Raw genomic sequence first — 115,343 nt, 5'->3', positions numbered from 1 at the left:
AGCCCAGTGCCTCAAGGAAGCGTCGGCGCCAGTCCGATACGTCGTCGCGTAGCAGTCCTTCCATCAGCTTGTGATGGCGGTTGCGTCGTTCGTCGAGTGGCATCGTGCGCGCCTGCTCCAGTGCGCCGGCGACTTCCTCGGTGTCATACGGATTGACCAGCAGCGCGTCGCGCATCTGTTGTGCAGCCCCGGCGAAGCGTGAAAGCACCAGCACGCCGGGGTCTTTCTCGTCCTGGGCCGCCACGTATTCCTTGGCCACCAGGTTCATGCCATCACGCATCGGCGTCACCAGCCCGACGCGGCTGGCGCGATACAGTCCGGCGAGTCGTCGTCGTGGAATCGCTTCGTTAACGTAGCGGATCGGCACCCAGTCCACCTGTCCAAACCGGCCGTTGATGTTGGCGGCGTGCTGCTCCAGTTCCCGGCGAAAATCTTGGTAGGCGGCCACTTCACCGCGGCTGATCGGCGCGATCTGCAGATACGTAATGCGACCATGTGCAGCGGCTTGGCTTTCCAGCAGCAGCTCATAGGCGTTCATCCGTCGCACCAGGCCTTTGCTGTAGTCGAGCCGATCAACGCCGATGATCTGGTCGCGATCGCGCAAGAACTCGCGCAGTCGCAGGTATTCGCGTTGGCCATGCGACGAGAATGCAAAGTCGTGATAGCGCGCGGTGTCGATTCCGACCGGAAACGCCCTTATATTGAGACGTCGACCGAAGGCCTCCATCCAGCCGTCGCCGACCGTACCGCCGAGATCCTGCTCGACGTAGGACGCCAGCCGCTTCACGTCATCTTCGATCTGAAACCCAACCAAGTCGTAGTCGAACAGGCTGCGTACCAAGCTGCGATGCTGAGGCAAGGTCGTCAGCAGCTCGCGCGGCGGAAACGGAATGTGCAGAAAGAAGCCGAGGCGCTGCGTGACACCCAAACGGCGCAGTTCGGAGCCCAACGGGAACAGGTGATAGTCGTGGACCCAAATCAAGTCGTCGTCGCGCAGCAGGGGGCTGAGTGCGCCGGCAAAACGCCGATTGACGCGCTGATAGGCTTCAAAGTGCGCGCGGTCGTATCCGGTCAGATCGAGCCGGAAGTGAAACAGGGGCCACAAGCATCGATTGGCGAAGCCTGAGTAGTAGGCGTCGTGGTCCTCTTGGCTGAGATCCACGGTGGCCAGCGTCACATCGCCTTCCTGGCTGACGTTGGCGGTGTCCGTACTCTGGTCCGCCGTCTTGCCGCTCCAGCCAAACCAGAGACCGCGCTTCTCCCGCAGCGCGTCGACCAAGGCCACCGCCAGACCGCCGGCCAAGGGTGCGCCGCGCACCGAGCTGATCCGATTGGATACGGCGACGAGGCGCGGACTCATTGTGCTGCCTCAAGATGCGTGACGCTGTCTGCCAACCATCGGTGGACGGCCGATACGTCCCTGAGCCGATACTGCGCCGCACTCGGCTGCGAACCGACGCGGATTCCGCTGCCGCCGAGTGCCTGCGCGGCGAGGATTGCGTCCTCGTCGGTGGTGTCGTCGCCGACGAATATCGGGACTCTCCCGGAAAATGGCGGCGTCTCGGAGAGTCGATGCAGGCCCAGGCCCTTGTTGATGCCGGTAGGGCGCGCTTCGATCACGCAGTGGCCCATGATGGTGTCGAGTCCATAGGCGGCTGCCAGGCGTCGCATCAGCCCCTGGCATTCGTCGGCGCGCTCGGGCGCCAGGCGATAGTGAAGGGCGACGGCGCCCCCTTTGTCTTCAATCAGTACGCCCGGCACACGGGTGAAGTGAGTGGCGAGTTCAGCTGCCAGCCGCCGCATCTCGGGCGGGGCCCGTTCGATGTCCTGCGCCGACGACTGCAGTCGGATCTGGGCACCGTGCAGGCCGGCACCGCATAGCGTCAGTGGTGCCAGCAGCGGATCAACGGATTCGAGTCGACGACCCGTGATGATTGCCAGAGCCCCGTCCAGCAACTGATGCAACGAGGCCAGCAGCGGCAGCAGTGAGGGTGCGCATTCGACCCGATCGGGGGTCGATGCCAACTCGACCAAGGTGCCGTCAAAATCCAGATAGAGTGCTGATGACGCCGTCAGTGGCGGCGGCTCGCGCCGGCGGGTAGGCGTCGAGTCCGCAGACGGGATATCGACCCGCGTGGTGGTGGTATTGCCTTCCATAGCGATGCCAGCTTAGCCGCGGCAGCCGGCCCGAATCTGAACCAGATCGGTCGGCCGGTCTCAACGCTTGAGCTTTGACAGGCCATTACCTAGAATGCGCGGCTCTGAGCAAAGCCCTGAGGCCTGCTCATGTCGCCCAGTCGGAAGTCCGACGGGTCCAATGGAGATAGCAGCATCGCCCAAGAACGTGAAGACCGACGCAACGACCAGATAACGGCGCTGCGAGTTCGAGTCATCGACGAAAACGGCGAGCAAGCCGGCATCATGCTCACGCGTGACGCCATTGCCCGTGCCGAAGAGTTGTCGATGGACCTGGTGGAAGTCTCGCCCAACGCCGAGCCCCCGGTCTGCAAGATCATGGACTACGGCAAGTACGTCTATCAGAAGGACAAGGCTCAGCACGCTGCGAAGAAAAAGCAGAAGCAGATCCAGGTCAAGGAAATCAAGTTCCGTCCGACGACCGAGAAGGGTGACTACGACACCAAGCTCCGTTCGGCACATGCGTTCATCGAAGATGGCGACAAGGTTAAGGTCACCGTCCGGTATCGTGGTCGCGAAATGGCCCACCAAGAGTTGGGCATGCAGTTGATGGACCGCGTCCGCAAAGACCTCGAAGAGGTCGCCGTGGTCGAGCAGTACCCCAAGATGGAAGGTCGTCAGGCCGTCATGGTCCTGTCGGGCAAGAAGCGCTAGGCGCAAGCCTGGACGCGAACCGGCCGTGGTGGCCGGTTCCATAAGAAGTCCCGTCTAAGCGGTTTAGGCGGGCCCGGTCAGCTCGGGTGGTTCCGATGTGACGCCGGCAATCAAAACTGGAGTATCCAATGCCCAAGATGAAAACCAACAAGGGCGCAGCGAAGCGCTTTTCCAAGACTGGAAAAGGCGGCTTCAAGCGCAGCCACGCTTTCAAGCGCCACATTCTGACCAAGAAGAACGGCAAGACCATCCGCCAGCTGCGCGGCGAGACCCAGGTCAATCCCTCCGACGTCAAAGAAGTGAAGCAGCTGCTTCCGTACGCCTAAGGAGACTGATCAATGGCTCGTGTAAAACGTGGTGTGACCGCTCGCGCTCGTCACAAGAAAGTTCTGAAGAAGGCCAAGGGTTACTACGGCGCACGCTCACGCGTATTCCGTGCGGCCAAGCAGCAGGTCATCAAGTCCGGTCAGTACGCCTACCGCGATCGTCGCGTCAAGAAGCGCGAGTTCCGCGCGCTGTGGATTCAGCGTATCGGCGCTGCGACCAAGGAACTGGGTCTGTCCTACAGCCTGTTCATCAACGGCTTGAACAAGGCTGGCATCACGCTGGACCGCAAGGTGCTGGCCGATCTGGCCGTCAACGACAAGCCGGGTTTTGCGGCGCTCGTGGCGCAGGCCAAGGCGCAGCTGGCGTAAGCAACCCGACAGGTGTGAGCCGTGCATTCGCTGCCGGCTCGTTACCGTGAGTGACCAGGGGAGCGCCGCAAGGCCGCTCCCCTTCTTTTTGGCGGTGGGGAATTTCGCATGACGGATTCGCTGGATGAGCTGCAGGCGCAAGCGCTGCAGGAGATCGAGGCAACGGGCGACGCACGCGTACTCGAACAGCTGCGTATCGACTACCTGGGCAAGAAAGGGCGCGTCACCGAACGCCTCAAGCAGCTCGGCACGATGTCGCCCGACGACCGCAAGACATTTGGCGACCGCGTCAATCGTGTCAAGGATGCGGTGTGGCGTGCGATCGAGGCCCGTGCGGTGCTGCTCGCCGAAGCCGCACTGCAGGCGCAGCTGGCGGCCGAGACCATCGACGTCACGCTGGCCGGCCGCGGCGACGGCGTCGGCGGCATTCATCCGATCACGCGCACGATACGGCGCATCGAACAGCTGTTCGGTGAGCTGGGTTTTGCCACCGTCGAAGGCCCGGAAATCGAAGACGACTTCCACAACTTCGGCGCATTGAACATCCCCGAAGCGCATCCTGCGCGAGCGATGCAGGACACGTTCTACGTCAAGGATGGCGGCTATGTGCTGCGCACGCACACCAGCCCGGTGCAGATCCGGACGATGGAGCGCTATGTGCGCAACGGTATCAAGCCGCCGATCCGGATCATCTGTCCGGGTCGCGTTTATCGAGTCGATTCCGACCGGACGCACAGCCCGATGTTCCATCAGGTCGAAGGCTTGTATGTGGCCGAGAACGTCGCGTTCAGTGATCTGAAGTACGACTTGATGACCTTCCTGTCGCGGTTTTTCGAGCGTGACGCTGAAGTGCTGTTCCGCCCGAGCTACTTTCCGTTCGTGGAGCCGGGCGCCGACGTCCACATGAAGCTCGAAGGACGCTGGCTGGAGCTGCTGGGCTGCGGCATGGTGCATCCCAAGGTCTTTGAAGCCGTTGGCCTCGACCCGGAGCGCTACAGCGGCTACGCGTTCGGCATGGGCGTCGAGCGCTTGGCGATGCTGCGCTATGGCGTGAACGATCTGCGCCAGTTCTTCGAGAACGATCTGCGCTTCCTCGAAGCCTTCAAATAGAGGTCTGCTCCAATGAAAGTCTCCGAAAACTGGCTGCGTGAGTGGGTCAATCCGCAGGCGAGTGCGCAACAGATCGCCGAGCGTCTGGTCATGGGAGGTCTCGAACTCGAGATCGAACCCGCCGTTGCCGAGCCGTCGCAGCAGGTCGTTGTCGGGCGCATCGTGTCAATTGCTCCGCATCCGAATGCCGAGCGGCTGCGGGTTTGCACCGTCGACGCCGGTGCCGCCGGCATGCCGACGATCGTCTGCGGTGCGGCCAATGCGCGCGTCGGTCTGCTTGCGCCTTGCGCGCTGCCGGGCGCCACGCTGCCGGGCGGCGTCAAGATCAACGTCGGTGACCTGCGTGGTGTCGAATCCCAAGGCATGTTGTGCTCGGCCAAGGAACTGGGCCTGGCCGAGAAGTCCGATGGCTTGATGGAGCTCGACGCCGAGGCGCGTGTCGGTCAGCCGATCGAGCAGTATTTGGGTCTCAATGACCAGATTTTGAATCTCGAGCTGACGCCCAATCGCGGCGACTGTTTGTCGGTACAAGGTTTGGCGCGCGAAGTGGCCGCCTTGTATGCGTTGCCGTTGTCGCGTCCGCGCGTGAAATCGGCGGTCGTCGTGCACGACCAGCGCTTTGCCGTGGAGTTGGAAAGCACGACCGACTGCAGCAACTTTTCCGGCCGCGTCATCAACGGATTGAACCCGAAGGCACACACGCCGGACTGGATGCGCGAGCGACTCCGCCGCAGCGGCATCCGCAGCATTCATCCGCTGGTGGACATCACCAACTACGTGATGATCGAGCTGGGCCAGCCGATGCATGCCTACGATGCCGACAAGGTCAAGGGGACGGTGCGCGTTCGCAGGGCCCGGCCCGGCGAAACGCTGCGCTTGCTCAACGACGCCGACATCAAGCTCGACCACGCCGAACTGTTGGTGACCGACGACAATGGTCCGCTCGGTTTGGCGGGTGCAATGGGGGGCGCAGCGTCAGCCGTCAGTGCGACGACCACTCGAGTGTTCTTCGAATCGGCCTGCTTCGGCATGCAGGCCGTCGCCGGTGTTGGTCGACGCCACAAGATCACGTCCGATGCGCTGTATCGCTTCGAGCGCGGCGTGGACCCCGAGTTGCAGCGGGCCGCATTGGAGCGCGCCAGCGAGCTGGCGATCCAAATTTGCGGTGGTGAGGCGGGACCGATTACCCATGTCGGCCGGACCCAGCCCGAGCCGGTTCACGTGCGTCTGCGCCGCTCGCGACTGGTGCAGCTGACCGGTCAGGAAATTCAAGCGCGCGAAGTCGAAGCGCTGCTGTCCCGGCTGTCGATCACGCTGACCCAGGAAGACAGTGGTGCCTGGATGGCGCGCGTACCGAGCTATCGCCATGACCTTCGCATCGAAGCGGATCTGATCGAGGAGGTGGCGCGGCTGTACGGTTACGACCGCATACCGGCCCGTCCGTATGCCGCCCAGTTGGCGCCGTCGCGTCCGTCCGAGCGCCAGCGTAGCGGCGCCCGGGTGGTAGACCTGCTCGTTGCACGCGGCTGGCAGGAAGTACTGAACCTCGCATTCGAAGAGCGGCGCATGCATGAGGCACTGACGCCGCAGATCCACGCGATCCCGCTCGACAACCCGATTGCCGAAACCCACTCGCTGATGCGCAGCACCTTGTGGAGTGGCTTGATCGCATCGTGGCTGCACAACCGGGCCCGGCAGGTCACCCGGATGCGGCTGTTCGAATCCGGTGTCTGTTTCGCAGACGTCGACGGCCATATCGTGGAGACGGCGCGCCTCGCCGGTCTGGCCTCGGGTACCGTCGCCAGCCGCCAATGGGGTGTGCCTGCACGAGCGGTCGATTTCTACGACATCAAAGCCGACGTCGTGGCCCTGCTGGAAACCAGCGGCGCGCCGATCGCTTTCCACGCTGCCGAACATCCTGCTTTGCATCCCGGACAAACCGCGCGCATCACGCTTGGCGGAGAGCCTGCTGGCTGGATCGGCCGACTGCATCCTCGCGTGGCCCGAGCGCTCGATCTTCCCGAGCAGCCGTTGCTGTTCGAACTCGACTGGACCGCGCTGTCGCAGGCGCGGATGCCGGCGCCGGGCCAGCTCAGCGAGTTTCCTTCATCTCGTCGCGACCTGTCCCTGATGGTGCCCTCTGACGTACCGGCACAAGCGTTGTGCGACTTGGCGCGACAGGCCGGCGGCGTCCATCTGATGCGCGCCAATGTGTTCGACGTCTATCGCGCGGACGACGGTGATGCGTCAGCCAAGAGCGTCTCCTTGGAGTTGCATTTTCAGGACGCGTCACGCACCCTAACCTTGGACGAAGTCGACGCTGCGGTAGCCGTCATTGCGCAGTCTTTGCATCAAGGTTTTGGGGCAACCGTCAGGGCCTGAAGGCTTGTTCGAAACGCGCGGGTGGTTTAGGGAGAGGGCACTGTGGCATTGACGAAGGCAGAACTCGCGGAGGCGCTCTTCGACGAGTTGGGGTTGAACAAACGAGAAGCCAAGGAGTTCGTTGATCTGTTCTTCGAAGAGATCCGTGAACGGCTCCAAAGTGGCAAGGAAGTGAAATTGTCGGGCTTCGGCAATTTCGAACTCCGCAACAAAAATCAGCGTCCCGGACGCAATCCCAAAACCGGTGAAGAGATCCCGATCTCGGCCCGCCGTGTGGTGACGTTCCGTCCCGGCCAAAAACTTCGTTTGAGGGTTGAACTTGATGCGACCGGCTGAGCTCAAGGTTGAGCTGCCAGAGATTCCACGCAAGCGCTATTTCGCCATTGGTGAAGTCAGCGAACTGTGCGACGTCAAGCCGCATGTGCTCCGCTATTGGGAGCAGGAGTTTCCACAGCTCAAGCCGGTCAAGCGTCGCGGCAATCGTCGCTACTACCAGCAGGACGATGTCCTGATGGTGCGCCGCATCCGCAGCCTGCTGTACGAGCAGGGCTTCACCATTGGTGGCGCACGTCTCCGTCTGAAGGAAGGCCAGGCCAGCGCGGCTGCGTCCTTGCGTCCGTTGACGGCTCCGGCCGCTGCCAACAGTGTTGTCGACGCGGGCGAGCGCAGCGCAGCCCCGCGCCGCAACTCCGAGATCAAGAGTCTGCGAGCCGACCTCGAGTCATTGCTCAAGCTGCTGCCCGAGCGGTGACAGACAAACGCCGCCGCAGACCGGCGGGCGGCGTTTGCATCCTTTGCACCAGCGCCGCCATCCGCTAACATGCGCGGCCTTCCGAGAACCGGCGCGGCTTCCCTCAACCGCGGCAGTACCGGTCTTCGGCAAACGTTTCATCCGGTCGGGGCGTAGCGCAGCCTGGTAGCGCATTTGCCTGGGGGGCAAAGGGTCGCAGGTTCAAATCCTGTCGCCCCGACCAATTCCTTGCCACGTCGTATCATTCGACGTACCCACTGGGGCTGCCGCAAGGGCTCGTCTTGAAATCCATTCAGGTTCTGCTGGCCGATCCGCACCCGTTGATTCGGGCTGGACTGCGTTTGCTGCTGACGCAGATGCGCGGTGTCACGGTACAGGCCGAGGTCGGCACGGGCACCGAGTTGCTCGAGCAACTGACGGCTCGCCGTCCCGATGTTCTGATCACCGAGATGAATGTGCCGGGCGCCGCCGCGATCGAAGTCGCGCGTCGCATCGCAAGGCACTTGCCGGGCGTGCGCGTGCTGCTGTTGTCGACCCAGATCGACAGTGCGCAAGTGCAGTCCGCACTAAAGGCGGGCGTGCTGGGATTCGTGTCCAAGGCCGGCGATCCGGCGGAGCTGGAGATCGCGCTCCGTGCCGTTACCAACGGCAATCCTTATTTGAGCCCGCATTTCGCGCGATTTGCGATCGACCGGCGCCGCAGTCGCCAGGACGTCCACAGCGTCAGACTTCCGACGCGTCAGCGTGAGGTCCTGCAAATGCTGGGCCGCGGAAAAACGACCAAGGAAATCGCATCGCTGCTGGGCCTGTCGGTCAAGACCGTTGAAACCCACCGCGCCCGGTTGATGCAGGCCCTGGACCTGAACAATATCAATGCTTTGCTGCACTATGCGGTTCGGCACGAAGTCGAGGACGGCACGGCGGTGTAGCGCTCAGGTGCAGCGGACTTCCTGCCGATCGGCGTTGCCGATGGATCAGGTTAAACCTGACAATCGGTCGGGTAATCTCCGATTTGTAGTCTCTCTATGCGGCGCGACGATGCTCCCAAGAAAGAGCCTCTACAGGGCTCCGGGGTTGAGGAGAGCGCCATGAGCAACATCAAGCCGCACCAGAGAATGCAGGCCGGTCAGTCGCAGGTGATGACGCAGCAGTTGCTGCAGTCGATTCGCCTGCTGCAGCTGACGTCGCAGGAGCTCGAACTCGAAGTCCGACAGGCGCTCGACTCCAACCTGATGCTCGAAGCCGACGAAGTCGAAACCCAGGACGATGCCTTCGACAGCGCAGCGGACGCGGTGCTTGAACCGGAGATCGCGCCGTCAGCGCTCGAGGTAAGCGGTGCCGACGCGGGTGCGCGCGAGCATGTCGAGGCCGATTTCGATTGGTCGAGTAGCGAAAGCTGGAGCGGCGGCGAGCCGACCGACGAAGAAGGCGAGTCGGCAGCATCACGTATTCCGGACGCGTTGCCGACGGACCCGCGCCTCAAAGTGCTCGCGCAATTGCAGTTGCTGGTCAACGACGCGCGCCAAGCCGAACTGGTCGCGGCGATCATCGATGCGGTCGATGACAGTGGCTATCTGAGCGTGTCGCTGGAAGAGCTGATCCAGACCTTGCCGGTCGCTGCTGGCTACACGATGGACGAATTGCACACTGCGCTGCAGTTGGTGCAGTCCTGCGAGCCCACAGGGTTCGCCGCCCGGGGTCTGGCCGAGTGCCTGCGCTTGCAGCTCGATGCGCTGCCGACCCGGACGCCAGGGCGCGCGTTGGCGCTGCGCATCGTCGACCAACATCTCGAGGAGCTCGGCACGCTGACCGAGCACGCGCTGGCGGTGTTGCTCGACTACCGCATCGACCAGATTCACCAGGCACTGGCCTTGATCAAAGCGCTGGACCCCAAGCCGGGCGCTGCAGGCGCAATGCCGGCCCAGGCGGTCGAGCCCGAGGTGATCGTCACCGGTCAGCGCGGGGCCTGGAAGGTCGAACTCAATTCGGGAACGCTGCCGCGCGTCCGGATCAATCGCAGCTACGAGCGCGCGATCGGCACCGGGGCGGGTCAGCACCGGGCATTGCGCGACCAGCTCAATGAGGCGCGCTGGCTGGTTCGCGGCCTCGAAATGCGTCACGAAACCTTGTTGAAGACGGCGCGCGTCGTGTTTGAGCGTCAATCCGGCTTCCTACGCTCGGGCGAGGAGGCGATGGCACCGCTGAACTTGGCGGACGTCGCCGAAGCCATTGGTATGCACGAATCGACCGTTAGTCGCGTCGTTGCCAACAAGTACGCCCTGACGCCTTGGGGAGTCTATCCGTTGAAGGCATTCTTCCCCGTGCAGATTGCAGGTCGCGACGCGGATACGTCGGGCACCGCGGTACGCGCGATGATCCGCAAGATCATCGACGCCGAAAACCGCGGCAGTCCGCTGTCCGACGGCGACGTGGCAGCGCTGTTGGCTCGTCGCGGTGTGACCGTTGCGAGACGAACAGTGGCAAAGTATCGAGAGGCGATGCGGATCCCGTCCGCACCGCTGCGATTGCAGCGGCCACAGGCTGTGGCTGGATGATCCCTAACGGTCACACCCATTGGGTCGGCGGTGGACCATTGATGAACGGAAGCGACATGAAACTGCTGCGTACCTTGCTCGTCGACGACAACCAGGCTTTCCTGGCGTTGTCCAAGCATCTGTTGGCCCCGATGCCGTCCGTCGAAGTCATCGGCTTCGGTTACGACGGTTTTGACGCGGTGCGTTTGGCCGAAGAACTGCACCCCGATCTGATCATCATGGATCTGGTGATGCCCGGCATGGGGGGCTTGCAGGCGACGCGCTTGATCAAGGCGCAGGAACGAGCCCCGCAGATCGTCATTGCAAGTTACTATGACGACGCCGAACACCGCGAACATGCCGCTGCGGCAGGCGCTGACGGCTTCGTTGGTAAAAACGCTTACGAAGCGCAGATTTCCCAGTTCCTCGCGGCGAACTTGAACCGTTAGACCGCGGGCTGATCCCGACTCCATGTCCGAATCGCGTGTCCTGATTATCGATGGCGATGCCGAGCGTTCGGCTGCGCACGCTGCGATCCTTCAGTTCATCGACTATCGCCCCGTAGAAGTCGCCAGCGCGACGGACATCGTCTTCAGCGATCATCGCCCCCAGGACTGGATTGCGGTCATCGTCGGCAGCGAGGCGGACTTCGACCGACTCAAGCGCTTCGTCGATTGGCTCAAACGCGACCGCTATCACCCGCCGCTGCTGGTGCTGCAGCCGTACTTCGATCGCGCCGTTGAGCACTTCGGGCTCGACGAGTCTGCATTGCTGCCGCTGGAAGCGCCCGTCAAATACACCCAGCTCAACGAACTGCTGCGCCGCGCCGGACTGCTGCGGATGGATCGCGAGGCCGCGGCAGTACGCCGGTCGGGCCCGACCGGCAACTCGGCCGCGATGCGCCGCGTTCGCCAGATGATCGCGCAGGTCGCCCCGTTCGATTCCACGGTGCTGGTCACCGGCGAATCCGGGACCGGCAAGGAAGTTGCCGCACGTGCGATTCACGATCAGTCGGCCCGGCGCGAACATCCATTCGTCGCCGTCAACTGCGGGGCGATCCCATCCGAACTGCTGGAATCGGAGCTGTTCGGCCACGAGAAGGGCGCGTTCACCGGTGCCATCACTGCGCGCAAGGGTCGCTTCGAGATGGCCGACGGCGGCACGCTGTTTCTCGACGAAATCGGCGATATGGCGCTGTCGATGCAGGTCAAGATCCTGCGTGTGCTGCAGGAGCGCACCTTCGAGCGCGTCGGCGGCACGCGCAGCCAGCGCTGCGACGTCCGCATCATCGCCGCCACGCATCGCAATCTCGAGGAAGCCATCATCAAGGGCAGCTTTCGCGAGGATCTGTACTACCGACTGAATGTGTTCCCGATCGAGATGCCGCCGCTGCGTGAGCGTCTCGAAGATTTACCGCTGCTGATGGATGATCTGACCAAGGCCATGGAGCGCAATGGCCACGGCCAAGCGCGCTTGTTGCCCGATGCGATCCATGCACTGCGTGCCTACCATTGGCCCGGCAATGTTCGTGAGCTGTCGAACTTGTTCGAACGCTTGGCGGTGCTGCATCCGGGACGCGAAGTCGGCGCCGCCGAACTGCCGCGTCAATACCGTGGTGCCTTGGCAGCGGCTCCTGTTGCGCCTGTCGTGATGCCGATGCCGATCAGCCGTGACGAGCCGCGCGGCGGCGCCAATCCCGCGGCCGAACTCGGTGCACTGCAGGCGTCGCGCGTCGCCTCACTGAGCGAGTTGCCGCCAGAAGGCATGAACCTGAAAGACCACATCGAGGCCATCGAGATGACGCTGATCCGTCAGGCACTCGAGAAGTCCGATGGCGTCGTGGCCCATGCGGCCAAGCTGCTGAACACGCGGCGCACGACGCTGGTCGAAAAGCTGCGCAAGTACGGCTTGTCGCGCGACCTCGGCGACGAAGACGTCGCAGCGGAAGCCGAATCCGAGCGCGTCAGCCGCCTGCGTAACAACTAGCCACGCGCTTGCGTAGTACGAGCAAGCGTGAGCGCTTGCGGCTGTGCCCCCCAATATCGATGAATCGCCGTCCCTGACCGCGCGGCGGTCTGCGGACCGAATCCGCTGCTTGGCATGCGGAATCGATCCGGCTGGCCTGGCAGTGTTGCGGATCGATCGATGGTTCCGGGTTTTCGCGTCGACGATCCGACGCCGAGATCACCCGGGCGACGCAAACTCGCGTCGGAATCACGGCGCATCCCTCTGCCGCCTCATTCCAGGTACCGGGCACACGGCTTGCCAGTAGGCCTGCGTCTATACCGGAATTCGGGCTACACGCAGATGAGCAGCATCGACATCAACAGCGTGCTTTCGCAGATTCGTTCACTGAATCAGCAAGTCGGCGTGCGTCCGAGCATCACGCCTCCGCTGTTGACCGGTGAGGCGATCGGTACCGCAGCAGCCAAGCCGGCCGAAGGCTTCGGCGCAATGATCCAGAGCGGCATCAAGCAGGTTGCCGCGGCGCAGAGCGAATCCGGCCGTTTGCAGCAGGCCTTCGAGCTCGGTGACCCCAATACCGACCTGGCGACCGTGATGGTGGCCTCGGCCAAAGCCCAGGTGTCGTTCCGCGCGATGGTTGAAGTCCGCAACCGTGTCGTCAGCGCGTATCAGGACGTGATGAACATGCCGCTCTAAGCGGCCACCGCACCACCGAGACGACGATGAACTCCACGATATCCACTCACTCGATGCTGCCGCCTGGTGGGGAACACGCTCATGGCTGAGGTGGCCACCACTGGCGCGATGGCCAGCCTGCGTCAAATGCAGGGATTGAAGGATGTGCCGCTGCTGCGCCAACTGGCGATGTTTGCCGGCGTCGCGATCGCCGTGGCGCTCGGCCTTTCGCTGTACAACTGGACGCAGAAGCCGCTGTACGTGCCGGTCTATCCCGGCCTGTCGGACACCGATTCGGCTGATCTGGCCGATGCACTGCGCACGGCGAACATCGACTTCCGGCTCGATGGTGGCAGTGGTGCCGTGACGGTGGCGCCAGACCAGGTGCATGCCGCGCGGCTGAAAGCGGCCGCGCAGGGCCTGCCCAAGGGCGGCGCGCAGGGCTTCGAGATGATCCAGCAGGATCAGGGTTTTGGCGTGTCGCAGTTCATCGAGAACGCGCGCTACCAACTCGCACTGGAGACGGAGCTGGCGCGCACGGTGTCGAGCCTGCAGCCGGTCAAGAGCGCGCGCGTCCATCTGGCCGTGCCCAAGCCGAGCGCTTTCACCGGCGGCAGCCGCGGTGCGGCCTCGGCGTCGGTCGTTGTCGAACTCAAGGCCGGGCGCCAGCTCGAAGGCAACCAAGTCGATTCGATTCAGCACATCGTCGCCTCCAGCGTGCCCAATCTGTCGCCGACGGCAGTGACCGTGATCGACCAGTACGGCCGGCTGCTCGGCAGCGACAAGGACAACGACGAGTTCGCGCAGAGCACCGAGCAGTATCAGTACACCCGGCGCGCCGAGGCGGACTACGTGCGGCGCATCGAGTCGCTGATCGCGCCGATGGTGGGTGCCAATCGGCTCAGCGCACAGGTCGCAGCCGAATACGATTTCTCGGTCACCGAAGAAGCGCGCGAAATCTACAACCCGCAGAACTCAGTGGTCCGCAGCGAGCAGACCAGCGAAACCCAGCGCCGCGACGGCAGCACGACGGAAGCAGCGGGCATTCCGGGCGCAACCAGCAATCAACCGCCGCCGGCCGCGCCAGCGGCGGCCAACGCCGGCGCGCCTGCCGCAGCCGCCGTTGCCGCTGCCGCACCGGCCACGCCCACGCAGAGCACGCGCTCGGAAACCCGCAACTACGAAGTCGATCGCACACTGAGCCACACGCGCCAACAGCTGGGCCGGCTCAAGCGGCTGTCGATCGCGGTGCTGATCGATAACCTGCAGCGCGTTGATGCCGAAGGAAAGCCGACCAGCGTGGCGCTGACGGCCGATGAACTGGCCAAGGTGGAAGCCTTGGTCAAGCAGGCGGTGGGCTTCGACGCCGCGCGTGGTGACACCGTCACGGTGCAGAACGCGCCGTTCGTGGTCGAGCCGGTCGAGCCGCAGCCGGAGCTGCCGCTGTGGCAACGCAGCGATGTGCGGGACTACGCGCGTCAGGGTGCCGGCGCTATTGCGGTGCTGTCGCTGATCCTGTTCGTGCTGCGGCCGATGCTGCGCACTCTGATCAGCGGTCGTCCGCGAGACGATGCACCGCGCGCACTGGCCGTCGCCGCCGACGGAGCGCCGGAAGCTCTCAGCGGCGAACACTTGGCGGCCGATTCCCTATCGCTGACGCAGCAGCCCGCCGCGATGACGACGGCGTCGATTGGCGGTCCGGTCGGCACGGCGTCAGCAGCGCAGGCGGCCCTGCCGTCGTCGGCTTACGAAGCCAACTTGAGCGCAGCACGTACGGCGGTGACGCAAGACCCGAAGCGCGTCGCGCAACTCGTTAAAACCTGGTTGAGTGAAGATGGCTGAGCCCAAGGCAGACAACGGCAAGATCTCCGGCCCGGAGCGCGCAGCGATTCTGCTGATGTCGCTGGGTGAAGGTGAGGCTGCGCAAGTGCTCAAGCATATGGGCGCCAAGGATGTGCAACGTGTCGGCCAGGCGATGGCATCTCTGGCCAACGTATCGCGCGAGCGCGTCGACCACGTCGTGACGCGCTTCGTCACCGAACTCGACACGCAGACCTCGATCGGTGTCGGCTCCGATGACTACGTGCGGCGCGTGCTCGTCGGCGCGTTGGGTGAGGACAAGGCCGGCAGCTTGATCGACCGTATTCTGCTGGGTCGCAACAGCAAGGGACTCGAAGCGCTTAAGTGGATGGAGACGCGCGCCGTCGCTGACTTGGTTCGCAACGAACACCCGCAGATCGTCGCCATCGTGCTGGCGTATCTGGATTCCGACCAGGCCGCCGAAGTGCTCAGTCTGTTGCCCGAGCGGATGAAGAGTGACGTGCTGATGCGGATCGCACGCCTCGACGGCATCCAGCCTGCTGCGCTGCGCGAGCTCGACGAGATCATGGAGAAGCAGTTCTCCGGCGGCACCAACCTGAAGTCGTCCAGCGTTGGCGGCATCAAGGTCGCCGCCAATATCCTCAACTTGATGGATTCAACCGTCGAGTCGGCCATTCTTGACCGCATCAACGAAATCGATACCGATCTGTCGCAGCGCATCCAGGATCTGATGTTCGTGTTCGACGATCTGGGCGATGTCGACGACCGCGGTATCCAGGCGCTGATGCGTGAAGTCAACGGCGATTTGCTGACGATGGCGTTGAAGGGTGCCGATAGCCGCGTCAAGGACAAGGTGCTGAAGAACATGTCCAAGCGCGCCGCCGACATGCTCGTCGAAGACATGGCCGCCAAGGGTCCGGTGCGGCTTGCCGACGTGGAAGCGGCGCAGAAGGAGATCTTGTTGATCGCGCGGCGTCTGTCCGAATCGGGCGAGATCCAGCTGGGCGGCAAGGGAGACGACTTTGTCTGACGCGTTGAATCAGGCCGACGCGCTGGCGTTCAGCGAGGCGGGTGCATCGGCGCGGCGCTGGGAAGTGCCGCTGCTGAGCTTCGGTCAGAATGTCGAAGACCAGCGGCCACCGCCGACCGCTGCCGAGATCGAAGCGATCGAAGCGGCGGCCCATGCAGACGGCTATGCCCGCGGACTTGCCGAAGGTCGCGCCGAAGGTCGTCGCCAAGGCGCCGCCGCCATCGCCGAAGAAGCTCAGCGGCTGCGCCAGTTGATCGCCCATCTCGCGCAGCCGCTGGCCGATCTCGATGGCGATGTCGAGCGAACGCTGGTGGCGCTGACGATCGAAGTCGCGCGTCGCTTGGTCGACGAGCAGTTGCAACTGGATCCGGGCTTGACCGCCGCTGCCGTGCGCACCGCCATCGCCAGCCTGTCGCCGCCACCGCGCGAAGTCCGCGTCCATCTGCATCCCGACGACGCGAGCTTGCTGCAGGATCTGCCGGCGCCAGCCGACGTCACCTCATGGCGCTTGGTGCCCGATGCCGGTCTGCGTCGTGGCGACGTACGCTTGGTGACCGAAAATGCCGTCGTCGATGCCTTGCTCGATACGCGCCAGGCCGGTGTCGCTCGTGCACTGATGGGCGAGGGCGAATGAATACCGCCAGTCATTGGCAGCAGCAGCGCGACCGCAAGCTCGGCAGCGCGCTGCGCAACGCGCGCAGCCGCGTTGCGGAGTCGCAAACGGTCGTCGTCGAAGGTCTGCTCAAGCGCGTCACCGGTTTGACGCTGGAAGCCGTCGGCTGCCAGGTGCGTCTGGGCAGTCGCGTCAGCGTACTCAACGCGGACGGCGGCGCAGTTGAGGCTGAAGTCGTCGGCTTTTCCGGCGACCGCACCTATCTGATGCCGATCGGCGATCTGCGCGGGGTTCAGGCCAATGCGCGCGTCGTGCCGCTGTCGAAGACCGCCACCGTGCCGGTCGGCGACGGCTTGCTCGGCCGCGTGCTCGACGGCGAAGGCCGTCCGCTCGACGATATCGGTCGCTTGGTCTGTGACCGCGCCACGGTCGGGCAGGCGCCGATCAATCCCTTGTCGCGAGAACCGATCCGCGATGTGCTCGATACCGGCGTGCGTGCGATCAACGCGCTGCTGACGGTCGGCCGCGGTCAACGACTCGGGTTATTCGCCGGCACCGGCGTCGGCAAGTCGACGCTGCTGGGCATGATGACGCGATACACCAATGCCGACGTGATCGTCGTCGGTCTGGTCGGCGAGCGTGGTCGCGAAGTGCGCGACTTTCTCGACCATAGCCTGGGCGAAGAAGGTCGACGCCGCGCCGTGGTCGTCGCCACGCCGGCCGACCGCTCGCCGATGCAGCGCCTGCGCGGCGCCTGGCTGGCGACGTCGATCGCCGAGAGCTTTCGCGATCGCGGCAAGAACGTGCTGCTGCTGATGGACTCGCTGACGCGGGTTGCCCAAGCGCAGCGCGAAATCGGCTTGGCGATTGGTGAGCCGCCGACCACGCGGGGCTATCCGCCCAGCGTGTTCGCGCTGATTCCGAAGATGGTCGAGCGGGCGGGTAACGGCACCAAAGGCGGCGGGTCGATCACCGCGTTCTACACCGTGCTGACCGAGGGCGATGATCCGCAGGACCCGATTGCCGATACCGCGCGTGGCGTGCTCGACGGTCACATCCTGCTGTCGCGGCATATCGCCGAATCGGGCGTGTTTCCGGCGATCGACGTCGAAGCATCGATCTCGCGCGTGATGCAGAGCATCGTCAGCAACGAACACCAGCTACTGGCGCGACGCTTCCGTGCGCTGGTATCGACGTATCAGCGCAATCGCGACTTGATTGCGATCGGCGCGTATCAGCGCGGCTCCGATCCTCGCGTCGACGAGGCGCTGGCGTTGTGGCCGCGTGTCGAAGCCTTTCTGCGGCAAGACGTTGCCGAGGGTGCCAGCGCCGATGTCAGCCGCAGAGCCCTGGCCTCGATCTTCGCGACTTGAATCACCATCGCTTGACCACTCGGGATATCGCAGATGCTGAAGCAGAAACGCCTGGAACCGATCCACGATCTGGCCGAACGCCGCGAGGACGAGGTTGCACGGGAGCTTAGCGAAGCGCGCCAGCAGCTGGCGCTGCGCGAGGCGCAGTTGCGCGAGCTGGAGGGTTATCGCGAGCCGTCGACGGCGGCGATCAGCGCCGAGATGCTGCGCAATCGTGAAGCATTTCGGCTGCGCCTGGCGGACGCGATCGTCCAGCAGCGGCGTGTCGTCGAGCTGGCACGCCGCCATGTCGAGCAGACACGTCAGCGATGGCTGGCCTCACATCAGCAAACACAGCTCTACGACAAGCTGATCGACCGTGCTCGTACGCATGAGCAGGCCGAACAGGACCGCCGCGCACAGCGCGAGCTCGACGAACTGGCCTTGCGCGCGTCAGCGCTCCGAGCACGGTGATGAATGCATTGAACGTGGCGGTCGTCACGGGCGCTGTCGCGATGGCGACCTCGGGTTCCGTCACCGCGCCCGATGCGGCGCGCGCGACACGAAAGCCCGCCGAGGCGCGCAATGAACCTCGATTTGATGACTACTTGGACGGTAACGACTCAGCCGGGTCTGCTGCCGATGAGCCCAGCACCGTGGTGAAGGCGGACGATTCAAGCGCGACGTCCGAGTCAGATGAGGTCGCCGACGAGCGCGTCGAGGATGGATCGCCCACGGGCTTGGACCTGGTGTCGACCTTGCTGCAGACGATACTGGCGATGCCGCAGCGTCAGACCCCGGACGGCGTGCGGCCGTCGTTCGACACCACCGTGGCAGGTAACGCCACAGGCGTCGAAGTCATCGCGCTGACCGTTGCCGACGCAGGCGCCGGCGGCAACGGCATGCCGCCCGACGCGACGGCACCGGTAACGGCGTCCAACACGATTGCGAACCTGACCTCACTGGCTGCCACTGGCGTCGACGCCGAAGCGGCCAGCCGCACGACCGACGCCGCAGCAGCATTGCGATCCGATGCGACGCCGGTTGCAGACCTAGCAGCGCTGTCCTCAGACCGCGCCGATGGCGCTGCGCTCGATGCGCTGATGGCGCTCACTGCCGCCGCACCGCCTTCAAGTCAGACCGGTGTCGCACCGACCCCGTCAGCTGCTCCGACTCATTCACTGCCGACGGCGCCCGGCGAAATCGTCGAACCGCTCGCCGAGCAAATCGTCTGGATGACCGACAGTGCCAAGCTGCAGGCGGGCGGCCTGCAGGAGGCCAGGATCAACCTGCATCCGGCCGAGCTCGGTAGCCTGCAGATTCGCGTTCAGATCGACAGCAACGGCAACGCCAAGGTGCTGTTCGACGTCGAGACCCCCCAAGCGCGGCAGGCGATCGAAAGCTCCTTGCCGCAGCTGCGCGAGTTGCTGAGCAGCCAAGTCGTGATGGCGACCCACTCGAGCTTCGAGCTGTCGGGTGGCCTGTCGCAGCAGCCGTCCTCATCGGACGCGCAGCAGCGGCCTTCGCAGACTCCGGCCGCCAACCCGGATGGCGAGCCGAGCCCCACCGACGCGCCGAGCGTAGAGCCGGCGCGGATCACGCGTCAGCGGGTGGGGCTGCTGGATCAGTTCGCCTGATCTGGTCGTTTGCGACCGAACATCTGCGCTCGGTCCTTCGGTGACGCATTCCCGACAGGGTCGCATCTCCGGTGATCCTGGGGCTGCCGTCAAATTCCTGTCGTCAACGGGCGTCGCATCCTGAAGCGAACCGGCATCGCCTGTCTCCACGGCTGGCACAGCGCTTGTACTAAGCGCTCGTCACACACTGGAGACGCGCCATGGCCACCGCTGCTGCACCTGCACCCGCTGCCGCTGAACCCAAAAAGAAAGGGATGTTGATCCCGATGCTGCTGTGCACCGTCGTCGCGGCAGCTGCGGCCGGCGGCGGCATGTACTTTTTCGCCAAGAAGTCGGGCTCGGCTCCCGCTGCGGCCGGCGAGCATGGTGCCCCCGCCAAGGCGGATGAGCATGGCGGCGGTCACGGCGGGGGCCACGGTGACGCGGGACCGGCGGCGGGCGCCGCACAGTACCTGCCGATCAGCCCGGCGATCGTCGTCAATCTCGATGACAACGTCACGATGCGCTACCTGTCGGTCGACATGGAGCTGATGTCCCGTACCTCGGCCGGCGTCGAAGCCGCCAAGCTGCATATGCCGCGCATCCGCAACACGCTGATGATGCTGTTTACGCAGCAGCGCTACGACGACATCGTCAGCCGTGATGGCAAGGAGACGCTGCAGAAGCGCTCGCTTGAGGCCGTTCAGGGCGTGCTGAAAGAAGAAACGGGCGATCCCCAGGTGTCCGGCCTGTACTTCACGAACTTCGTGATGCAATGAGCGCTCGCGAGCTGCTGTCGCAAGACGAAATCGACGCGCTGCTGCATGGCGTCGATTCCGGCGCGGTCGATACGACGCCGGCGCCGGCAGCGCCGAACGAGGCGCGCAACTATGACTTTGCCTCCCAGGACCGCATCGTCCGTGGCCGGCTACCGACGCTGGAGATGATCAACGAGCGCTTCGCGCGGCTGTTCCGTATCTCACTGTTCAACATGCTGCGGCGCACGCCCGAGTTGACCGTCATCGGCATCGAGATGCAGAAGTTCGCCGAATACACGCACAGCCTGTACGTGCCGACCAGCCTCAACGTGGTGAAGATCAAGCCGCTGAGGGGCAGTGCCTTGTTCATTTTTGAGCCCAAGCTGGTTTTCACGGTCGTCGACAACTTCTTCGGCGGCGATGGCCGCAATGCGATCAAGATCGAAGGTCGTGAATTCACACCGACTGAAAATCGTGTGATTCAACTGCTGCTCAAGCAGGTGTTCAGCGATCTGCGCGAGGCATGGTCGCCGGTGCTGGACTTGGACTTCGAATACCAGCAGTCCGAGGTCAACCCGCACTTCGCCAACATCGTCAGCCCGTCCGATATCGTCGTCGTATCGCGCTTCAAGATCGATCTGGAAGGCGGCTCCGGCCATCTGCACGTGACGATTCCGTATTCGATGATCGAGCCGATCCGCGACCAGCTCGATGCCGGCTTGCAGTCCGATCGCGCCGAACGCGACGAGCGTTGGACCGAGGCGCTTGAGCAGCAGATCAAGGACACCGAAGTCGATGTCGAAAGCCAGCTCGCCACGGCCACGATCAGCCTGCGCCAACTGATGAACCTGAAAGCCGGCGACGTGATCCCGATCAACATGCCCAAGACGGTCGATTTGTTTGTCGAAGATCTGCCCGTGTTTCGCGGCACCTTCGGTATCGCCAACGGCCGCAACGCAGTACGTGTCACCGACGTGATTCGTCGCGCCGCTCCCCTGAAACTTGCCATTGGACCTCGCCAGTGAACACACCGCTTTCCAACGGCGCGCCCGAACTGCCGCGCGCCAGCTTCCAGAACCTCACCAGCGATGCGGCCGCGACACGCCCCGATGGCGACGCCAGCCTCGACGTGATTCTCGATGTGTCGGTGACACTGTCGATGGAAGTGGGCCGCGCGCGCATCCCGATTCGTAACCTGTTGCAGCTCAATCCGGGCTCGGTCGTCGAGCTTGAGCGTGCCGCAGGCGAGCCGCTCGACGTCTACGTGAACGGAACCTTGATTGCCCACGGCGAAGTGGTCGTCATCAACGATCGCTTTGGTGTGCGGCTGACCGATGTCGTCAGCCCGACCGAACGCATCCGCAAGCTGCGTTGATCGGGACGTCGCTCGTGGAAACGACAAGCCTGATGCAGTCGCTGCTGAGCTTGGTGCTGGTCATCGCGGCGATCTTCGTGCTGGCTTGGCTATTGCGCCGCGTACAGAACCTGCGGCCCCGAACGGCTGGCGCGATGCGCGTGCACAGCGGCATCTCGGTCGGGCAGCGCGAGCGCGTGCTGTGGATTGAGGCCGGCGGTCAGCATCTGCTGATCGGGGTTGCACCCGGACGCGTCAACACGCTGCATGTGTTCGATACCGCGCCCGATGTTACGTGCGCCGAACCGACGCTGATGTCATCGCCGACACCGCCGAACTTCGGCGATCTACTGAAGAAAGCACTGGGACGGTCCGAGTGAAGATGTCGATCAGCTTCGGTATTGGTCGCGCTTGGCAACCATGGCTGCGTGGGTTGTCTGTGATGATGGCGCTGCTGCTGCCACTGGCGGCTAGCGCAGCGCCAGGTCTGCCGGCGCTGAACGTTACGCCGGCCGCTGGCGGTGGCCAGACGTACTCGCTGAGCGTGCAGACTCTGATCCTGATGACGGGCATCACGCTGCTGCCGGCCGCGCTGCTGATGATGAGTTCGTTCACGCGCATCATCGTCGTGCTCGGCCTGCTGCGTCAGGCGCTTGGTACCGGCAACACGCCGTCAAATCAGATTCTGCTGGGCTTGTCGCTGTTTCTGACGCTGTTCATCATGCAGCCGACGATGGACGCGATCTACGACACCGCGGCCAAGCCGTATCTGGACGGCACGATGGAGTTCGCGCCGGCGCTGGAGGCCGGGGTCAAGCCGCTGCGCACATTCATGCTGACGCAGACGCGCGAAGCTGACTTGATGACGTTTGCGCGCATCGCTGGCATGGAGCAGGGCTTCGAATCACCCGAGGCGGTGCCATTCCGGATCCTCGCTCCGGCGTTTATGACCAGCGAGCTCACGACGGCCTTCGAGATCGGCTTTCTGTTGTTCATCCCGTTCATCATCATCGACCTGATCGTATCCAGCGTGCTGATGAGCATGGGCATGATGATGCTGTCGCCGATGCTGATCTCGCTGCCGTTCAAGCTGATGCTGTTCGTGCTCGTCGACGGCTGGAGTCTGGTGATGGGGTCGCTGGCCGGGAGCTTCATCAAATGACGCCCGAAGAGGTCATGACCCAAGGTCAGCAGGCCTTGCAGCTGGCACTGTTGATCGGCGCGCCGATGCTGCTGGTAGCACTGGCGATCGGCTTACTGGTCGGCATGTTCCAGGCCGCGACGCAGATCAACGAAGCCACGCTGTCGTTCATCCCGAAAGTGGTGGCGATGGCCGCCGTGTTGGTGTTTCTCGGCCCATGGATGCTGCGCTTGCTGACCGAGTTCACACGCCGGCTGATCGAAAGCATTCCGTCGCTGATTCACTGATCCTTCGTCTGTGGACATCAGCGACGCGCAACTGCAGGCCTGGATTCAAGTCGCGCTGTTTCCTCTGGCGCGGATCGGTGGTGTGCTGATCAGCGCCCCGGTGATCGGCGACAAATCATCGCCGGGCCGCGTGCGGCTGATGTTCGCCCTGGTACTGACGATGATCGTCGTGCCGCTGTTGCCCGACATGCCGGTGCTACCGGCATTCACGGCAGCATGGTGGCTGCGCATGGCGCAGGAAACGCTGCTCGGCATCATGCTCGGCTTCGTGCTCAAGCTGGTGTTCGAGGCCGTCGTGCTCGGTGGTGAGTTGATCGGCAACAGCATGGGCCTGGGTTTTGCGCGGATGGCCGACCCGATTCGGGGCGCCGACGTGCCGGTGATCGGCAACTTTCTGCGCTTGCTGGCCACGCTGTTGTTCCTGGCGCTCGACGGTCATCTGCGTTTGATTGAGTTGCTGACCACCAGCTTCAAGGTTGCACCGGATGCTTCGGTGCTGCTCGGGCCACGTAGCTTTCAGACGATGGCCGAAAGCGGCGTCACGATGTTCGCGGCCGGTTTGTCGCTGGCGCTGCCGACGATGTCGGCCCTGCTGCTCGTCAACCTCGCGTTCGGCGTCATGAGCCGCTCGGCGCCGACGCTCAACGGTTTGTCGGTCGGCTTCCCGCTATCGCTCGCGGCGGGGCTGGTGTTGATGCAGATCGATCTGCCCAGCTTGCGCTTGGTGTTTGGCGCGCAGCTGGAGCAGGCCTGGATGTTCATGGCGCAAATGGCCGGCATAGGAGCGCTGCCATGACCGACAGCACGCAAGACAAAACCGAAAAAGCCACACCCAAGCGAGAACGCGAGTCACGCAAGAAGGGTCAAGTTGCACGCTCGCGCGAACTGTCGACGGCGCTGGTCGTCGCCGCATCGATGATCGCCATCATCGGCATGGGAGGGCACTTGGCGGGGCAGGGCTTGAGCCTGATGCGCGACAGCCTGAGCTTCGACGCGCGCCTGCTCGAAGATCCGACTCGCGTCGTCGGCTCGCTGTTCGTGCGCTTGCTCGACGCGATGCTGGCGATTGCGCCACTGCTCGGCGCCGCGCTGCTGGCGGCGTTGATCGCGCCGGCTTTAATTGGCGGTTGGAACTTCAGCGCCGAAGCGTTTCAGCCGCAGCTGTCGCGACTCAACCCGCTGAAAGGCTTGGCGCGCATGGTATCGGCGACCGCCTTGGTCGAACTGGGCAAGAGCCTGCTGAAATTCACCGTGATCGGCACCGTGGGCTGGGCTTACATCTGGGGCCATCGCGACCAGTTGATGCGGCTGGCGATGCTGGATTTGAATCAAGCCATCGCCCAAGCGGTGTCGCTGAGCCTGTGGTGCGTCATCTGGATGACCGGCGCGCTGATCGTCGTGGCGATGGTCGACGCGCCGTACCAGTGGTGGAAGCACAACAAAGAGCTGCGCATGACCAAGAAGGAAGTGCGCGATGAAATGAAGGAATCCGACGGCCGCCCCGAAGTAAAGGCTCGTATCCGTCAGCTGCAGCACCAGATGTCGCGCGCCGGCATGATGGAAAAAGTCCCGACCGCCGACGTCGTCATCACCAACCCGACGCATTACGCGGTGGCGATCCGCTACACCGCCGGCAAGATGCGCGCGCCGGTCGTCGTCGCCAAAGGTGCCGGCGTGATCGCCGCGGCGATCCGCGAACTGGCCACCCAGAGCAAAGTCCCGCTGGTATCAGCGCCGCCGCTGGCGCGCGCGCTGTATCGCAGCGTCGACCTCGACCAGGAAATCCCCAGCGATCTGTACAAGGCCGTCGCGGCGGTGCTGACCTATCTCTACCAGCTGCGCAAAGGCCTGCTGCGCACGCAGCCGGCCTTCAACGACCCAGTGCCCGGCGGCGAGCTGGATGCGGAGTGAGAGCGCCGGCTGGTGGCGGTGATCGTTTAAACGTTGAACCGGAAATGCAGCACGTCGCCTTCCTTGACGATGTAGTCCTTGCCTTCAAGCCGCCATTTGCCGGCTTCCTTGGCGCCAGATTCGCCCTTGTAGCTGATGTAGTCGGCGTAGCTGATCGTCTCGGCGCGGATGAAGCCTTTTTCGAAATCGGTGTGGATCACGCCGGCCGCTTGCGGGGCGGTGGCGCCGACCTTGACGGTCCACGCTCGGACTTCTTGTACGCCGGCGGTGAAGTAGGTTTGCAGGCCGAGCAGGTTGTACGCGGCGCGGATCACGCGATTCAGGCCGGGCTCTTCCAGGCCCAAGTCTTTCAGGAAGTCGATTTTGTCGGCTTCGTCGAGCTGCGCGATCTCGGCTTCGATTGCCGCGCATACCGGCACCACTTCGGCGTGCTCGCGGGCCGCGAGTTCGCGCACCGCCTTCAGGTATTCGTTCTCGACCGACAGGCCGGCTTCATCGACGTTGGCGATGTACAGCAGCGGCTTGGCGGTGATCAGGTGCAGGTCGCGGATCGTCGCCTTCTGGTCGGCGTCGAGGCCGAGTGCGCGCACCGGCAGCGCCTGGTCGAGCTGCGCGATGCACAGCTTCAGCACTTCGAGCCTTGCCTGGGCGGCCTTGTCGCCGGTCTTGGCGACTTTGGCGGCGCGGTCGGCGGCGCGGGTCACGCTGTCGAGGTCGGCCAGCGCCAGTTCGGTGTTGATGATGCCGATGTCGCGGATCGGATCGACACCGCCGGCGACATGGATGATGTCGTCGTTGGCGAAGCAGCGCGTCACGTGCGTGATCGCGTCGGTCTCGCGGATGTGGCTCAGGAACTGGTTGCCCAGGCCTTCACCCTTGCTGGCGCCGGCGACCAGGCCGGCGATGTCGACGAATTCCACCGCCGCCGGCAGGATGCGCTGCGGCTTGACGATGGCGGCCAGCGCGTCGAGGCGCGGGTCGGGGACGCCGACGACGCCGACATTGGGCTCGATGGTGCAGAACGGGTAGTTTTCCGCTGCGATCTGCGCCTTGGTCAGCGCGTTGAAGAGGGTGGACTTGCCGACGTTAGGCAGGCCGACGATGCCGCATTTGATGCCCAAGGGAGATTCCTGTTTGTGGCGGTGACGCGTCACGTGCGATGCCGGGCATCGCACTCGGGGTTTGGCTTGTACCAGCGCAGCAGCGGGTGCTAAACAGGCTTTCGGTCTCGATCTATCACCATTCCGGAGAGCCCATGCGACCGTCAGCTGAGACAGTGCGCCGTATTATCCTCGTTTTTGCGTGCCGGTTCGGTGCCGCGTTGCTATTGACGTTTGGCGTGCTGGTGCCCGCGCAGGCGCAGTCGGCTTATTCGCTGCAACTCGAGATCGGGTGGCAGGGTCGCAGCTTCAAGGTGGCGCCGACGGTTGTCGGCGTCGTCGACCGCGTCGAGCTGATCGTCGAGCCAATCGGCAGCTTGCGCGCCTACGGCCGCGCGGTGGCGCTGCCGGGTGTCGACGGCCAAGTGATGCTCGATCTGCAGGTCTATCAGCTGCGCAAAGGCAGCTTGCTGCAGCTGACCTCGTTCACGATGCCCTCGTTCCTCGGCACGACCAACAGCAGCGAAACGGTCACCGTCGACGGCCCCTTGCTGGTGCGTGCCTATGTGGACGTGGCCGCGGCCGGTGCTGGCGCCGTACCGGGCTCGCCCGCGCCGCCACCGCCCGCGCCGGCCCCGCGGGCCACGCAGACGCCGCTGACGCTCGACGCGCCGGTCAAGCCTCGACCGCTGGCGATACCGCCGCCACCGCCGCCGCCCGCCGAGTAAGGCCGGGCAGGGCGCCTAGCCCGACGTGTGCAGTTGTTGCAGGCCCTTGTCCCAGCCTTTGCCGGCGGGGTCGGCCAGCCAGGTCTCGACGGCGTCGAGCGATCGCGCCAGGCCATCGAATATCGCCGTCTCGTCGGCCTTCGACGGCCTGCCGAGCACGTAGTCGAGCACCAGATTCTTGTCGCCCGGATGGCCGATGCCGACGCGCAGGCGCCGATAAGCCTCGCCCTGGGACTTGTGGATGTCGCGCAGGCCGTTGTGCCCACCGTGCCCGCCGCCCAGCTTCAGGCGCATCGCGCCGGCTGGCAGGTCCAGCTCGTCGTGGGCGATCAGCAGCTGGTCCGGCGTCAGCTTGTAGAAGTGCGCGAGCGCGGCGACCGCTTGGCCGCTGCGGTTCATGAATGTGGTCGGTTTGAGCAGCAGCACGTCGATGCCGCTGATCTTGACGCGCGCGGTGGCGCCGAAGAACTTCGATTCACTCCGGAAACTGCCGCGATGGCGGTCGGCCACCAAGTCAGCGAACCAGAAGCCTGCGTTGTGGCGGGTGCGCTCGTATTCGGCGCCGGGATTACCGAGGCCGACGATCGCGATTTGACTGAGTTTGCTGGGGATTTCTGGCATGGCGCAAAACTAACAAAAAAGCCCCGCCGGTGAGGGCGGGGCTTGTGCAGACCGGGCCGATCGCAGCCCGCGTCGGCGGTCTTACTTCTTCTTGGCCGGAGCGGCCGGCTTGGCAGCCGGAGCCGCCTTGCCGCCCTTGGCATCGGCAGCCTTCTGCGCCGTCGCCGGCACTTCGGCGGCTTCGGCAGCGGGCTCTTCTTCGATCGCGCGCGGCAGATGGATCGCGACGACCGCCTGGTCGTTGCCGTGCTTGAGTTCGACCAGCTCGACGCCGGCCGGCAGCGCGATCTGCGACAGATGGATCGACTCGTTGAGGTTCAGGCCCGACACGTCGATCTCGAAGTATTCCGGCAGGTTGGCCGGCAGCGCTTCGATTTCGACGTCGTTGAGCAGATGCTCAACCATGCCGCCACCGGTCTTGACGCCCGGGGCCACGTCGGCGCCCTTGAAGTGCAGCGGCACGCGGATGCGCAGCGCCACGTCGGCGAGCACGCGCTGCAGGTCCATATGCAGAACGGCTTCACGCACCGGGTGACGGTGCAGGTCCTTGAGCACGACCTGCTCGGACTCTTCGCCGATCTTCAGCGTCAGGATCGCCGAGTAGAACGCCTCGTGCTTGAGGTGCTTCCACAGCTCGTTGTGGTTGACGGAGATCATCTTCGGCTCGGACTTGCCGCCGTAGACGATGGCCGGGACGCGACCCGCGTGGCGCAGACGGCGGCTCGCACCCGTTCCCTGCTCCGTACGCGGTTCGGCTTCAATCGTGAATTTCTGTTTCATGGTGTTCTCTAGGTAATACCGCAATGGACAACCACGCCGGCCGCGACCAGTCGGCGAGGGGCGCGCATTGTACTGACCGGGCGGGTCGATTGCGACCGGGCTTGACCTTTGCCCCCGAGCCGGCAGGCTATGCCGCTCCCTGGTCCCGGCGACGCCCTTGCGCATCCTGCTGATAGAAGACGACGCGATGATCGGCGATGGCCTGCGGCTCGACCTGCGCCGGCGTGGCCACGTGATCGACTGGGTACGCAGCGCGCCTGACGCGCTGACGGCCATCGCGGCGCAGGACTACGAGCTGCTCTTGCTCGACCTGGGGCTGCCCGGTGGCGACGGCCTGGACGTGCTGCGCCAGCTGCGCGCGCGCGGCTCGAGCGTGCCGGTGCTGATCCTGACCGCGCGCGAGGCCGTGATGACCAAGGTCGCCTGCCTGGATGCCGGCGCCGACGACTATCTGGTCAAGCCATTCGACCCGGACGAGCTGGCAGCGCGCATCCGCGTGCTGCAGCGGCGCCGCGCGGGCGCTGCCGGGCCGGTCATCGAACATCGCGGCCTGACGCTGGATCCGGCCACGCATGGCGTCAGCCGCGACGGCCAGCCGCTGCATCTGTCGCCGCGCGAATACGCGATCCTGCAGGCCCTGATCGAGCGGCCCGGCCAAGTGCTGTCGCGCGGTCAGCTCGAAGACCGGCTGTATGGCTGGGACGACGCCGTCGACAGCAACGCGGTCGAGGTGCACTTGAGCGGACTGCGCAAGAAGCTGCCAGCCGGAACGATCCAGAACGTACGCGGCATCGGCTGGCGGCTGGCGCCATGAGCTCGCTGCGCGCGCGCTTGCTGCTGTGGCTGACTGGCGCGCTGCTGCTGGTCGGCATCGCGGTCGGCGTCGGCCTGTACCACCGGGCACTTGATGAAGCCGACCGGGTGTTCGACGAGCAGCTGCAGGAAACCGCGCTGGCGCTGCGCGACCGCAGCTTCCTGCCGACGTCGCCGACCTACGGCGAGCGCGAGGCAGCGGCCGATCTGGTCGTCCAAGTGTGGAGCTTGACCGGTGTGCGCGTGTACTCGTCGCAGCGCTACGCCAGCATGCCGGGCCTGACCACGCTTGGGTTTTCCAGCGTCAAGACGCCCGACGCGCATTGGCGCGTCTATGGCCTGCAGACGCCGTTCAACGTGATCCAGGTTGCGCAGCCGATGCGGGTACGCGAGTCGCGTGCGGCGCGGCTGGCCTTGCGCCTGCTGGCCCCGCTGGCGCTGGCCTTGCCGATGTTGGGCTTGATCATCTGGCTCACCGTGGGCCGCGCGCTGCGACCGCTGCGCAGCCTCGCCGACGAAGTCGGTGCGCGACCGGCTCGCGAGCTGGCGCCGTTGCCGGTCAGGCCGCTGCCGGACGAAGTGCAGCCGCTGGTCACGGCGCTGAACGATCTGTTGGCGCGCCTCGCGGCGCTTCGCGATCGCGAGCGCCGCTTCATCGCCGATGCCGCACACGAGCTGCGCACGCCGCTGACCGCGTTGCGCCTGCAGCTGCGCGGACTGGACGCGGCCAGCGACGACGAGCGCCGCGATGCGGCGCATGCGCTGGGCGCCGGCATCGATCGCGCGGCGCGCTTGGTCGAGCAAATGCTGGTGATGGCACGGCAGGACGCGCCGGAATCGCGCGCCGCCGCGTGGTCGCCGCTGCAACTGGCCGAGCTGGCGCGCGAGGTCATCGCCGACCTGCTGCCCACCGCCGATGCGCGACAGATCGAGCTGGGCCTGAGCGCCGATGACGAGGGCGCGATACACGGCGATGCCGATGGCCTGCGCGCGCTGCTGCGCAACCTGATCGACAACGCGCTTCGCTATGCACCGGAGTTGTCGCAGGTCGAGATCGTCGTCGAGCGCATCGCCGGCGCGGTACAGCTGCGCGTCATCGACCAAGGCCCCGGCATCCCAGCCGACGAGCGTGGCCGCGTATTCGACCGCTTCTACCGCGTCGCCGGCAGCGCAGCCGGCGGCAGCGGCCTGGGGCTGGCGATCGTCCGCAGCATCGCCGACGCCCACGGCGCCAGCGTGGAACTGGGCGAAGGGCCGGACGGGCGAGGGCTGCAGGTCAGCGTCCGATTCGGCGATTCGGCCCGACCGGAAGAAAACCTCTAGGGATTCGCTGCCGCGCCACTTCAAAAACGCGCGGCGCGCAGCGGCGGTAGGCGGCTTTCAATCGGCTTACTCCCATCTTGCGGTCTAGACCTGCCGACCGATTATCGCGCCACTCTAATGACCCACCGAAACCTGCGCAGGTCAGGCCGCTAAGGCGAATGCCTCGGCGGGTGCTTTCATCTTCAGCGCCTGATGCGGGCGCCGATGGTTGTAGAACGCGATCCAGTTACTGATCAGTCGGCTGGCATGCTGCAGGGTTTCGAAGCGATGCCGGTGCACGCATTGCTCCTTCAGCGATCGGATCACACGCTCCACCATGCCGTTCTGCTGTGGGCAGTGCGGCGTGATGAATTCCTGCTTCAGACCGTAGCTGCGAACCAGCGCCGTGTAGTGCCGACTCGTGAAGACCAAGCCATTGTCGGATCGCAGTAGAAACGGCACCGGAACGCGCCCCAGGGTCCCGAACCGAGCGATCAGCGCTTGCTCCAGGGCAGCACTGGCCGTCGTTGCACGGCCCGTGCGTGACAGATGCCAGCCCAGCAGCTCGCGTGTGTGGCAATCGATGACCACCGCCAAGCTCGCCCAGCCGTCCCGGCCTGCCCAAACGCGGCACAAGTCGGTTGCCCAGCGCTGATTCGGCGCCTGCGCCTTCGATGGCAAAGCTTCGACTCGCGGCCGACGACCAATCGGCCGCCTCGACGACGAACGCCGGGGCTTCGGCTTCCGCTTCACGGCGCCAGCGGGTCAGCAGATTGGCGCCGTTACCCAGCTCACGCGCCACCTGCGCACAGTTAATACCAGGCTGTTGGACTTGCTCGACAGCCCCTTGCTTGAACTGCGAACTGAACTTCCTTCTCTTCGACATGAACACTCCTTGCGGCTAGTCTCGGCCTTCTCGAAAGTGTCCGTGAAAACGGGGTAGAACCCGGCGGCTGTTACGCAGATTGATTGAGCCTCGCATTCGGTCGCCCCAGCCCCCAATACCATTCATTGTCTTAAGCGGAGCCCAAATGACTGAAGTTGAGAATCTGCTCAATCAGCTACTCGCAAAGATGACCGAAGTAGCGTCTTCGCTGGAGGAGATTTCTGGGAAGCTCGAGAATCTCAACGGGACCTACAGCCTTGATGACGTAGTTGCCAAGTTAGATGAGGTCACTAGTGACATCGTTGGCGGCACGGGGTACAACCTGACAGACTTGCATGGTGAATTGACGAACATCACCTCAGAGTTGTCGACCATTAACACGACGCTGATGATGAAGGACTAACTCAATTCTTAGGCATTTTCGATTCGCTGCCTCGACGCAGCCGAGAGTCGACGAATCCCGAATAGGCGCGCAACCTCCACGGGATCAGCGACCTCGTCTCTGGCGATCCGGATCTCATCGAGGTGGATATCTTCGATCGGACGAATCTCCTCCGGTCGCGTTGGCGACCGAGCGATATTCCAAGATTCACGTTGAGCACTGTCTAACCAGACAAATTGGCCGCCGCCATCCTCTTGATCAATCAGATAGTGCATGCCCGCTACCGACATGACCCGATCGCGGATGACACGGCCCGCGCGTTGAAACCCGTGTGCACGGGCAACACGCTGTACGAGCTGGCGCTCAGCAATTGGGGCCTCCTTCGCCAGCACGTAGTCGATGAGCGCGGTCAGGGTCGCGTCATACCCAGGGTCGTAGAAAAGATCTGGATTAGCCAAAACTGATAGGCGCGAGAAATCCGCGACTACGTAGCGGTCCTTCCGGTCGGATCGAGCGATGAATCCTTCCGCTGCAGCAGAGTCAGGGTCGCTGAACGGCAGCGCAGTCGCGGACTCTGGCTGTGCAGCAGGCTCAGGACCGTCCGCAATCGGGTTGACATCGATGCCCGCCCCGATTGCCTGAGCGCGCGCCTCATCAGCCTCGCGCTCGAGTTGCTGACGAGCTTCCTGCTCGGCACGGGCTTCCGCTTCACGAAGGGTGCGCTCCTGTACAGCCAACCGATCCGCCGCGAGCGTCTCCTCGATCTTCGCGTGCAAGATGTCCGTTGCGCGCTGCTTGTCGATCCACCAGTCGGTCGACCAGACTCGTATCAGCGACCAACCCAGCCCCTTGAGGATCGAAGCGCGCACCTTGTCGCGATCTCGCGCGGTCGCTGCACTGTGATAGGTCGCGCCATCACATTCGATACCAACCAAGAAGTCGCCCGGGCGATCCGGGTGAACAAGACCCATGTCGATGCGGAACTTCGACACGCCTACTTGAGGTATGAGCGTCCAGCCTCGGTCGCGAAGCGCAGCGGTCACCGCTTCTTCGAAGGGCGAATCGGCCGCACCCATGGAACCCTTATTCGCCTCAGCCAGCGCGCGCGGGCCGCGGTCTGCGTACTCGATGAAGGCTTTCAGGTCGCGCACCCCCTCAGCAGAAGTGCGCGTGAGATCGATCATGCCGGGGTCGAAGGAACTAAAGACCTTCATTTCTCTGCGAGCGCGCGTTACGGCGACATTGAGACGCCGCCATCCGCCGTTCGCGTTCAGCTTCCCGAAGGTCATCGACATCGTGGTTCCGCTAGGAACGGTTGGGCCGAAGTTGATGCCGAGCAGGATCAGATCGCGTTCGTCACCCTGCACCGTCTCGAGGTTACGGATGCAGACCGGCTCAAGCCGCGTGTCCGCGTCGAAGTGGGGTTCGATCTCGGGGTAAATTCGGCGAGCACGGTCTAGAAGATCCTCGACCAACCGCATCTGCTCCGCGTTCATCGTGATGATGCCGAGCGACAGGGGATTCCCGCGATCGTCAACGAAGCTGGGATCGCGAAGCCGCCTCACTGCCTCGTCGACGAGAGCTTGTGCTTCGACCGGGTTGGTTCGTGCACCAGGGGTGTAGACGCCTTGAACTCGCTCCCATGTAACGGCGCTAGGGCGGGTCTCCGGGGCCGGGAAGGTGACGAGTTGGCTGCCGTAATAGCGAGTGTTCGAGAAGCAGATCAAGCTCTCGTGGCGACTGCGGTAGTGCCAGTCGAGACTATGCTTCGGCACACCGGCCGCGAGACATTCATCGAGAATGCTCGGCATATCCGGCGTGGTGTCATCGTCTGCAGGTGCGCCGCCGGCGGCTCGTGCAAAGTCGTTGCTTGGCGGCATCTGCCGGGGGTCGCCAGCGATGATCACTCGCTTGCCGCGGGCCATTGCTCCGATCGCGTCCCATGGCGGGATCTGCGAAGCCTCGTCGAAAATCACGAGGTCGAACATGGCCTGATTGGCGGGAAGGTACTGGGCGATCGACAGCGGGCTCATCAGCATGCACGGGGCAAGCCGGGTGAAGGCGTCGCCCATCTCAGCCGCGAGCTTGCGTATCGGCATGCTCGGTTTTTGCAGCTGAAGCTGATGCTTCAGCGTGCCGTAGCCATCTTTCTTCCCGACCACGTTCTTGTCAGGAATCTGGCCGCACAGCTTCGCTCGGATGTAGCGGGACGCAAGATCGCTCATCCGGTCATCGAGCACGCGGAATCGCTCGATTCGGTCTTCATGCTCCCCGGACATGAAATCCCTCAGCAGCGGCTCCTCGTCGATCCGGCCGAAGGCGAACCAGCGGGCATAGGCAGCCTCAAAGACCTCCAGAACGCGGTTGGCAGAGACCTGCCCGCTTTCAAGACCCACCACAATCGAGGCCATATCAGCCTGCATCGCCTCCATCCGGACGCGGCGCCACGCTGTCCAATCCCGCAGTCGACGGCCGTTTTTCGAGATTTGGTCCGCGCGGGCCCGAAGCGCATCGAGGTCCGGGCTATCGACGCCTCCTGCTAGTCGGGTGAAGTCAGTCAGGATCGTGTCGAAATGGTCTAGCGCCTGGCGTAGACGAAGCGCAGCTACCGCAACGGGACCCTCAGCACCCAGGATCTCGTTGGCCTCGAAAACGAGTGTCGAGGTCGCACCGCGCATCGCGAGGAGCGCCTCCGGGCTGTCGGCTTCGGCTGCGATCGCGGAGCGGAGCTTTTCGCCAAGCTGTATCGCGTACTCAATCTGAGCACCGTCAGAAGACAGGCCCGCCCATCCGGGGATACCAGAAGCCAGAGGCGCAAGCGTGTCGAGTCGCGTCAGCACATCACGCATGGCGCCGAGCCGAGGAAGATCGGCAGCGGGGTTCACCGGTGCGCTAACGCCGCCAGCATCCGCCAGCGAGCGCGCAACCTTCTTCTGTGCAAGCTTGGCTAAGAACCAGAACTTCGTCCCAGCCTCCGCGTATGCCTTTTTGAATCCATCGAGGTCGACTCGGCGGGCCGCTTCTGCAACGTACGGTGCGCTTAGGGCCGCCTCGTCCCGCCGGTATGCGTCGGCGAGCTTGGCCGACTCGCGAGCCGCTGCGACGCGCTCTGACAAGTCTGGTGCGAAGGCAAATCGGACATCCTTCCCATGGAAGCCGAGGCACAGCTCCACAAACCGAAGGAGCCGAGCCATTCCCTGCTGATCAGCCGCGGCAATCGGGAGCTTAGTCACCGCTGCCAGCTTGTCTCGTGCCTGCTCGACTGCATCGAGTGCGCTCGGAATCCGTCGGGAGGCATCGACGATCTGTTCCTGCCACTCGTTGGTCCAGTCGCTACGCGTTACCCCTTCAAGGTCTTGCGATAGGCCTTCAACCGACTTGTAGGCAATTCCGAGCCTGCGAATGATATCCCGGAAGGCGTCCATCTGATCCGAGGAGTGCCTGGCACCACGGGGGAACTCAAGCTTAGGAAACCGATCAGCGTCGTCTCGAACGGTTTGGCCAATCGCGCGATGAATCGACCAACCGTTGGGCTCTCGTCGATGCAGGAGAGACACCACGCTGTTGAGCTCGTCCCGAAGGCGCTTCGATTCGCCGGCCTCGCGCATCCATTCAGCCTCGGAAAGCGTCTCGCGTGCTGTCCAGGCCCTGTCAAGCTGCTTGAGGACAGCGGTCTTCGTCGCTTTGGCTGAATGAAGTTCCAGACAGAAAGGTGCAAGGCCCTTGTCAGCAAGGCGCCGCTGCACCACGTCCAGCGCAGCGCGCTTCTCGGCGACGAAGAGAACGCGGCGACCAAGCGCCAGGTTGTGGGCGATGATGTTTGCGATGGTCTGCGACTTGCCAGTGCCGGGCGGCCCATCCAGAACGAAGTCTCGATCCTCAGCGGACGCGACGACAGCAGCCAACTGAGAGCTGTCAGCCGGGAGGGGTGTGAACAGCTGCGCCGGGTCAATCTTCTGATCAAGGGAATCGGGATGTGGGAAGTTGCCCTTGTCGATGTCGACCGACCCATCACGCTCGATCAGGTGCCTCACGACAGGGCTGTCCTTGAGCTGGTCAGCGCGGTCAACAAGATCACGCCACATCAGGTACTTCGCGAATGAGAACGTGCCTATGGCGACGTCCGGGACTACTTCGAATCCTGGAATGTCCTTGATGCGCGACCGAACGATGGCCCAGACCCCCTCGACGTCGATGCCACTGTAGTCCTTCGGCAACTCACCCTCGAGAGCGGGGAGCTCAAGCTCAAAGTCCTGACGGAGCAACTCCAGCAGGGTCAGGTTGAAGCGAGGCTCGTCTTCGTGAGCGACTATCGTCACACCCGCCATCGCATTGCGGCGCTCGAGGCGGATAGGAAGCAGGATCAGCGGCGCACGGTAGGCATTGTCGTCCGTGGCCAGCTTCTTCCATTTCAGGAAGCCGAGGGCGAGGAACAACGTATTCGAGCCGCCCTCCTCCATGTCGGAGCGCGCCTTGCGATAGAGCTCAATGAGTGCTGCGTCGAGCGCGTCCTTACCCATATCGGATAGCACCTCGCCGCGGCGCATCGCCTGATTGGCAACCTCATCTCGCAGGCTGCTACGGGTCTGCTGTCTGTAAGTCTCCTCATCGCGCCCACCAACGCCGAGATCGGGAAGCGGGATGATGCGGACCTTCTTGCCGGTGGCCAGCAGGTCCTCCAGCGATCCTGGATCGGGGCAGAGAAGCCGGACAACACTTTTAGTCGCACGGTGACTGAGTAGGTTGTTGCTCGTCGTCAAATTGAGGAGCTTGCGCTGCCATTGCAACACGCGCCCGGAAGCTGTCGGAGCATCATCAGGGGCATCGATATCGAAACCGGGCAGTCGCGGCGCTGTTTCGAGGCCTTCGGAGAAGACGGGGGCTTCCTCGCTCTGTACGCCTTCGCTGCGAACGGCAACCCCCAACGGACGAATCTTCTGCATGCGGGCGCGTCGAATGTCGATCGCCGCGTGAAAATTGGCTTCGTTCGCTTCTTCAAGCTGCCTTGAAGCCTCAGCGATCGCTTGGCTGAACGACGCCGGCGGGCTCTGGGTGGCGAGAGTGGTCTCGAACAGGATCATGTCCTTCACATCGATACGGCGTCGCAGCGCCGCGGCTTCTTCGACGACGAGCGTCGTGAACTCGATCGGTTGAAGCCAAACACCGACGAAGGCGTGGCCCTTCGTGAGCACGATCAGCGGGTTAAAGCTCGCCTGCTCAAGTGCGGCCGCAAAGAGCAGTGCGGTGTCTAGGCACGTCGCTATTCGGCCATCCAGGATCTGCGAAGGCGTCCGAACCTTCTGGCCTTGGACCTCAAAACTCGCTGGCGGCAGCGAATAGGATAGGCGAAGGCCCCCAATGGCAGCCCAGATTGCAGACGCGAACTCCCAAGCCCGTTCGCGCGACTGAGCGGTATAGCCGTCGATTGCATCCGGGCGCCCAGAACGGCGAAGCACCTCGGACGCCGCCTTGAGTACGCGGTCCACTGCGGGGTCGTTGGGCATGACAAAGGCCGGCAGCAGCTCCGACATCGTGCCTGCGCCTCCCCACTGATTGTGTGCGAGGAGCTCAACCTGATAGTGGGCTTCGGCGAGGAGGACGCCGTCCTTCGATCGAAGAGAGAGCTTGAGCGTGCCGAAAAGACTCTCCGTGAGCCCTTGCAGCAGCGTGGCATTAAGGGGCACGTTGCGATCGTTGATCGGCAGCGTGTCGCCGGCGGACATAAGGTCGAGGCGCCAAGTTTTTTCACCGACGAACGGGGGATCCGCCGAGACAACCAAGGTCATCGATTCTTCGGATCCCTCGTCTAGCGCTGAAACGCGAAGCTCTCGGATTATGGGGACAGCATTCTGATGTGTTGCGAAGCCAATCTTCGCTGCGACAACAGCTTCTACCTTCCAAGTCACAAATCTCTCCGTCGATCCTGCTCAGCTATCGGTTGACATCACCAAAAGCGATTGAGTTGGACATACTGGTCTTAGCTTCTGTGGCAAACAGAAAAGTACAAAATTTTTCTTGCTTACATCTGTTGTGGTTTCAACAATGCCTGGCCGTGCCTCAACATCAACGAATGCAAATCAGCAAAACATCGGGTTAAGCATTCTGTTAGCCAGCTGTGCTCATCCCTTCCAATGTCTGGCACTTGCCCCACTGCTGCTCGGGTGAGGAGTAGGCATCGAGCGACGGTGAACTTCCCCAAGATTCCCTCTGCCGGTCTTATCGTTAAAGGCAGAGACCTCGCTGTTGCCAGCAGACACAAAAGGAATATCGAGGCGAGCAGCGCAGTCGAGCGCCTGCTGAGTGCCATGCGCTTTGACGAATATCGCCTTCTTCGCTGCGGTCAGCGCCAGCGGGATGTGGCGGCTGTCTAGCTGTCGACGCTCGATGACGCTGTCATTGGTGGACGATACCTGTCGACGAATCTGCATGGTTTCATCCCAGCCGGCCTTGCGCAGGGCGAGTGTGATGAATTTCACACTGATGTCGTCTACGCTTAATCCGTTCTGCCCGCCCATGCGCGGTTCCGATCCCTGACTGGCTCGCACGGGTCGCATGGGGCGATATAGCGGCTCCCGCGACGCTCATAAATTACCCCTTTCTGGGCTTGAGCTCGGTTCTCAAATGCTTCACGCGAACTTTCCGCGAGGGCATCCCGATGTGCTGACCTTGGGCGATGGGTGTTCGCTTCCAAGTTACAAAAGGATGCAAACGGCGCCGTGCGCTCTTAACGGTTTCTTAAGTCTGGCCGCGCAATCTGCTGTTCGTCCCGGGACCGACGGTCCCGTCCAACGAATGGAGATTCACGATGGCCTTGCAAAGCTTTGTGCGTAAACCCCTGGCCGCGGCGCTGATCGGCGCGGCGGCGGTTGGCCTGCCGGCATCAGCCTTGTTTGCGATGGGTCGGGAGACCACCGCGCCGACGGTGCCGGTCGCCGCGCCGGTGCCGCAGGCGTCCAATGTCGTCGGCCGCGCGGCCTTGCCCGACTTCAGCGCGATGGTTCGCGCCTATGGCCCGGCCGTGGTCAACATCGCCACCAAGGGCAATGTGAAGACGTCGGCGCGCGGCGGCCTGCCGCGCGGCTTCCCTGGCTTTGGCGGTGGTGATGGCGACGATCCGTTTTCGCAGTTCTTCCGTCAGTTTCCGCAGCAGCAGGCGCCGGATCAGATCACGCGCGGCGAAGGCTCGGGCTTCATTGTCGGGTCTGACGGTGTGATCCTGACCAATGCCCATGTCGTGGCCGACGCCAAGGAAGTGACCGTCAAGCTGACCGATCGGCGCGAGTTCACGGCCAAGGTGATCGGCCAGGACGCCACCAGCGATGTCGCGGTGTTGAAGATCGATGCGCGCGATCTGCCGACGGTGAAGATCGGTGACCCAGCGCAGTTGCAGGTCGGTGAGTGGGTCGTGGCGATCGGCAGCCCGTTCGGCTTCGAAAACACCGTGACGCAGGGCATCGTCAGCGCCAAGGGCCGCACGCTGCCCGACGGCTCCTACGTGCCGTTCCTGCAGACCGACGTGGCGATCAATCCCGGTAATTCCGGCGGCCCGCTGTTCAACCTCGACGGCGAAGTGGTCGGCATCAACTCGCAGATCTACACGCGCAGCGGCGGCTTCCAGGGCGTCAGCTTTTCGATCCCGATCGACGTGGCGATGAACGTCGGCAAGCAGTTGCAGACCACCGGCCGCGTCACGCGCGGCAAGCTCGGTGTGACGATCCAGGGCGTCAATCAGGATCTCGCCAAGAGCTTTGGCCTGGACAAGCCGCGCGGCGCGCTGGTCGCCAACGTCGAGAAGGGCAGCGCGGCCGACCGCGCGGGTTTGGAACCGGGTGATGTGATCGTCAAGCTCAATGACACGCCGATCGACGACACCGTGCAGTTGCCGGCGGCCGTGGCGCAGATGGCGCCGGGCAGCAAGATCGAACTGACCGTGTGGCGCGACGGACGCGAGAAAACGCTCAGCGCCAAGCTCGACACGATGGGCGACCGCGACGTGGCCAGCGCCGACGACGATGCGGCGGGCAACAGCGCGCAGAACGCGGGCAAGCTGGGCCTGGCCGTGCGCCCGTTGACCCCGGAAGAACGCAAGCAGGTCGAGGTCAGTGGTGGGTTGCTGGTGCAGGACGTCGCAGCGGCAGCGGCTGACGCCGGCATCCGTCCGGGCGACATCGTGCTGTCGGCCAATGGCAAGCCGGTCGATAGCGTCAAGCAGTTGCGGGAGGCGACGGCCAAGGCCGACCGCAATATCGCGCTGCTGATCCAGCGCGGTGACTCGCGGATTTTCGTGCCGCTCGACTTGGGCTGATCGGCGCAGCACGCGCCAATTGCGCCCGCCCCGGACGCAAACCTCGCGGTTTGCCCGGGGCGGGTTTTTGTTGCTTAGTCGAGGTACAGCGAGCTGACCGATTCTTCGGCGCTGACGCGGCGGATGGTTTCGGCGAGCAGGCCGCCGATCGACAGCTGACGGATCTTGGGGCAGGCGGCCGCTTCGGCCGTCAGCGGGATCGTGTCGGTGACCACCAGCTTGTCGATCCGCGAGTTGGTGATGTTGCTGATCGCTGCGCCCGACAGCACCGGGTGCGTGACGTAGGCGACCACGGCGATCGCACCGGCATCCTTCAGCGCGCCGGCGGCCTGGCCGAGCGTACCGGCGGTGTCGACGAGGTCGTCGACCAGCACGCAGGTCTTGCCGCGCACGTCGCCGATGATGTTCATCACCTTGGCTTCGTTCGGACGCGGACGGCGCTTGTCGATGATCGCGAGGTCCGCATCGTCGAGCCGCTTGGCGACCGCGCGGGCGCGCACCACGCCGCCAACATCGGGGCTGACGACGATCAGGTTTTCGTACTTCTGGCGCCAGATGTCGCCGAGCAACACCGGGCTGGCGTAGACGTTGTCGACCGGGATGTCGAAGAAGCCCTGAATCTGGTCGGCGTGCAGGTCGACGGTGAGCACGCGGTTGGCGCCGCATTCGCCGATCATGTCGGCGCAGACCTTGGCGCTGATCGGCACGCGCGCACTGCGCGGGCGGCGATCCTGGCGCGCGTAGCCGAAGTACGGCACGACCGCGGTGATGCGCTGCGCCGACGCGCGCTTGAGCGCGTCGAGCATCATCACCAGCTCCATGAAGTTGTCATTGGTCGGCGCGCAGGTCGGCTGGATCACGAACACGTCCTTGCCGCGGACGTTCTCCAGAATCTCGACCTGGACTTCCCCGTCGGAGAACCGGCTGACGGCGGCCTTGCCTAGAGGGATGCGCATGTAGTTGGCGATTTCACGGGCCAACTGCGGGTTGGCGTTGCCCGTAAAGAGCATCAACTGACTGTCGGCCATGGGGCGATTCTCGTGGCTAGGCGCGGCTGGGAGGGATGCGGCTGGGCGGTGTAGCGGATCTAAAGCGGGCTGGAGCGGATGGATTCGAACCCATTGAGTGAGTCGGGATCAAAACCCGCTTTGGCTTTCCTCTGAAACTGCCTGGTGAAACTGGCTGGGGCGGATGGATTCGAACCACCGAATGACGGGATCAAAACCCGCTGCCTTACCACTTGGCTACGCCCCAATGAACTGGTTTTTGTCTGAGCCGGGGCTCAGAGGCCGCGCATTATATCCGCGAGTGGCGAACGATTCAGCCCGCGCGCAATAAAAGCTTGCCATTGCGCCGGAACCTCGTGGCGTATGGCTTCGGCCTGCTTAATCGTATCGCAAGCGATGAAGCATGAGGCACCGGTGCCCGACATTCTGGCGATGCCGTGGCCCGCAAGCCAGTCAAGTACCTCGCCGACTTCGGGGTGCAGCGCGCGCGTGACCGGCTCGCAGTCGTTGCCGACCACGCCGCTGCGAAATGCCTGCAGGTCGACCAGCGGGGTGTCGCGGCGCAGGTCGGGCGAGGCAAACACCGCAGCAGTGGACACCGACAGCGGCGGGGTGACGACCAGGTACCAGGGCTCGGGCAGGTCGATCGGCCACAGTCGCTCGCCGACGCCTTCGGCCCAAGCCGCATGAGCCCGAACGAACACCGGCACGTCGGCGCCCAAGCGCAGGCCCAGTTCAGCGATTTCGTCGAACGGCAGGCCCAGGTTCCAGATGCGGTTCAGCGCCACCAGCGTGGTGGCGGCATTGCTTGATCCGCCACCGAGGCCGCCGCCGATGGGGATGCGCTTGTCGACGCGGATGTCGGCGCCCAGACCGGCACCGCTGACCTCGCTGAGCAGCCGCGCAGCGCGCACGACCAGATCGCGATCGGCTGGGATTTCGTCGGGTCCCTCGACGCGTCGGCAGACCCCGTCGCCGCGCGGGACGAAGTACAGCAGGTCGCAGTAGTCGAGGAACTGAAAGACCGTCTGCAGCTCGTGATAGCCATCGCGACGGCGTCCGGTCACATGCAGGAACAGATTCAGCTTTGCCGGTGCGGGCCAGGCTGTATCGACCGCGAAGGGGTGGGTCAGCGAATCGCGGGTGTGGGGGGCAGCTCGTCCCATTGATCGATCAGTAGTTTGAGCTTCACGCGGCCATTGTCGGCCTCGAAGCGACGAGGCAGATCGTAACCGTTCTGCTGCTGATACTCCGTGTAATGCAGCTGCCAGCCGCTTTGCGTCAGCGTTGCCAGCCGGCCGCGATCGTCCAGCACAGAGTCGGCGGCGACGTCGGGGATCGGCAGGCCCAGCGCCCAGTGGCGCAGGCCGGTGATCGGCAGCGTCCAGCCGTAGCGGGCGCGAATCCAGCCTTCGGGGTCGGACGTGTACTGGCTGCCGTCGCTGTTGCGAACTTCGACGCCGGCCGCATTGCCACGCAACTCCACGGCGCCTGCACCGAACGGCCCCGACAGACGCAGCTCGTACTGCCCGTCATTCGATTCGCGCCAGCGCAGATCGGCGCGCAGCCCCAGCTCGGCGCTGGTGACGCGCCCCGACATCAGGAATGCGTCGATCTCCCGCAACTGCGCCTGCCGCATCCGCCACTGCGTGGCGACGTCGCCGGTCGTTGATGGCGAACGCGCCGGCGCCTCGCCGCCGGTTGTAACGCAAGCGCTGCTGCCGGCTGTCAGCAGTAGCGCTGCCAGCGTGTTGCGCAGCCGCCCCAGGCGCTGCATGCCCGCGCTCAAGGCGCGAGACGTTTCATCGTTTCGAGCACGGCTTGATGGCCGGGCGCTGTCTCGAGTGCGCGTAACCACACCGCGCGCGCTTCGTCACGCTGTCCGAGCACCCACAACACTTCGCCTAGGTGCGCCGCGATTTCAGGGTCGGGCGTCTGCGCATAGGCTTTCTGCAAGTAGCCGCGCGCGTCCTCATTGCGGCCGAGCTTGTATTGCACCCAGCCCATGCTGTCGATGATCGCCGAGTCGTCCGGTTCAAGCTTGAGAGCTTGGTCGATCAGCTGCTTGGCCTCGGGCAGACGCTCGGCCTTGCCGTTGACGGTCAGCAGATAGCCCAGCGCATTGAGTGCGCGCGCATCGTCGGGCTTGCTGGCGATGATCGCGCGCAGGTCGGCTTCCGACGCGGCGGCATCACCGCGACGGTCGTGCACCAGCGATCGTCCGTACAGCAGGTCGGCATCGTTGGGCGTGGCGGTCAGCGCGTCGTTGTATGCAGCCAGTGCTTCGTCGGGCTTGCCGGCTTCGAGCAGGATTTCGCCTTCGGCCAGTCGCAGGCGTGGCGCCAGCGGCGGGAACTGCTGGCGCATCTGCGCCAGCGTCGCACGCGCCTCACCGGTGCGACCGAGTTGGGCCAGCACGGCAGCGCGGCGAACAGCGGCGTCGAGCGCTTGCGGGCCGCCGCTGACCGCTTCGTACTCGGATAGCGCCGTGTTCCAGTCCTTCTGCCGTTCGGCGATGCGTCCGAGCTGGAAGTGCGCGTCGCTGCCTCGGTCGAGGTTCTGCGTCAGCGACTGGAACTGCTTGCGCGCGACGTCGTACTGGCCGTCGTTGGCGTTGAACACGGCCAGCGCATACAGAGCGTCGGTGTTCTTCGGGCTGTCTTTCAGGATGCGTTCGAGCTGGCCGCGCGCCCGCGTGCGCTGGCTCGACTCCAGCAGCAGCTTGGCGTAGGCGAGGCGAAGATCAGCGCTTTCCTTCTTGTTGCGCTTGGCCAGTGCGTCGAGCGTGGCGTCGGATTCGTCGAGCTTGCCTTGCTTGACCAGCACGCCGATCAGCAGCAGCGTGTTGTCGCGCGAATCGGCCTTGAGACGCACGGTTTCGCGCGCCGCAACTTCGGCAGCGTCGAGCTGGTTGTAGCGCAGTGCCAGCAATGCGCTGGCGTAGTACGCGCCGGGTTCGGCCGGGTATTGCTCAACCAGGCGCTTGATCACCGAAATCGCCGTGTCCGACTTGCCGGGGTGTTGCGCCATCAGCACCGCGACATGGCGAAAGCCGTCGCTACGCCCGCCGCCATGGCCGTTGACGATCGCATCGGCCTGCTCGAAGGCCTCGTCGGCATCGCCGCGCTGCAAGCCCATCTGCAGGATCACTTCCCGCGGATCCATATTGTTGGGTTCGATTTCCAGCCAGCGGCGGGCGGCCAGTTCCAGCAGTCCACCGTTGCCGGCGCTGATCGCCAGGCTGGTCGCACGCGCGGCCAGCGCCGGGTCGGGAACGGTGCGCAGCGCCGCCAGCAGTTCGCTGGCGGCAACGCCGGCTTCGCCGCGGTTGGCGGCCATCTCGCCGAGCATGATGTGGAACTGCGCTTCCGGGTCGCTGACGCCGACGTCGCTACGTTCGGGCGCCGGCGGCGAAGGCAGGTCGGCGTCGGCCGCTTGCACGGCCGCAACGCTCAGCAGCGCGAGCATCAAGGCGGGGGCGAGGGCGAGGCGGAGGTTGGAGGTCACGAGAGTTGCCGGTGCAGTTCGACGGGGGAGGGAGGCGCGGCATCCGCTCGGGAGGCTGCTGCCATCGGACAACGCCATGGTAGCGCGGTTCCTCGCTGGAGCCGCGGCGAGGCACCGCCGGTCACGTCGGCGCTTGTTCGGCGTACGGCGCTACGGGACAATGCGCCGTCAACACAGGTAGCCCATGGCCTTGATCACTCTAGGGCTGAGCCACCACAGTGCGCCGGTCGAGGCGCGCGAGCGGCTCGCCTTTACCGAAGCAGACCTGCCCGCCGCGCTGGCGCGGCTCAGGGCGCTGCCGGGCGTGGAAGAAGCGGCGATCCTGTCGACCTGCAACCGCACCGAAATCCACGCCGTCGCATCGGTCGACGACGAGGCGCGGCTGCTGGAATGGTGGCGCCGCGAGTTGAACGCGCCGCAGGACTACATTCACCAGTTCGTCTACACCCACCGCGACCAGGCTGCCGTGCTGCACAGCTTGCGGGTGGCGGCGGGCCTGGATTCGATGATCATCGGCGAGCCGCAGATTCTGGGGCAGATGAAGCAGAGCTTCGCCACCGCGCAGAGCCAGCGCGTGCTCGGGCCGGTGCTGTCGCGCTTGTTCCAGCATTCGTTTGCGGTGGCCAAGCTCGCGCGGAGCCAGACTCAGGTCGGCGCGCATCCGGTGTCGGTGGCCTATGCCGCCGTGCAGATGGCCAAGCGCATCTTTACCGACTTTCGCTCGACCACGGCGCTGTTGATCGGTGCCGGCGAGACCGTGCAGTTGCTCGCGCGGCATCTGCGCGGGCAGGGCGTGCAACGGCTGATCGTCGCCAACCGCAGTCTCGACAAGGCCGAGAAGTTGGCCCGTGAAGTTCAGGGCTACGCCATTCCGCTGACCGATCTGGCCGCATACCTGCCCGATGTCGACCTGCTGGTGTCGTCGACCGCCGCGCGCGGCCATATTCTCGAGCGCGCGGCGATGGAGACGGCGATCAAGAAGCGCCGCCGCAAGCCGGTTTTCATGATCGACCTGGCAATGCCGCGCGACATCGATCCCCGCATCGGCCAGCTCGAAGACATCTACCTGTACACGCTCGACGACTTGCGCGACGTGGTCCAGGACAACCTCAAGGCGCGCACCGAGGCGGCCAAGCAGGCCGAGGTGCTGATTGCCGAGTACGCGCTGGAGTTCACGCGCTGGCTGGAGGGGCGTGACGCCGGCGCGACGATCGCCCAGATCCGCGCGCAGGCGCGCGCGCATCGCGACGACGTGCTCGACAAGGCGCGTCGCCGCCTCGCCAACGGTGCCACGGCCGAAGAGGTGATGACCTTTGTCGCCGACACGCTCAGCAACAAGCTGCTCCATGCGCCCAGTGCCCAGCTCCGGGCAGCCAGCAGCGTCGAACAAGCCATGCTGGTGACGTCGGCGCGCAAGCTGTTCGATCTCCCCGACGACGAGGGCTGAGCGGCGCTGACGCGCCGGCCGGTACGATTCCGGCCATGCGTGGCCGCGGCTTGAAGGCGATAATGTACGGATGAAGCCTTCCCTCCTGTCCAAGCTCCAGCAGATGGTCGATCGCCGCGAGGAAATCGCCGGCGAGCTGTCGTCCCCGCACGTGATCGGCGACCCTGACAAGTTCCGTCGCCTGTCGCAGGAATACGCTCAGCTCGGTCCGCTGGTCGACCAGTACAACGCCTATTGCGCGACGTCCGACGAGATCGACGGCCTGAAGCTGATGCGCGGCGATCGCGATACCGATCTGCGCGAGTTGGCCGAAGCCGAGTTGCCGGTGGCCGAAGCGCGGCTCGCCGAGGTCGAAGCGGCGCTGCAGGGCTACTTGGTGCCCAAGGACCCGCTCGACGCCAACAACGTGTTTCTGGAAATCCGCGCGGGTACTGGCGGCGACGAAGCGGCGATCTTTGCCGGCGATCTGCACCGGATGTACACGCGCTATGCCGAGACGCGGGGCTGGCAGATCGAGGTGCTGTCGACCAGCGAGGGCGAGCACGGCGGCTACAAGGAAATCATCAGCCGCATCGCCGGATTCGGCGCGTACTCGCAACTCAAGTTCGAATCCGGTGCGCACCGCGTGCAACGTGTGCCCGAAACCGAAGCCCAGGGGCGCATTCACACCTCGGCCGCGACCGTGGCCGTGCTGCCCGAAATCGAAGAAGCGCAGGCGATCGATATCAATCCTGCCGATCTGAAGATCGACACCTATCGCAGTTCGGGTGCCGGCGGCCAGCACGTCAACAAGACCGAGTCGGCGATCCGCATCACGCATCTGCCGAGCGGCGTCGTCGTCGAATGCCAGGAAGAGCGCAGCCAGCACAAGAACCGCGCCAAAGCGATGGCGCTGCTGGCGTCGCGCTTGCTCGACGCCGAGCGCAGCAAGCAGCAGGGCGATGTCGCGGCCACGCGCAAAAAACTGGTCGGCTCCGGCGATCGCAGCGAGCGCATTCGCACCTACAACTTTCCGCAAGGCCGCATCACCGATCACCGGATCAACCTGACGCTATATCAGCTCGACCGCGTGATGCAGGGCGATCTCGATGCGGTGATCGTGCCCTTGCTCAACGAGCACCAGGCCGAGCTGCTGGCCGAGTTGGGCGAGTGAACGAGCCGGCCGCGGTCACGACCGTCGGCCAGGTGCTGCGCGACGCCACGGCGCGTCTGGCGGCCGTCAGCGACAGCCCGCGGCTCGACGCCGAGGTGCTGGCCGCCTTTGCGCTGGGCAAGAGTCGCGGCAGCTTGTTCGCCTACGACCGCGACGCGATCGCCGAGCCTGCGCGTCTGCGTCTGCTCGAACTGATTGAAGCGCGCGCGCGACAGGTGCCGGTGGCGTATCTGACCGGCTACAAGGAATTCTGGACGCTGCGGCTGCGCGTAACGCCCGATGTTCTGGTGCCGCGGCCCGATACCGAACTGCTGGTCGAGTGGGCGCTGTCGCTATGGCCCGACGACGCGGCTGGCACGGTTCGTCGCGTTATCGACCTGGGCACCGGCAGCGGTGCGATCGCACTGGCACTGGCACGCGAGCGGCCGGCCTGGCAGATCACCGGCACCGACGCCTCGCAGGCCGCTCTGGCCGTGGCACGCGGCAATGCCGAATCGCTGGCGCTGACCTGCCGGTGGTGCGCGGGCTCCTGGTGGGCCGCGCTCGATGCCACCGACACCTTCGATCTGGTCGTGTCCAATCCGCCTTACATCGCCGACGGCGACACGCATCTGACTGCACTTGCCGCCGAGCCGCGCACGGCGCTGACGGCCGGCGCCGATGGCTTGGATGACCTGCGGGTGATCATCGCCGGCACGCCTGCGCGGCTGCGCTCCGGTGGCTGGCTGCTAGTGGAGCATGGCCACGATCAAGGTGCGCAGGTGCGCGCGCTGTTCGACGAGGCCGGCTTTGCCGGCGTGCAGACGCGTCGCGATCTGGGCGGCAACGAACGTGCGACGGCCGGGCATCGGCCGTGAGCGATCTGGCTCGCTACCGCCGTCAGATCGTGCTGCGCGAAGTCGGCGTCAATGGGCAGCAGCTGCTGCGCGATTCCAGCGTGTTGATCGTCGGCGTCGGCGGGCTCGGCTGCGCAGCGGCGCCGTACCTCGTCGGTGCCGGGCTTGGCCGCGTGCTGCTGACCGACATCGACCGCGTCGATGTGAGCAATCTGCAGCGTCAACTGCTGTATCGCCAGGACGACGTCGGCCGCGACAAGCTGGCGGCGGCCACGGCGACACTGCGGGCGCTGAATCCTGAGTGCCAGATCGAGGCGCTGGCCGGGCCGCTCGACGATGCGGCCTTGCTGGCAGCGGTGCGCCGTGTCGATGTCGTGCTCGACTGCTCCGACAACTTCCCGACCCGCTTTGCCGTCAACCGCGCGTGTCATGCGGCGCGCCGGCCGCTGGTTTCGGGTGCGGCGATCCGCTTCGAAGGCCAGATCGCCGTGTTCGATCTGCGCCGCGGCGGGCCGTGCTACGCCTGCCTGTACCCCGACGACCCGCACGCCGACGCCGCCGAAACCTGCGAGGAGGCCGGAATTCTCGGCCCCGTCGTCGGCACGATCGGTAATCTGCAAGCGCTATCGGCGATCAAGCTGCTGCTGGGTCTTGGCAACGAGGCTGGCACGCTGCGGCTGTGGAACGCACTGGATTCACAATGGCGGACCTTGAAGCTGCGGCACGAGCCGCGCTGCCCGGTCTGCGGCCTTTCCCGACATTGAAACCCCTATGAACGACTTGCTGCTGTTTCCCCGACGCCTTGCAATCCAGATCCTGCACGAGGCGCAGATCGCTCAGCCCGCCGTAATGCACGGCTGGGTCTATGAACGTGACGGGCGCCCCGCGGCGTTCCGTCTGGCGACTGCGAACATGGGGACGCATCGTGCCGACGAGGTGCTGTGGGCGCGGCTGTGGAGCAAGCCGGACGGTCCGGCAGAGCCGCAGCCCGCCGAACTGCGTGAGAACCTGATCAATCTGATCGTATCGCTGAGCATCAAGGGCGTGCTCGAAATGCGCGCCTGGGAGCTGATCGATGGCAAGCCGGTCGAGCGGGAACTGCGCGTCGAAGATTAGACCAACACCGGCCGCCGATACCGCCGCAGGGCGCGTATCGGCCTGGGGTATCCTGCGTCCTCTTGCCGCCAGGATCGGCGGCTCGTACCTGTAAACGATAGGGACGCATGGACAAGGATTTAATCTTCATCGTCGATGATCAGGCGTCCAACATCGAAGTCGTCACCGCGCTGCTGCAGCGTGCCGACTACGAAGTGGTGTCCGCGTTGTCCGGTGAGGAGGTCCTCGACCACTGCCTGAGCCGCACGCCCAGCCTCGTGCTGCTCGATATGCGCATGCCGGTCATGGATGGCTTCGAAGTCTGCGAGCACCTGCGCGCCAATCCGCGTACGGCCGATGTGCCGATCATCTTCCTGACGGCGGCACGCGAGCGTGAAGGCGTGATCCAGGCGTTTCAGCATGGTGCGGTTGACTATGTCACCAAGCCCTTCGTTGCCGAAGAACTGTTGGCGCGCGTCAAGACGCATGTCGAGCTCAAGCGCGCGCGTGATCATCTGGCATTGATTGCGCAGGAGCGCGCCGACCTGACCCAGATCGTCGCGCATGACCTGAAGAATCCGCTGTCGAGCATCCTGTTCGCACTCGACTTGATGGATCGCGGTCAGGACACGCCGGAGCGCATGGTCGGCGAGATTCGTGAGAGTGCGCAGCACTGCCTGAAGTTTATCGACAACTATCTCGGCCGCTGGGCCAAGAGCAGTGATCTGCGCAAGGTCGAGATCAGCGCGCTGAGCCTTGCGCCGGTGATCAAGGCCACCGTCGACAGCTTCAACTTGCTGGCGCAAGAGCGCGGCATGCAGATCAGCGCCGACATCGTCGATGACCCGCAAGTGATGGCCAATGCCACCGCCGTTCGCCACGTTCTGGAAAACCTGATCTCGAATTCGCTGCGGTATGCGCCGTCTGGCGGCACGATCAGCGTGCGCTGCGAAACCGGCCGATCGGGGATGGCGCGCGTATCGGTCGCCGATCGCGGGCCCGGCGTGCCGCGCGATCGCCAACAGCAGTTGTTCAAGCGCTATGTGCGGCTGCAGACCAGCGATGATGTGCAGCATGCCAGCGGCTTGGGGCTTGCGATATCAAAAGAAGAAATCACGCGGATGAGCGGCCACCTCTGGTACGAGGACCGGGAAGGCGGCGGTTCGGTGTTTTCGTTCGTGCTGCCGCGCGTCGGCTACGACAATCCGAGTACGCGTTACGCGCCCAATTGATTGCGATTGGTGCCGTCCAGCGGCAGCCACAGGCTGAAGCGGGCTCCCTTGCCGATGCCGTCGCTGAACGCGGTCAGCGAACCGTGATGCAGCCCGACCAAGTGTTGCGCGATCACCAGACCCAAGCCGAGACCGCCGCTGCGTGAGGTACCCAGCGCGCGCGAGCTGAATTGACCTAGCAACTGCGGCAACACAGCGGGTGCAATGCCGCGACCGGTATCGGTGACGTCGATTCGCAGGCCGTGATCGTCGCGATCAGCGCGCAGCACGACGCGAGCGTTTTTGGTCGAAAAGCGGATGGCGTTCGACAGCAGGCAGACGATGATCTGCTGCAGCCGCTCGAAGTCGGCTTCGACCGTCGGCAGTGGATCCTTGATGAGACGATCGATCACGATGTGGCGGGCCGCGGCGGTGTCGGCAAGACGCTTGATCGCGCTATCGATGACGAAGCCGGGCTCCACCGGCCCCAGGTCCAATGTCAGCGTGCCGGAGATCATCCGCGACACGTCGAGCAGGTCGGCCAGCATCTGCGCCTGTGCTCGCGCGTTGCGCTCGATCGCCGCCAGGCCTTGGCTGAAGTCGGCCTCACGCGGTTGCCGCATCAGGATGTCGGCCCAACCCTGGATGGAGTTCAGCGGCGTCCGCAGCTCATGTGCCACCGTCGATAGAAAATCGTCTTTCAGTTGCTCGGCGCGCCGGCCGCGTATCATCGCGGCGATGACCGTTTCCAATGATCGGAAGTCGATGTCGGCCGGCAGTTCCACGGCGTCACTCGGTGCTGCACAGCGAGCGCCGAGCACGAGCACGGGCGGGTGAGGTGAGCGACGCTGCGGCAATGCGACGAGTGGCGGCGTCGAAGTCGACGACGACGCAACGTGGCGTTGGTCGATCAGCAGCAGGTCGTGGCGATCGGTTTGTGCGTCGAGACGGGATGGATGGCACTGCGCGGCTTCGTAGCCGGCGTTCACCAACGCGGCGATCAGATCGAGCGCGTCATCCGGTGTGTCGCTGATGACCAGTAGCCGTCCGTGGCTCATGGTCGAAGGCGCTAGTGACGGAAGTGACGCATGCCGGTGAACACCATCGCCATGTCGGCCTCGTCAGCAGCGGCGATGACTTCGGAATCGCGCATCGAACCGCCCGGCTGGATCACGGCGGAAATTCCGGCGGCAGCGGCGGCGTCGATGCCATCCCGGAACGGGAAGAAGGCATCCGAGGCCATCACCGAGCCGCGTACTTCGAGCTTTTCGTCAGCCGCCTTGATGCCGGCGATGCGCGCGCTATAGACGCGGCTCATCTGTCCGGCGCCGATGCCGATGGTCTGACGATCGCGTGCGTAGACGATTGCATTGCTCTTGACGAACTTGGCAACCTTCCAGGCGAAGATCAGATCGTGAATTTCGGCTTCGGTCGGTGCGCGACGCGTGACGATCTTCAAGTCCTCGGCTGTGATCATGCCGCGATCGAGGTCCTGCACCAGCAAGCCGCCGCCGACGCGCTTGTAGTCGAAGCTGGCAGCCGGGGACATCGACCACTCGCCGCACTCGAGTACGCGAACGTTTTGCTTAGCGGCGAGCACGCTGCGCGCACCGTCGCTGATCGATGGCGCCACGATCACTTCGACGAACTGGCGGCCGACGATGGCGGCAGCCGTTGCTTCGTCGAGTTGGCGATTGAACGCGATGATGCCGCCGAAGGCCGAGGTTGGGTCGGTCTGGTACGCCAGGTCATAGGCGCGGCCGATGCCGTCGAGGCTGACCGACACGCCGCAGGGATTGGCATGCTTGACGATCACGCAGGCCGGCTTGACGAAGGCCTTGACGCATTCCAGCGCCGCATCGGCGTCGGCGATATTGTTGTACGACAGCTCTTTGCCTTGCAGCTGGCGCGCCGCGCCGATCGTGCCCGGCGCCGGCTCACGCTCGGCGTAGAACGCCGCTTGCTGGTGCGGATTCTCGCCGTAGCGAAGATCCTGCTGCTTGTGGAACTGCAAGCCCAGCGTGCCGGGGAAGTGACTCAGCGCATCGCTGTTTTCGATGCGGCTGCTGAAGTAGCCGGCCACCGCAGCGTCGTAGCGAGCGGTTAGCGAGTACGCCTTGGTCGCAAGCTGTTCGCGCTGCAGCAGTGTCGTGCCGCCAGCAACGAGTGCGGCCAGCAGCTTGGCATAGTCGGACGGGTCAACGACCACGGCGACGTCGTGATGATTCTTTGCAGCGGCGCGCAGCATCGCCGGGCCGCCAATATCAATGTTCTCGACGGCGTCGGCGTGCGTGAAGCCTTCGCGCGCGACGGTTTGCTCGAACGGATACAGGTTCAGCACCACCAGATCGATCGGCGCGATCTGGTGCTGATTCATGACGTCGTCGTCGATACCGCGACGGCCGAGAATGCCGCCGTGAATCTTCGGATGCAGCGTCTTGACGCGGCCGTCCATGATTTCCGGAAAGCCGGTATGACGGCTCACTTCGGTGGCGTCGATGCCGGCATCAGCCAGCAGCTTGTACGTACCACCGGTAGACAATAGTTCGACGCCGCGTGCTCGCAGTTCACGCGCCAGATCGACGATGCCGGATTTGTCGGACACGGATAGCAGCGCGCGGCGAACCACGCGCAGAGCGGGAGAGGCGATCGCGTTCATCGTGCGGGCTTGGCGGTGATGCGGTGGTGGCGCAACTTCTTGCGGAGCGTGGCGCGATTGAGTCCAAGCATTTCGGCGGCGCGCGACTGATTGTTGTCGCAGTAACGCAGCGTGGCGCGCAGCAACGGCGGCTCCACCTGGTCAAGAATCATGTCGTACAACTCGGCCGGCGAATGGCCGTTCAGGCTGCGAAAGTAATCGTCGAGGCATTCGGACACCGAATGACTCAAGGGCTTTGCGTCGAAAGACGTTCGGTGTGCAGACATACAAGCCCTCTGTGCTTCGATGCGTCACGACCTCGCCCTGGCGGCGTACATCGCCCGAGGTCTTTCTCATAGGGGGCGCGCATCATAGCGCCAAGCCCCTCGCGAAAAAAGCACGGCATCGACGCTACGTTGCGATTGCTCCGCAAACGCTTGGCAACGGTCGAAAATGTCCGATGCAGTGAGCCGCCGCAGCGCGGACCGCGTTCAACCGTGCCGCAGCCCGGTTGACAGCAAGGCTCTTAGCGACGTCGTCCGTACAGACGAGTCCAGCCGTCGCGGCAATGGTCGGGCTCGAAGTCGAACCACGGTGCGTAGGCAGCACGGACTTCGTCGGCCTGACGGTCGAGCAGTCCGGCCAGCACCAAGGCGCCGCCACTGCGGATCGTCGCTGACAGTTGCGGCGCCAACTCGATCAGGGGACGCGCCAGAATGTTGGCCAGCACCAGATCGGCCGGGAACGGCTCCACGCGACGCTCGGGATCGACCGTCGTCAATCGATCGGAGACGCCATTGGCCACCGCATTGTCGCGGGTGGCTTGGATTGCCTGCGGGTCGATATCGTTGGCCACGGCATGGCGCGCGCCGAGCAGCAGCGCGGCAATCGCCAAAATGCCCGAGCCGCAACCGAAATCCAGCACGTGTTGATCGCCCACATCGTGCGTGGCCAGCCATTCTAGGCACAGCGCTGTGCTGGGGTGCGTGCCGGTGCCGAACGCCAAGCCCGGATCGAGCAGCAGCGTCACGCTGCCGGGCTCGTCGACACGCTTTTCGTGGGGGCAAACCCACAAACGTTCGCCGAATTTCAGCGGCGGGCAGTCCTTGAGCCAGACGCGGACCCAGTCTTGGTCTTCAACCAATTCGTCGCTGACCTGGAGCGTATCGCTGTCGGGCAATTGTTCGTGCAACGCGTCGAGCACCGGCTGCAGGTCGGTTTTCTCGGGAAACAGACCGAGCGTGACCGTGTTGCTCCAAAGCGGGGTTTCGCCGGGCGCCGGTTCAAGGACCGGATCATCCTCGGCGTCGATGAAGCTGACGGCGCTGGCGCCGCAGGCTTGGAGAATTTCGTCGACGAACTCGGGATAGCGCGAATGCACGCGCAATTGCAGCCAGGCCATGGAAGTCAGCGGTGTAGAACAGGCGCGCAGCGTACTGGATTTTGCGGGCCGGCTCAGCGGTGCTGCGGCCGGCCGGGTGGTTCAGACCCGGCCGGCCCTATTACGCGGGCGCTACTCGGTCTGCCACTCCGCCAGCATGTCGGCCAGGTAGTGGATGTTGTGCTCGCCACGCTGGAACACCTTGTCCGCCATGATCCGCTTCTGCAGATTGATGTTGGTGTCGATGCCTTCGATGATCATCTCGGACAGCGCGTGCTGCATTCGCGCAATCGCCGATGTACGCGTGTTGCCCCAGCAGATGAGCTTGCCGATCATCGAATCGTAGTGCGGCGGCACGCGGTAGCCGGTGTAGATGTGCGTGTCCATGCGCACGCCCGGGCCGCCCGGCGCGTGGTACTTGGTGATCGTGCCCGGCGACGGCACGAACGTGCGCGGGTTTTCGGCGTTGATGCGGCACTCGATGGCGTGGCCGCGCATGCGGATGTTGCCCTGCTTCTTGGTCAGCGCCTTGCCGCTGGCGATGCGGATCATTTCGCGGATCAGATCGACGCCGGTGACCATTTCGGTCACCGGGTGCTCGACCTGGATACGCGTATTCATCTCGATGAAGTAGAACTGACCCTGGTCGTACAGGAACTCGAACGTACCCGCGCCGCGATAATTGATGCGCTTGCAGGCCTCGACGCACAGCTTGCCGATCTCCTCGCGCTGTTCGTCAGTGACGCCCGGTGCGGTGCACTCTTCGACGACCTTCTGGTTGCGGCGCTGCATCGAGCAATCGCGTTCACCAAGATGGATCGCATTGCCTTGGCCGTCAGCCAAGACCTGCACTTCGACGTGTCGCGGTGTTTCCAGGTACTTCTCCAGAAACACGGTGGCATCCTTGAATGCGTTGAGTGCTTCGGTGCGCGCGATCTGAATCTTTTCCAGCAGCTCTTCTTCGGTCCGCACCACCTGCATGCCGCGGCCGCCGCCGCCGGAGGCAGCTTTGATCAGCACCGGATAGCCGACCTTGGCAGCGATCTCCAGGCAGGCCTGGTCGTCTTCAGGCAGTGCGCCATCGGAGCCCGGTACGCAGGGGACGCCAGCGGCAATCATCTCGGCCTTGGCGTTGGTCTTGCTGCCCATCAGGCGGATGGTTTCCGAGCGTGGACCGATGAAGATGAAACCGGACCGCTCGACGCTCTCGGCGAAATCCGCATTTTCCGACATGAAGCCGTAGCCGGGATGGATCGCGTCGGCCTGCGTGATTTCAGCGGCGCTGATGATCGCCGCCATGTTCAGATAACTCTTCGCCGCCGCCGGTGGGCCGATGCAGACGGCCTCATCGGCCAGCAGTACATGCTTGAGATCGCGGTCGGCCTGCGAATACACCGCCACCGTCTTCAAGCCCATCTCGCGGCAAGCGCGCAGGATGCGCAGCGCGATCTCGCCGCGGTTGGCGATCAGAACTTTCTTGATGTCCCCCATGTCGGGCGGCCTTATTCGATGACGAACAGAGGCTGATCGAATTCCACCGCGCGCTCGTTCTCGACCAGGATGTCGACAATGACGCCAGCGCGATCAGACTCGATCTGGTTGAGCATCTTCATCGCTTCGATGATGCACAGCGTCTGGCCGACTTTGACCGTCTGGCCCACCTCGACGAACGCCTTGGCGCCGGGAGACGGAGTCCGGTAGAAGGTGCCGACCATCGGCGCGCGCACCACGTGTCCGCTGGGCTTGGCTGGCGCAGCGGCCGGCGCCGCTGGCGCTGCGGCGACCGGCGCGGCGGCCGGGGCAACAGCCGGTGCTGCTTGCGGGGCCGCCGGTGCCGGCAGCGTGTAATGCAGCTGCTGGGTCTGCCGGCTGATGCGAACCGATTCTTCGCCCTCGCGGACTTCGAGCTCCGAGATGCCGGACTGTTCTACCAGTTCGATCAGCGTTTTGATTTTGCGCAAGTCCATTGTGATTTGAGTTCCCCTGTTGTGTTGCTGTTGCGCTACTTGGTTTGGAAGAGCCGCGCATGCGCGGCTTGCAAAGCGAGGCGGTAACCAATGGGTCCCAAGCCCACGATCACACCCACGGCAATGTCGGACAGATACGAGTGATGGCGGAACGGCTCCCGCGCATGCACGTTGGAAAGATGGATTTCGATGAATGGCAAGGCCACGCCGAGCAGGGCGTCGCGCAGCGCGATGCTGGTGTGGGTGAGGGCGCCGGGGTTGATCAGAACAAACTCGACACCGTCGGCACGCGCCTGGTGGATGCGATCGACCAGCACGCCTTCATGGTTGCTTTGGAAGCACTGCAGCTCGAGCCCGAGTGCGATCGCCTGGGACGTCAGGTCGGCCTCGATCTGCGCCAGCGTGGCCGACCCGTAGACGGCCGGTTCACGGCTGCCTAGCAGGTTCAGGTTGGGACCATTCAGCAAAAGCAGTTTGCGCATGGACTGGGGCCGGCTCTAGAGACCCGATTCTGCCCCAGTGCAGCGCGCAATGACAAATTTGTAGGATTTTGCCGTCATATTAGGCGATGTTGCCGGCCACTTCGGCTGAGATGGGCCCCGGCTCGCCTGCCGCCCGCTATCCGCCGGTGGTGGGCAGATTTTGCTCGATCAGTTGGATCAATTCGTCACGCTCGAACTCGCCGTGCTTGCGCGACACGATCATTCCATTCGCATTGATCAGAACAGAGTATGGAAGGGCCCCGAGCTGATCCCCGAGCGCCTGCATCGCATTGATGATCTCGCTGTCGCCGACCAGCACCGGGTACTGAATGCCCAGCCGTGGCGCGCCGATGCGGACCGCTTCGACTTCATCCATTGCGGCGCCCACCACTTGCAGGCCGCGTCCGCCGTATTGCTGCTGCATGTCCATCAGCATCGGGATTTCATGCAGGCAAGGCGCGCACCAGGTTGCCCAGAAGTTGACCAGGATCAGTTTCCCGCGCCACTCGCTGAGCTGACGCGGCGTTCCGGTCAAGTCGTTCAGCGTGATTTCGGGCGCCATGCCGCCCGGCTCATCGATCGAGTGTGGCTGCGCCAGGTACCGGTAGGCACCAAAGCCGACGCCGGCAGCGGCAAAGCACAACGCCGCGACGGCAAGGATCTGTTTTTTGCTGCTGGACATCAGCGTAAGGACTCCACGGTGACTTCGCGAACCTGCGGGGGATAGCAGACCAGTCCTTCGGCGCAGCCTTGGTAGCGGATGCGCAGGCGCTGCGGCGGATGGTCAACACGGTGTTGAACCGCAAGCTGCTGCCGGAACACGCGTACGACGCCGAAGTGCTCGTCTTGATGCAGCTCACCGGGCGGCAAGGCGACCCTGCCGAGCTTCAAGCCGGTGGGTTCGAGCACCTCCACTTGAATCTTGTCGCGATAAAGGTAGCAGCCGGGCGCGATATCGAGGCTGATATCAAGCTTGCCATCGCGCCACAGCACCGGTTGCAACTGGAATGCATCGTTGACCGGCAAGATGGCCGGCGCGGAATCGCGAGGCTTGAGCAGGCTGCCGGCGTCGGCCGGGCAGGCGGCCGTCAGCATCAGACTGGCCGCCAGCATCAGGATCGAAGGCTTCAAAGTGTGGCTCGCTGCGGCATCAGGGGCGCGTGCTGTCGAGCACCCATTGTCGGTAGGGCTCATGCGCATGCTGCCATCGGACTGCCACCACTTCAGGAAGTTCGTAGGGATGCAGATCAACGATGCGCTGACGCAGCGCTTCGAAACGATCGGCGCCGGTCTTGATCAGCAGTAGCGATTCCTCGTCCTGTTGCACGGCACCGTTCCAGCGGTAAACCGAGCGTACGCCCGGCAATACACTGACGCAGGCCGCGAAGCGTTCCGCTACCAGCGTCGACGCGAGAGCAGCCGCCACATCCGGCGGCGCGCTGACGTAGACCATCAGCGCGTCGCCATCATCGGGCGTGTTGCTAGTGCTCACCGCGGCCGATGGCGTAATAGCGGATGCCTTGCTGCTTGAGCATGTCGGGATCGTACAGATTGCGGCCGTCGACGATCACCGGCTGGGACAGCAGCTGCTTGAGTCGCGCGAAGTTCGGGGAATGGAAAATGCGCCATTCGGTGGCGATCACCAGCGCGTCTGCGCCGGTGCATGCCGCTTCGGGGCTGCTGACCAGTTCGAGATCGGCGCGATCGCCGTACAGGCGGCGGCATTCGTGCTGCGCCACCGGGTCATAGGCGCGGATGCGGCCGCCGGCCGCCCACACCGCTTCCATCAAGTCGCGGCTCGGTGCTTCCCGCATATCGTCGGTGCGAGGCTTGAACGCCAGGCCCCACAGCGCAATCGTCTTGCCGCTCACATCGCCCAGCGCCTTGACCAGCTTGCGGAACATCAGTGTTTTTTGACGGCTGTTGACCGCTTCCACCGACTTGAGCAGTTGCGCGTCGAAGCTTGCGCCGGACGCCGTGTGTACCAGCGCTTTGACGTCCTTCGGAAAGCAGCTGCCGCCGTAGCCGCAGCCCGGATAGATGAAGTGGAAGCCAATGCGAGGATCGGCACCGATACCGACCCGCACTTTCTCGACGTCGGCGCCCAGCGCTTCGGCCAGATTGGCAATCTCGTTCATGAAGCTGATCTTGGTGGCCAGCATCGCGTTGGCCGCGTATTTGGTCAGCTCCGAGCTGCGCACGTCCATCACGATCAACCGATCATGATTGCGATTGAACGGGGCATACAGCGCCTGCATCGCCTCGGTAGCACGGGGCGACGAGGTGCCGACGATGATGCGGTCGGGCTTGTTGAAGTCGGCAACGGCCGCGCCCTCCTTCAAAAACTCGGGGTTGCTGACGACGTCGAAGTCGACATCGGCGCCACGGGCGGTCAGTTGACTGAGGACGGCGTCACGTACACGGTCGGCGGTGCCGACCGGCACGGTCGACTTGCTGATGATGACGCGATAGTCATCCATGAACTGACCGATCGACGCCGCGACGGCGAGCACGTACTGCATATCGGCCGATCCGTCTTCGTTCGGCGGCGTGCCGACGGCGATGAACTGGTACTGGCCGTGAGCCACACCTTCGGAGGCTTCGGTGGTAAAGCGCATGCGTCCTTCGCGGACATTGCGCTGGAGCATTTCTTCAAGGCCCGGCTCGTAGATCGGACATTCGCCATTGCGCAGGCGCTGGACCTTGGCGGGGTCGATGTCGACACACAACACGTCGTTACCCGCATCGGCAAAACAAGCCGCAGTAACCAGGCCGACATAGCCTGATCCAAATACTGTTATGTTCACGTTGCTCCCTGCAATCGGTGGTGAAAGCGGCGCGAGTATACGAGCCGGTTCGAGACAGCGTCACTGCAGCCGACGCCGCTTCCGAGCCTGCAGCACGGACGATGCCAGCGGCGCCTCCGCCGCCGTGACAACGCTCAATCTGGCGTCTCGTCGACGGGTTCTCCGAATGGCATCTCGATTGACAGACCCACGCTGGCCGAACCGTCGCGGGGCAGGCTAGGGTCGGTACGCGGGAAGCTGTAGCCAGCCGCCCATTCGGCATAGAGGCGGTGGCGCATGAATGGATGGCGGAACAAGACGCGGCCGCCATATTCATACAGCGGTTCCGGCTCATCGGTTTCGCCGCGGATGAAGCCCTCATAGGCCAGTCCGCGCCGGCGATGCAGGTTGTGATACAGGATCAGCGAGTTGCGCCAGTTGAGTCCGACCGTGCGTTGAGACAGCGTCCCGACCGAGTACCAGCGCAGCAGCAGGCGGTTGGAAATGATGTGGCTGAAGTCGAAGCTGTTGGTGACCCCCGCGCGATCGCGCGTGTTCCAGAATGGCGTCGAGCGTACGTAGGCCACGTCGTTGTCGTCGGAGTACAGCGTGTAGCGGACACGGCCCTGGACGAAGCCCATCGGCGGGCTAAGGCCGCGCACACCGACACGGAAGCTGGTCTGCAGGTTGCGGCGGTCAGGCAGGCTGTAGCCCAAGCCGGCCAGCCATTCGTTCTGGTCGCTCAGCGTCGGGAAGGTCGCGCGCAACTCCGATGCTTCGGTGCGCCCGCGTACGAAGTCTTGCTCGTTTTCTCGGCCGACGAACGCGGAAAGGCGGTTCTTCATCGTCGGCAGATCCACTTCCAGATGCAGCCGCAGCCGTTGGTCGAAGCCTTCGAACTGCGAATAAACGTTGGTCACTTCGAGTACGCCGCGCGTGCGCCGGGCGGCCTCGATGTTGCCGGTTTCGCCAAACAGGCCGTCGACCCAAAGCACCAGATTGCAGCTCTGCTCTTCGAGCATGTTGCGTGCGGAGTCGACGACCGGCACCGAATCCAGGCCCGGCTTGTCGCACGGATCGAGGGCCGAACCCGGCGGCGCGACCACAGTCAGCAACTCGGGCTGATCGGGAACCGGCGGAACCGGGGCGTCGGGCGAATCACGATGGGTCGTCGGATCGGTCGACGCATCTTGCGGCGGGATGTCTTCGGCGGCGGCCATCCAGGGTGTGGCGAACATGGACGCGAGCAGCCAAGCCGCGATCCTGCTCCGATGCCGATGCAGCCGTGGCGACGCTGGGGCAAGGGCGCCGCGGGCGCTGCCACTTCCTGCGTCTCCAGCACGCTCTGCCCCCATGCCCTCGTTCTCCTGATCGACGGGCGGCGCCGTGATCGGTCGTTGTTGTTTTCGAGTCTTGTCAGCACCGGCTTGCCTGAGGCTGAAGCTTCAGCCTGCCACATCGCCTGCCACCGATGCTGCGACCGGTGGGTCGGTAATGCGGCTCGATGCCGACCGGCGGCGCAGCTGCTGATGCCGCACGGTGCGTGCCCTGAGCAATGTCAGCCACCGGCACTGGGTTCTTTCCCTGCAGGCAAGGCTGGGGGGCACTCCTACAATGCGCTATCGCCCGACGCCGCACGCTGCCCGGAAGACCCCCATGGCCCCGACCGATGCCTTCGTTTTCGCCGATGCGCCACCAACGCGGGACGCGCTGTTTGCGGCGATGGCGGACCACTGGCTCGCCGACGAAACGGGCTTGGTCAATCGACTTGCCGCGTGGGCGGAATTGCCGCACGAGCAGGCCGCTCGCGTACAGCGACGTGCTGCCGATTGGGTGCGGGCCGTACGCGCGATCAAGGGTGGCCAGAGCCCGCTTGATGCCTTCATGCGCCAGTACGATCTGTCGTCGGAAGAAGGTGTGCTGCTGATGTGTCTGGCCGAGGCGCTGCTGCGCATACCGGATGACGAAACCGCCGAGGCTTTGATCGCCGACAAGTTGTCGGCAGCCGATTGGGAGAAACACCTCGGTCGCAGCGACTCGCTGTTCGTCAACGCATCGACCTGGGGCTTGATGCTGACCGGCCGCATCGTCCGGCTGTCGCCGCAAACCGCTGGCAACTTCCGCGCGGCGATCAATCGCATGGTCGGACGCAGCAGCGAGCCGGTGATCCGTTTGGCCGTGCGCCAAGCGATGAAGCTGATGGGCCATCAGTTCGTCATGGGGCGCAACATCGGCGAAGCGCTGGCGAATCGCCGCAGCGGCGATCAACAGCGCTATTTGCACAGTTTCGACATGCTGGGAGAAGCCGCGCTGACGCAGGCCGATGCCGACCGGTATTTCACCGCCTATCGCGATGCGATCGAGGCCATCGGCGGCAGCCCGGATCCCAATCGCAGCGGTGATGTCAGCCAGCGGCCCGGCATTTCGATCAAGCTGTCGGCGCTGCATCCTCGCTACGAGTTTGCGCAGCGCCCGCGCGTGCTGGCCGAGCTGACGCCGCGATTGCTCGCGCTGGCGCAGATGGCGCGTGCGCAGAACATCGGTCTGACGGTCGATGCGGAGGAAGCCGATCGGCTCGAGTTATCGTTGGACGTGCTGTCGCCGGTGTTTGTCGACGCATCGCTGGCCGGGTGGAACGGCTTCGGTCTGGCCGTGCAGGCGTTTCAGAAGCGCGCGCCAGCGCTGATCGACTACCTCGAGTCGCTGAGCGTTCGCGCCGGCCGACCCTTGGCGGTCCGCCTGGTCAAGGGCGCGTACTGGGACACCGAAATCAAGCGCAGTCAGGAGCAAGGCTTGGCGGGCTATCCGGTGTTCACGCGCAAGCCCAACACCGATGTCAGCTATCTGGCTTGCGCGCGCAAGCTGTTGTTGCAGCGCGACCGCTTCTATCCGATGTTCGCAACGCACAACGCGCACACGATCTCTGCGATCCGCGCCTATGCAGGTGATGACGACCGCGAACGTTCCGGACAGGGTTACGAGTTCCAGCGACTGCACGGCATGGGCGAGGCCTTGTATGACGTTGTCCGCGAAGACTGGCCGGCACCGTGCCGCGTGTACGCACCCGTGGGCTCGCACGAAGATCTGTTGCCCTATCTGGTGCGGAGACTGCTCGAAAACGGCGCTAATACCTCGTTCGTCAACCGCATTTATGACGAGCAAGTCGACGCCGAGCGGCTGGTCGCAGATCCGGTCGCTGCGGTGCGCATGATGCCGGTCAAAGCTAACCCGGCGCTGCCGCTGCCGATCGACCTCTACGGCAGTGCGCGTCGCAATGCGGCCGGTTTCAATCTGGCGGACGAGTCCGCCCTGCGCCAACTGGCGTCCGCCATGACCGGTCTTCGCACCGAGCATCGCGCGGTCTCCGCCGTTGCCGTGTCGGTGGCCGCTGCCGGCCCCAGTATCGCCATCACCGATCCTGCTGATCGACGCCGCGTGCTCGGTTATTGGCAGCCGCTGGAGACGGCTGCGCTGCGCCCCGTGGTGCAGGCCGCCCGAGCGGCGCAACCGGCCTGGAACGCGTTGCCGGTCGCGCGCCGTGCCGAGTTACTTGAGCGTGCGGCCGATCGTCTCGAGCTGCGCCGTGACGACTTTCTGTTTCTGCTGGTGCGCGAAGCCGGCAAGACCCTGCCCGATGCAGTCGCCGAGCTGCGCGAAACCGTCGATTTTCTGCGCTACTACGCGGCCGAGGCGCGGCGCCTGCAAGCGGCGCCTACCGTGCTGCCGGGACCCACGGGTGAGCACAACGAATTGCAGTTGCACGGCAAGGGCGTGTTCGTCTGCATCTCGCCATGGAATTTCCCGTTGGCGATATTCACGGGGCAGATTGCAGCAGCACTGGTGACAGGCAACACGGTCGTCGCCAAGCCGGCCGAGCAGACCAATCTGATCGCCATCGCGCTGCTGCGCTTGTTGCACGAAGTGGGTGTGCCCGCTGACGTCGTGCAAGGCGTGCTTGGCGACGGTGACGTCGGCGCGGCCTTGTGTGCTGACCCGGCGATCGCCGGTGTGATGTTCACCGGTTCGGTCGCCGTTGCGCAGGCCATCAATCGCCAACTCGCTGCGCGACGCGGCCCGATCGCGACCCTGATAGCCGAGACCGGCGGTCAGAACGCCATGATCGTCGACTCGTCGGCCTTGCCCGAGCAAGTCGTCAAGGATGTGATCGTCTCGGCATTCCATTCGGCCGGGCAGCGTTGTTCGGCGCTGCGCGTGCTGTATCTGCAGCATGAGATCGCCGACAAGGTGCTGCACATGCTGGGCGGCACGATGCAGGAGCTGGTCATCGGCGACCCGGCGTTGCTGTCGACTGACATTGGTCCGGTGATCGACGAAGCGGCGAGGGCGCGGCTTGCCGGTCACGCCGCGCGTCTGCATGCACGCGGCCAGGTGCTCGAACAGCGGTCGCTACCCGAGGCTGCGCGTCACGGCAGCTACTTTCCGCCGACCGTGGCGGCCATTGACGACATCGCCCAACTCGACGGCGAGTACTTCGGCCCGATTCTGCATGTCATTCGCTATCGATCGCGCGATCTCGACGCCGTCATTGGCTCGATCAATGACAGCGGCTACGGGCTGACCCTGGGCGTGCATTCGCGTGTCGAGAGCACCTGGCGCCGCGTCCAAGCACTGGCACGCGTCGGCAACTGCTATGTCAATCGCGGAATGACAGGTGCCGTCGTCGGCGTTCAGCCCTTCGGTGGCGAGGGCTTATCCGGTACTGGCCCCAAGGCGGGCGGCCCGCATTACCTGCTTCGGCTGGTCGCGGAGCGCACGCTGACCGTCAACACGGCCGCCGTCGGCGGTAATGCACGGCTGCTGGCAGGCACCGGTTAGCGGTGCAGCGGCGGGGTATTGAGCCTGACCCCAGTCTCGAAGGCCCTCACCCCTGGCCCCTCTCCCGGTGGGAGAGGGGAAATGTCCGCTTGCCTCTCCCGCCGGGATAGGGGAACTGCTCGCTTGCCTCTCCCCTCGGGAGAGGTCGGCGCATCGCGTCGGGTGAGGGCGTCTGAGCATTGAGCTTGGCCCGAGTCTCAAAGGCCCTCACCCCTGGCCCCTCTCCCGGTGGGAGAGGGGAAATGTCCGCTTGCCTCTCCCGCCGAGAGAGGGGAAATGCGGGCGTTCAGTCTCCCGGACTGGTGGGTCCTCGTGCTTGGCATTCGCTGGTGCCGGCACTAGCATGCCGCCCCGGTCGTCGCGCCAACCTGCGCGTCGCCTTGCCGATGCAGACCGATGCAAACCGCCGTTCCCGCCGTCCCCGTCCCCCGCAGTGCGTTGCTGCGCGCCGAAGCCCTGCTTAACCTCAAGCTGGCCGCACCGCTGATTGCGGCGCAGTTGTCGTTCGTCGGCATGCACACGGTCGACACGATCATGGCCGGTCGGCTCGGGCCAGTGGCGCTGGCGGCCGTGGCCGTGGGCGCCAACATCTGGTTTCTCGGCTTCATCATCTTCATGGGCATTTTCATGTCGGTGTCGCCGATCGTCGCCCAGCGCGTCGGCGCCGGCCGCCCGCCCGAGGAAACTGGCGAGCTGCTGCGCAATGCGCTCCTGCTGGCGGTCGTGTTGGGCCTGCTGTGGATGCTGCTGATCTGGCTGATCTGCGATCCGGTCCTGACCTTATTGAACCTCGATGCGCCGACGCAGCAACTGGCACGCGGCTACGTCAACGCGATTGCCTGGGCGGCGGTGCCGTTTTGCCTGTGCTTCGTGATGCGTAACGGCTGTGAAGGCAACGGTCAGACCCGCGCTCCGGTACTCGCGGGCATCGTCGCGCTGCTGGTCAACATCCTGGCCAACTTGCCGCTGATGTATGGCTACCTGGGATTCCCGGCGCTCGGCGCCGTCGGCACGGCGTGGGGGACCGTCGTCGGGGTCAGCGCGATGGCCGGTGTGTATGCGCTGCTGTATCGGGTCGACCCCAAGCTGGCGCCGATGCGCCTGTTCTCGGCCCGGCCGCGTTTTGCGCCCGAGCTGCGCGAAATCTTCACGCTCGGCGTGCCGATCTGCGCCAGCGTCGTTGCTGAAGCCTGGCTGTTTACGCTCGGTGCGCTGCTGATGGCGCACTTCGGCGGCCGGGTTGTCGCCGCCCATCAAGTGGCGATCAATTTCGCGTCGCTGGTGTTCATGGTGCCGTTGTCGATCGGACTGGCGACGGCGGTTCGCGTCGGGCAGGCGGTCGGCGCCGGCGATGGCCGCCAGGCTGTGCTTCGCGGTCATACCGGTATCGCCCTGGGCGGCGTGTTCGCACTGGTCTCCGCTGCGGGCATGGCGCTGTTCGCCCGGGCCGTGGTGTCGCTCTACACCGATGTTCCGGAAGTCGCGGACCTGGCGGTGCGGTTTCTGGGGCTGGCCGCGATCTTCCAGATTTTCGACTGCCTTCAGGCCACGACCAACGGTGCGCTGCGCGGTTTCAAGGACACGCGGCTGCCGATGGCGATCACCGTTTCGGCTTATTGGCTTGCCGGGTTGCCAACGGCGGCCTGGCTGTCGATCGGCACCTCGGTCGGCCCGGCCGGTGTCTGGTGCGGCTTCATCGTCGGGCTCGCCGTGGCGGCCGCCGGCCTGGGTCTGCGCTTTGCGGTGCGCAGCCGCCAGGCCCGCGCAGCGGATGGCATCAAGCCTTCTATGCATATCCCTTGAAGTTCAGCCGCTGCGGCGCATGCTAGGCGCCACTGTCGCAATGCGGCTGCGCAAGGAGAACGTGATGACACTGCAATTGGGCGATATCGCCCCTGACTTCGAAGCGGACACCACCGAGGGGCCGATCCGGTTTCACGACTGGCTCGGCTCCTCTTGGGCCGTTCTGTTCTCGCATCCGAAGAACTACACGCCGGTCTGCACCACCGAGCTCGGCTATACCGCCAAGCTCAAGCCGGAGTTCGATCGGCGCAACGTCAAGGCGATCGGCCTGTCGGTCGATCAGCTGGTCGACCACGAGGGCTGGAGCCGCGACATCGCCGAGACCCAGGGCACGGCGCTGAACTTCCCGCTGATCGCCGATCCTGACTTCAAGGTGGCCAACCTGTACGGGATGATTCACCCCAAGGCCAGCGATCGTTTCACGGTGCGCTCGGTCTTCGTCATCGACCCGAACAAGAAAGTGCGGCTGACGCTGACTTACCCGGCCAGCACCGGACGCAATTTCGATGAGATTCTCCGGGTGATCGATTCGCTGCAGTTGACCGACCAGTACAGGGTCGCCACGCCGGTGAACTGGAAGCAGGGGGACGACGTGATCATCGTGCCGGCCGTCACCGGGGATGAGGCGCGCAAACTGTTCCCGGACGGGTGGAAGGAGATCAAGCCCTACCTGCGCGTGGTTCCCCAACCCAAAGCCTGACATTCAGGTCGCTAGATGCCGGCCGGCCGTCGCGAGACGGCCGGCTTTTTTTGTGTTGGAGCGCTGGTTTCGGCGTTGTGTGGCGCCGCGCTGGCAATATGACAGTTCGATCAGCTGACGAATTCGGCTAAGCGATTGATCTGTCGAAGAAGTCGACGGCAAAACCACTTCTGCCGGCCGATTTCGATGCTCAGCGTATGGTCTATACAGACGACTTGTGCGTGTAGGAATAATGATATATCCGCCCTGGAATCCGCATGTTAGCCTCCACCGCGAGTCGTTATTAATCTGACGTTCAACGGCTCCAAACCGTCCCGACGACCCGGTCAGGGGTCTCGCCAAATCAGGAGCGTTGCAAACCCAATGGCTGCAAATAACCTCGTGTTCATCGTCATGGACAGCTGCCGCTTCGACAGCTATCAGCGCGCCAAGCGTCCCAACATGGACCGCATTGCCGAGGGGAGCCGCCGCTATTCGTACGCTTCCTGGACGTCGCCGTCGCACTACACGTTCCTGATGGGCATGGTTCCGCACGAAAGCCCCAAGGGCGTTTTCGCGTCCGAGGTCTACAAGAACGAGTTTTCGCAGTGGGTCGATCGCCTGGCGATCAAGGATCTGTCGTTCAAGAACTTCGTGCCCCAGCTGTCTTTGCCCAAGGTATTGAAGGACAACGGGTTCCGTACCGTCGGCCGCGTGTCGATGCCGGTGCTCAACCCGATGTCCCATCTGAATCGTCACTTTGACGATTACAAGCTGATGGCCAATCACAACGATTTCGCCGGGATGGTCGACGAGATCGAGTTCTACGACGACGAGCCCAGCTTCCACTTCCTGAACCTGGGCGAGACGCACTATCCCTACATGCTGGACCCCAAGGGACTGCCGCACATCTCCGGCGTCCACGGCGTGTTCAAGCGCATGGATGACGACCTCGGCGAGCAGACGTCGGACCGCTTCTTCGACGACGACCAGATGCAGCAGTTGCACAGCCAGCAGGTCAAGACGGTCGAGTATGTCGATCAAGTGCTCGACGCCCTGATCTCCAAGGCCCCGACCAACACGCATTTCATCATCACCGCCGATCACGGCGAGTGTTTCGGCGAAGGGGGCTACTTCGGCCACGGCCCGATCGTGCACGAGAAGGTGCTCGAGGTGCCGTTCTTGGAAGGCCGCAAGCCCTGAGCTTGGCGTTCTCCACGCCCGGACATCCGTCCGGGTTTGTCCCGTTGCACGGCAGGTCCTCATGAATCGCGAACTCAATAGCCAAGCATTCGACATCGTTGCGCTGGCCCCCGCCGGCTGGGCGCACCCTGGTATCGCAGCAGCCGCCGCCCGCGCCGGTGGCCAAGGCCTGCTCGACCTGGAGTTTTGTGCCGACGAGGCACGCGCCACGGCCAACTTCCGCCGACTGCTGGCGGCGACCGACGGCCGGATCGGCCTGAATACTGACGAGGCGCATCTGCCGTTGGCGCGCCAGTTGATCGAGCTGGCCGGTGAGCGACCGCTGACGATCGTGCTGGCACTGCGCGGCGCTCCGGCGCCCGCCGATGCGGCAACGCTGCGCGGCGATGGTCGGCATCGCTTGATGGTCGAGTTGTGCTCCGCCGTCGAACTGGCCAACCTGCCATTCGAGCCCGATGCAATCGTCGCCAAGGGTCACGAGTCACCTGGTTGGGTCGGTGAGGACTCCAGCTACATCCTGATCCAGAAGCTGCTGCGCGAGACGCGCTTGCCGGTCTACGTGCGCGGCGGCGTGGGCATCAACACGGCGGCCGGTTGCCGTGCGGCCGGCGCTGCCGGCTTGGTGCTCGACGACCAGCTGCTGCTGCTCGATGACTCGGCTCTGCCCGAAGCGACCAAGAACGAATTGGCGCGGCTGGTCGGCGCCGAGACGCGCTTGTTCGGCGAGTTGCTCGATGCGCCATGCCGTGTTTATGCGCGCCCGGCGTCGCCGACGCTGAAGCAGTCCGACGCCGACAACCGTGCGGCCGAGGCCGGCACGCTGGCGATGGATGACTGGCGCCGCGCGATGAATGCCCGCATCGGCTGGGACGAAGCCTCGCTGATGCCGGTCGGCCAGGGCATCGGTGCCGGTGCGATCTACCGCCAGCGGTATGGCCGCGTCGGCCGCCTGGTACAGGCGCTGCGCAAGCAGAGCTTTATCCAATTGCGCCGCGCCGCCGAGCTGGGCCATCTGGCCGAAGGCTCGCCGATGGCGCTGTCGCACAACACGCGTTATCCGCTGGCCCAGGGCCCGATGACGCGCGTGTCCGACAGCCCGGCCTTTGCTGCGCGGGTCACCGAAGAAGGCGCGCTGCCGTTCCTGGCACTGGCGCTGATGCGGGGCGACCAAGTGTTGGAGATGCTGCAGCAGACGGCCGCGCTTGCTGGCGACCGCGTCTGGGGTGTCGGCATGCTGGGCTTCATCCCGCAGGCATTGCGCGACGAGCAGTGCGAGGCGATCTGGAAGTGCAAGCCGCCGTATGCGCTGATCGCCGGCGGCCGGCCTGACCAGGCCGCGGCCTTCGAGCAGCGCGGCATCAAGACCTATATCCACGCGCCGGCTCCTGCCTTGTTGAAGATGTATCTGGAGCAGGGTGCGACCCGTTTCGTATTCGAAGGCCGCGAATGCGGCGGCCACATCGGGCCGATCACCAGCTTCCCGTTGTGGGAGCAGATGATCGAAGTGCTGCTGGCGCATGTGAAGCCCGGCACCGAGTCCGATATTCACCTGATGTTTGCCGGCGGCATCAGCGATGCCGCCTCGGGCGCGATGCTGGCGGCGCTGACCGTGCCGCTGGCCGAGCGCGGCATGAAGGTCGGTGCGCTGATGGGCACCGCCTATCTGTTTACGCACGAGATCGTCAGCACGGGTGCCATCGTCGAAGGCTTCCAGGAGCAGGCGCTTGCGTGCGAGCGCACCGTCAATCTCGAGACGGGCCCGGGGCACGCCACGCGCTGCGCCGACACGCGTTTTGCGCACGACTTCTTCGACGCTCGCCGTCGGCTGATGCGCGAAAACCACAGCGCCGACGAAATTCGCGACACGCTTGAAGATCTCAACATGGGTCGTCTGCGCATCGCGTCCAAGGGCAAGAATCGCGACGAGAGCGGCAAGGTCGTCGACGTGCCGCCCGAACAGCAGATCGTCGATGGCATGTACATGATCGGCCAGGTGGCGACGCTGACGCGTGAGCCGATGTCGATCGCCGATCTACACGACCGGGTGTGCGGCCAATCGCAGGCGATGCTGGCCGGTTTCACCGACCACATTCAAAGCAAGATCGAAAAAGCCGCTCCGTCCGACATCGCCATCGTCGGCATCGGCGTGTTGCTGCCCAAGGCGCCCGACGTCAACCAGTATTGGGACAACGTGCTTGGCCGCGTCAACGCGATCACCGAAGTGCCGCGCGAGCGCTGGGACTGGCGCCTGTATTTCGATGCCGACCGCAATGCGCGCGACAAGATCTACAGCAAGTGGGGCGGGTTCATCGACGAGTTGATGTTCGACCCGACGCGCTACGGCATCCCGCCGAACTCGATGAAGTCGATCGACCCGATGCAGTTGCTGACGCTCGAGACGGTCAACCGCGCGATCGAAGACGCCGGTCTGAGCGACTTCGACCGCGAAAACACCAGCGTGATTCTGGGTGCCTCGGGAGGCGCTGGCGACTTGGGCCTGCAGTATGGCGTGCGCTCCGAATTGCCGCGCTTCGCCACCGACCTGAACGACGGCACCTACGAGCGCCTGCCGGAATGGACCAACGAGTCCTTCGCTGGCGTGCTGCTGAACGTCACGGCGGGCCGAGTCACCAACCGCATGGACTTCGGCGGCTTGAACTTCACGGTCGACGCGGCCTGCGCTTCTTCGCTGGCGGCGCTGTCGATGGCCGTCAATGAGCTGGAATCGGGCCGCAGCAACGTGGCCATCGCAGGCGGCGTCGACACCGTGCAGAGCCCGTACGGCTTCATGTGCTTCTCCAAGACCGGTGCGCTGTCGCCCAACGGCGTGTCGCGCGCGTTCGACAAGAAGGCCGACGGCATCGTCATCTCCGAAGGCGTCAGCATGATCGTGCTCAAGCGCCTGGCCGATGCCGAGGCAGCGGGCGATCGCATCTATGCCGTCATCAAGGCGGTGGCCGGCTCGTCTGACGGCAAGGCGCTCGGCATGACCGCGCCGCGTCCGGACGGGCAGATTCGCGCGCTGAACCGTGCCTATGCCAAGGCCGGTTTCACGCCAGCGACGCTGGGCATGATCGAAGCGCACGGCACCGGCACCGCGGTCGGCGACAAGGCGGAGGCCGAGACGATCACGCGCGCGCTGAAGTCGTTCGGCGCCGAGCCCAACTCGGTCGCGCTCGGCTCGGTGAAGACCTTGCTCGGTCACACCAAGGCCAGCGCCGGCATTGCCGGGTTGATCAAGCTCGCGATGTCGCTTTATCACCGTGTGCAGCCGGCCCATGTCAACGTCGACGATCCGCTCGACACGATCGCCGATCCGGCATCGGCTGCCTTCATCCTGAAGGCGCCGCGCCCCTGGCTGGCGCGGCCTGACGGCACGCCGCGTCGCGGTGGCGTTTCGGCCTTCGGCTTCGGTGGCACCAACTTCCACGCCGTTCTCGAGGAATATCGCGACGGCATGACGAACGCCGAAGTGCCTGGCTCGCGCCATTGGGCGCAGGAGCTGATCGTGTTCCGCGCCGCCGACGCCGCCGCGTTGCGCGCCGACGTCGAGCGCGTTGCCGGCTTGTGCCGGGCCAAGGGGCGGCTGACGCTGGCCGTGCTCGCGCGCAGCCTGGCGCGAGAGGCCGATCGTCGTCGCGGTGCTGGCGTCAGCTTGGCGCTGGCCGCACGCAGCCTCGACACCTTGGCGGCCGATCTCGACCTGGTGCTGGCGCATCTGGCCGCACCGTCGCGGCCGTTGCCGCCGCACATTAAGCTGGCGCTCAGCCGTCCCGCCACGGCGCCGGCCGTCGCGTATCTGTTCCCCGGTCAGGGCGCGCAGTACGTCGACATGGGCTGCGAGCCGGCGCTGTTCGTCGAAGAACTGCGCAGCGCGGTCGAACGCGCCGACGCTGCACTGCTCGGCGAATTGCCGGACCTGCTGTCGCGGCGCATCTGGCCCGAGTCGGCGTTCAACGCCGACGCCGAAAAGGCCCAGCTGCAAGCCTTGACCGATACGCGCTTCGCCCAGCCGGCGATCGGCGCGCTGGAGATCGGCTATCTGAACCTGGCGCGGCGCCTTGGCATCGGTGCCGTTGCCGCTGCCGGTCACAGCTATGGTGAATTCGCCGCGCTGCATGCGGCCGGCGTCATCGACGAAGTCAGCTTCCTGAAGTTGTCTGCCGTCCGCGGCCGCGTGATGGCCGATGCGGCCAGCAGCGGCACGCCGGGTGGCATGGCGGCCGTCCAAGCGGCGCGTGAACGCGTCGCCAGCTTGATCCAGCCGTTTGCCGGCGTCGTCGTCGCCAATCACAACGCGCCGGAGCAGACCGTGATTTCCGGTCCGGCCGCGTCGATCGACCAGGCCGTGGCCGCGCTGGCCGCTGCCGGCCTGCGCGTGACGCGCCTGCCGGTGTCGGGTGCGTTCCACACCGAGTTGATGGCCAGCGCCCAAGGCCCGCTGTCGGCGGCCATCGCGGCCACCGAGTTCCGCGAGCCGACGCTGGCGGTCTACAGCAACGGCAGCGGCGCACGTTACCCCGACGGTGTCGAGGCGATGCGCGCGCAACTCGACGCGCATCTGCTGTCGAGCGTCGAATTCGTAACCGAAGTCCAGGCGCTGTACGACGCTGGCGTTCGCGTGTTCCTGGAACTGGGTCCCAAGAGCATCTGCAGCAACATGGTTGCCGCGACGCTGGCCGGTCGCGACGCGCGCAGCGTGTCGCTCGACGGTCAGGGCGGCGGCTTGCGCGGCCTGCTATCTGGCTTGGCGGATCTGATCGCCGCCGGTGTCGACTTCGAGGTGTCGCGTTTGTTCGAAGGTCGCCCGGTCGATGCGCTGAGCCCGGCTCAATTGGCCGAGCGTGCACAGCCGGCGAAAGTCCCGGCCACCGCTTGGTACATCTCCGGTGGTTATGCGCGGCCGCAGGCGGACCCGGTGATGCGCACCGGCAAGCAGCCGCCGATGACGCTGGAGCAGGTCAGCGAGGTCAAGCAGGCGGTCATTCAGCGGATTCTTGACACCGCGCCCAAGCCGGCTCCGCAGATTGTGCATGTCCCCGCGCCGGCGGCAGCGGCGCCGGCTGCGCCGGTCACCGCGATGATGCCGCCCGCTGCGCCGGTACAGGGCAGTGGTGAGGCGCTCGCTGCTTATCACGAGACGATGCGGCAATTCCTGTCATTGCAGGAACGGGTCATCTCGCAGTTCCTCGGCGGCAGCACGACGCCGATGCCGCTGCCGATGGCGGCGCCGGCCCCGATGCTGGCGCCGATGCCGTCGGCTCCCGCATTCGCTCCGACGACCGCACCGGCAGCGGTGATCGCGCCGGTGCCGACCGCTGCAGCGGTGGCCGTGCCGCCGCCGCCGGCGCCGGTTGCTGCACCCGTGGTGGCCGCCGCACCCGCTGCGGCCACGGCGACCTCGGCCACGGCGGCGCTGGATGCGGCCGCTCTGGCCTCGCTGCTGCTGCGCATCGTTGCCGATCGCACCGGCTACCCGGAGGACATGCTCGGACTCGATGCGGACCTCGAAGCCGAGTTGGGCATCGACTCGATCAAGCGCGTCGAAATCGCCGGTAGCCTGCAGAAGGCGCTGCCCGCCGAACTCGGTGCCGCGATGCAGGCGCAGATGGAGCGCTACACCCGCGCCAAGACGTTGAACGCGATCCTCGCACCGCTGTCGGCGCTGCTCGCCGAATCCGCGCCGGCAAGCACGGCGACGACGACGGTCAGCACGACGACCACGCATGCGACGATGTCGGTGTCGGCTGCGCCGCTGGCGGTCGACGTGCAGTCTATGCTGCTGAAGCTGGTCGCCGACCGCACGGGTTATCCGGAAGACATGCTGTCGTTCGACGCCGACCTCGAGGCGGATCTGGGCATCGACTCGATCAAGCGCGTCGAAATCGTCGGCGCGTTCCAGAAGGCGCTGCCAGCGACGGTTGCCGAGGCGATGCAGTCGCAGATGGAAAAGCTGACGCGCGCCAAGAGCCTGCGCGTGATCGTTGACGCCGTGCAGCCGTTGCTCGCAGCGGGCGCAGCGACGACGACCACGGTCCACCATTCGGTATCGACGACGACGGTTGCCGTCAGCGCACCGGTTGCCGTCGTGCCGTCGATCGACCATCGCAGCGTGCTGCTCGATATCGTCGCCGACCGCACCGGCTATCCGCACGAGATGCTGGCGCTGGACGCCGACCTCGAAGCCGACCTCGGCATCGACTCGATCAAGCGTGTCGAGATCGTCGGTGCACTGCAGAAGAAGCTGCCGGAGTCGGTTGCCGCTGCGATGCAGGCACAGATGGAACGCTACACGCGAGCCAAGACGCTGGCCGCGATCCTCGACCAGTTGGCGACGATCAGCGCCCCGGCTGCGGCTGCCGTCGCTGCCGCGACGGTTACGACCGGCGTCATCGCGGCCAGCGTGCCGTCGCAGCCGTCGATCGACTACCGCAGCGTGCTGCTCGACATCGTCGCCGATCGCACCGGCTACCCGCACGAGATGCTGGCGCTCGACGCTGACCTCGAAGCGGACTTGGGCATCGACTCGATTAAGCGCGTCGAAATCGTCGGCGCGCTGCAGAAGAAGCTGCCGGAGTCGACCGCCGCCGCGATGCAGGCGCAGATGGAGCAGTACACACGCGCCAAGACGCTCGCCGCGATTCTCGATCGCCTCGCGGCGCTGCAGGCGCCGGCTGCTGCCGCAGCGCCGGTCGCCGCAGCCGTTGCGCCGGTCGCGACGGCCGTCACGGCCGCGCCGACGCGCGCCGTCAGCGTCGCTGACGTGCCGCGTTATGTGATTCGTCCGCGCCTGGCGCCGCTGTCGGGCAAGCGCGTCACGCTGCGCGGCGCGGTTCTGATTGCCGGCGGGCGCGATTCGATCGTGCAGCCGTTGATGGCGCTACTGCAGCAGGCCGGTCTGCCGGCACAGCGGATCGATGCCATCGACGCAGCAGGCGTCGAGGCCGGCCTTGCGGCGGCGCGCGCTGCCCATCCGGCCATTGCTGGCGTGATTCACCTGCACGGCCTGTCTGAAGATGCACCGACGACGCTGGCCGCTTGGCAGCAGCTGGGTGATCGCACCGTGCTGTCGCTGTTCCGGCTGCTGAAGCCGTTCGGCACGGCGATTGCCGATCTGCGCGTGATCGCCGCCAGCCGCCTCGGCGGCACGTTCGGCCGCGATGCGGTCGGACCGGGCACGCCGTTGGCCGGTGGCGTCAACGGCTTGCTGAACTGCGTCCGTGACGAGTACCCGAGCGCGACGCTGCGTGCGGTCGACTTCAACGGCCAGACCGACGACACCATCGCGCAGCACCTGTTCGACGAGCTGTGCGCCGATGACCGCGCGCCTGAAGCCGGGCACACCGGCGATGCGCGCTACAGCGTCAGCACCGTCGAAGAAGCCTTGTCTGACACGCCGTTTGCGCCGCACCTGCAGCCGGCCGCCGACTGGGTCGTCGTCGCCACTGGCGGCGCGCGCGGCATCACCGCCGAGTTGCTCGAAGAAATGGCCGTGCCGGGCATCCGCTTCGTGCTGCTCGGCCGCACGCCCGAGCCGGGCGCCGAATCGCCCGACACGGCGGCGGCCACCGACGCGGCTGCGCTGAAGAAAGTGTTGCTGACGCAAGCGCGCGCCCGCGGCGAGATGCCCAAGCCGGTCGACATCGAACGCGCTGCGCAGAAGCTGCTGACCGAGCGTGAAATCCGCGGCAATCTGCAGCGGCTGCGCGCTCGCGGCGCTCAAGTTGGCTACGTCAGCTGCGACGTGCGCGACGAGGCGATCTTCGGCGGCGTGATCGACGGCCTCTACCAGCAGTACGGCCGCATCGATGCCGTGCTGCACGGTGCCGGTGTGATCGAAGACAAGCGCATCGCCGACAAGACCGACGATTCGTTCGCCCGAGTGTTCAACACCAAGCTCGATTCCAGCTTCATCCTGAGTCAAAAGCTGCGTCCCGAGTCCTTGAAGCTGCTGGTGTTCTTTACCTCGGTCGCCGGCCGCTACGGCAACAAGGGCCAGATCGACTACGCCAGCGCCAACGAGGCATGCAATCGCCTGGCGTGGACGCTGTCGCGGCGCTGGCCGGAGACGCGCGTGATCGCCGCCAACTGGGGTCCGTGGGACGCCGGCATGGCCAGCGAAGCGGTCAAGCGCCAGTTCCGCGAGCGCGGCATCGAGCCGATTCCGGTCGATGGTGGCCGTCGCTACTTCCTGCGCGAACTGGCCTGTGGCCCCAAGCATGAAGTGGAGATCGTCATCGGCCGTGGTCCTTGGCAGTCGATCGAAGCCAGCGATGCGCCCGAAGCGGTCGCCGCCGTATCGTCGCTGTACCCGCTGGTTCGTGGCCCGCTGCGGATGGGCGCTGGTGGCGCGCTGGTGCTGACGCATCGCTTCGGCCTGGACAGCGACCCGTACCTGGCGGACCACGTGATCGACGGGCGGCCGGTGCTGCCGGCGGCTGCCGCGACCGAGTGGGTCGCGCAGATGGTCGGGCAGGGCTGGCCGGGCTGGCAGGTCGCCGAAGTGCAGGAGCTGCGCACGCTGGCCGGCGTCGTACTGGAACCGGGTGCGACGCGTGACATCGAGATCCGCGCCAAGGCCACCAGCCATTCGGGCCCTGGTGAGCAGACCGTCACCGTCGACATCGCCGACCCGAGCCGCAAGGCGCCGCTGTATCGCGCATCGGTACGACTGGTCGAGCACCTGGAAGCGCCGGTCGTTGATGTGCCGCCTGCGATCAGCGGGCAGGCGCTGGACGCCACGCAGACCTACGACCGCATGCTGTTCCACACCGGGCGCTTCCGACTGCTGACGGCGATCACCGCCGTCAACGCCGACGGTGTCGACGCGCAGGTCAATGTCAGTCAGCTGCCGGACTGGATCTCGGCGCAGGGCGACTGGTTGTTCGACCCGGGTTTGATCGATGTCGGCGCGCAGTTGGCGTGGATATGGGCCCGCGTTAACCGTCAGCAGAGCGCGCTGCCGAGCCGCTTCGGCCGCGTGCTGCGCGTGCCGGGCCTGCCCAAGCCGACTGCGCCGCTGACGCTGCGCTTCCGCGTCCGCCCCGCTGCTCATGAGCAGGCGGTGGCCTACGACGCCGTGTTCATCGATGCCGAGGGCCGCGTGCGGCTGGCGATGCTCGACTCCGAAAGCACGATGTCGACGGCGCTGAACCGCATCGGTAGCGAGGGCCTGAAGTGAGGCTTGAGATCGGAATGTCGAGGTTCGCGTGAGCGCCAGCGCATTGGACGTTGCCGTCATCGGCGTCGCCGGCTGTTATGCCGGCGCGCGCGATGCGCGGCAGTACTGGCAGAACATCCTCGACAAGGTCGACGCCGTGGCGCCGGCCGACGAGGAATGGACCAGCCATTGGCTCGACAAGGACACGTGGGCGCAGCGCAACGACCGCATCTACACCAATCGCGGCGGCTTCCTGCGCGACTTGGCGGTGATCGACCCGACTGAATACGGCGTGATGCCGAGTCAGGCCGACGGCGGCGACCCGGACCACTTGCTGGCGCTTAAGCAGGCCGGTGACGCACTGGCCGATGCTGGCTACAAGAAGCGCGACTTCGACCGTAGCCGCGCTGGCGTCATCATCGGCCGCGGCACGTATACCAATCGCGGACAAGCCAACGTGATGTTTCACGCGCTGTTCGTCGACGAAATGATGAAGGCCGTGACCGGGCTGCGCCCCGACTTCACGCCGGCGGAATTGCTGGACTTGCGTGAGCGCTTCAAGGCGCAGTTGCCGCCGTACAGCGGCGAGCTGGTCAGCCAGCTGACGCCGAACGTGATCACCGGCCTGATCTGCAACCGGCTCAATCTGATGGGCCCGAACTACATCGTCGACGCCGCTTGTGCCTCGACGATGATGGCGCTCGACCAAGCCGTGCGCGAGCTGGTGACCGGCCGCAGCGATCTGATGATCACCGGCGGCAGCCAGGCGCAGATTCCGCCGCAGTTGTACGTGCAGTTTTCGCAGATCAAGGCGCTGTCCAACGGCCAGCTGCGGCCGTTCCAGAAGGGCCACAGCGGCACGCTGCTCGGCGAAGGCATCGGCATGCTGGTGCTCAAGCGCCGCGCTGATGCCGAACGTGACGGCGACCGCATCTATGCGTTGATCCAGGGTATCGGCGTCGCCTCCGACGGCCGCGCCAAGGGCTTGTTGACGCCGCGCTTGGAAGGCCAGGTGCTGGCGATGCAGCGCGCCTACCAGTCCAGCGGCATCGACCCGATGTCGATCGACTTGATCGAAGCTCACGGCACCGGCACCGACGTTGGTGACCGCACCGAAATCCAGACGCTGCTGGCCACCTACAGCGAGCGCGGTGTCGGTCCGCAGATTGCGGTCGGTTCGGTCAAGTCGATGATCGGCCACTGCCTGCCGGCATCGGGTTCGGCGTCGCTGATCAAGACCGCGCTCGCGCTGCATCACAAGATTCTGCCGCCGACGCTGTGCGACGAGCCCGATCCGGAGCTGCATCTCGAGCGCACGCCGCTGTACATCAACAACCAGACCCGGCCCTGGATTCACGGCAAGTCGCATCCGCGTCGTGCCGGCGTCAACGCGTTCGGCTTCGGTGGCATCAACGCGCACGTGATCATGGAGGAGTACCGCGGCCCGCAGCGCACGCAGGTGCAGGTCCTGCAGCGGCCGACACCGAGCGAGTTGCTGACGCTGGCGTCCGACAGCGTTGCCGGTCTGCTCGAACTGGCGCGTGCGGCCTTGGCTCACGCGCAAGCCACGCCGCCGGTCGAACTGGGCGTCATCGCCCGCGCCAGCAGCGCGCACACGCGTGGTGAGCACCGCTTGGCCATCGTCGCCGACAACACGGCCGATCTGACGCGCAAGCTGACGCAGGCGATCGAGACGCTGCAACAAGGCGCCGCCAAGCCGCCGAAAGGTCGTGGCGGCATCTACTACGGACACGGCGCCGTACCGGGCAAAGTCTGTTTCCTGTACCCCGGTGAAGGCGCGCAGTACCCGAACATGCTGGCCGATCTGTGCCTGCACTTTCCGCAGGTGCGCGACTGGTTCGACTTCATCGAAACCACAGCGCTGCGCAATGGCGCGGCGCCGCGCAGCAGCGCGGTGTTTCCGGCTCCGACGGGGCTGACCGACGCCGAGCGCAGCGCCAATGAAGCGCGCTTGTACGAGATGGACGTCGCGGCCGAGACGGTGTTTGCCGCCAGCATGGCGCTGCAGGCGCTGCTCGACGATCTTGGCTTTGCACCCGATGCGATGCTCGGCCACAGCACCGGCGAGAACACTGCCGTCACCGCCTGCCGCTTGCGCCGCTTCAAGGCGCGCGACGAGATCGCCGAGTCGGTGCGTGACCTCAACCGGATCTTCCGTCAGCTCGAAGCCGAGGGTCGCATCGTTGAAGGCACGCTGCTGTCGATCGGCGCGCTGCGTCCCGAGTTGCGCGCCGAGTTGCTCGGCGGCGCCAGCGGCATGCAGTTGGCGATGGACAACTGCCCGAATCAGCTGATTCTGTTCGGTCCGCCCGACGCGGCCCAAGCGCTGACGCAGCGCTTGAGTGACGAGGGTGCGATCTGTCAGGTGCTGCCGTTTGGTCGCGCCTACCACACGCCGCTGTTCAAGCCGCTGGCCGATGCCTACCGCGTGTACTTCGCGCAGGCTGATTTCGGCCCCGGCCGCACGACGCTTTATTCGGCGCGCTCCGTGGCACCGTTCCCGGACGAGCCCGATGCGATCCGTGAACTGGCCGCGCAGCAGTGGGAAAATCCAGTGCGCTTCACCGAGACGGTGCAGCGCTTGTACGACGACGGTTATCGCGTCTTCGTCGAAGTCGGACCCAGCGGCAACCTGACCGCATTCGTCGGCGACACGCTGCGCGAACATCGCGACGTGCTGGCGCTGTCGACCAACAGCCGCCGCAAGTCCGACGTCGGCCAGTTGCACGCAACGCTGGCGCAGTTGTTTGCCTGCGGTGTGGCGTTCGACCCGGCCGCACTCTACGTACAACGCGAGCTGCCGTCGCTGGACCTGCTGGCCGAACCCAAGGCGGTCGCGCGCCGCCGACTGCAGATCAAGCTGCAGATGCCGACGATGCGCGTGCCGTCCGACTGGGCACCGGGGCAACGCGCTGTCACCGACAGCGAGCCGCGCATCGTGGTCCGGGAAGTGGTCCGCGAGGTCGTGCGTGCTGCTGATGGCAGCGCGGCGCCCGTGCCGACGCCGGCGCCTGCCGTGCCGGCAAAGCCGGCCGACCCGCGCGTCGCTGCGCTCAAGTCGCATTTCTCGCTGATGCAGACGTTTCTCGATAGCCAGTCGCGTGTGCTCGGCGGGCTGCCGGCGCACCTCCCGTCGACGCTGCTGCCGGGTCTTGCGCCGGCGCCAGTCGCCGACCGCCCGGCGTTCGTGCCGCCGTCATCGACCGGTGAGTGGCTGGATCCGGACTACCCGATGCTGGGTCGCTTGCTCGAACACGACAACGAGCATTTGATCAGCGAGCGTCTCTACACGGCGCAGACCGAGTTGTTCCTGCTCGATCATGCGATCGGCCTGCCGCCATCGGCACGCAAGACGCAGTTGCTGCCGCTGATCGTCGTGCCATTCACGTTCAGCATGGAAATCGTTGCCGAGGCGGCCTGCCGTCTGGCCGGCGGCGAGCTGAAGGTGATCAGCATCGAGTCCTGCCGAGGGCATCGCTGGCTGAGCCTAGACAACGACAAGCGGCTGAGCTTGCGGATCGAAGCCGTGCGGCTGCGCTCCCCGAGCGAATCCCCGCGTGTCGCGGTCAAGCTGTTCCAGCTCGACCCGTACCACGACGTCAGCACCGCGACGCTGGTGTTCGAAGGCCAGGTGACGCTGGCGGCGCAGTACCCGGCGCCGCCGCCGCCGCGTGCGCTGAGCACCGACACGCTGCTGCCGGCGCGAACCAATCCGCCGGGCGAGTTGTATCGCCACGGCATGTTCCATGGTCCCCGGCTGCAAGGTGTGCGCAGCTTGCGCGGCTGGAACGAAGACGGCATCGAAGCCGACTTGGCGACGATTGCCACGCATGACTATTTCTCGTTCACGCGCACGCCGCGTTTCCGCATCGACGCCGCGCTGCTCGACGCAGCCGGCCAGCTGGCCGGCTATTGGCTGACCGAGAAGCTCAGCTGGGGCTACAAGTGCTTCCCGTACAACTTGGGCCACTACACGCAGTATCGCGACCCGCTGCCGCCCAACCGCGAGCTGCTGTGCCGAGCCGATCTGCGACTGGGTGATCTGAAGCTCGATTGCCAGTTCGACTTGATCGATTCGGAAGGCGTGCTGCTGGCCCGCGCCGCCAACTGGGAAGACGTCAAGTACTCCGCACCGCAAAACCTGTATCGCTTCCGGCTCGCGCCGATCGAGCGCTACCTGTCCGAACCGTTGCTGGCAACCGAGCTGGCCGGTAGCGGCTTGATGCTGAGGCAGTTGCCGGCATTCGAAGCCGGCTATCTCGACCAGGGCAGCGCCGTCTGGAAGCGGATGCTCGCCGCGCTGGTGCTCGATGAAGACGAGCGCCGTCAGTTCAGCGGCGAGTTGCCACCGACCGGGCCGCGTCGCGAAGAATGGCTGGTGGGCCGTGTCGCGGCCAAGGACGCCGTGCGTGCCTGGGCTGCCGAATATCTGAAGCTGGATTTAGCCGCGGCGGACGTGCGTATCGGCAACCGCGCCACCGGCGAGCCCTACGTCGTCGATGTCGCGGGTTGGCCATCGGGCGTGCTGCTGCCGGCGGTGTCGATCAGCCACAGCCGGCGCGCCGCCGTGGCGGCCTGCGGTCCTGCCGATTCGGCGCCGGGTATCGATTTCCAGCATCTGGATCGTGTCGACGCAGAAGACCTGATCGCCGGTGCGTTCACGGCCGATGAATCGCAGCGATACTTCCAGAACGTGCCGCGCGACGTGCTGCGCCGTACCGCCGTGGCACTGTGGTGCGCCAAGGAAGCGGCCGCCAAATCGGCGGGGACTGGCTTGGAAGGCCGCCCCCAGGACTGGCAGATCAGCGACGCCGATACGGATGTGGCGCCGCGTTGGGCGCGGGTTCGCCGCGGCGCCCAAGAGTTTCAGATCGAGTTGCACTACAACAGCGGTACGGAATCTGCACGAGCGGATACCGTCGTGGCACTGTGCCGCGGCATGACCCGTTCTGGTTCGGCCGTGGTCACGCTCGGCCGTACGGCATGACCACGCTGCATCCCTTTCGTTTTCAACTGAAGCGTCACAACGGAACCCTGACATGGAATCGCTGAACACCAAGACCAAGACGCTTTTCATCGGCCTGGACGGCTGCACGTATACGGTGCTCGACGAGATGACCCGCGAGCTGCCCGGTGTCGGCGTGACGATGCCGTTTCTGTCCAAGCTGCTGAAGGGCGGCGTCACTGCCAAGCTGCGCTCGACGCCCAATCCGCTGACGCCGCCGGCATGGACGTCGATCATGACCGGCAAGAATCCGGGCGCTCACGGCGTGTTCGACTTCATTCGCGCCGAAGACAAGGGCGGTGAGGTCTACTGGACGCTGTACGACAGCCGCGATGTCGATTCCGAGATGATCTGGGCGATCGCCAACCGCAATGGCAAGAAAATCGCCGCGCTGAACTTCCCGCTGACGGCGCCGCCGCCGCCGGAAACCAATGGCGTCGTCGTGCCGGGCTTCATTCCGGCCAAGCATCTGCGTCGCAACTCGCATCCGACCGGCCTGTTCGAAAAGCTCAAGGCTGAAATCTCCGGATTTGATCCGAAGGAGCTGGCCTGGGATTTCGACAACGAAAAGCAGGCCACCGAAGTCCTGTCGCCGGAAGACACGTACAAGTGGGTGAGCTATCACCTGCCGCGCGAGCACCAGTGGTTCAAGGTCGCCGAGTACGTGCTGAAGAACGAACAGCCGGAGCTGATGGCCGTGATGTTCGACGGCACCGACAAGATCCAGCACCAGGCCTGGCCGTACCTTGATCCGGAGCTGCTGAAGAAGGACCCGAGCGAATACGACCTGCGGATGCGCGAGGTCTGCCTCGAATACTTCCGCAACGTCGACGACTACATCGAGCAGCTGGTCAAGCTGTGCGGTCCGGACGTGCAGGTGTTCTTCGCATCGGACCACGGATTCACCGCATCGGTCGAAGTGCTGCGCATCAACGTGTTCTTGGAAGAGAAGGGCTACCTGGCTTGGGCGACCAACGACGGTAGCGAGCAAGCGCTGCGTCGCGAAGCCTCGGACTTCGCCAATCTCGACTGGAGCAAGACCACCGCGTACTGCCGTACGCCGTCGAGCAACGGTATCCACATCCGCGTGTCGAACAAGCCGGGCGAGCCGGGGATCCAGCCGTCCGAGTACGAAAGCTTCCGCGAAAAGCTGATCGCCGACCTGAAGTCGCTGCGCAACGAAGATGGCGAGCCCGTGGTCGTCGACGTACTCAAGCGCGAGGAATGGTTCCCGGGCGCTCACATGGACAAGGCCTGCGACCTGACGCTGGTGCTGCGCGACAACGGCTTCGTGTCGATCCGCAACATCCAGCCGGCCGTCGTCAAGCGGCCGACGCCGGCCGGCACGCATCACCCGGACGGCATCTTTATGGCTGCCGGCAAGGGCATCGCGGCCGCCGGCATGGTCGACCGCTGCGATATTCGTGATGTCTGCCCGACGCTGCTGTACAGCCTCGACCTGGCGGTGCCCAAGGACATGGAGGGCAAGGTCGCGACCGCGTTCTTCACGCCCGAGTACGTCGCGGCCCACCCGATCAAGAAGGGTGCACCGACCAAAAAGGTCCAGCGCGAAGGCGGCGAAGAGATGGACGCCGCCGAAAAGCAGCAGATCATCGAACAGCTGCAGATGCTCGGCTACATGGAGTGAGTCCCTGCAGGTGACGGTCGTCTAAGCAGAACGACGCATCAGCCATACCAAACTTGACAGTTCGGCATGGCTGATGCGTGATCCGGGCCGCAAGCCAAGGATCGGTAACGTATGCAAGACGACATCAAGGGATACTCGCTGCTGCAATGCGGGTTGGTGGCAGACGACGGTAGCGGCATCAACGGGCGCCTCGCTTTTGAGCGGCCCGCTTGGCCACAGGCACATCGGTTGAAGGACTGCACGCTCGGTGCGTTCACGTTCTTCAATGCGGCCGGCGTGACCTGCGCCTATCGCGTCCATTTCGGTCGCTACTCGCAGATCGGGGAGTCGTCGATCCTCGGCCCGCCCGAGCATCCTCAGGATTACTTCAGTTCCCATCCGTTCGCGTTTACCCGGCCCCAATACATGCCGTCGATGTACCAGCTCGATGACTTCGTACGCTTGGCGCCGGAGGCCGACGACGGCCCTTCTTATGTCGATACCGTGCCCAGCGAAACCTATATTGGCCATGAGGCCTACATCGGCGCTGGCTGCTTCGTGAAACGCGGTGTCCGTATCGGCAATGGTGCGACGATCGGGGCTCGCGCTGTGGTCACTCGCGATATTCCCGACTATGCCATCGCCATCGGTGCGCCGGCCCGCGTCGTCCGCCTGCGCTTCAGTGAGCAGATCGTGGAGCGCTTCCAGAAGCTGCAGTGGTGGCGCTACGACCTCGCGCCCTTCAAGAAAAAAGTCGACTACTCAAAGGTCGAGCAAACCTTGGCCTTCTTCGAGCAGCAACTGGCCGACGGTCAGTTGCAGCCGCTGCGTCCGGACACCTACTGCGTGCGCCACGTGAACGGCGAACGAGTGGTGGAGAAGCGCGACCGTCCGCTGTATTTTGCCTGATTCACCCAAACCAACCCCCGGAGTCCCATGTCCGTTACCAGCGACACCCTCGTCATCCAGCTTTCTGAGTTGCTTCAAGACTTCACGCAGGACTGGGACAACGATTTTGACGGCGACATGACGCGAGAAACGCGGCTGCTGGCCGACCTGGGCTTCGAGTCGATCGACATCATCCAGCTGGTCGTCGCCATCGAGCAGATGGTCAAGAAGAGCAAGCTGCCGTTCAACGAACTGCTGATGAAGGACGGCCGCTACGTCGATGATCTGTCCATCGGTCAGATCGCCGACTTTCTGTCGCAGCGCGTATAGGCCGTCCCTTGGGCGAGACCGTGGTTGGCGGCGTCAAGCTCGCCTGGCAGCAGATCGGAGAAGGCCCGGACCTGGTATTCGTCCATGGGCTGGCCGCGAGCCGTGCATTCTGGTTCGCGCAGTACGCCTTGCCGCTGTCCGCGCGCTTCCGTTGCACGATGTACGACTTGCGCGGGCACGGCTATAGCGACCGCGCTCCCAGCGGCTATTCGTCGACGGCGCTGGCGGCCGAGCTGGCCGGGCTGCTCGACGCACTCGAGATCGAGCGCTGCGATCTGGTCGGGCACAGCTATGGCGGTGGCGTGGCGCTTGAATACGCTGCGGCGCATGCCGCGCGCGCGCGCTCGCTGACGATCATGGACACCAAGGTCAATGCCTTGCAGCCGCGTCAGATGCTGGCCGACATGCCGTACCTGTCGCCGTTCGAGATCGCCGTGGCAGAGCGATCCGGCATCGATTGGTCGCAGGAGGAACAGATCGGCCTGCGTTTCCTCGAAGTCGTGGCGCGCTTGAAGGCTGCCAATGAAACCTTGCCGACCCGCGACGCCGTCACGCCATTTGGCGAAGGCCGCGGCGCTGCGCGGACCGCGCGCGCCTGGATCGATCTGATCGACCTGCCCGGCGTACGCGAGCAATTGCTGATGCCCGGCGTCGACGCCGCGCAACTGGCGCAGCGGCTGCGCGATACGCCACTGCTGCTGATCTACGGCGAGCGTTCGCGTTGCATGCCCTCGTGCCGCAGCTTGTCGGCACTGCTGCCGCAGGCGGCGATCGAAACCGTGCCGGAAGGTGGGCACTTCTTTCCGTTGTCGCATGCCGCCACGGTCCGGCCGAGCTTGGAGCGCTTTCTCGACAGCGTGAGCTGATCGGGCCGGGGCTTACGGCCCCAGCAGCGTGAATCGCGTCGGCGTGCCGCCGGTCGCCGACGGTGCGATCCACACGTCGAACTCACCGGGTTCGGCGATCGTGCGCAAGTCCTCGCCGACGAAGGTCAGCGCATCGCGGCGCAGCCGGAAGCTCACGGTGCGCTGTTCGCCGGGTGCCAACGTGACGCGCTGAAAGTCGCGCAGTTCCCGTACCGGTCGTGTGACGCTCGCGATGCGGTCATGCAGATACAGCTGGACGACTTCATCGATGGCCCGAGTGCCGGTGTTGTGCAAGCGCGCGCTGACGCTCAGCTCGCCGTCCCAGGCGAGCTGGTCGCTGCCATCGATCTGCGTGGCGCCGTAGTCGACCCTTGCATAGCCCAGCCCATGACCGAAGGGATACAGCGGCGCGGCGGTTAGGTCGCGATAGCGCGCCGTGTACTCGCGCATCGGGCCAGGCGGCGGTGGCCGACCGGTGTTCTTGTGCGCGTAGTAGTAGGGCACTTGTCCTGCGGCCTGCGGGAAGCTGACCGGCAGCCGGCCGCTGGGAGCGACCTTGCCGAACAGCAAGTCGGCGATCGCATGCCCGGTCTCGGCGCCGAGAAACCAGGTCACCAGAATCGCGTCGGCGTCGCGCACGGCGCCGCTCAAGGCCAGCGCGCGGCCGGTCCTCAACAACACGACGATCGGCTTGCCGGTGGCCTTTACCGCTTCGGCGAGCGCCTGCTGTGCGGCGGGCACGACGATGTCGGTGCGCGACTGCGCCTCACCGGACATCGATTCACTCTCACCGATCGCCAGCACGACGACATCGGCTTGTTGCGCCGCTGCGACGGCGGCCTCGATGCCGCCAGCGATAGGAACTTCGATGTCGCTGCCGCGCGTCACGCTTAGTCGTGTCGGGTCGGTCATCGCCTCGCGCAGGCCGGTTTCGACACTGACCGCATCGTGGCGGTCATCGAACACGGTCCAAGGCCCATTCAAGTCCGCCGGCCCACCGGCCATGGGGCCGATCAGCGCGATTCGCGTCGACGTGGTCGGCGACAGCGGCAGCAATCCGTTTTGATTGCGCAGCATGACGATCGCCCGCTGGGCCGCCTCGCGGGCCAGCGCACGCATGGACGCCGTGCGCGTCTGCGCTCGCTCGCGGGCGACGTCCATCCGGGCGTAGGGCGCGTCGAACAAGCCGAGATTGCGTTTGGTGCGCAGGACGCGGCGTACCGCCTGGTCGAGGCGTGCCATCGGCACCTCGCCGCTGGCGACGAGGTCCGGCAGGTATTGCTGATACAGCCGGCTGGTCATGCTGACGTCGACGCCGGCCATGAACGCGCGTCGTGCCGCGTCGCGGTCATCGCGGGCGACACCGTGCTCGATCAACTCGTGATCGGCCGCGTAGTCCGACACGACGATGCCGTCCCAACGCCATTGATCGCGCAGCAAACCGGTCAGCAGCCGGTGATGGATCATCGACGGAATGCCGCCGATCTCGTGAAAGCCGGCCATCACCGCGCCGGCGCCTGCATCGAACGCGGCCTTGAACGGCGGCAGATAGACCTGATGCAGCGTGCGCTCTGACAACTCGGCGACGTTGTAATCGAGTCCGCCTTCGGCGGCGCCATAGCCGGCAAAGTGTTTGGGCGTGGCCAGCATCGCATCGGCGTCACCGAGACGGCCGTTCTTCTGATAGCCGCGTACGCGTGCCGCCGCCATCACTTGTGCCAGATGCACATCTTCGCCGGCGCCCTCGACGCCACGGCCCCAGCGCGCATCGCGTGCGATATCGACGTTCGGTGCGAGGTTCCAAGCGACGCCGGCGGCGGTCGCTTCGACGGCCGTGGCTCGTGCGACGCGCTCGGCCAGTGCCGGGTCGAAGCTGGCCGCCTCGGCCAGCGGTACCGGGAATATCGTGCGAAAGCCGTGGATCGCATCGACCGAGATCAGCACCGGGATCTTCGTCCGCGACTGCTCGACGGCCGCGCGTTGCAGTTGCCGAGCCCACGCGGCGCCGATGCCGTTGAACACCGCGCCGATGCGGCCGCGGCGAATCTCGTCGAGCTGTCGCTGCATCGCGGTCGGCTCGCCGCGCGCACGCTCCCGGTCGGACGGTTCGTGCTCGTAGACGGCGGCGACCAGCGTGAGCTGGCCCGCTTTCTCGGCCGTCGTCATCTGCCCGATCAGGGCGTCGATCGCGGCATCGTCGGGTGCCGCAGCCTTGGCCAGCGAGGTGACCGTGGCACCGATCAGCAGCGCGGCAAGCCGTTTGAGCATCGTGGACATGGTGCGATTGCTGAGCCGTGGGCGTGCAGTATCGCCCGCTTGCGCGGACGCGGCCTCTTTCAATCCGATGCGGTGCCGACCAACATAGCGAGTCGGCGTCGAGGCGCCGACGATGACAACGACAAATCAACATCACAGGGATGAAACCAATGAAATCTTCGTTTGCCGTCGCGGCCGCCGCGTCGCTCGCCATGCTGTGCCTCGCCGCTCCTGCCCATGCCGGCGGTACCGTGCGCGGCGCCATCGGTACCGGCAGTTTCGAGCTGGATGAAACGAGCGGCTTCGACGCCGACGCCGACACCACGGTGTTCGATTTTCGCGGCGCGTTCGATGTCAGCGAGCACGTGTTCCTGCGCGGCGAGTACACGTCGGCATCTGCCGACGAGTTGGACGTCGAGGGCACGGACTTCGACATCGATACCGACATCAGCGCGCTGCGCCTCGGTGCCGGCTATGGCGCCAATGTCGGAGGCGTGCGCCTCTACGGCGTCGCCGAGTTCGTGCAGCTCGAAATCGAGGTTGAAGGCGAAGGTGAAGACGGCAACGGCTATGGTCTGACCGGTGGTATCGCCGACCAAGGCAAGGGCAAGCTGCTGTGGTCGGTCGAGCTGTCGTTCCTCGACGTCGAAGAGACCGCCGGCGCCACGCTCGATGCCACCGTCGGCTATCGCTTCACGCCGTCGCTGGCGGGGGTGGTGGGCTTGCAGAGCTACGCGTTGGAAGACAGCGACGAGAACGAGCTGAGCCTCGGCGCGCTGTATCTGGGTCTCGAAGCGCGCTTCTGAGCAGTTGCCGGACTCGCTGCCGCGTCGCGGCGAGTCCGGTCATCTGGGTTGCAGTGGGCTCGTCCGCAATGCGGTCATGCAGCCGGCGCCAAACGGAACGGACACCGCGCGCCGCCGTCGTTCAGGTGGTCGCGCGGTAGCCGAGTGACAGCGCCAGCTGATTGAGCGTCGGGGCCATCGCGGTGGCACGGGGTTCGGCATGCGGCCACTGTGGCGCGCCGCCAACTCCGATTCGGTCCAGCACCTCCGCCACCGTCATGGACGCCAGCGTGTCGAGGTCGACGCGAGCGCTGCGCAGCTGCCAGGCATCCGACATCGCTCGCGCGAGCGTGGCATTCACCTGGTACCACGCCAGCTCCGGCTTCATCACCGGCGCGCTGTTGAACAGGTTGTGATCGCGATAATCCGGCGGCACATACAGCTTGCCCCGGTAATGCAGTTGTGCCGCGTCGATGAACCGGGCGACCGAAGTCGTCACGTGCAGGTAGTCGGCGTCGGGCAGCCTTGCGAACCAGCGCTCGACTTGATGGATGCGAAAGCCCGCGCTGCTGTCGGTGATCGTCACCAGCGGAGCGTCGATCGCCGCCAGCAGTACGCGCTGCAGTTCGGCGATGCTCCAGTCAGCATGCGCCGCCAGATAGGCAGCGGGGTTGCCTGCCGCCGACGGCAGATGCTGACGCAGTGCCTGATACAGCGGTTCGTGCTGGGGCGTCTGCGCCAATGCGTACAACTCGGGCAGATGGCCGACCTTGTCGACCATCGACAACTGCAGGTCGCCCAAGTAGACACCACCGGCGGCCTGCGCCAGCCGCAGCGCCTGATCCTCGATGCCGGTATGCGGCACGCCGAGCATGATCAGTACCCGGCTCATTGGTCAGCCTCGCGCTTGTGGCCGAGAAACACCTCGCAGCCGCCACGTGGGTTTTTCACGTACTGCCACTTGCCATTGCGCTGTATGCAGACCTCGGGGCCATAAGGGTTGGCCGTGCCGAGGAACAGACCATGGGGCGTCGACGCAAAATTGCGCACGCCCCAGTTGTACTGATTATTGAAGCCCGAGCGCGTCACGCATTCCCAGCGAACGCCGTCTGGCGTGCGCCACAGGTCGAAGCCGCCCATGTCGCGATTGAGCCGGTCCAAGCCCCAGCGACGCACCAGCACCAGCACGTCTTCGGGCCAGGTGTTCATCGGCACGTAGGGCAGTGCGTTGGCCCACGAGAACGTGCCGATATACAGCCAGCCGGCGTGCTCGGCCATGCGCCAGATGTAGCCGTTGAACAGGTTGTCGAAGCCAGCGCCGTAGCCCGACAGCGGCACCTTCAGGCCTTGCGGGGTGTCGCGCGGCAGGCCGGCGAGCAGCTCCCAGGTGTCGTCCGGCCAGACGCGGATCATCTCGGACGCGGCGGGGCCGATCCGGAACTGGCGGTGGAAGCCGCCGTTGGCAATGCCGGTGCCGACGTAGAGCGCACCCTTGAACACGCAAAGGCTGGCAACCGCCTCATTGTGCGGGCCGCGGTAGGCGCCCTTGTCGAGCACCTTTTTCCATGTGTAGGGCGGCTTGTCGGCCTGTTCCGTACGCCACAGCTGCATGCCGCGCGGATTCACGGTGCCGGCGTAGAGCCGCCCGTGGTACTCGCACATTTCGAATACGGTGACGTTGGCGCGTTCGCCGAAGCCTTCGATGTTGGCGTTGGTCCACTGGGCGCCGGCGATATCGTCGGTGCAGTAGATCGTTGATTCGCTGCCGACCGAGTCCTGCGCGCGGCGCACACCATCGACAACGGCACTGGAACTGGTCGGCGTCGTGTGAATTCGGCCCTGAAAGCGCTGCAGTGTGCGGAACGAGCGGACCTGCGGGCCGAACGGCGGACGCGGCACTGAATGAAACGTCTCGCCGTCGTCGCAGCGCAGGATGTCCGGCGGCTCCGGCGCGCGCGCCGGCGCCCAGGTCGACACGTACAGGCAGGGCTTGGAGTCGCTGGCGCCCTGGAATACCGCCATGCCGCGAAAGCCGATGTAGCGCGGCACTGGCTTGCCTTGGGCGTCGTTGACCCAAATCGCCTGATAGACGCGCTGCCAGAGGCCGTCGGCCGGATCGTAGCGCCAGATTTCGGCGCGACGGTCGTAGTCGTAGACGTCGGCCTTCCAGTCGGTCGGCCACGGCTTCATGTTCGGCATCGGCTCGTTGCACTTGTTCATCTGCAACACGCCGCGCGTGGTGCCGACGAACAGCCGGCCTTGGAACCAGGCCATGCTGTGCGTATAGGAATTGAGCCCGTCGCCGAAGCCGCTGCGATTGATCATCCGAAAGTCTTCGGCGACCAGCCCCTGCTCGTCGCCGCGTCCGGTACCGGCTTGCGACGCGGTCTGCATTACGGCAGCCAGGACCAGACTTCGACCAGCACGAAACGCACGAGCGCCTTCGTAAAGGCGATGCCTGCGATCGTCCAGTGACTGTGGACTTTGGCCTGTCCGGTCATACCGGGCTTGAGCTGGGTGCCCGGGTCATCCAGCAGCACGCGCAAGCGCACGACCTTGCCGTAGTCGCCGGCCTCGGCGTCGGGGGCCACGTGAATGACCTTGCCGTCGAAGCTCGCGCCCGGAAATGCCCAGACCCGGAGCCAGGCGTGAGCGTCGCTGGAAATACTGCCGATCGTGGCTTCTGGCAGCTCGATCTCGGCCTGCAGTTGGCTGGTATCTTCGATGTAGGCGATCTGCGCGCCCACCGCTAGATAGGCACCCCGCGAAAACAGCAGCTTTTCCGATACAACGCGGCCGGCGATTGGCGCACGCACGCGCGTGTTTGCCAGCTGTTCCTGGTGGTAGGCGAGCTCGGTCTTGGCCTTGAATACTTCGGCTTCGAGGGCCGCAATCCGCTCGTCACGCGCCGGGTTGCCAATGACCTTGACCTGCTGCTGGGCTTCGATCACTTCCTGGGTGCGCACGGCAGCGGCGCCTCGCGCTGCCTCGTATTCCTGCGGCGACACGGCCTTGCGGCTGAATGCCTTGGCCAGACGATCTGCTTCGGCCTGGGCGAACTGCTGACGCTTGCGCGCGGTTTCGAGCTTTTCGCGGGCCAGCTGGACTTCGCCGGCGGCGCCGCCGGTCTTGACGATCGCCAGCTCGGATTCGGCCCGGCGCAGCGTCGCTTCGGCGGCTGCGACTTCGGCGCGCGTCTGCACATCGGACAGCAGCAGCAGATCCTGACCGGCTTCGACCAGATCGCCCTCCTGCACGAGGACCTGCTTGACGTCGCCGGCCACTAGGGCGCGCACTTCGGCACGGTCGCGCGGCAGCACCACGGCAACGCCGCTGGGCTGATAGGGGTAGGGCACGACGAACAGCAGCGCCACGACGCCGATGATGATCCAGGTCGTTTTCGACAGAGTGGGAAGTTTCACGCTGAAAGGCTCCAGGGATTGACGCTGATATAGCCCGCGCCGGCTTTGGCGATAGATCGAGAAAACGAACACCACCAGAAAGAGGACCACGCCGGCACCGCCGAACGCGCGTTCGAGCAGTCGTGCGGGAAACATCAGATACAGCACGATGATCGCCGCCATGTAGAGGATCATCGAGCCGGCATAGAGCTGGCGCACGCGGCGTGAGGGGAGGGGACGCTCGTTCCACGGGCGGTCGAAACCCATCAACGAGGTCCAGGCCTGATCCCGAAGGTCCGGCACGCCGAGCCGGTGGCTGAGCCAGTGGTAGCCGTCGCGACGGGCCATCGGATTGGCCAGAAACAGGAACAGCATCAGCGAACTGGCTGCTTGAACGACGAAGTAGGCCGGCAACAGTCCGGGTCCCATCCGGGCCATGAACCACCCCAGCTGCGCCAACAAGCTCAGCAGCAGCAGGGCCGTCAGCGGTGCCATCAGGATCTGCGAGCGGCCCTGCTCGTCGGTGCGTTCGGCGGGCCCTGCGGTGCTGGTGAACAGCTTCGGCACCAGTCGCAGCATGAACATCAGTCCGAAATCGGGCCACTCCCCGGTGTTGCGACGGACGGCTGCCAGTCTCGCGCTCTGCACCACCAGATTGTTGATCGCCGACGCAATGAGCAACATCGTCAGCGCACGAGGCCAGGGCGCAAGCCCGGCCACGGTGGCCGCCAATTGCAGGCGTACGCTCCAGATGGCGAACAAGCCGCCGCAGACCATCAACAACACGGCCCAACCAAGTCGGGCGTCAGCTGATGGTGCTGAGAAAAACCGCCCTAGCGCAGCAAACGGGCCGGGAGGCAGTGGCTGCTGCACTTCATCGGCGGTGCCGCGATGCAGGCCGCTGAAGTTGCCGGCGATCGCGCCGGGCAACCCCGGTCGCGCCAGGTTGCCGGGCAGCAGCGTTGGCGGCGGGATCAGGTCATGGCGCTTGGGATCGAGATCGCGACCCCAGGGGTCCCGCTCCATCTGCGTCGGTGCCGGCAGCGGCTCTCGAATACCCGGGTCCAGAAGCCCCGCCAGCGCCAGGTCAATGGCGGCTTCGGCGATCTGCCAGGATTCGGTCTGCCCGAACTGCTCGCACGCGGCGGCCAGTCGCTGCTCGGGGCTGCGCTGACCATCGAACAGTGGCGCGTAGCGACGCGTCCAGGCACCCAGCTGCGGGACCGCATTGATCCGCGACAGCTCGGCACGGCAGTAGGGGTGCAGGCCCGGAGTAGCGGCCGGCGACGGCGTCTCGGCAGTCATGTGGAGGGCGAACGAGGGCCGATCAGCGCAGCGGTCGACTGCCGGTCGCGCTGGTGTCCGTCGCCGGCGGCTGCGGCCAGCCCGGCTCCGGGAACTTGAGCAGCAGTTCGGTGCGCGCCATGTCCTCGCGGTTGAGCACGCCTGCGGCGGCCTTGAGCTGGATGATCGAGCCGAGGTAGGCCAGACGCTCACGTGCCAGATCGCGCTCGGCTTCGTATCGGCGACGGACCGACTGCAGCCAGTCGGCCGTGGTTTCGGTGCCGACCTCGAGGCCGACGCGGGTGCTGCTCTCCGATTGAATGGCGGCCTCGACAGCGCGACGGCGTGCGTCGATCTGTCGCTGCGATGACGCCGCACTCATCCAGGCGCGCTGCACTTCGGTCTTGACCTGCAATTCGGCACTGCTGAGCTTGGCTTCCGACTGCATCAACTGCGCTTCGGCTCGATTGACGTCGGCCGAGATGGCGCCGCTCGTAAACAGCGGCATGCTGACTTCGACACCGATCCGCTGATCGAGGTCGGTACGCGCGCCAGAAATGCCGCCGTCGGCGTCAAACCAGGCATGGGTGCCGACGATATTGACCTTGGGCAACCGGCGGCTCTTGGACAACTCGATGCCGACACGCGAGGCCTCGACCGCAGCGCGGGCTGCTGCCAGAGCAGGTTGTTTTTCGAGTGCGGTCTTGAGCCACGACGGCAGGTCGCCGGGGTTCAGCGGCGGCAGCGGTGTCTGCGGTTGCAGCACGCCGATCCGCTTGAAGTCGCCGCCGACGGTCAGCGCCAGCTTCATCCGGGCCGCCTGCACGGCGTCTTCGGCGTCGATCTTGTCGGCTTCCGCGCTTGCGCGCGCAGCACGAACCAGCGCCACGTCGGATTCCTTCACCAGACCCGAGCTGAAACGATCTTCGATCTGACGCTGCTGCTCGATCGTCGCGGACAGCTGAGCGTATTGACCGCGCAGGACTTCGAGCGCGTCGATCACGGCGAAGTAATCCCGCGCCAACTGCAGTGCGATTTTGGCTTCGGCCGAATCCATCGACAGTTCGGCGGCACTGACGTTGATCTTGGCCAGGTCCACCGTGCGGAACAGATCCGGCCGATACAGCGCCTGGGTCAGGCCCAGCCCGTAGGCGTAGCGATTGAACGTGTCCGACCGGTCGATATCGACAACACCGAAGTAATCGCCTTCGACCTTCTGGTGCGCCCAGTCGTACTCGCCCCGGATGCCGATTTGTGGGAACTCCGCCGAACGAGCGGTCTGCTCGGCGCTGCGCGCGACTGACACCGCCGCGCTGGCCACCTGCAGGTCGGGCGACAGGCTGCGGGCGCGGACATAGGCGGCGCCGAAGCGCAGATCACCCAGTGCGGAGCTGTCCGCAGCGACCAGCGGTGCCGTTTGGCACAGGCAGATCATCAACAGCAGACGCTTCATGCTCGACGACAGCAGCACGCGATGCCCCACATTGTTCTCCCTGAAAGACAAGCTGCCAGCAGAATCACCCGGCACCCTGTCGCGTGCGACCATCGCGTAGCAGCGGACGCATCACGCGCCAACTTCGAAGTCACCGTTAAGCGCCTGACTCTACTGAAACAATCCGCCGCCGTCCACGACTGTTGCACGCGATTTTTCAGGGCGTCGGCGCAATTGGATAGAGGCTGTAAGACACCGCTTACAGTGTGATCCAGCGCACCATCGTTCCGGCGGTGCAGCGCCCGCTGGCGGAGGCCGGCACCCGGACCAGCACGGTGGCATCGGCCAGATTGCTCAGCATGTGCGAGGCCTGACGCTCCAGCGGCAGCAGCAGCGACTGCCCTTGGTCATCGGTCGTCTCCCGCATCCGCAGCCATAGCGTCTTGCTGACTTCAGCGCGAACGTCATGGCTCAGGCGGCCATGACGCCAAGCCGGCATATCGGCTAGCCCTTCGAACCGTGCCAGCGCCGGCCTGACATAGACCAGCAGGTTGACCAGCACCGACGCGGGATTGCCCGGCAGCCCAAACAGCAGCGCGCGGCCCTGGCGCGCCACGTACAGCGGCATGCCGGGTTTCTGCGCGACTTTCCAGAACACGGTCTGCGCGCCGCCGGCCTGCGCAGCGGCAGGCACGTGGTCGTGATCGCCGACCGATACACCGCCGGTGGTCAGCACCAGGTCGGCGCTGGCGAAGGCCTGGGCCAGCGCGTCGCAAACCTGTTCGTAGCGATCGCCGACGTAGTGCAGCGTCACCGCGTGATAACCCCAATGCTGCAGATGCGCTCGCAACAATGGGCCGTTCGCGTCGGCAATCTGCCCGGGCCGCAGCGGCGCGCCGGGCGGCGCGACCTCGTCGCCGGTAATCAGAATGGCGATCCGCGGCCTGCGATGAACGCGCACGCGGGAAACGCCGCCCATCGCGATGGCGCCGAGCAGTCCCGGCGTGATCCGTTGGCCGGCGCGACCGATCGTGTCGCCGAGCCGCAATTCCTCGCCTTGACGACGGACGTCGGTGCCCGCCGGCAGCGCCTGCAGCACCCGCACCCGGTCGCCGTCACGCTCGGTCAGTTCCTGGCGTACCGAGGTGTCGGCATGCAGCGGCAGCCAGCCACCGGTGAAGATCCGCGCCGCGGTACCGGGGGCCAACACCGGCGCGGCGTCGCGCGCGGCCGCTGCGATCGTCTGCACCACCGGCAGCGCTAGCGGGGCATCGGCGATGTCGGCGTGACGCACGGCATAGCCGTCGACGGCGGATTGGTCGAACGGCGGCAGGTCGAGCGCCGCGATCGCCGGTCCGGCCAGCACGTGGCCAAGCGCGGCGTCCAGATCGAGTTCAGTGGAATCGGGCGACGGCAGCGCGTCGAGGATTTTCTGCAGCGCCAGGTCGGTGTCGATCATCGCGCAGCGCCGCTCACTGATAGCCGCCGTCGTGCACGCTGCTGCGCTGCGCCTTATGGACGTCGATCAAGTGGATCAGCGCGGGCAGTACCGCGGCCAGCGTTTCTTCAGCGCCTTTGCGCGAGCCGGGAAAGGTCGCGATGAAGCTGTTGCCGGACATGCCGGCGATGCCGCGCGACAGCATCGCGTACGGCGTGCGCGCCTGTCCGAAAGCGCGCGCGGCTTCCATGAAACCCGGCACTTCGGTGTCGATCAGATCGCGGATCGCTTCGATCGTCCGGTCGCGCGGCGACAGCCCGGTACCGCCGACGGTGATGATGCAATCCACGCCGGCGTCGATATGCCGCTGCACGCCATCGCGCAAGGGTGCGATCTCGTCCGGCAGCACGTCATAGCCGGCGATTGCAAAGCCGGCATCGGCCAGGCGGTCACGCACCGAGGCGCCAGCCGTGTCGGCCTTGCGTCCAGCCGCGACCGTGTCTGACAGCACGACCACGGCGGCTGTCGCCGTGCCTGCCTTGCGTTGGTACTGCGTCTTGCCGCCTTTCTTCTCGGCCAGATGCACGTCGCCGATGCGCATCGCGGCTGCCGGTGCGTGCGGCTTGAGCATGTCGTAGGCACACAGCAGTGCGACGGACACCGCGGTCAGCGCTTCCATTTCGACGCCGGTGGACGCGATCGTCCGCACCAGTGCTCGCACCAGAATCCCATCGTCCTGCGTGTCGATGTCGATGCGGGCGTCGAGTACGGCCAGCGGATGACAGTGCGGCAACAGCTCCCAGGTCTTCTTCAAGCCCATCAGCGCTGCGATACGCGCGCATTCGGCGACGTCGCCCTTGTTGACCTTGCCGCCGCGCACCAACGCGATCGTGTCGGCCGGCAAATACAGCTTGCCTTCGGCGGTGGCGCTGCGCAGCGTGCTCGGCTTGAGCGTGATGTCCTGCATCAGGTGTTCTCTTTCTTGGGCAGCAGCTTCAGATGGTCGGGCGGCTCGAAGCCGTCGGCGATGCAACAGCCGGCGACGAACGACGAGCTGCCGTCGGGATAGAACTCTTCCTTCCAGATCGGCGCGCGATGCTTGGTCGAATCCACGGCGTAACGCAGCGCTGCGAAGGCCTCGGCACGATGTGGCGCGCGCACGACGACGACAATCGCCACTTCGCCGATCTGCAACTCGCCGATGCGGTGCACGATGCGGCACTCCGGCACATTGAATTGCTCGCGCGTCTCTTGCTCGATCGCGGCGATGATCTTGTTGCACAGCGCCGGATGCGCCGTGTAGATCAAATGGCTGACGGCCGCGCCTTCATGATGGTTGCGCACCGCGCCGGCAAAGATCGCCAGCGCGCCGCAGTCGGGGCGCTCGGTCTGGGCGAGCAGCGCGTCAAGCTGCAGTGGCTGCTGCTGGATGTGGGGCAGGGTGACGGATTGGTTCATCGCAGCGCCTCTAGCCGCCCGATACCGGCGGAAGTACCGACAGCTCGTCGCCGTCGGCCAGCGGATGATCCAGGCCCACCATATCGTCGCCGACCGCGTAGGCACAGCGCGGCAGCTCGCCGGACAGTGTCGCGTCCAGGCGCAGATGCTCGACCGCATCGGCGACGCGGGCGCCGGCGCTCAGTTGCAGTACGCGCTGCTCAGCACCGGCCAACCGCGCCGTGATGCCCCAGAAGCGGATCGTGATCGTATTCATGCTCTCCATCGATTCGACAACGGCCGGATGCTGGCGGCGCCCGCAAGCGACCGATTCATCCGCCCAGACGATGCATTGTGATGGGCCGCTCGACGTAGCCGCGTGGCGCGGCGAAGCCGCTTTCCTTGTTCCAGACGCCGCCCCGTATCAGCGCCATCAGCTCGGCGTCGCCAGCACCGCTGCGCAGTGCGTCGCGCAGCGTGGTGCCGCGCGCCGAGAACAGGCAGGCAAACAGTTCACCGATCGCGGTCAGCCGCACCCGATCGCAGGACCCGCAGAACGGATCGGACACCGTGGTGATGATGCCGAGCCGATGACGGCCGCCGACGCGGTATTCGGTGGCCGGGCTGGCACCCACGCGCGGCTGCTTTTCGACGATGCCGAAACGGCTGCCGAGACGTTGCAGGATCTCCTGCTCGGTGACGACGCGATCGCGACTCCATTGCTGCGCATTGTCCAGCGGCATGAACTCGATGAAACGCAGTTCCAGGTCCTGCTCGAACGCCCAGGCCGCCAGCGTCTCGATCTGGCTGTCGTTGTAGTCGCGGATGACGACGGCGTTGAGCTTGAACGGCAGCCCGGCTTCGCGCGCTGCCGCGATGCCGTCGAGCACCGGTTCGATCGGCCCGCGCGTCAGCTGCTGGAACAGCTCCGGATCGCGGGCGTCGATGCTGATGTTCAGATCGTCGAGGCCGGCCGCCTGCAGCGGTGCCGCCAGCTCGCGCAGTCGCGTGGCATTACTGGTCATCGACACGCGCTGCAAGCCGTCGGCGCGCAGCGCCTGCAGGCCGTGCACCAGCTCCGGCAAGCCGCGCCGCAGCGTCGGCTCGCCGCCGGTCAGACGGATGTGCGTGATGCCGAGTTGGCGCACGAACAGCCCGCTGAGCTGCAGCAGTTCTTCGATCGTCAGCAGCTCGCGGCGCGGCAGCCAGGTCGGATGCTCCGGCATGCAGTAGGCGCAGCGCAGGTTGCAGCGGTCGGTTAACGACAAGCGCAGCTTGCGCTTGCGGCGGCCGTGCTGGTCGACCAGCGCGCCCGGTGCAGGATCGCGCGGCGGCTCAAGCATCGGCGGCCTCCAGCGCGCTTGCGTCGTTGATGTTCAGCAAGCGGCCGCCGAGTTGCGCGACGACGCGGCGGTGACGCTGCTGCCAGCGTTGCACCGAGTAGTCACCGGCCTGAAGGTGTCGTGCCAGATCGGCGGCGAGCGTGCAGCGAGTCAGGCTGACCACCGGATGCAGGCCAGCGTCGTCGGCCAGCACGACGATGTCGGCGCCGCTTTGACGCTGCAGCTCGACCATTCTCAGGCCCAGATCGGCCGGCAAATTCAGCGCATCACAGGGTGCGCTCAGCAAGAATTCGCCGCTGTCGGCCGCCAGCGCCGCTTCGAGCAAGCGCAGCAAGCCGGCCAGCGGGCCCGCGCCGATCCGATCGGTCAGCACCGGGTATCCCAGCGCTGCATAGGCGGCGAGGTTGCGGTTGGCCGAGATCGCCAGCCAGCCGACCTGCGGCGCCAGAGCCGCCGCAACGCGCTCGACGAACGCGCTGCCGTCGTAGCGCAGCCAGCCCTTGTCGACACCACCAAAGCGCCGACCTTCGCCGCCCGCCAGGATGCCGCCGGCCGGCAGCGCGCGGCGACGGCGGTCGTCGGTGATCGTGAGCGGGTGTGTCGATTGCATGGCCGATTGTAGCCTTCGGTCGATGGCGGAGGCCGGCTGTCGCGGTGGATCGGGGCTGGGTACCGGGCGCTTGCGCTGCGCTGCGACGACGGTCGCCACGAGGCCGTCGTCCGCAGCACCGGCCTAGATCGACGGCAGGACTGGGTCGCTGGCGAGCCCGCGGTTCTGCGCCAGCAGCACTTTGAGCTCGGGCACGCAGGAGCCGCAGTTGGTGCCGCAGCGCAGCGTCTCGCCGAGTGCCTGCACCGTGTGCAGCCCCTGACGGCGAATACCGTCGACGATGCGGTTTCGGCCGATGCCGTAGCAGCTGCAGACGGTCGGACCCTGGTCGTCGGTTGGCTCCAGCGGTTCACCGACCAACAAGCCGATCCGGTCGGGCTCGCTGAGGCGGTCCTTGGCGAACAGCCCCGACAGCCAGGCGCGGGATGGCAGGTCGGCGCGTTTGGAAATGAACAGGCAGGCTTCGATGCGGTCGTCGACGATCAACGCGCCGCGATAGGTACCCGCGCTGCGGTCCTCGTATTCGAGCCAGTCGGCATCGGCGGCGGCGCCGAGTGCGGCACGTGCCAGTGACGGCCAGTCGGTGTCGGTATCGCGGCCGGCCAGTTCGTAGCGGACGAACTGCGCGCCGGTGATCCGCGTCCACCAGGTGCTGGTTTCCATCGGCCGCGCGGACCGTGCCAGCGCAAAGCCATGCCAGGTCACGATGAATGGCTCGACCCGGGCTGGCGTGTGCTTGAACTCCGGCTCGCCGGACACGGGATCGACGAACGGGTTGACCAAGGCGCCGACGCGCGCATCGGACGCGTACTGCGCGCTCCAGTGGATCGGCACGAACAGCGTGCCGCGCGGCATCTCACCGCTGATGCGAACGCGCGCAACCAAGCGGCCCCAGCGCGTGGTCACGCGCGCCAGGCTGCCGTCGGCGACGCCGCAGGTCAGCGCGTCGTGAGCGTGCAGGTCGACGAAGGGCTCGGCGATGTGTGCGGCCAGCGTCGGCGCAAGACCAGTGCGCGTCATCGTGTGCCAATGGTCGCGGACCCGGCCCGTGTTCAGCGCCAGCGGGTACTCGTCGCTGAGCGCATTCACCGGCGGGCGCGGCGCCGTGGTGATGAAGCGCGCGCGGCCATCGTCGTGAAAGTAGCGCCCGTCGGCGAACGCCTGCTGCTGTGCGGCGGCATCGCCGTGCGCCGGCTGCGGCCAGCGCAGCGGTTGCAGCGCGTCGTAGCGCTCGGCGTCCATGCCGGCCAGGCCGCTGATGTCGAAGTAGCGACGGCCATCGTTGCGCCAGCCCGACAGCCGCGCGTGCTCGTCGAAAATCTCGGCCGCATTGCGATACGCGAACTGCTCGGCATAGCCCCAGCGCTGAGCGACTTGCGACAGCATCCACCAGTCGGCGCGTGCCTCGCCCAGCGGCTCCACGAACGGTCGCTGACGCGAGATGCAACGCTCGGAGTTGGTGACGGTGCCGTCCTTCTCACCCCAGCCAAGGGCCGGCAGCAGCACATGCGCAAACGCGGTGGTGTCGGTTTTCTCGATCACATCGGAGACGATCACCAACTCGCAGCGCGACAGCGCGCGCTTGACCTTGTCGGCGTCCGGCAGGCTGACGACCGGGTTGGTCGCGATGATCCAGACGGCCTTGATGCGGCCCTGGTCGATCGCGTCGAACAGGTCCACGGCCTTCAGGCCGGGCTGGTCGGCGATCATCGGACTGCGCCAGAACGTCTGCACCGCGTCGCGGTCACTGGGACTGTCCAGCTCCATGTGGGCTGCGAGCATGTTCGACAGTCCGCCGACCTCGCGACCACCCATGGCATTGGGTTGGCCGGTCAGCGAAAACGGACCGGCGCCGGGCTTGCCGATGCGGCCGGTCAGCAGGTGGCAGTTGATGATCGCATTGACTTTGTCGGTGCCCGACGACGACTGGTTAACGCCCATCGAAAAGCAGCTGACGACGCGCTCGTGGATCGCAAACAGCCGATAGAACTCGGCGATCAAGCTGGCGTCGACGCCGCAGGTCGCGGCGACGTCGGCCAGTTGTGCACCGCTGGCATCGGCGGCGGCCAGGGCTTCGCGCGATCCATGCGTTCGGTGCTCGACAAACGCGGCATCGATGACGCCGTGCTGGTTCAAGTAGCTGAGCAGACCATTGAACAGCGCCACGTCGCTGCCGGCGCGCAGCGGCAGGTGCAGGTCGGCCATCTCAGTGGTCGCCGTGCGACGCGGGTCGATCACGACCAGCTTCATATCGGGCCGGCGTTCCTTCTCGCGGACGATGCGCTGAAACAGGATCGGATGACACCAGGCCGTGTTGCTGCCGACCAGCACGATCAGGTCGGCACGCTCCAGGTCGTCGTAGGCGACCGGCACGATGTCTTCACCGAACGCGCGCTTGTGACCGGCTACGGCCGATGACATGCACAGTCGCGAGTTGGTATCGATGTTGGCGGTGCCGACAAAGCCTTTGACCAGCTTGTTGGCGACGTAGTAGTCCTCGGTCAGCAGCTGCCCCGACACGTACCACGCGACCGACTCGCGGCCGTGCTGCTCGATCAACTGCGTCAGCCTTGTGGCGACGTGGTCGAGCGTCTCGTCCCAATGATGCCGCTGCAACAAGCCGTTGGCATCACGGATCTGCGGATACAGCAGGCGGCCGTCGGGGACCACGGTCTCGCCGAGCGCCGAGCCCTTGACGCATAGGCGCCCAGCATTGGTCGGATGCGCATCGTCGCCGACCACGGTCGTGCGATCGCCGTCGACGCGCACGCTGACGCCGCAGCCGGTACCGCAGTAAGGGCACGTCGATTTGACTTCGGCGCGGGCCGGGAACGTCGGCATCGTACCCTCAGGCGGCCTGTCCGGCGCCGTCGCAGAACGCGCGGCCGAACAGCAGCTTGTTCCGCAGCGTCGCGACGTCAGTGCACTTCTGCATCAGCTCGAAGTACCAAGGCCCGTCGGCGACATCGCCGTACAGCACGGCACCGACGATGCGGTCGACGCCGTCGGATTTGCGGATCACCAGTCGCTTGTAGACGCCGCGGCGCGGGTCGCGCAGCACCAGATCTTCGGTGTCGGCGCCGCCGATGAAGTCGCCGGCCGAGTACAGATCGATGCCGGTGACCTTGAGCTTGGTCGAGGTCACCGAGCCGCCGTAGCGCTTGACGCCCAGTGCCGCCAAATGTGCTGCGCAGACGCGCGCTTGCTCCCACAGTGGCGCGACCAGCCCATAGACCGCGCCGCGATGCTGCACGCATTCGCCGACGGCGTAGATGCGCGGGTCGGTATGCGTTTGCAGCGTGTCATCGACGACGATCGCACGGTCGCACAGCAGGCCGGCCGTCTTGGCCAGCTCGATGTTCGGGCGAATCCCGACGGCCATCACCACGAGGTCCGTCGTCAGTTCGCTGCCGTCCTTGAAGCGGATCGCCGTGACCCGATCGCTGCCGACAATCTCGGCGGTTTGCGCCGACAGCCGGAACTGCAGGCCTCGACGCTCCAGCGCCGCCTGCAACAGAGCGGCCGCCGGCTTGTCGAGTTGGCGCTCCATCAGGCTGTCCATCACGTGGATCACGGTGACGTCCATGCCTTGTCGCATCAGGCCGTTGGCCGCTTCCAGGCCGAGCAGTCCGCCGCCGATCACCGCCGCGCGGCGGTGCGTGCGCGATGCACTGAGCATCGCCTCGACATCGGCAATATCGCGAAACGCGATCACACCGGGCAGCTGATGTCCGGGCACCGGGATCACGAACGGCTTGGATCCGGTGGCCAGCAGCAAACGGTCGTAGGGCGCTTCGAGCCCCGAATGGGCGATGACGACGCGCCGCTGCCGATCGATGCGCACCACCGGATCGCCGGCGTGCAAGCGAATCCGTTGCGATTCGTACCACTCGCGGGTGTTGAGCATGATGTCCGCAAATTGCTTGTCGCCGGCCAGCACTGGCGACAGCAGGATGCGGTTGTAGTTGCCGTGCGCTTCGCTGCCGAACACCGTGATGTCGTGTCCGTCGGCGTCGAGCTTGAGCAGCTCTTCGACCGTGCGCATGCCGGCCATGCCGTTGCCGACAACGACCAGGCGCGGCTTGCGTCGCAAGCTCATCCGCGTCAAACCGCGATCCAGACGTGGTCGTCGTCGACACGCACGGCGTAAGCGCGCACCGAGTGCGCGGCATCTTCGAGGCATTCGCCGGTGGTCAGATCGTAATGCTGCTTGTAGATCGGCGAGGCGACGACGGTGCGCGCGCCGATCGAGCCGATCAAGCCGCGCGACAGCACGTTGGCCTGCGACTGCGGATCGTGGTTGTCGATCGCGTGATAGCGATCGTGCCCGTCACGATCCCGCACCCGGAACACGGCAATCTGGCGACCGTCGACCAGCGCGCAGACACCGGTGTCGGGCCAGATGTCCTCGATTCGGCAGACGCTGACCCATTGCGCAGCAGGGCTGACCGCGCCGGCTCCGTCCATCGTAAGAGTCTCCTGATTTATGGTTGGCATCATGGCTGCGGCGATTCAGGCCGCAACGACCGCAATGCCCTTGAAGCGGCTGCGCTTCTCGTCCGCCGTTGCCGGGCGGATCTGTCCGCGTTCTTCAACGAACACGACGTTGTTGTCGCCGGCATCGCTGTTGACGAAGGTACGGAAGCGCTTGGCCACTTCGGGATCGTCGATCGCCTTCTTCCACTCGTCTTCGTAGACGTCGACGATGGCCGCCATTTCGGCTTCGAGTTCCGCGCCGATGCCGAGGCGGTCGTGCACGATCACATCCTTCAAATAGTCCAAGCCGCCTTCGAGGTTGTCACGCCAGACGCTGGTGCGTTGCAGGCGGTCGGCGGTGCGGATATAGAACATCAGGAAGCGATCGATCATCCGGACCAGCGTCGCATCGTCCAGATCGCTGGCCAGCAGTTCGGCGTGGCGAGGCTTCATGCCGCCGTTACCGCAGACATACAGATTCCAGCCTTTTTCGGTCGCGATCACGCCGAAGTCCTTGGACTGGGCTTCGGCGCATTCGCGCGTGCAGCCTGATACACCAGATTTGAGCTTGTGCGGCGCACGCAGCCCCTTGTAGCGATGTTCGAGCTGGATCGCCATGCTGACCGAGTCGAGCATGCCGTAGCGGCACCAGGTCGAGCCGACGCAGCTTTTGACGGTACGGATCGACTTGCCGTAAGCGTGACCGGTCTCGAAGCCGGCATCGGTCAGCTCGCGCCAGATCTGCGGCAGCTGGTGAACTTGCGCGCCGAACATGTCGATGCGCTGGCCACCGGTGATCTTGGTGTACAAGCCATACTTCTTGGCGACTTGGCCGAGCACGATCAAGCCGTCCGGCGTGATCTCACCGCCGGCGATCCGCGGCACGATCGAGTAGCTGCCGTCCTTCTGGATGTTGCCGAGAAAGTAGTCGTTGGAATCCTGTAGCGGCGCATTGCGCTTACTGAGCACGAACTGGTTCCAGCATGACGCCAAGATCGAGCCCACGGTCGGCTTGCAGATGTCGCAGCCCAAGCCCCTGCCGTGGCGCTGCAGCAGGTCGTCGAACGTCTTGATCTGCTGCACCCGCACCAGGTGATACAGCTCCTGGCGCGAGTAGGCGAAGTGCTCGCACAGGTGATTGTTGACGGCGACGCCCTGGCGCTTGAGCTCGGCTTTCAGGATCTGCGTCATCAGCGGCACGCAGCCGCCGCAACTGCTGCCGGCCTTGGTGCAGGCCTTCAGCTCGGCCACCGTGCGTGAGCCGGCTTCGACGGCCGAGCAGATCGTGTCTTTGGAAACGTCGTTGCACGAGCAGATCTGCGCGGTGCCGGGCAGCGCATCGACGCCGATGCCGGCGCGCGCCTTGCCATCCGACGACGGCAGGATCAGAAACTCCGGCGCATCCGGCAGCCGGATGTCGTTCAGCATCATCTGCAGCAAAGTGCCGTATTCGCCGGCGTCGCCGATCAGCACGGCGCCGAGCAGATGCTGGCCGTCGGGCGAGGTGACCAGCTTTTTGTACAACTGCTTGCGCTCGTCGGTGAACACGTAGGCGCGCGCACCGGGCGTGGCCGCGTGGGCATCGCCGATGCTGGCGACATCCACGCCCATCAGCTTGAGCTTGGTGCTCATGTCGGCGCCGTTGAACTCGATGCTGCCACCGCTCAAGTGCTGTGCGACGACGCGTGCCATCTCGTAGCCTGGTGCAACCAGGCCGTAGATGCGGCCGTTCCACAGCGCGCATTCGCCGATCGCATAGATGTCGGGGTCGGACGTGCGGCAGTGGTTGTCGATGACGATGCCGCCGCGCTCGCCGATCGCAAGGCCGGCGTTGCGCGCCAGCTCATCGCGCGGACGGATGCCGGCCGAGAATACGATCATGTCGGTTTCGAGCTGGCTGCCGTCGGCGAACTTCATCGCATGACGTCCGCCGACCCCCATGCCGCTGCCGTCGGTGATTTCCAGCGTGTTCTTCTGCGTGTGTACGCTGACGCCGAGCGCTTCGATCTTGGCGCGCAGCACGCGCCCACCGCCGTCATCGATCTGGACCGCCATCAGCCGCGGCGCAAACTCGACGACGTGCGTCTGCAAGCCCATGTCGGTCAGCGCCTTGGCGCATTCCAAGCCAAGCAGCCCGCCGCCGATCACGGTACCGATGCGCGACTTGCGGCCCCAGTCCGTCATCGCTTCCAGATCTTCGATCGTGCGGTACACCAGGCAGCCCGGCCGGTCGCGTCCAGGTACGGGTGGTACGAACGGGTACGACCCGGTGGCGAGCACCAGCTTGTCGTAGCCGATGCGCGTGCCGTCGGATGTGACGACGACGCGCGCTTGGCGATCGATCGATACGCCGCGCGTGTTCAGTTTGAGGCGTAACCGGTCTTGGTCGAAGAAGCCCGGCTTGACCAGCGACAAGTCCTCGGCGGTGCTGCCGCTGAAGTACGAAGACAGATGGACGCGGTCATAGGCCGGACGCGGCTCTTCGCACAGCACGGTTATGTCAAAGTCGGCGGCCGACTGTTCGCACAGCTTTTCGAGCAGGCTGTGGCCCACCATGCCGTTACCAATGACGACAAGCTTCATGGGATATCCGTGAAAGGGGATGAGGGGATCAGCCGGCCAGCGCTTCACTCGTGCGTGGCTGCGCGGCAGTGGCGGCAGCAGCGGCCGTGGCCGCGCGTGACGCAACGGCCTGGTCGTACAGCTCGGCTTCGCGCTGTTTGTGGTCGGCGCTGAAGCGCACGACGATCGCGCAGCCGGCGCCGAACAGCACGGCGACGCCCAGATAGAAGAACGTCAGCTGCACGTCAGCCAGCGCCTTGAGCAGAAAGCCGGCTGCGACGGCGCCGACATTGCCGCCGGCGCCGATGATGCCGGCGACGCCACCGAGCGATTTGCGGTCGATGAAGGGCACCAGCGCATAGGTCGCGCCGCAGGCCATGTGCGTGAACAGCCCGAAGACGATCATCGCCAGGATGGCGATGCTGGCGACCTGCACCGATGAAAACCAGATCAGGCCGATGCCTTCGCCCAGCATCAGCACGAACAGCAGCAGCGTGCGACCATCGAGACCCTTGGCACGCGCGATCTTGTCCGACGCAATGCCGCCAAGGGCGCGCGCGAACAATGCCAGCAGGCCGAAGCTGCCGGCCGCAAGACCGGCGTGTTGCAGATCCATCTTGAACGTATCGACGTAGTAGCTGGCGGCGACGTTGTGCACGAACAGTTCAATGCCGAAGCACAGCCCGTAGGTGACGAACAGCATCCACACGCGGTAGTTGGCCATCGCGCCTTTGAACGACGTCCAGCCGCCGCCCTTGCCACCGGTTTCCAGCGTGATGCCGGCCGCGCGCAGTTCGGCGTAGTTGCCCTGCGGGCAGTCCTGCGTGTAGCGCCAATACAGCAGGCCGACGATCACCATCATCGCGCCAGGCACCAGCATTGATACGCGCCAGCCAAAGGCCTTATCCACGCCGAAGCTGATCACGGCGAGCATTACCAGCGGCATCAGGCTTTGGGTGACGCCACCGCCCGCATTGCCCCAACCGGCTGCAGCGGCGTTGGCAGTGCCGACGACGTTGGGCGCAAACATCACCGAGGTGTGGTACTGGGTGATCACGAAGCTGGCGCCGATGGCGCCGATCGCCAGTCTGAATACCAGAAAGGCCTCGTAGCTCTGAGCGAACGCGATGCCGAATACCGGGATCGAGCCAACCAGCAGCAGGCCGGTGTAGCTTGCGCGCGGACCGAACTTGTCGCTCAGCGGGCCGATCAGCAGCCGTACCAGAATCGTGATGCCCACCGCGGCGATGTTGATGTTGGCGATCTGGTCCTTGGTCAATCCGAATTCACCCTTGATGACCGGCATCAGCGGTGCCACGGCGAACCAGGCAAAGAAGCAGACGAAGAACGCCATCCACGTCAGATGAAACGCGCGCATCTGCGGCGTCTTCAAGCTGAGCAGATCGATCGAAGTGGCCTTCGAGGCATTCGGGTTCATCGGGGTGTCTCCGATAGCGTGGTGCCGCTCGACGTCAGCGGCGAATGAAAAGTCCAACCCGACCCAGGAGAGGGGAGAGCGATCGGGATGGAAAAGCGGCAGCCCTCAGCGGCCTTACGGCGCCGGTCGGCTGATGCAGCTTGTTGTGAACGGACGGCGATGAGGCGACGCATCGTCTGTTGCCAAGCTCCTTGTGGTGTGTGGCGCGCGCGCTTCCAGCGCTGCGCGGACAATAAAAAAGGCGTCCCCCAATGACGTGAGTCAGTGGATGGACGCCTTTGCCCGATTCGTTGTCGCTGCACTCGTTGCCGTCGTTGGCGCTGCCGTATTAGGACAGATGAGTACATCGTTACCGCACCGATGAGAACGCAACGGCTGTGCCATTTTCGCGTTGACGGTGATTCGCATGCGGCCGCATGCACCTGCAGCGTGCGAAGTGATGCTTTATCGAGGTGTCACCGACGGTAAACGCAATCGTTGGTGCCGATCGCGTTGCAACAGACGCTCACGACTGGTGCGTCTGCACTGCTTCGGCGCGCTGCGGCATTGCCACTCGGCTGCCGATACCGGATGTCAGGCTCGTGATGTCGAGTGCATCGATCGTGACGCCGGGCTGCAGGCGCAGACGCTCCAGCAGCTTGGGCGTGGCGACAATCCGTCCACTGCTTTCGACCGCCAGCACTTGATCGATGCCCAGCGACGCGGCCAGCACCGGCCAGTCACGAGCACCTGCTACATACAGTGCCGCGCCGCCCGCTTCGGCGAGCATGCCGTCGTTGTGAACCACCGTCAGACTGCGCAGCCCTTGTGCCGGCTCACCGGTTTCGGGATTCAGTAGATGTGCGTAGCGCTGCCCTTGATGAACGAAGTAGCGCTGGTCGTCGCCATGCGTGTTGACCGCTTCGTCGCGTACCGACAATGCGGCAATCAAGCGCGTGGGTTCATCATCGCCTTCGGTTCCGTCCAGCGGCGCGCGGATGCCGATCAGCCAGGCGCGATCATGTCGACGACCGCGTGCGGCGACATTGCCGCCCGCGTCGACCGTGGCGTCGCCAAAGCCGCGCTGCGCCAGCAGTGCCAAGGCTTGATCGACGATATAGCCCTTGGCGATGCCGCCAAGGTCCCAGCCGACGCCGGGTGCGGGCCCGTATTCGGCCGCATCGGCGCGGTAGTCGGGCGCGCTTTGGAGCGCTTGCAGCCGCAACGCGATCTCATCGGCTCCAGGCGGCTGGGAACGGCGCCGTGCTTGGTCGTCGAAGCCCCACAGGTGTACCAGCGATGCGATGCGCGGCTCATACAAGCCGCGCGTCGCCCGATGCAGCTGCCAAGCACGATCGAAGATCGGCCGCAGCGCTGACGGTACCGGTGCCGCTGAACCGGTCGCGAGGCGACGGTTGAATTGCCCCAGCTCACCGCTGCCCCAAGCCCAGCCGTCATGCCCGAACTCGAGGACCAACTGCTGCACTTCGGCCAGCGCAGCGCGCGCCTGACGAATCTGATGCCGTCGCCGCGGCGCCAGCGTCATCTGCACGTCGGTGCCCATCGCCATGAACGAATGGCGCAGCAGCGTGCGGGGCGTGAACAGCGAGCGCATCAGCGGCGGGGCTGGCGACGTTGGCGGTTGGTCCGCACGACGATCCAGATACCGCTGATCGACAGCAGCATCGCCGCGATGCCGACGAAGTTGATGATCCACGCACCGAATGCACCAAACAGCCGGCCGCTATGGGCGTCGACCAGCACGTGCTCGACCGACACGGACGGACGCGAGAACGGCAGCGCCTTGGTTTTCTGGTCGTCTGGCAGAGGCTGCGGTTCGGACCATGCAACGTCGGCATTGATCGGCAGCTTGTCCCATTGCAGGCCGTCAGTCGTGGCATAGGCATCCAGGTCTTGAATCACGACCTTGGCCGGCGTGCCGGCAATGGACCCGATGCGGCGTATCGCGGGGACTGGCAGCATCGAGCCGCTCATTTCGTCGACCAATTGGCCATCGGGCGACAGCACCAGCAAGCGCTCCGGCTCGGCGACGAACAGCAAGGGCTGCGCGCTGCTGCCGGCTGCTGCCATGCCGATCTGGCGCTTGATCCGCGTTGCTAGCGGTTTGCCGTCCAGTAGCGAAGCATCGACCGTTTCGGCCAGCCAGTGTCCGTTGGCGTTCAAACCCGACTGCGGCGGCTCGGGATGCAAGCCGTACAAGGCCATGACCCACGACAGGCGCACGCGCGCGACGTCATAGCCCCAGCTGGCGCTCTGGTTGATCAGAAAACCGCTGAAGCCCAGCCAGCCCATGAACACGAACGCGAACAGACCCAGGCGCTTGTGCCAGGTCCGCAGCGTCATGCTCAAGTTAGGACGCGGTTTGGCGACCGGATGCGGATGCGGGCCGGGCAGAGTGCGCAGGCGCCACTCGCGCAGCGCGCTGGCCGCGCGCGCCAGTGGCGGTGGCGCGGGGGTCTTTTTTGGCGTCGGTTTGATCGACGGTTGTATCGCCATGACGATCAGGCGGGCACGGTCTTGTCGAGCTGCAGCGCCGCGGCGGCCATGCGCTCCATCATCTTGACCGAGTAAGTGGCACCCGAAATATTGTCGACGCGCTTGTCGATGCCGCTGCCGGTGGAGCGCGCGCCGACCAGCTGGTTCAAGAACGACGGCGTGCCGACTTGGTCGGCGCGCGATTCGCGGTAGATCAGCACCTTGGCCTGCTCGATGGCGCCGCCCTTGACGACGAAGCCACAGGTGGTCGGTGCATAGCCGACCTTGCCGATCTCATCGAACACCCATGCAGTGCGACCATTGGCGCGCCAGTAGCGGACACGCTGCGGCAGCGCTTGCAGCAGGCCGTAGCCGCCGCCGGGTGCTACTTGTGGCGCAGGGACCTGGCCTGCGAATACTTCGGCCAGCCAGGTTTCGGGCTTGATGTTGTACTTGTAAAACTGCTCGATGCCGCCGCCGGCCTGTGCTTGCGCGCGGCCGAGGCCGAAGCCCAGCAGCGACAAACCCAGGCTTGCGCGCAACAGCAGACGCTTGCTGATGTTGGGCTGCGACAGGTCGCCGTGGTCGGCGGAGGAATTCGGGGAGGACGTGTTGTGGTCGGTCATGGCTCGGGTCATGGCTCGGTATGGAATCGTGGTGTGAATCGAATTGGGTGATGCGTCATCGGTACGGCGGCTCGCGCCGTTGATCGCTGACGACGGCACGTCTTGGACATCGCCGGGTCTGGTGTTGGCTTGGCGGGATCCGCATTGAGTGCTGTACGCCGTCGAGACGAAGCAGAAAGCGCGCGGCTCGCAGGCCGGCATTGGCCGGCGCCGCGAACCGCGCGCGTTCGCTATTTTCAGCGGGTCACGATGTCGGCCGTGAACGGTGCCAACGCGTTGATCAGCTGATTGCAGGTGTGATACTTGATCACGTTGCGTTCGCAGGCGTTGTAGGCCGCTTCGACGACCGCGTTGAACTGCGCCATCGTGATGCCGAGATCCGCATGCGCTGCGCTCATGCTGGCGCCCTGATACTCGTTCGGGCCGCCCAGCACCATGATTTCCAGCTGCGTGTTGAGGAAGGTCTGACGCTCGACGTTGCCGAACTCGCGGAAGATCGGTGCGATGCGGTTGTCGAGCATAATGTAGTAGAACAGGCTCTCGACCCAGGCGCGGACGCCTTCGCGGCCGCCGAACTCTTCGAGCGCCGACGAGGTGATGCCCAGAATCGGCTGGGTCTTTTCCTCGGCTGCGAACGAGGGTGTGGCCACCAGCGCTGACATCGACAGCGCCGCACCCAGCATCAAGTTACGTGTAAAAGCTTTCATGTGTACTCCATCTCGATGATGTATTGAACAAGCCGCAGACGCGGATCAGAACGTGGCGTGCAGTGACAGGTACAGACCGTTTTGCTCGCGGGCCACGGCGATGTCGCCGAGGAACAGGTAGGCAATCGTGATCGAGTAGTTCTTGCTCGGCGCATAAGCCGCGAACACGTCGTACCAATCCGACTCGTTCTGCACCAGTGAGTCGCGCAGATTCGTAGCACCGATCACGCCACCGACGAGGCCGCCGACGATCGGGTTGAGCAAGCCGCCGTTGCCGTCGCCCGCCAGCAGATCACCGGTGTCAACGGGCTTGTTCTTCTGCTGGTTGCCGTGCTGCTGGTATTCGCCGCCGATCGCAAAGTTTTTCTGCAACAGATAGGCGGTCGAGAACTCGACGCGGAACTCCTTGTCGTTGTTGCAATTGCGGTGACCGTTATCGCAAGAGCCAAAGCCGGTCAGGCCGATCTGGTTGGCCGAGGTATAGCGCACCGTCAGGTTGACCAACGTGCTGTAGCGGAAGAACACCTTGGTGAAGGCCATGTAGGCTTCCCAGTCCTTGTCTTCGGCGGCACTGAGTGTCTTGACGAACTCCTTGGTCGAATTGACCTTGTAGAACGCGCCGATCGCGGTTTGCGGCAGGTAGCTATCCGAGGTGTAGACCGCATCGCCGAACAAACGCAGCTTGGCGCCATAGGTCTCCATGTGCAGATTGCTGCCGTTTGGATCCAGACCCAGGTTGTTGTCGACATTCAGCACCGAGGCGACCAGCGCGACGGTGTCGACGTTGCCGAGATTGGTCGACAGCTTGGTGTTGACGTACGACAACTCGAAGCGGTCGAAGAAGCCGATCGAACCGCCGAGAAAGTTCAGCGAGTAGTTCGGCAGCTGAACATAAGTGAAGCCCACGCCGCCGTTGATGCCGTCACGGGTCTCATAGCCGGTGATCGTTGCCCACGGCACCGCGCCACCGCCGCCTGCACCATCAACCGTAAACACACCGCCGGTCAGAAACACTTTGCCGTCATCATAGAGGCCAGCCCATGAGTGGCTCGACACCATGCTCAGTGCCGCAAAAGCCAAGCCCTTGATCCAGCGTGTTCCGCTCCCTTTTGACCCTTTCATCCTTAACTCCTTGGTTCGTGATGAGTGCTGCGCTTTTGAATTGATGCGTTGCATCCGACCGGATTGCCCTTAGAAACCCGGTCGCAACGAGCTTTGCAGCGACGGACATCGGCTTTATTCAGGCCAAAAAAAATCCACGTGCCGGCCGCAGCCAGGACGTGGACGTCGATATCCGTAGGAGCGAGCCTCGTTGCTCGGATCCTTCAAGCGACTTGTAGTCGCGTGCCTACATAAAGCAACCGGTGTGCCAACCGCATTCGAACCAGAAACGAAGCGCATCGTGACGAATACGCCATAAATCAGGCATATCGCATGACGCGGCGTCTCTCGCGATCCCTACTTTGGGTGCGATGTCATCCGCGTGACGCGATGGCGTCACATTTAGTGCATCGCTTGGTGATCCATGGCGCGCACTGAAGGTGCATCGCCGTGAGCCAACGCAGTCGGCAACAGCGCGGTGTAGCCATAGAGCGCCGAGGCGACGGCGCTGATCAGTAGCAACACCGAGATCATCAGGTCGGTCGTCAATTGCGGGTTGCGTGTCGTGTTCGTCATGGGTGTTCAGGACTGTAGAAACATCAGCGGATACTGAGGGTAGGTGTAGACCGGAACATCGCGTGCACCAAAGTTCATCAGCTTCACGCGCTGCAGAATCTTTTGTTCGAGATCGGGGTTGGCGAAGCTGCTCGATACGATCTGGCACTGCATCACCGAGCCATCCGGTGCAATCGTCAGGCTCAGTACGATGCGGCCGCTGCCCATGCCCGGCGTCTCGCGGGCGCTGCGATTGAAGATCGACGCAAACGCCGCCTGGCTGCGATCGAACGCCAGTTGCAGCTCCTGCAGCGATCGCCCTGCGGCAGCAGCACCGCGCTGGCCATTGCCTTGAGCCGCGACGGCGCCACGACCGCTGCCGATGCGATCCTGCACGGCGGTGGTGCGGCGCGCGCCCAGATCGGCGCCGCTGGTAGCGCCGGCTATGCCGTGATGGGCGCTACTGCCGATGCCGCCGCTGTGGGGCGCGGCGGTCGGCGTGCCCAGCGTGCTGCGTGCGGTATCGCCAACCGTCGATTCGGCGCGCAGCGGTGCATCGGCGCCCATAAGCAGCGATGGCGCACTGCGCAGTGACTGCAACTGGTCGCGCATCGTGGCCAGGCCAGCCTGTTCGGCGGCTTGTCGTGCGCTGGGCGCGGCGGGCGTGTCGCGCGGGGTCGTCGTCGGCTGCGGTTTGGGCGCGCGCGGCGCGTCGGCCTTGGTCGTGGGCTTGTCGACGGGGTCGGGCAGCGGCTTGGTTTCCGGCTCGATCGGCTTGGCGCGCTGCGGCGGCGGATCAGGTAGCAGCGCGATCCGTTGCGGTATCGGCGTGATAGCGGGTTCTGCGTCGAGCTGCAGCTGGATCCACGGCAACAGCAGGGCAGCTGCAAGAATTGGGGCCGATGTCAGGCGTGCCACGCGCCGAAACCGCCGATCCGCTTCCTCGGCGAGTCCCCAGGCATCGACGCCGATGATGGCGCGGGTATCGACAGCGGCGGCGGTCATTCGCCCCCTCCCTTCTTTTCGACGACGGCCAGCGAGATGCGCGCGAATCGGGTATCCGAGCAGGTGGCCATGACCTTCTTGAGCAAGCTGTACGGGATCGACTTGTCAGCGACGATGTTGACCTCGCCCCGCGTCAGCCGGTTCTGCGTGTCGCCCTCGACCTGCATCAGCGGCGCCAGCAGCAGCGCTGACTTCAGAGCGGGCAGCAGCTTGACGTCAGCCTTCAGCGCCTGGGCCGTGGACATCACCGAGCGGTTGTCGACCAGGATGTCCTCGGCGGTGACGATGATCGTCACGGTCGGACGCGGCTGCTCCTTGATCACCGACTCGGGCAGCTTGATCGAGCGCGGCGAGGGGATCACCTCGACCACCAGCGCGTTGACCAGCAGGTAGAACACCAGGATGGCGAAGATGTCGATCAGCGAGACGATGTTGATCGCCACCGCGCCCTTCTTGCGGCGCACGGCCTTTTCGGTGCGACGTTCGCGGCGACGCGAGCTCATGGCGCGGCCACCGCAGCGTCGCCGATGGAGATCAGCGGATACAGCTCACGCGGCAGGCCGAGGTTGCGCGCCTCGGCCGGCGTCAGCCGCGCCGCTTCCATGACCTTGACCACGTCCTCATAGGAGACATTGGGCGAGACCAGCAGCGTGATCGCGTTTTCGTTCGGCGCGGCCTTCTTGGTTTCGACCAGCGTCTCGGACAAGGCCTGCAGGTTGTAG

The 115,343-nt window shown here is 65.1% G+C and carries 96 protein-coding genes, 2 tRNA genes and 2 pseudogenes (1 of these 100 running past the window's edge); 49 read left to right on the top strand and 51 right to left on the bottom strand.

The window, feature by feature from the left end:
* A protein-coding gene (gene otsA / locus BUB09_RS00495; protein ID WP_072892768.1) for an alpha,alpha-trehalose-phosphate synthase (UDP-forming) crosses the window boundary here: on the bottom strand, positions 1–1,360 show its 5' portion. The gene continues 2 nt to the left of window position 1, outside the view; the window shows 1,360 of its 1,362 coding nt (coding positions 1–1,360); its start codon is at positions 1,358–1,360; its stop codon straddles the left edge of the window (only 1 of its three bases is visible, at position 1).
* Complete coding sequence (otsB, locus tag BUB09_RS00490) at positions 1,357–2,157, bottom strand: trehalose-phosphatase (RefSeq protein ID WP_084083046.1); 801 nt, start codon at positions 2,155–2,157, stop codon at positions 1,357–1,359. Before otsB ends, otsA begins: the two co-directional genes overlap by 4 nt.
* A gap of 129 nt (positions 2,158–2,286) precedes the next feature.
* Here otsB and infC point away from each other — a divergent pair, with 129 nt between their 5' ends.
* From infC to flhB, 27 genes are all read left to right on the top strand, one after another.
* Positions 2,287–2,850, top strand: a complete 564-nt coding sequence (gene infC / locus BUB09_RS00485; RefSeq protein ID WP_072892767.1) for a translation initiation factor IF-3 — start codon at positions 2,287–2,289, stop codon at positions 2,848–2,850.
* 128 nt (positions 2,851–2,978) lie between these two features.
* Entirely contained in the window at positions 2,979–3,176 is a 198-nt protein-coding gene (rpmI, locus tag BUB09_RS00480) for a 50S ribosomal protein L35 (protein WP_072892764.1), read from the top strand.
* 12 nt (positions 3,177–3,188) lie between these two features.
* The gene (gene rplT / locus BUB09_RS00475; protein WP_072892762.1) at positions 3,189–3,545 is read left to right on the top strand and encodes a 50S ribosomal protein L20; all 357 of its coding nucleotides are present in this window, start codon (positions 3,189–3,191) and stop codon (positions 3,543–3,545) included.
* Positions 3,546–3,653: 108 nt separating this feature from the next.
* On the top strand, positions 3,654–4,655 hold the full coding sequence (gene pheS, locus BUB09_RS00470) for a phenylalanine--tRNA ligase subunit alpha (RefSeq protein ID WP_072892754.1): 1,002 nt from the start codon (positions 3,654–3,656) through the stop codon (positions 4,653–4,655).
* Between the two features lie 12 nt (positions 4,656–4,667).
* Positions 4,668–7,037 (top strand): phenylalanine--tRNA ligase subunit beta, encoded by a 2,370-nt coding sequence (pheT, locus tag BUB09_RS00465; protein WP_072892753.1) that lies wholly within the window; start codon positions 4,668–4,670, stop codon positions 7,035–7,037.
* Between the two features lie 42 nt (positions 7,038–7,079).
* Entirely contained in the window at positions 7,080–7,373 is a 294-nt protein-coding gene (locus BUB09_RS00460; RefSeq protein ID WP_072892752.1) for an integration host factor subunit alpha, read from the top strand.
* Positions 7,360–7,788 carry a MerR family transcriptional regulator gene (locus tag BUB09_RS00455; RefSeq protein ID WP_072892751.1) on the top strand — a complete coding sequence of 143 codons (429 nt, stop codon included), beginning with the start codon at positions 7,360–7,362 and terminating at the stop codon, positions 7,786–7,788. The genes BUB09_RS00460 and BUB09_RS00455 overlap by 14 nt, the downstream gene beginning before the upstream one ends.
* A 146-nt stretch (positions 7,789–7,934) precedes the next feature.
* Positions 7,935–8,011, top strand: a tRNA-Pro gene (locus BUB09_RS00450).
* Positions 8,012–8,069: 58 nt separating this feature from the next.
* Positions 8,070–8,717, top strand: coding sequence for a response regulator (locus BUB09_RS00445; protein WP_072892750.1), 648 nt, complete (start codon positions 8,070–8,072; stop codon positions 8,715–8,717).
* Between the two features lie 159 nt (positions 8,718–8,876).
* Complete coding sequence (rpoN, locus tag BUB09_RS00440; protein ID WP_072892749.1) at positions 8,877–10,343, top strand: RNA polymerase factor sigma-54; 1,467 nt, start codon at positions 8,877–8,879, stop codon at positions 10,341–10,343.
* A 56-nt stretch (positions 10,344–10,399) separates the two neighbouring features.
* Entirely contained in the window at positions 10,400–10,771 is a 372-nt protein-coding gene (locus BUB09_RS00435; RefSeq protein WP_072892748.1) for a response regulator, read from the top strand.
* A gap of 22 nt (positions 10,772–10,793) precedes the next feature.
* Positions 10,794–12,308, top strand: a complete 1,515-nt coding sequence (locus tag BUB09_RS00430; protein ID WP_072892747.1) for a sigma-54 dependent transcriptional regulator — start codon at positions 10,794–10,796, stop codon at positions 12,306–12,308.
* 321 nt (positions 12,309–12,629) lie between these two features.
* On the top strand, positions 12,630–12,983 hold the full coding sequence (gene fliE / locus BUB09_RS00425; RefSeq protein ID WP_072892745.1) for a flagellar hook-basal body complex protein FliE: 354 nt from the start codon (positions 12,630–12,632) through the stop codon (positions 12,981–12,983).
* An 81-nt stretch (positions 12,984–13,064) separates the two neighbouring features.
* Positions 13,065–14,804: a flagellar basal-body MS-ring/collar protein FliF gene (fliF, locus tag BUB09_RS00420; RefSeq protein ID WP_072892743.1), complete on the top strand. Its 1,740-nt coding sequence runs from the start codon at positions 13,065–13,067 to the stop codon at positions 14,802–14,804.
* Positions 14,797–15,813 (top strand): flagellar motor switch protein FliG, encoded by a 1,017-nt coding sequence (gene fliG / locus BUB09_RS00415; protein ID WP_072892742.1) that lies wholly within the window; start codon positions 14,797–14,799, stop codon positions 15,811–15,813. Before fliF ends, fliG begins: the two co-directional genes overlap by 8 nt.
* Positions 15,806–16,447 (top strand): FliH/SctL family protein, encoded by a 642-nt coding sequence (locus BUB09_RS00410; protein WP_084083045.1) that lies wholly within the window; start codon positions 15,806–15,808, stop codon positions 16,445–16,447. The genes fliG and BUB09_RS00410 overlap by 8 nt, the downstream gene beginning before the upstream one ends.
* On the top strand, positions 16,444–17,799 hold the full coding sequence (gene fliI / locus BUB09_RS00405) for a flagellar protein export ATPase FliI (protein ID WP_072892741.1): 1,356 nt from the start codon (positions 16,444–16,446) through the stop codon (positions 17,797–17,799). Before BUB09_RS00410 ends, fliI begins: the two co-directional genes overlap by 4 nt.
* A 33-nt stretch (positions 17,800–17,832) precedes the next feature.
* Positions 17,833–18,252 (top strand): flagellar export protein FliJ, encoded by a 420-nt coding sequence (gene fliJ / locus BUB09_RS00400; protein ID WP_072892740.1) that lies wholly within the window; start codon positions 17,833–17,835, stop codon positions 18,250–18,252.
* Complete coding sequence (locus BUB09_RS00395; RefSeq protein ID WP_072892739.1) at positions 18,252–19,415, top strand: flagellar hook-length control protein FliK; 1,164 nt, start codon at positions 18,252–18,254, stop codon at positions 19,413–19,415. The genes fliJ and BUB09_RS00395 overlap by 1 nt, the downstream gene beginning before the upstream one ends.
* A gap of 200 nt (positions 19,416–19,615) precedes the next feature.
* Positions 19,616–20,173 (top strand): flagellar basal body-associated FliL family protein, encoded by a 558-nt coding sequence (locus BUB09_RS00390; protein ID WP_072892738.1) that lies wholly within the window; start codon positions 19,616–19,618, stop codon positions 20,171–20,173.
* Positions 20,170–21,177 carry a flagellar motor switch protein FliM gene (gene fliM / locus BUB09_RS00385; RefSeq protein ID WP_072892737.1) on the top strand — a complete coding sequence of 336 codons (1,008 nt, stop codon included), beginning with the start codon at positions 20,170–20,172 and terminating at the stop codon, positions 21,175–21,177. Before BUB09_RS00390 ends, fliM begins: the two co-directional genes overlap by 4 nt.
* Positions 21,174–21,527, top strand: coding sequence for a flagellar motor switch protein FliN (gene fliN / locus BUB09_RS00380; RefSeq protein WP_072892736.1), 354 nt, complete (start codon positions 21,174–21,176; stop codon positions 21,525–21,527). Before fliM ends, fliN begins: the two co-directional genes overlap by 4 nt.
* Positions 21,528–21,541: 14 nt before the next feature.
* Positions 21,542–21,886, top strand: coding sequence for a flagellar biosynthetic protein FliO (gene fliO, locus BUB09_RS00375; RefSeq protein WP_139250046.1), 345 nt, complete (start codon positions 21,542–21,544; stop codon positions 21,884–21,886).
* Positions 21,887–21,888: 2 nt separating this feature from the next.
* Positions 21,889–22,668, top strand: coding sequence for a flagellar type III secretion system pore protein FliP (gene fliP / locus BUB09_RS00370; protein WP_084083044.1), 780 nt, complete (start codon positions 21,889–21,891; stop codon positions 22,666–22,668).
* Positions 22,665–22,934: a flagellar biosynthesis protein FliQ gene (fliQ, locus tag BUB09_RS00365; RefSeq protein ID WP_072892731.1), complete on the top strand. Its 270-nt coding sequence runs from the start codon at positions 22,665–22,667 to the stop codon at positions 22,932–22,934. The genes fliP and fliQ overlap by 4 nt, the downstream gene beginning before the upstream one ends.
* A 10-nt stretch (positions 22,935–22,944) precedes the next feature.
* Positions 22,945–23,730, top strand: coding sequence for a flagellar biosynthetic protein FliR (fliR, locus tag BUB09_RS00360; RefSeq protein ID WP_072892722.1), 786 nt, complete (start codon positions 22,945–22,947; stop codon positions 23,728–23,730).
* Positions 23,727–24,845, top strand: a complete 1,119-nt coding sequence (gene flhB, locus BUB09_RS00355) for a flagellar biosynthesis protein FlhB (protein WP_072892715.1) — start codon at positions 23,727–23,729, stop codon at positions 24,843–24,845. The genes fliR and flhB overlap by 4 nt, the downstream gene beginning before the upstream one ends.
* Before the next feature lie 26 nt (positions 24,846–24,871).
* On the opposite strand, the gene ychF is transcribed toward flhB, so the two are convergent.
* Positions 24,872–25,966: a redox-regulated ATPase YchF gene (gene ychF / locus BUB09_RS00350; RefSeq protein ID WP_072892713.1), complete on the bottom strand. Its 1,095-nt coding sequence runs from the start codon at positions 25,964–25,966 to the stop codon at positions 24,872–24,874.
* A gap of 200 nt (positions 25,967–26,166) precedes the next feature.
* On the opposite strand from ychF, the gene BUB09_RS00345 reads away from it, so the two are divergent.
* Complete coding sequence (locus BUB09_RS00345; protein WP_139250045.1) at positions 26,167–26,673, top strand: hypothetical protein; 507 nt, start codon at positions 26,167–26,169, stop codon at positions 26,671–26,673.
* 15 nt (positions 26,674–26,688) lie between these two features.
* Here BUB09_RS00345 and pth read toward each other — a convergent pair whose 3' ends face one another.
* Positions 26,689–27,294, bottom strand: a complete 606-nt coding sequence (gene pth / locus BUB09_RS00340) for an aminoacyl-tRNA hydrolase (RefSeq protein ID WP_072892709.1) — start codon at positions 27,292–27,294, stop codon at positions 26,689–26,691.
* A gap of 81 nt (positions 27,295–27,375) precedes the next feature.
* Positions 27,376–28,074 carry a 50S ribosomal protein L25/general stress protein Ctc gene (locus tag BUB09_RS00335; protein WP_072892707.1) on the bottom strand — a complete coding sequence of 233 codons (699 nt, stop codon included), beginning with the start codon at positions 28,072–28,074 and terminating at the stop codon, positions 27,376–27,378.
* 157 nt (positions 28,075–28,231) lie between these two features.
* On the opposite strand from BUB09_RS00335, the gene BUB09_RS00330 reads away from it, so the two are divergent.
* Together BUB09_RS00330 and BUB09_RS00325 are read left to right on the top strand one after the other, a co-directional pair.
* Complete coding sequence (locus BUB09_RS00330) at positions 28,232–28,888, top strand: response regulator (protein WP_072892705.1); 657 nt, start codon at positions 28,232–28,234, stop codon at positions 28,886–28,888.
* Positions 28,885–30,210 (top strand): ATP-binding protein, encoded by a 1,326-nt coding sequence (locus tag BUB09_RS00325; protein ID WP_072892704.1) that lies wholly within the window; start codon positions 28,885–28,887, stop codon positions 30,208–30,210. Before BUB09_RS00330 ends, BUB09_RS00325 begins: the two co-directional genes overlap by 4 nt.
* Positions 30,211–30,351: 141 nt before the next feature.
* Here the strand turns inward: BUB09_RS00325 and BUB09_RS00320 are convergent, their stop codons facing one another.
* Together BUB09_RS00320 and BUB09_RS00315 are read right to left on the bottom strand one after the other, a co-directional pair.
* A complete protein-coding gene (locus BUB09_RS00320; protein ID WP_072892703.1) occupies positions 30,352–30,942 on the bottom strand; it encodes an IS3 family transposase in 591 nt (196 codons plus the stop codon).
* Positions 30,926–31,075 (bottom strand): annotated as a pseudogene (locus BUB09_RS00315) (transposase); the annotation flags it as partial. The pseudogene BUB09_RS00315 and the gene BUB09_RS00320, both read right to left, overlap by 17 nt.
* 145 nt (positions 31,076–31,220) lie before the next feature.
* Between BUB09_RS00315 and BUB09_RS00310 the strand changes: the two are divergent.
* The gene (locus BUB09_RS00310) at positions 31,221–31,478 is read left to right on the top strand and encodes a hypothetical protein (RefSeq protein WP_072892702.1); all 258 of its coding nucleotides are present in this window, start codon (positions 31,221–31,223) and stop codon (positions 31,476–31,478) included.
* Between the two features lie 8 nt (positions 31,479–31,486).
* On the opposite strand, the gene proA is transcribed toward BUB09_RS00310, so the two are convergent.
* Both proA and BUB09_RS00300 read right to left on the bottom strand, forming a co-directional pair.
* Complete coding sequence (gene proA / locus BUB09_RS00305) at positions 31,487–37,363, bottom strand: anti-phage protein ProA (protein ID WP_072892701.1); 5,877 nt, start codon at positions 37,361–37,363, stop codon at positions 31,487–31,489.
* A 213-nt stretch (positions 37,364–37,576) separates the two neighbouring features.
* On the bottom strand, positions 37,577–37,972 hold the full coding sequence (locus tag BUB09_RS00300) for a hypothetical protein (protein WP_072892700.1): 396 nt from the start codon (positions 37,970–37,972) through the stop codon (positions 37,577–37,579).
* Between the two features lie 290 nt (positions 37,973–38,262).
* Between BUB09_RS00300 and BUB09_RS00295 the strand changes: the two genes are divergently transcribed.
* Entirely contained in the window at positions 38,263–39,762 is a 1,500-nt protein-coding gene (locus tag BUB09_RS00295; protein ID WP_072892699.1) for a Do family serine endopeptidase, read from the top strand.
* 74 nt (positions 39,763–39,836) lie between these two features.
* On the opposite strand, the gene BUB09_RS00290 is transcribed toward BUB09_RS00295, so the two are convergent.
* The 5 genes from BUB09_RS00290 to BUB09_RS00270 form a co-directional block, all read right to left on the bottom strand.
* Complete coding sequence (locus BUB09_RS00290) at positions 39,837–40,790, bottom strand: ribose-phosphate diphosphokinase (RefSeq protein ID WP_072892698.1); 954 nt, start codon at positions 40,788–40,790, stop codon at positions 39,837–39,839.
* A 151-nt stretch (positions 40,791–40,941) separates the two neighbouring features.
* Positions 40,942–41,016, bottom strand: a tRNA-Gln gene (locus tag BUB09_RS00285).
* A 28-nt stretch (positions 41,017–41,044) separates the two neighbouring features.
* Positions 41,045–41,935 carry a 4-(cytidine 5'-diphospho)-2-C-methyl-D-erythritol kinase gene (gene ispE / locus BUB09_RS00280; RefSeq protein ID WP_084083042.1) on the bottom strand — a complete coding sequence of 297 codons (891 nt, stop codon included), beginning with the start codon at positions 41,933–41,935 and terminating at the stop codon, positions 41,045–41,047.
* On the bottom strand, positions 41,899–42,546 hold the full coding sequence (lolB, locus tag BUB09_RS00275; protein ID WP_072892697.1) for a lipoprotein insertase outer membrane protein LolB: 648 nt from the start codon (positions 42,544–42,546) through the stop codon (positions 41,899–41,901). The genes ispE and lolB overlap by 37 nt, the downstream gene beginning before the upstream one ends.
* Before the next feature lie 8 nt (positions 42,547–42,554).
* On the bottom strand, positions 42,555–44,276 hold the full coding sequence (locus tag BUB09_RS00270; RefSeq protein WP_245793042.1) for a tetratricopeptide repeat protein: 1,722 nt from the start codon (positions 44,274–44,276) through the stop codon (positions 42,555–42,557).
* Between the two features lie 184 nt (positions 44,277–44,460).
* Between BUB09_RS00270 and hemA the strand changes: the two genes are divergently transcribed.
* From hemA to BUB09_RS00240, 6 genes are all read left to right on the top strand, one after another.
* On the top strand, positions 44,461–45,723 hold the full coding sequence (hemA, locus tag BUB09_RS00265) for a glutamyl-tRNA reductase (protein ID WP_072892695.1): 1,263 nt from the start codon (positions 44,461–44,463) through the stop codon (positions 45,721–45,723).
* A gap of 70 nt (positions 45,724–45,793) precedes the next feature.
* Complete coding sequence (gene prfA, locus BUB09_RS00260) at positions 45,794–46,876, top strand: peptide chain release factor 1 (RefSeq protein ID WP_072892694.1); 1,083 nt, start codon at positions 45,794–45,796, stop codon at positions 46,874–46,876.
* Positions 46,873–47,733: a peptide chain release factor N(5)-glutamine methyltransferase gene (prmC, locus tag BUB09_RS00255; RefSeq protein WP_245793040.1), complete on the top strand. Its 861-nt coding sequence runs from the start codon at positions 46,873–46,875 to the stop codon at positions 47,731–47,733. The genes prfA and prmC overlap by 4 nt, the downstream gene beginning before the upstream one ends.
* Positions 47,730–48,476 (top strand): HesA/MoeB/ThiF family protein, encoded by a 747-nt coding sequence (locus BUB09_RS00250; RefSeq protein WP_072892693.1) that lies wholly within the window; start codon positions 47,730–47,732, stop codon positions 48,474–48,476. Before prmC ends, BUB09_RS00250 begins: the two co-directional genes overlap by 4 nt.
* Before the next feature lie 7 nt (positions 48,477–48,483).
* Positions 48,484–48,828: a hypothetical protein gene (locus BUB09_RS00245; RefSeq protein ID WP_072892692.1), complete on the top strand. Its 345-nt coding sequence runs from the start codon at positions 48,484–48,486 to the stop codon at positions 48,826–48,828.
* A 107-nt stretch (positions 48,829–48,935) separates the two neighbouring features.
* Positions 48,936–50,039, top strand: a complete 1,104-nt coding sequence (locus tag BUB09_RS00240; protein ID WP_245793038.1) for a hybrid sensor histidine kinase/response regulator — start codon at positions 48,936–48,938, stop codon at positions 50,037–50,039.
* Here BUB09_RS00240 and BUB09_RS00235 read toward each other — a convergent pair.
* The 12 genes from BUB09_RS00235 to BUB09_RS00180 form a co-directional block, all read right to left on the bottom strand.
* Positions 50,024–51,076 carry a sensor histidine kinase gene (locus BUB09_RS00235; RefSeq protein ID WP_072892691.1) on the bottom strand — a complete coding sequence of 351 codons (1,053 nt, stop codon included), beginning with the start codon at positions 51,074–51,076 and terminating at the stop codon, positions 50,024–50,026. The two genes, BUB09_RS00240 and BUB09_RS00235, sit on opposite strands and share 16 nt — an antisense overlap.
* An 11-nt stretch (positions 51,077–51,087) precedes the next feature.
* The gene (purH, locus tag BUB09_RS00230; RefSeq protein WP_072892690.1) at positions 51,088–52,677 is read right to left on the bottom strand and encodes a bifunctional phosphoribosylaminoimidazolecarboxamide formyltransferase/IMP cyclohydrolase; all 1,590 of its coding nucleotides are present in this window, start codon (positions 52,675–52,677) and stop codon (positions 51,088–51,090) included.
* A complete protein-coding gene (locus tag BUB09_RS00225) occupies positions 52,674–52,895 on the bottom strand; it encodes a helix-turn-helix domain-containing protein (RefSeq protein ID WP_245793036.1) in 222 nt (73 codons plus the stop codon). Before BUB09_RS00225 ends, purH begins: the two co-directional genes overlap by 4 nt.
* A 287-nt stretch (positions 52,896–53,182) precedes the next feature.
* Positions 53,183–54,058 (bottom strand): 50S ribosomal protein L11 methyltransferase, encoded by an 876-nt coding sequence (prmA, locus tag BUB09_RS00220; protein ID WP_072892688.1) that lies wholly within the window; start codon positions 54,056–54,058, stop codon positions 53,183–53,185.
* Positions 54,059–54,169: 111 nt separating this feature from the next.
* Entirely contained in the window at positions 54,170–55,528 is a 1,359-nt protein-coding gene (accC, locus tag BUB09_RS00215) for an acetyl-CoA carboxylase biotin carboxylase subunit (protein WP_072892686.1), read from the bottom strand.
* Between the two features lie 11 nt (positions 55,529–55,539).
* Entirely contained in the window at positions 55,540–56,004 is a 465-nt protein-coding gene (gene accB / locus BUB09_RS00210; RefSeq protein ID WP_072892684.1) for an acetyl-CoA carboxylase biotin carboxyl carrier protein, read from the bottom strand.
* 35 nt (positions 56,005–56,039) lie between these two features.
* Positions 56,040–56,486: a type II 3-dehydroquinate dehydratase gene (gene aroQ, locus BUB09_RS00205; protein ID WP_072892683.1), complete on the bottom strand. Its 447-nt coding sequence runs from the start codon at positions 56,484–56,486 to the stop codon at positions 56,040–56,042.
* 136 nt (positions 56,487–56,622) lie between these two features.
* Positions 56,623–57,048, bottom strand: a complete 426-nt coding sequence (locus tag BUB09_RS00200) for a TlpA family protein disulfide reductase (RefSeq protein ID WP_245793034.1) — start codon at positions 57,046–57,048, stop codon at positions 56,623–56,625.
* Positions 57,049–57,167: 119 nt separating this feature from the next.
* Complete coding sequence (locus BUB09_RS00195; RefSeq protein WP_175550070.1) at positions 57,168–57,617, bottom strand: protein-disulfide reductase DsbD domain-containing protein; 450 nt, start codon at positions 57,615–57,617, stop codon at positions 57,168–57,170.
* A 19-nt stretch (positions 57,618–57,636) separates the two neighbouring features.
* Positions 57,637–57,978 carry a divalent-cation tolerance protein CutA gene (gene cutA, locus BUB09_RS00190; RefSeq protein WP_245793032.1) on the bottom strand — a complete coding sequence of 114 codons (342 nt, stop codon included), beginning with the start codon at positions 57,976–57,978 and terminating at the stop codon, positions 57,637–57,639.
* On the bottom strand, positions 57,968–59,293 hold the full coding sequence (locus BUB09_RS00185; RefSeq protein ID WP_072892678.1) for a UDP-glucose dehydrogenase family protein: 1,326 nt from the start codon (positions 59,291–59,293) through the stop codon (positions 57,968–57,970). The genes cutA and BUB09_RS00185 overlap by 11 nt, the downstream gene beginning before the upstream one ends.
* Positions 59,294–59,427: 134 nt before the next feature.
* Positions 59,428–60,510, bottom strand: coding sequence for a hypothetical protein (locus BUB09_RS00180; RefSeq protein ID WP_139250044.1), 1,083 nt, complete (start codon positions 60,508–60,510; stop codon positions 59,428–59,430).
* 418 nt (positions 60,511–60,928) lie between these two features.
* Here BUB09_RS00180 and putA point away from each other — a divergent pair, with 418 nt between their 5' ends.
* From putA to BUB09_RS00130, 10 genes are all read left to right on the top strand, one after another.
* A complete protein-coding gene (gene putA, locus BUB09_RS00175) occupies positions 60,929–64,108 on the top strand; it encodes a bifunctional proline dehydrogenase/L-glutamate gamma-semialdehyde dehydrogenase PutA (protein WP_072892675.1) in 3,180 nt (1,059 codons plus the stop codon).
* Positions 64,109–64,504: 396 nt separating this feature from the next.
* On the top strand, positions 64,505–65,911 hold the full coding sequence (locus BUB09_RS00170) for an MATE family efflux transporter (RefSeq protein WP_072892673.1): 1,407 nt from the start codon (positions 64,505–64,507) through the stop codon (positions 65,909–65,911).
* 64 nt (positions 65,912–65,975) lie between these two features.
* Entirely contained in the window at positions 65,976–66,611 is a 636-nt protein-coding gene (locus tag BUB09_RS00165) for a peroxiredoxin (RefSeq protein WP_072893903.1), read from the top strand.
* Between the two features lie 363 nt (positions 66,612–66,974).
* Positions 66,975–67,793, top strand: a complete 819-nt coding sequence (locus tag BUB09_RS00160; protein WP_072892671.1) for a sulfatase-like hydrolase/transferase — start codon at positions 66,975–66,977, stop codon at positions 67,791–67,793.
* A gap of 61 nt (positions 67,794–67,854) precedes the next feature.
* Positions 67,855–76,974, top strand: coding sequence for a type I polyketide synthase (locus BUB09_RS00155; RefSeq protein WP_084083040.1), 9,120 nt, complete (start codon positions 67,855–67,857; stop codon positions 76,972–76,974).
* Positions 76,975–77,002: 28 nt separating this feature from the next.
* A complete protein-coding gene (locus BUB09_RS00150; RefSeq protein WP_084083039.1) occupies positions 77,003–81,961 on the top strand; it encodes a type I polyketide synthase in 4,959 nt (1,652 codons plus the stop codon).
* A 52-nt stretch (positions 81,962–82,013) separates the two neighbouring features.
* Positions 82,014–83,627 carry an alkaline phosphatase family protein gene (locus tag BUB09_RS00145; RefSeq protein WP_072892667.1) on the top strand — a complete coding sequence of 538 codons (1,614 nt, stop codon included), beginning with the start codon at positions 82,014–82,016 and terminating at the stop codon, positions 83,625–83,627.
* Positions 83,628–83,738: 111 nt separating this feature from the next.
* Positions 83,739–84,515, top strand: coding sequence for a CatB-related O-acetyltransferase (locus tag BUB09_RS00140; RefSeq protein ID WP_072892666.1), 777 nt, complete (start codon positions 83,739–83,741; stop codon positions 84,513–84,515).
* 27 nt (positions 84,516–84,542) lie between these two features.
* The gene (locus BUB09_RS00135; protein ID WP_072892664.1) at positions 84,543–84,824 is read left to right on the top strand and encodes an acyl carrier protein; all 282 of its coding nucleotides are present in this window, start codon (positions 84,543–84,545) and stop codon (positions 84,822–84,824) included.
* 8 nt (positions 84,825–84,832) lie between these two features.
* On the top strand, positions 84,833–85,690 hold the full coding sequence (locus tag BUB09_RS00130; RefSeq protein ID WP_245793030.1) for an alpha/beta fold hydrolase: 858 nt from the start codon (positions 84,833–84,835) through the stop codon (positions 85,688–85,690).
* Between the two features lie 12 nt (positions 85,691–85,702).
* Here BUB09_RS00130 and BUB09_RS00125 read toward each other — a convergent pair whose 3' ends face one another.
* Positions 85,703–87,967 carry a glycoside hydrolase family 3 N-terminal domain-containing protein gene (locus tag BUB09_RS00125; protein WP_072892663.1) on the bottom strand — a complete coding sequence of 755 codons (2,265 nt, stop codon included), beginning with the start codon at positions 87,965–87,967 and terminating at the stop codon, positions 85,703–85,705.
* Between the two features lie 149 nt (positions 87,968–88,116).
* Here BUB09_RS00125 and BUB09_RS00120 point away from each other — a divergent pair, with 149 nt between their 5' ends.
* Positions 88,117–88,752: an outer membrane beta-barrel protein gene (locus BUB09_RS00120; protein ID WP_072892661.1), complete on the top strand. Its 636-nt coding sequence runs from the start codon at positions 88,117–88,119 to the stop codon at positions 88,750–88,752.
* A gap of 121 nt (positions 88,753–88,873) precedes the next feature.
* Here BUB09_RS00120 and BUB09_RS00115 read toward each other — a convergent pair whose 3' ends face one another.
* The 24 genes and pseudogenes from BUB09_RS00115 to BUB09_RS00005 form a co-directional block, all read right to left on the bottom strand.
* Complete coding sequence (locus BUB09_RS00115) at positions 88,874–89,623, bottom strand: hypothetical protein (RefSeq protein ID WP_072892660.1); 750 nt, start codon at positions 89,621–89,623, stop codon at positions 88,874–88,876.
* Entirely contained in the window at positions 89,620–91,125 is a 1,506-nt protein-coding gene (locus BUB09_RS00110) for a hypothetical protein (protein ID WP_072892651.1), read from the bottom strand. The genes BUB09_RS00115 and BUB09_RS00110 overlap by 4 nt, the downstream gene beginning before the upstream one ends.
* Complete coding sequence (locus BUB09_RS00105) at positions 91,125–93,437, bottom strand: RND family efflux transporter (RefSeq protein ID WP_072892650.1); 2,313 nt, start codon at positions 93,435–93,437, stop codon at positions 91,125–91,127. The genes BUB09_RS00110 and BUB09_RS00105 overlap by 1 nt, the downstream gene beginning before the upstream one ends.
* A gap of 22 nt (positions 93,438–93,459) precedes the next feature.
* On the bottom strand, positions 93,460–94,899 hold the full coding sequence (locus tag BUB09_RS00100) for a TolC family protein (protein ID WP_175550069.1): 1,440 nt from the start codon (positions 94,897–94,899) through the stop codon (positions 93,460–93,462).
* A gap of 208 nt (positions 94,900–95,107) precedes the next feature.
* Entirely contained in the window at positions 95,108–96,307 is a 1,200-nt protein-coding gene (locus BUB09_RS00095; RefSeq protein WP_072892646.1) for a molybdopterin molybdotransferase MoeA, read from the bottom strand.
* Positions 96,308–96,320: 13 nt separating this feature from the next.
* Positions 96,321–97,253: a bifunctional molybdenum cofactor biosynthesis protein MoaC/MoaB gene (gene moaCB / locus BUB09_RS00090; protein ID WP_072892645.1), complete on the bottom strand. Its 933-nt coding sequence runs from the start codon at positions 97,251–97,253 to the stop codon at positions 96,321–96,323.
* Complete coding sequence (locus tag BUB09_RS00085; RefSeq protein WP_072892643.1) at positions 97,253–97,744, bottom strand: molybdenum cofactor biosynthesis protein MoaE; 492 nt, start codon at positions 97,742–97,744, stop codon at positions 97,253–97,255. The genes moaCB and BUB09_RS00085 overlap by 1 nt, the downstream gene beginning before the upstream one ends.
* A 10-nt stretch (positions 97,745–97,754) precedes the next feature.
* A complete protein-coding gene (locus tag BUB09_RS00080; RefSeq protein WP_139250043.1) occupies positions 97,755–98,000 on the bottom strand; it encodes a MoaD/ThiS family protein in 246 nt (81 codons plus the stop codon).
* A gap of 55 nt (positions 98,001–98,055) precedes the next feature.
* Positions 98,056–99,066 carry a GTP 3',8-cyclase MoaA gene (moaA, locus tag BUB09_RS00075; RefSeq protein ID WP_072892640.1) on the bottom strand — a complete coding sequence of 337 codons (1,011 nt, stop codon included), beginning with the start codon at positions 99,064–99,066 and terminating at the stop codon, positions 98,056–98,058.
* Positions 99,059–99,676, bottom strand: a complete 618-nt coding sequence (locus BUB09_RS00070) for an NTP transferase domain-containing protein (RefSeq protein ID WP_072892638.1) — start codon at positions 99,674–99,676, stop codon at positions 99,059–99,061. The genes moaA and BUB09_RS00070 overlap by 8 nt, the downstream gene beginning before the upstream one ends.
* 123 nt (positions 99,677–99,799) lie before the next feature.
* Positions 99,800–102,517 carry a nitrate reductase gene (locus tag BUB09_RS00065; RefSeq protein ID WP_072892636.1) on the bottom strand — a complete coding sequence of 906 codons (2,718 nt, stop codon included), beginning with the start codon at positions 102,515–102,517 and terminating at the stop codon, positions 99,800–99,802.
* Between the two features lie 7 nt (positions 102,518–102,524).
* Positions 102,525–103,775, bottom strand: a complete 1,251-nt coding sequence (locus BUB09_RS00060) for an NAD(P)/FAD-dependent oxidoreductase (protein ID WP_072892634.1) — start codon at positions 103,773–103,775, stop codon at positions 102,525–102,527.
* Positions 103,776–103,780: 5 nt separating this feature from the next.
* Positions 103,781–104,143, bottom strand: a complete 363-nt coding sequence (gene nirD, locus BUB09_RS00055; RefSeq protein WP_072892633.1) for a nitrite reductase small subunit NirD — start codon at positions 104,141–104,143, stop codon at positions 103,781–103,783.
* Between the two features lie 45 nt (positions 104,144–104,188).
* Positions 104,189–106,735: a nitrite reductase large subunit NirB gene (gene nirB, locus BUB09_RS00050; RefSeq protein WP_072892631.1), complete on the bottom strand. Its 2,547-nt coding sequence runs from the start codon at positions 106,733–106,735 to the stop codon at positions 104,189–104,191.
* Between the two features lie 28 nt (positions 106,736–106,763).
* The gene (locus BUB09_RS00045) at positions 106,764–108,152 is read right to left on the bottom strand and encodes an MFS transporter (RefSeq protein WP_072892630.1); all 1,389 of its coding nucleotides are present in this window, start codon (positions 108,150–108,152) and stop codon (positions 106,764–106,766) included.
* Positions 108,153–108,657: 505 nt separating this feature from the next.
* Entirely contained in the window at positions 108,658–109,746 is a 1,089-nt protein-coding gene (locus BUB09_RS00040) for an FAD:protein FMN transferase (protein ID WP_072892628.1), read from the bottom strand.
* Complete coding sequence (locus BUB09_RS00035; RefSeq protein WP_084083036.1) at positions 109,746–110,648, bottom strand: PepSY domain-containing protein; 903 nt, start codon at positions 110,646–110,648, stop codon at positions 109,746–109,748. The genes BUB09_RS00040 and BUB09_RS00035 overlap by 1 nt, the downstream gene beginning before the upstream one ends.
* A 5-nt stretch (positions 110,649–110,653) precedes the next feature.
* Positions 110,654–111,253: an FMN-binding protein gene (locus tag BUB09_RS00030; RefSeq protein WP_175550068.1), complete on the bottom strand. Its 600-nt coding sequence runs from the start codon at positions 111,251–111,253 to the stop codon at positions 110,654–110,656.
* A 236-nt stretch (positions 111,254–111,489) separates the two neighbouring features.
* Positions 111,490–111,960 carry a group I truncated hemoglobin gene (locus BUB09_RS00025; RefSeq protein WP_072892624.1) on the bottom strand — a complete coding sequence of 157 codons (471 nt, stop codon included), beginning with the start codon at positions 111,958–111,960 and terminating at the stop codon, positions 111,490–111,492.
* 45 nt (positions 111,961–112,005) lie between these two features.
* Positions 112,006–113,082 (bottom strand): DUF3034 family protein, encoded by a 1,077-nt coding sequence (locus BUB09_RS00020; RefSeq protein WP_072892622.1) that lies wholly within the window; start codon positions 113,080–113,082, stop codon positions 112,006–112,008.
* Between the two features lie 381 nt (positions 113,083–113,463).
* Positions 113,464–113,637, bottom strand: coding sequence for a hypothetical protein (locus BUB09_RS17085; protein WP_175550067.1), 174 nt, complete (start codon positions 113,635–113,637; stop codon positions 113,464–113,466).
* A gap of 6 nt (positions 113,638–113,643) precedes the next feature.
* Positions 113,644–114,621, bottom strand: coding sequence for an AgmX/PglI C-terminal domain-containing protein (locus BUB09_RS00015; RefSeq protein ID WP_072892620.1), 978 nt, complete (start codon positions 114,619–114,621; stop codon positions 113,644–113,646).
* Positions 114,618–115,124, bottom strand: coding sequence for an ExbD/TolR family protein (locus tag BUB09_RS00010; protein WP_072892619.1), 507 nt, complete (start codon positions 115,122–115,124; stop codon positions 114,618–114,620). Before BUB09_RS00010 ends, BUB09_RS00015 begins: the two co-directional genes overlap by 4 nt.
* Positions 115,121–115,343, bottom strand: a pseudogene (locus BUB09_RS00005) (ExbD/TolR family protein); the annotation flags it as partial. The gene BUB09_RS00010 and the pseudogene BUB09_RS00005, both read right to left, overlap by 4 nt.

This window comes from Hydrocarboniphaga daqingensis (assembly GCF_900129825.1).
GTDB lineage: Bacteria > Pseudomonadota > Gammaproteobacteria > Nevskiales > Nevskiaceae > Hydrocarboniphaga > Hydrocarboniphaga daqingensis.
This window is presented reverse-complemented; position numbering and strand designations above follow the sequence as displayed.

Bases quoted from the DNA above. Each gene is read 5' to 3' on its own strand.
- fliE (WP_072892745.1), top strand. From the start codon at position 12,630: ATGAGCAGCATCGACATCAACAGCGTGCTTTCGCAGATTCGTTCACTG.
- BUB09_RS00200 (WP_245793034.1), bottom strand. From the start codon at position 57,048: ATGGCGCCCGAAATCACGCTGAACGACTTGACCGGAACGCCGCGTCAG.
- BUB09_RS00140 (WP_072892666.1), top strand. From the start codon at position 83,739: ATGCAAGACGACATCAAGGGATACTCGCTGCTGCAATGCGGGTTGGTG.
- BUB09_RS00235 (WP_072892691.1), bottom strand. From the start codon at position 51,076: ATGAGCCACGGACGGCTACTGGTCATCAGCGACACACCGGATGACGCG.
- BUB09_RS00025 (WP_072892624.1), bottom strand. From the start codon at position 111,960: ATGAAAGCTTTTACACGTAACTTGATGCTGGGTGCGGCGCTGTCGATG.
- BUB09_RS00060 (WP_072892634.1), bottom strand. From the start codon at position 103,775: ATGAGCTTGCGACGCAAGCCGCGCCTGGTCGTTGTCGGCAACGGCATG.
- moaA (WP_072892640.1), bottom strand. From the start codon at position 99,066: ATGCTTGAGCCGCCGCGCGATCCTGCACCGGGCGCGCTGGTCGACCAG.
- BUB09_RS00295 (WP_072892699.1), top strand. From the start codon at position 38,263: ATGGCCTTGCAAAGCTTTGTGCGTAAACCCCTGGCCGCGGCGCTGATC.
- BUB09_RS00310 (WP_072892702.1), top strand. From the start codon at position 31,221: ATGACTGAAGTTGAGAATCTGCTCAATCAGCTACTCGCAAAGATGACC.
- purH (WP_072892690.1), bottom strand. From the start codon at position 52,677: ATGAACGCGATCGCCTCTCCCGCTCTGCGCGTGGTTCGCCGCGCGCTG.
- BUB09_RS00080 (WP_139250043.1), bottom strand. From the start codon at position 98,000: ATGAATACGATCACGATCCGCTTCTGGGGCATCACGGCGCGGTTGGCC.
- BUB09_RS00155 (WP_084083040.1), top strand. From the start codon at position 67,855: ATGAATCGCGAACTCAATAGCCAAGCATTCGACATCGTTGCGCTGGCC.
- fliP (WP_084083044.1), top strand. From the start codon at position 21,889: ATGTCGATCAGCTTCGGTATTGGTCGCGCTTGGCAACCATGGCTGCGT.
- BUB09_RS00070 (WP_072892638.1), bottom strand. From the start codon at position 99,676: ATGCAATCGACACACCCGCTCACGATCACCGACGACCGCCGTCGCCGC.
- pth (WP_072892709.1), bottom strand. From the start codon at position 27,294: ATGCCAGAAATCCCCAGCAAACTCAGTCAAATCGCGATCGTCGGCCTC.
- BUB09_RS00105 (WP_072892650.1), bottom strand. From the start codon at position 93,437: ATGACTGCCGAGACGCCGTCGCCGGCCGCTACTCCGGGCCTGCACCCC.
- BUB09_RS00095 (WP_072892646.1), bottom strand. From the start codon at position 96,307: ATGATCGACACCGACCTGGCGCTGCAGAAAATCCTCGACGCGCTGCCG.
- BUB09_RS00335 (WP_072892707.1), bottom strand. From the start codon at position 28,074: ATGAAACAGAAATTCACGATTGAAGCCGAACCGCGTACGGAGCAGGGA.
- BUB09_RS00290 (WP_072892698.1), bottom strand. From the start codon at position 40,790: ATGGCCGACAGTCAGTTGATGCTCTTTACGGGCAACGCCAACCCGCAG.
- BUB09_RS00165 (WP_072893903.1), top strand. From the start codon at position 65,976: ATGACACTGCAATTGGGCGATATCGCCCCTGACTTCGAAGCGGACACC.
- accC (WP_072892686.1), bottom strand. From the start codon at position 55,528: ATGGGGGACATCAAGAAAGTTCTGATCGCCAACCGCGGCGAGATCGCG.
- hemA (WP_072892695.1), top strand. From the start codon at position 44,461: ATGGCCTTGATCACTCTAGGGCTGAGCCACCACAGTGCGCCGGTCGAG.
- BUB09_RS00085 (WP_072892643.1), bottom strand. From the start codon at position 97,744: ATGAACCAATCCGTCACCCTGCCCCACATCCAGCAGCAGCCACTGCAG.
- flhB (WP_072892715.1), top strand. From the start codon at position 23,727: ATGACCGACAGCACGCAAGACAAAACCGAAAAAGCCACACCCAAGCGA.
- BUB09_RS00180 (WP_139250044.1), bottom strand. From the start codon at position 60,510: ATGTTCGCCACACCCTGGATGGCCGCCGCCGAAGACATCCCGCCGCAA.
- BUB09_RS00065 (WP_072892636.1), bottom strand. From the start codon at position 102,517: ATGCCGACGTTCCCGGCCCGCGCCGAAGTCAAATCGACGTGCCCTTAC.
- nirB (WP_072892631.1), bottom strand. From the start codon at position 106,735: ATGAAGCTTGTCGTCATTGGTAACGGCATGGTGGGCCACAGCCTGCTC.
- rpoN (WP_072892749.1), top strand. From the start codon at position 8,877: ATGAGCAACATCAAGCCGCACCAGAGAATGCAGGCCGGTCAGTCGCAG.
- BUB09_RS00115 (WP_072892660.1), bottom strand. From the start codon at position 89,623: ATGAGCCGGGTACTGATCATGCTCGGCGTGCCGCATACCGGCATCGAG.
- BUB09_RS00390 (WP_072892738.1), top strand. From the start codon at position 19,616: ATGGCCACCGCTGCTGCACCTGCACCCGCTGCCGCTGAACCCAAAAAG.
- otsB (WP_084083046.1), bottom strand. From the start codon at position 2,157: ATGGAAGGCAATACCACCACCACGCGGGTCGATATCCCGTCTGCGGAC.
- BUB09_RS00015 (WP_072892620.1), bottom strand. From the start codon at position 114,621: ATGACCGCCGCCGCTGTCGATACCCGCGCCATCATCGGCGTCGATGCC.
- BUB09_RS00010 (WP_072892619.1), bottom strand. From the start codon at position 115,124: ATGAGCTCGCGTCGCCGCGAACGTCGCACCGAAAAGGCCGTGCGCCGC.
- BUB09_RS00120 (WP_072892661.1), top strand. From the start codon at position 88,117: ATGAAATCTTCGTTTGCCGTCGCGGCCGCCGCGTCGCTCGCCATGCTG.
- lolB (WP_072892697.1), bottom strand. From the start codon at position 42,546: ATGCAGCGCCTGGGGCGGCTGCGCAACACGCTGGCAGCGCTACTGCTG.
- rplT (WP_072892762.1), top strand. From the start codon at position 3,189: ATGGCTCGTGTAAAACGTGGTGTGACCGCTCGCGCTCGTCACAAGAAA.
- BUB09_RS00035 (WP_084083036.1), bottom strand. From the start codon at position 110,648: ATGGCGATACAACCGTCGATCAAACCGACGCCAAAAAAGACCCCCGCG.
- BUB09_RS00045 (WP_072892630.1), bottom strand. From the start codon at position 108,152: ATGAACCCGAATGCCTCGAAGGCCACTTCGATCGATCTGCTCAGCTTG.
- fliF (WP_072892743.1), top strand. From the start codon at position 13,065: ATGGCTGAGGTGGCCACCACTGGCGCGATGGCCAGCCTGCGTCAAATG.
- infC (WP_072892767.1), top strand. From the start codon at position 2,287: ATGTCGCCCAGTCGGAAGTCCGACGGGTCCAATGGAGATAGCAGCATC.
- BUB09_RS00110 (WP_072892651.1), bottom strand. From the start codon at position 91,125: ATGCAGACCGCGTCGCAAGCCGGTACCGGACGCGGCGACGAGCAGGGG.
- accB (WP_072892684.1), bottom strand. From the start codon at position 56,004: ATGGACTTGCGCAAAATCAAAACGCTGATCGAACTGGTAGAACAGTCC.
- BUB09_RS00160 (WP_072892671.1), top strand. From the start codon at position 66,975: ATGGCTGCAAATAACCTCGTGTTCATCGTCATGGACAGCTGCCGCTTC.
- BUB09_RS00125 (WP_072892663.1), bottom strand. From the start codon at position 87,967: ATGTCCACGATGCTCAAACGGCTTGCCGCGCTGCTGATCGGTGCCACG.
- BUB09_RS00325 (WP_072892704.1), top strand. From the start codon at position 28,885: ATGAGCTCGCTGCGCGCGCGCTTGCTGCTGTGGCTGACTGGCGCGCTG.
- BUB09_RS17085 (WP_175550067.1), bottom strand. From the start codon at position 113,637: ATGACGAACACGACACGCAACCCGCAATTGACGACCGACCTGATGATC.
- BUB09_RS00170 (WP_072892673.1), top strand. From the start codon at position 64,505: ATGCAAACCGCCGTTCCCGCCGTCCCCGTCCCCCGCAGTGCGTTGCTG.
- BUB09_RS00395 (WP_072892739.1), top strand. From the start codon at position 18,252: ATGAATGCATTGAACGTGGCGGTCGTCACGGGCGCTGTCGCGATGGCG.
- fliI (WP_072892741.1), top strand. From the start codon at position 16,444: ATGAATACCGCCAGTCATTGGCAGCAGCAGCGCGACCGCAAGCTCGGC.
- moaCB (WP_072892645.1), bottom strand. From the start codon at position 97,253: ATGCAGGACATCACGCTCAAGCCGAGCACGCTGCGCAGCGCCACCGCC.
- BUB09_RS00455 (WP_072892751.1), top strand. From the start codon at position 7,360: ATGCGACCGGCTGAGCTCAAGGTTGAGCTGCCAGAGATTCCACGCAAG.
- putA (WP_072892675.1), top strand. From the start codon at position 60,929: ATGGCCCCGACCGATGCCTTCGTTTTCGCCGATGCGCCACCAACGCGG.
- fliM (WP_072892737.1), top strand. From the start codon at position 20,170: ATGAGCGCTCGCGAGCTGCTGTCGCAAGACGAAATCGACGCGCTGCTG.
- prfA (WP_072892694.1), top strand. From the start codon at position 45,794: ATGAAGCCTTCCCTCCTGTCCAAGCTCCAGCAGATGGTCGATCGCCGC.
- pheS (WP_072892754.1), top strand. From the start codon at position 3,654: ATGACGGATTCGCTGGATGAGCTGCAGGCGCAAGCGCTGCAGGAGATC.
- BUB09_RS00020 (WP_072892622.1), bottom strand. From the start codon at position 113,082: ATGAAAGGGTCAAAAGGGAGCGGAACACGCTGGATCAAGGGCTTGGCT.
- aroQ (WP_072892683.1), bottom strand. From the start codon at position 56,486: ATGCGCAAACTGCTTTTGCTGAATGGTCCCAACCTGAACCTGCTAGGC.
- BUB09_RS00030 (WP_175550068.1), bottom strand. From the start codon at position 111,253: ATGACCGACCACAACACGTCCTCCCCGAATTCCTCCGCCGACCACGGC.
- prmA (WP_072892688.1), bottom strand. From the start codon at position 54,058: ATGGCCTGGCTGCAATTGCGCGTGCATTCGCGCTATCCCGAGTTCGTC.
- BUB09_RS00240 (WP_245793038.1), top strand. From the start codon at position 48,936: ATGGACAAGGATTTAATCTTCATCGTCGATGATCAGGCGTCCAACATC.
- BUB09_RS00145 (WP_072892667.1), top strand. From the start codon at position 82,014: ATGGAATCGCTGAACACCAAGACCAAGACGCTTTTCATCGGCCTGGAC.
- BUB09_RS00135 (WP_072892664.1), top strand. From the start codon at position 84,543: ATGTCCGTTACCAGCGACACCCTCGTCATCCAGCTTTCTGAGTTGCTT.
- BUB09_RS00300 (WP_072892700.1), bottom strand. From the start codon at position 37,972: ATGGGCGGGCAGAACGGATTAAGCGTAGACGACATCAGTGTGAAATTC.
- nirD (WP_072892633.1), bottom strand. From the start codon at position 104,143: ATGGACGGAGCCGGCGCGGTCAGCCCTGCTGCGCAATGGGTCAGCGTC.
- fliG (WP_072892742.1), top strand. From the start codon at position 14,797: ATGGCTGAGCCCAAGGCAGACAACGGCAAGATCTCCGGCCCGGAGCGC.
- fliQ (WP_072892731.1), top strand. From the start codon at position 22,665: ATGACGCCCGAAGAGGTCATGACCCAAGGTCAGCAGGCCTTGCAGCTG.
- rpmI (WP_072892764.1), top strand. From the start codon at position 2,979: ATGCCCAAGATGAAAACCAACAAGGGCGCAGCGAAGCGCTTTTCCAAG.
- BUB09_RS00040 (WP_072892628.1), bottom strand. From the start codon at position 109,746: ATGCGCTCGCTGTTCACGCCCCGCACGCTGCTGCGCCATTCGTTCATG.
- BUB09_RS00245 (WP_072892692.1), top strand. From the start codon at position 48,484: ATGAACGACTTGCTGCTGTTTCCCCGACGCCTTGCAATCCAGATCCTG.
- BUB09_RS00430 (WP_072892747.1), top strand. From the start codon at position 10,794: ATGTCCGAATCGCGTGTCCTGATTATCGATGGCGATGCCGAGCGTTCG.
- ispE (WP_084083042.1), bottom strand. From the start codon at position 41,935: ATGGGACGAGCTGCCCCCCACACCCGCGATTCGCTGACCCACCCCTTC.
- BUB09_RS00435 (WP_072892748.1), top strand. From the start codon at position 10,400: ATGAAACTGCTGCGTACCTTGCTCGTCGACGACAACCAGGCTTTCCTG.
- fliJ (WP_072892740.1), top strand. From the start codon at position 17,833: ATGCTGAAGCAGAAACGCCTGGAACCGATCCACGATCTGGCCGAACGC.
- pheT (WP_072892753.1), top strand. From the start codon at position 4,668: ATGAAAGTCTCCGAAAACTGGCTGCGTGAGTGGGTCAATCCGCAGGCG.